The following is a 111117-nucleotide window of genomic DNA, read 5'->3' as shown; positions in this document are numbered from 1 at the left end:
GGCCGCCCGGGGGGGGGGGGGCGGGTGGGGGGGGGGGGGGGGCCCGGGGGGGGCGGGGGGCCCGGGGGGGGCGGGGGGGGGCGGGGCCCCCCCCCCCCCACGGCGCGCACGTCGCCGGAGACGGGACGACGACAGGACGACGTGCGCCGGTGCCCGTCGTTGGGAACGGGCGCCCCGGCCGCCTCGATTCGCATTCGGATGGGGACTCCGGAGCCGTGAGGCCGCTGACGCCTGCGGCCTCTTCGGGCGGCCGACGAAGAATCTATCCGCGGGAGCCCCCGTAACAGCCCTGCTCAGCAAGGAATTTGCGCTTCTCGTACGGGCAGGGCGAGCGTGCCGTCAAGGCCGCGTCAAACCCGCCTGAGGAGGCGTCAGGGGAGCGTCAAGGGCGACCGTTGGCGGCCGTATCCGGTCGCAGACTGATCGGCACGGGGGACGGGCGACCGTCCGTGGCGTGTACATGGGAGGGTCCGTGACGATCCCCAAGCTCTCGACTTCGCTCGAACAGGGGAGACCCCGATCGGCCGGCACATCGCGCACATCTCGGACGGGAGCTGTGGGGCAGCCACCGCGACCGGCGGCCGTCCCGTCAGGGGGCAGCCCCGGACCGCGGCAAGGAGGGGGGCCGCGGACGCAGCGTCCGGGGCAGCGCCTGAGGCAGCAGGCCATGGCCGCGCGGGCCGCCCTGCGCCGCCGTTACTGGGCCACCGTGCCCGCCCGGCTGCGCCTTCTGCGCGCGGCCACGGTCCTGCTCGGCGCCGCCCTGACCGTGGTCCTGGCCGTCGCCGGGCTCGCCGCAGGCGGGGCCTGGGACGGCGTGGCCGACCGCGACGCGCCCCGCACCACCAGCGCCGCCGACCTCGACCTCGCCCTTAACGACATGGACGCGCAGGCCGCCAACATCCTGCTGTCCAGCGGAAACGCGAGCCGGGGCGAGCTGGAGACACCGCATGCCAAGGCCGTGGGCAACTACGCCGACGCCCGGCGCGAGATCGGCCACGATCTGCGCACCCTCTCGGTGGCCGCACAGGGCGACCGGGCCGACGAGAAGACCGTGGAGTCCCTCACCGACGACTTCGCCGAGTACCAGGAACTCGTCGGCCGGGCCCTGGAGAACGACGGCCGCACCGGCGGCAAGCCCGACGCGCTCACCGACTACCGCGACGCCACCGACCTCCTGCAGAACAAACTCCTGCCCGAGTCACGTACCTTGGTGGCCTCCAACAACGCGGGCTTCAACGACCAGTACTCGGCGGCCCGTTCGGCCCTCGCCGCCCAGCTCGCCGCCGTCCTCGCCCTCGGCCTGCTGCTCCTCGGCGCGCTCGGCGTCCTGCAGTGGTACCTCAGCCGGCGCTTCCACCGGGTCATCAACCCCGGTGTCCTGGCCGCCACGCTCTGCACGTTCGTCTCGGTCGGCCTCGGCTGCCAGGTGCTCGCCGCCTCCGCCGAGCACCTGCGCGGCGCCCGCCGCGACGCCTTCGACTCCGTCGTCGCGCTCTCCCGCGCCCGCGCCATCGCCTACGACGCCAACGCCGACGAGAGCCGGTATCTCCTCGACCCCCAGCGCCGCACCCGGTACGAGCAGTCCTTCCTCGCCAAGTCGCAGCAGCTGTACGGCCTGAAGGCCGCGACCCTCTCGACGTACGACGCCGATCTCGCCACCACCTGGAAGGACTACCGGGCGGACCACGCTGACCTGCGCTTCACCGGCGAGTTCCGGCGTGAGCTAGACAACGTCACCTTCCCCGGGGAGCGGGCCGCGGCCGAGAGGACGGTGGAGACGTACGCCGTCTACGAGCGCGACGACCGGAAGATCCGCTCGCTGCTCGCGGCGGGCAAGGAGCGTCAGGCGGTCGAGTTCTGCATGGGCTGGGAGTCGGGCACGTCCAACGCCCACTTCGGGGCGTGGATGGCCGCGCTGGACGACGTGACGGACATCAACCGCGCTCACTTCAGGTCTTCCGTGGCGGCCGGCCGTTCCGAGCTCACCGGGCCACTGCCCTGGGCTGCGGGCCTGCTGCCGGCCGCGATGCTCCTCACCGGGCTCGGGCTGCGGCCGCGGCTGGCCGAGTTCCGCTGACCGCTCCGCCCGAGTCCGTACCCGGCCTCCAGACCGGGGCCGCGCTGGACACGGCGGGGCCGGTGCGCGGGGGCTGACGGGAAGCCCTTGGCATGTTCTTGACGCATTCTTGGGGCCGGTCCCGTGCCCGGCCGGAACCGGCCCCGCGACCCGTGCCGTTCAGCCTGATGTGACATCGACCCTCCCCATACACACGGAGCCCGGGCAGAGAGCGCAGCACATGGTGATCTGCGGCGACGACGGACTCGCCCACCGGCTCGCCCTCGAACTGGACGCCGTGTGCGGCGAGATCGTCACCGTCGTGCTGCCGTCCGGGAGCGACGAGCACGGCGCGGGGATCGCCGCGCTGCACCGCGACCCGGGCTCCCCGGTCGAACTGCTCGTCTCCGCCCGGCCCGACGAGCGGACCCTGCGGGCCGCGGGCGTCGAGCGTGCCGCCGCGCTCGCCCTGACCTACCGCGACGACCAGATCAACATGACGGCGGCCCTGCTGGCCCGCACCGTCAACCCCTCCATCCGGCTGGTGGTCCGCATGTTCGACCGTGAGCGCGGCCGGCACCTGGAGCGGCTGCTGGACCGTGCGGCGGGACTGTGCGACGACCTGGCACAGGACACCTCCACCACGGTGCTCTCCGACGCCGACACCGCGGTGCCCGAACTGGTCGCGGCAGCCGCCGTGGGACACGGTCACACGCTCCAGGTCGAGGGCAAGGTCTTCCGCGGTGTCGTACGGCCCGCGGGGACGCCGGCGCAGGCCACCGACCTGGCCGCTCTCGCCGTGCTGTCCGGCGCCCACCAGGACGACCCGGCCAGCCAGGACAGCGCGGAGACGCCCGGCGAGGAGGGCACCCAGCTGCTGCCGGACACGCAGACCGCCGACGACAGGCAGGTCACGCACGGCCGGCTGATGCTGGAGGAGGTCGTCCACCACACCCCCGAACCGGCGGCCCGCACCCGGCGCCGGCACCTGCGCAGCTGGCTGCGGGCGCGGCTCGCCCATCTGCCGTGGAAGGTCTTTCTCTCTCATCAACTCGCTTCCGTCTACGGGTCCTTGGCGGCCATCGTGGTGGCGCTCTCGACCGCCACCGCGCTCTTCGCGGACGAGCACCCGTGGTGGAAGAACGTCTACCTGCCGCTGCTGGACATCTTCACCATGGGTGACCCGGCCACCCAGGAGTCGGTCGCCCGCCGTGTGCTCCAGCTGATCGCCGGATTCGTGGGACTGGCCGTGCTCCCGCTCGCCGTCGCCGCGACCATGAACGCCACGGAGGCCTTCCGCACCGCCTCCGCGAGCCATCCGCCCGACGACGACGTGAACGGCCACATCGTGCTGGTCGGGCTGGGCTTGGTCGGCACCCGGGTGCTGGCCCGGCTGCGCAGCACCGGCCACCAGGTGGTGGCCATCGAGCGAGACCCGCAGGCGCGCGGCATCTCGCTCGCCCGCGAACTCGGCATTCCGCTCGTCCTGGAGGACGCCGCCGCGCCGGGCGTGCTCGAACTGGCCCGCGTCGGAGACAGCCGGTCACTGCTCGTCCTCACCCGCGACGACGGACAGAACCTCGACATCGTGATGGCGGTCCGGGAGACCAACCCCGACGTACGGGTGGTGATGCGGCTCTACGACGACGACTTCGCCGCGACCGTGCAGCGCACCCTGCGCGCCTCCTATCCGGACGCGCTCACCCGCAGCCGAAGCGTTTCCGCGCTGGCCGCGCCCTCCTTCGCCGCCGCGATGATGGGCCGCCACGTGCTGGGCGTGATGCCCGTGGAGCGGGGCTCACTGCTGTTCACCTGCGTGGACGTGGCCGGGCACCCAGAGCTGGAGGGGCGGTCCGTGCACGAGGCGTTCCGGGAGAACGAGTGGCGGGTGCTGGCCGTCGGGGCGGCCGCCGGGCCGGCGCCGTCGTCCGCCATGGACACCCTCACCGGACTCCGCCCGGACCGGCCGGGCTTCGACTGGCGCCCCGCGCAGGGCCGGGTGCTGCGGGCCGGCGACCGGGTGGTCCTGGCGACCACACGGCGCGGCCTGGACATCCTGATGACGGGGGTGCAGCCGCATCCGGCGGGCCGGCGGGGGTGAGGAGCGCCGGCGCCGGGCCTACTCCAGCCCGGACGCCCTGAACACGCTCAGCGCCGTCTCCCGCTCGATCCGCTCCGAGACGCGGCGCAACGCGGTCGTCCGGCCGCCGCGGTCGGCGCCACGCTCACCTCGACCGGCGCGGTGGACTCCTTCCACTCCTCGTTCACCGGCCTCGGCGGCGGCATCACCATGCTCGGCATGATGCTGGGCGAGATCGCGCCCGGCGGTACCGGCTCCGGCCTCTACGGCATGCTGATCATGGCGATCATCGCGGTGTTCATCGCCGGTCTGATGGTCGGCCGTACGCCCGAGTATCTGGGTAAGAAGATCGGCTCCCGCGAGATCAAGCTGGCGGCCTGCTACATCCTGATCACCCCGGCGCTGGTGCTCGTCTTCACCGCGTTCGCGATGGCACTGCCGACCCCGGCCCACTCGATGACCAACAGCGGGGCGCACGGCTTCTCCGAGATCCTCTACGCCTACACGTCCGCCGCCAACAACAACGGTTCGGCCTTCGCCGGTCTGAACGCGGACACCCAGTGGTTCAACAGCACGATCGGCATCGCGATGCTGCTCGGCCGCTTTCCTGCCGATGGTGTTCGTCCTGGCGCTCGCCGGTTCGCTCGCCGAGCAGAAGCCGGTCCCGGTCACCGCGGGCACCCTGCGCACCGAGAAGCCGCTGTTCACCGGCCTGCTGGTGGGCGCGATCCTGATCATCACCGGTCTGACCTACTTCCCGGCCCTCGCGCTGGGTCCGCTGGCCGAGGGGCTGGCGTCATGACCACTCGCACAGAGAACCCAGAGGACTCCATGTCCACCACCACCCCGACCCGGGCGCCGCACAGCGACGTGCCCACCGGGCACAAGCCTGCCGAAGGACGTGTCGGTGCGGGCCTCTTCGACCCCAAGCAGCTGGTCAAGTCGCTGCCGGACGCCTTCCGCAAGCTCGACCCGCGGGTGATGATCAAGTCGCCCGTGATGTTCGTGGTGTGGATCGGCTCGGTGCTGACCACGGTCTTCTCGTTCAAGGACCCGGGCGACTGGTTCGGCTGGGCGATCAGCGCCTGGCTGTGGCTGACCGTCGTCTTCGCCAACCTGGCGGAGGCCGTCGCCGAGGGCCGGGGCAAGGCGCAGGCCGACACCCTGCGCAAGGCCAAGACCGACACCGTCGCGCGCCAACTCCTCAAGGACGGCTCCGAGGAGCAGGTCCCGGGCACCGAGCTGAAGATCGGTGACCTGGTCGTCTGCGAGGCGGGCGACATCATCCCCGGTGACGGTGACGTCATCGAGGGTGTCGCGTCCGTCGACGAATCGGCGATCACCGGCGAGTCGGCGCCCGTGATCCGCGAGCCCGGTGGCGACCGCAGCGCCGTCACGGGCGGTACCAAGGTCCTCTCCGACCGGATCGTCATCAGGATCACGACGAAGCCGGGCGAGACCTTCATCGACCGGATGATCAGCCTCGTCGAGGGCGCGGCCCGGCAGAAGACGCCGAACGAGATCGCGCTGAACATTCTGCTGGCGTCGCTGACGATCGTCTTCCTGCTCGCGGTGGCCACCCTGCCGCCGTTCGCCGACTACGCGGGCATCCATCTGACGATGGTCGTGCTGGTGGCCGAGGCCAAGGACCGCATCTTCGAGCCCTTCCAGCGCTACGGCGACTCCCCGCGCGGTGCCGGCGTCGGCCTCGGCCTCGCGGTGGCCCGCGGCTTCGCCGAGTCGATGGGCGGCACGCTGAACGCCGAGGACACACCGGGCGGTGGCCTCACGATGGTGCTGAGCCTGAACCCGGCACCGGGACGCCGACCGGATCGCCCGGACCTGTCGGCCGCGGTGACTTCCTGACGGTTTACGGTGGAGGCGATCGGAGGCGCGCGAGGCACTCCTCTTGTGGTGCGTACCGAGGTGGGGCACGGCAGGGCTGAGGCCGCTCACCGGTGACAAAGCGCCCGTTGCCGGGCCCGCATGGCGTCGCGGGGCCGGATGCCGACGGCGGGCGCCCGGCACCTCTCGACGAGCGCCGTGAACTCGGCCGTGTGCGTCCCGCCGACAGCGGGCGGCCGGGCACCGCGCTCGTGGACCGGCCGTCGGAGATGCGCGCGGCGCTCGACGTCGCTCCCGGCGGGAGGGGGTGAACGACACCCCACCTCCACCCTGGCTTTCGGACCCGGTGCGCTTCTGCCTGCGGCTGCCCTCATGTGCCGGGCTGTACCGTCTCCTCCTTGAGGACCCGGCGGGAGTCCAGCCGCAGGCGCCAGGTGTTGCGCCGGTGCACCGCCGCCAGTTGGGGCTCCAGCGGTGACGGGGGGACCGCGATCACCGGGCAGGTGGCGTGGGTCAGGCAGTAGCGGGAGACCCAGCCGGAGAACGCGCGCGGGCGGTGGCTGCGGCGGCCGGCGCCCACGACCAGGACGTCGTCCTCGCGGGACGCGGTCTCCACCAGCGCCGGGCCGGGGGTGCCGCGTATGACGAGGGCGCGCATCGGCAGCCCGGGGCCGGCGTCGCCGAAGAGCTCGTCGAGCACCGAGACCAGCCGCTGTCCCGCCAGGCGCTGCCACTGGTCGACCAGCAGGGCCGAGGCCGGCGAGCGACGGGCCGCCAGTTCTCCGCCGGGCGGCACCCAGGCCAGCACGGGCCAGAACTCGGTGTCCCTGCGCCCGGCCTCCGTGGCGGCCCACCGCAGGGCCGTGATGCTGCCGAGGGATCCGCTCACGCCGACCACGACACGAGCGGTCGCCGAGGCGTCGTAACCGGACATCGCTCCACCGTTCTTCGCGCTTGCCCACGGAGGCTTCCCGCGGGCGGTCCCGCATGCGGAACCCCTTCCATGACACTCCCGGCGAGCCCCCCGACCAGTGCGGCGGCCACTTCTTGGCGCGCCTCTGACGGCCCGTACCAGCGCTGTCGGCCCTCGCCGTCAGCATCGCGTCAGCGTCGCCCCGATCGGCGTCAGCATCCCGTCATGAAGGGTCGGAACGCCGGGTCACCCGGGCATAGCGTCAAACGGAGAGCCCCGGTCCGCCTCCCCGTGTCCGGGGCCTCTCAGTTCCCTTGCACCCATCAGTTCCCTTGCACGCACCACCCGGATCCTCCAGGAGGCATCTCATGGCAGAACTCTTGTGCGGTGAAGACCCGGAGCCTTCTGATCGCTCCCCGGCCGGACCACTGTTCGTACCGGTCCGGCCGGGACGGGCGGGGTGCACGGCGCGGCTGTTCCGCACCCCCCTCGGCGACCGCACCGCGGTCGGCTTCACCTCCGCCCGCGGACTCGCCGCGACCCTCGGCCCCGACCAGGCGTGGATCCGGCTCGCCGAGCCCGCGCTGCGCGCGCTGACCGCACCGCTCGGCGTCACCACCGTCACGATCGACCCTCCGTTCTCGGCTCCGGCCCCGTCGCCGGTCGAGCCCGTCCAGGCCGCCGCACCCGCCGTGGTCCTGCGGATCGCGTGAGATCGCATGAGCATGAGAGAGGGCAGCCCGCGATGACGACCCTGCACGAACCCACCGTCACCACCACCCCGGCCGAACTGTCGGTGTGGCCCGCCTCCACCACGGAACCCCGACCGGGCGACCTGGCCGTGGGCGGCGTACCCCTCGCCGAGGTCGCGGACCGCTTCGGCACCCCCGTCTACGTCCTGGACGAGACGGAGGTCCGTGAACGCTGCCGCACCTACCGGCACGTCTTCCCCGAGGCCGAAGTCCTCTACGCGGCCAAGGCGTTCCTGTGCCGGGCCATGGTCCACTGGACGGAGGAGGAAGGCCTCGGCCTGGACGTCTGCTCGGCCGGAGAGCTGGAGCTCGCGGTCACCACGGGCTTCCCGCCCGAGAGGATCGTGCTGCACGGGAACGCCAAGTCCCCGGGTGATCTGGAGACCGCCCTGCGCCTGGGCGTGGGCCGGATCGTGATCGACAGTCCGTCGGAGATCGCGCGACTGGCCGCCGCCGTCGGCCCCGAGGGCCACCAGAAGGTCATGGTGCGCGTGGTGCCCGGCATCAGCGCCGGCGGTCACGACAAGATCCGCACCGGCACCGAGGACCAGAAGTTCGGCCTGTCCATCCGCGACGGCTACGCCCAGCACGCCATTACTCGGATACTGGACCAGCCACAGCTCGAACTCACCGGACTGCACTGCCACTTGGGCTCGCAGATCATCAGCGTCAAGCCGTACCTGGCCGCCGTGCGCCGCATGGTCGGCCTGATGGCCCGGCTCCACGAACAGCACGGACTGGTCCTGTCCGAACTCGATCTCGGCGGCGGCCACGGCATCGCCTACCGCCCCGGCGAAGAAGCACTCGACCTGACGATGCTGGCCAGCAAGGTGTGCGACGAGCTGACCGGCGCGTGCGCGGCGGCCGGGATCCCCGTGCCCCGCCTGATCATCGAGCCGGGCCGGGCCATCGCGGGCCCGGCGGGCATCGCCCTGTATCACGTGCTCGCCGTCAAACGCACCGGTGACCACATCTTCGTGGCGGTCGACGGCGGAATGAGCGACAACCCGCGGCCCGCGCTGTACGGCGTCCGCTATGCGCCCCGCCTGATCGGCCGGCCCAGCGCGGCGCCCCTGGCCCGGGTGACCGTCGTGGGCCGGCACTGCGAGGCCGGCGACGTCCTCGCCACCGACGTCGAGCTCCCGGACGACGTACGCCCCGGAGACCTGCTCGCCGTCCCCGTGGCCGGCGCCTACCACCTGTCCATGGCCTCCGGCTACAACCTGGTCGGCCGCCCGCCGGTGGCCGCCGTGTGTGCGGGCCGGGCCCGCCTGCTGGTGCGCCGCGAGTCCCTGGACGACATCCGCAGCAGGGACGTGGGGCTGTAACCCGCCCTCGCCCTCGCCGAGTGCGGTCACCGTGGGGACCCGCCAGGCCCGCGGCGTCGGCCGGCCGACCCGCCCGGGCCCTGCCGGAGGGCGCGCGGGCGGCTCCCCGCTGAGACTGGTGCCGATCGTCCGACCCGGCCGTGGTGAGGTCCCGATGGCATATGGCCTGGCACATCGTCAGCTGAGGCCCAGGGTTCCGCTGCGCCCCGGCGAAGGAGAGAAGCACCACCTCACCAGCCTGGAGGGCCTGGCCGCGCTGTCCTTGGACGCGCTCAGCTCGGTGGCGTACGGTCCCGAGGCGATCGTGCTGGCACTGGTGGTCGCGGGGACCGGGGCCCTGACGGCCACGCTGCCGATCACGCTGGCGATCGTCTTCCTGCTCGTGGTCCTCGTGATCTCCTACGCCCAGGTGATCGCCGTACACCCGGACGGCGGAGGCGCCTACGCCGTGGCCAAGAAGGACCTCGGCCCGACCACCAGTCTGCTCGCCGCGGCCAGTCTGGTCGTCGACTACGTCCTCACCGTCGCCGTCAGCCTCACCGCCGGAGCGGACGCCCTCGCCTCCGCGTTCCCCGCCCTCGCCGGTGACAAGCTCTGGGTGTGCCTGGCGGGCCTCGCCGTGCTGACGGCCGTGAATCTGCGGGGCATCACCGACAGCGCCCGGGTGCTCATGCTCCCCACCGCGCTGTTCATCGTGGCCATCCTCGGTGTCATCGTCCTCGGACTCCTGCGCACGCACCCGGTGGCCGTCGTCGGCACCGCGGAGTCCTTCCCGGCCCAGGAGTCGCTCGGTCTGCTGCTGATTCTCAAGGCGTTTTCGTCCGGCTGTTCCGCTCTGACGGGCGTCGAGGCCATCGCCAACGCCGTGCCGACCTTCCGCACCCCGCGTGTCAAGCGCGCCCAGAGCACCGAACTCATGCTCGGCGCGCTGCTGGGGACGATGCTCATCGGCATCGCCGTGCTGATCCGCCGCGACCAGGTTGCCCCGCGCGCAGACGTCACCGTCCTGGCCCAGCTCACGGCCGGCGCCTACGGCGACGGCTGGGCGTACTACGCCACGAACATCCTCGTCACGGTCGTCCTGGGGCTCGCCGCCAACACCAGCTTCGGCGGGCTGCCGGTGCTGATGGGCCTGCTCGCCCGCGACCACCGTCTGCCGCATCTGTTCGGGCTGCGCGCCGAGCGTCCCGTCTACCGGTACGGCGTGCTGGCCCTGGCCCTGCTCGCCGCGCTGCTGCTGCTCGCCACCGGCGCCGACACCCACCGGCTGATCCCGCTGTTCGCGATCGGTGTCTTCATCGGCTTCACCCTCAGCCAGCTCGGTCTCGTCCGGCACTGGGCCACCGGGAGACCCGCCGGTTGGAAGCGCCGCGCCCTGATCAACGGCACCGGGGCGGTGCTGACCACCCTGGCCGGGCTCATCCTGCTCACCACCAAGTTCCTGGAAGGGGCCTGGGTGGTCGTGGTCGCCGTACCGCTGATGATGCTGCTGTTCGCCCGTATCGAGCGCTACTACGCGACCGTCGGCCGGGAACTCGGACTGGGCCGGGTCCCCGAACCGCCCGACCGGCGCACCGGCAGCCTGGTGATCGTGCCTCTCGGCGAGGTCAGCAAACTCGCCCGGCACGCCATCACCGCCGCCTTGGCGCTGGGCGACGAGGTGGTCGCGGTCGCGGTGCACGCGGACCCGGAGAAGAGCCGTGCGCTGGAGGAGGCCTGGGACCGCTGGAACCCCGGGGTACGCCTCGATGTCATCGACAGCCCGCACCGCTCGCTGGTCCAGCCGATCGTCGACTACGTGCAGCGCGTCGCCGGGGACGGACGCCAGGTCGCCGTCCTCATCCCGGAGGTGGAACCGCTGCACCGCCGTTACGAGATCCTCCAGAACCAGCGCGGCCTGCTGCTGGCGACCGTGCTGCGGGCCCGTACCGATGTGGTGGTGTGCATGCTCCCGTACCGGCTGAGTGTCTGAGGCGTCCGAGGCGTCCGAGGCGTTCCGCGAGGCCCACCACTACGACATCGAGGTGTGCGGGGGAGCGGTGAGCGTGGTCGCACGGATCGGGCCGGTGCGGCAGCGGCTCACGGAACATCCCGTGCCACCCGGGCCGGTCACGCTCGTCGTCGACATCCGGACCACGGGCGCGCAACCGCTCACGACGGCGACGGGCGGTCCCGACGCGATTGCCTTCCTGGTGGAAACCCCCGACGGGCCGGTGCGGCCGGCCGAACTCGACGGCCGCTATCTGTCCACCCAGGTCGCGACCGGGTTCACCGGACGCGTGATCGGAATGTATGTGACCGAGGGGCGTGCGGACTTCGACTGGTTCGAGTACCGCGGCACCGGCCGGCGCAATCGACCGACTACGAGGAGTAGTCACCCTCGGACACGCGTCGGGGCCGGTGCGCACCAAGGGCGTGCGGGCCGGCCCCTCATGTCGCCGGGCGGAGCGGCGGACCGCCCGGGGTGGTACTCAGGCGGCCGTCATCACCCGGTCGGCACCCAGCGGGCGGTGCGGGGCGATGATCTGGCCGTCCGGCAGGAGCTCACCGGTGTCCTCGAAGAGCAGAACGCCGTTGCACAGCAGGCTCCATCCCTGCTCCGGGTGGTGCGCCATGAGGCGGGCGGACTCCCGGTCGGCGGATTCGGCTGTCGGGCACGGCGGCTGGTGCTGGCACATTGATGGGATCTTTCGCTGTGTCGTGGTCATGTTCGTCCCCCGTTGCGATTAAGTCGGTCGGAACCCAGTGTTGCTCTCCGGGCGTCAATCCGCAGGGATTTCGCAGCACCGCTTTCTCACAGGTTGATGACGCATCGGCCACGCGTCTGGTTCATCCCAACTGGGCAGCCACTTCGGGTGGTTCGGGATGGCCGGATGGGGCTAGTCCGGTCGGACCGGATGCCCTTTTCAGCTCGTCGGAGCGCTTTATTGCTCGTACGAGCGCAGGGACGAGTAATAGCCGCAGGAAATGCAGTCGTACCCCGCCTCCGGAAATTGGAAACGGGGTACGAAAGGGGTGTGTCAGGCGGGTGAGCCGAGCAGTGGCACGGGAGTCACCCGATGGGTCAGTACCGGAAGCAGTTCGGCGACCCGGTGCGGGCGGTGGGCCGCGATGCCCGGCGGTGCCGGCGCCAGCGGGACGAGCAGGTCCGCGGCCGCCGGATGGCCCTCGGCGCCGTCCGCCGCGCAGTCGCCGTGCAGCCACAGGGTGAGCATGTACAGGCCGGGCACGGAGAGCAGACGGGGTTGGTAGGGCTGTTGCATGGTCTCGGCCTGGCGCAGGGCGTGTTCCGTGGCGGCGATGTAGGGCCCCTCGAAGAAGTGCGAGAACGCCCAGCCGTCCGGCATCAGCCTGGTCTCGGCGGCGGCCACCGCGCGATCGCCGCACCGGATCAGGAAACGCCACCCGGTGAGCCGGGTGGCGGACACGCCCTCGGAGGTGATCCGGTCCAGCACATGTACGGGCAGCGGGAGTTCGGGTGTGGCGGGTCCCTGGGCGTTGCGCAGGGAGGGTGTTCGGGCCTCGCGGACCGCGGTGGGGGAACCGAGGGCCGTGAGGACGGAGCGAAGTGCGGGCGCGGGGGCAGGGGGGACTTGCAGCGGCATGGTGGGTCGCCTCTCATTCGACAGGCGCGACGGCGCGAGGGAGGGGGGGCGGACGGCGCTGTCAGCTCGATGGGGTCAGAGAGGCGGGGGCCCGGGCCGGTGAGCGAGGGTGCGGATGAGGTCTGCCGCAGGTCACCTTGACGGCAGGAACCAGGACCGTGGGCGCCAACCTTCTGCCTTGTTCGCGGAGTTTATACGACAGCTGTTCATATGATGTTTCCACTAGCCGTTTCCGGCGCCGCGAACAAGGCGCTATTCAGCCGCTGATTCGCGGGAATCATCCCGATTCCCCGCCCGGTGGGTACCCGCTGACCTCGGAATACGCTTCAGGAGCGGTCGGCTGAATGCCGTCGGCGTTTTTCACGAGGCTCTCGGGGCACCCGAAGTTGCGTGATGCCCCATGCCCCGTGAATGTGCCCCGGGGCACATTCCAACAGAGTAGCGGGCCCCGGGTCCCCGTGGGACGTTATCGATCGCTTCGGCTGGGCATCATCCCACCTGACCCGGGACATCCGGCGGCCGGATCCTCGGCCCGCCCGATCGAGGAGGGACGCTTCGATGGGGGAGAAGGTCGTGGCAGGTGCGTTCGACCTGTCCGATCGCCAGCACTACCGGGAAAAGCTCCGGCAGTGTCTGACGGGACTGGAGCGGCTGCTGGTGGAGAAACGGTTCGACCGCCCGAAGAATCTCATGGGCGTCGAGATCGAATTGAATCTCGCCGGTTCCGACGGTATGCCGAGAATGTTGAACGGACAGGTACTGGAACGTATCGCGAGCCGCGATTTCCAAACAGAACTCGCCATGTTCAATCTGGAAGTCAACATAGCCCCACACCGCCTGGGCGGCCGGGTATTCGACCGGCTGGCCGAGGAACTGCGGACCTCGCTGGCGTACGCCGACCGCAAGGCCGGCGAACTGGACGCCGGAATAGTGATGATCGGCATTCTGCCCACGCTCGACCGGGACGACCTGGTCTCCTCCAACCTCTCCGAGGTGGACCGCTACACCCTGCTCAACGACCAGATCGTGGCCGCCCGCGGCGAGGACTTCGTGCTCGACATCGAGGGGGTGGAACACCTCACCTGCACCTCGAAGTCCATCGTGCCCGAGGCCGCGTGCACCTCCGTCCAGCTGCACCTCCAGGTCACCCCCGGCCGCTTCGCCGACGTGTGGAACGCGGCGCAGGCCGCCTGCGCGGCCCAGATCGCTGTCGGCGCCAACTCGCCCTTCCTGTTCGGCCACGAGCTGTGGCGCGAGTCGAGACCGCCGTTGTTCCTGCAGTCCACCGACACCCGCCCGCCCGAACTGCAGGCCCAGGGGGTGCGGCCGCGCACCTGGTTCGGCGAACGGTGGATCTCCTCCGCCCATGAGCTGTTCGAGGAGAACCTGCGCTTCTTCCCGGCCCTGCTCCCGATCTGCGACGAGGAGGACCCGCTGCGGGTGCTCGACGAGGGAGGCGTGCCCAAGCTCGCCGAACTCGTCCTGCACAACGGCACGGTGTACCGCTGGAACCGTCCGGTCTACGGCATCGCCGACGGCGTTCCGCACCTGCGCGTGGAGAACCGGGTCCTGCCCGCCGGACCGACCATCACCGACGTCATCGCGAACGCCGCCTTCTACTACGGCGTCGTCCGCGCCCTCGCCGAGGAGTCCCGCCCGGTGTGGACCCGGCTGCCCTTCGCGACGGCCGAGGCCAACTTCGACGCCGCGTGCCGGCACGGCATCGACGCCCGCTTCGTCTGGCCCCGGCGCGGACGCTACGGCGGCACGGCCGAGGTCGACGCCGTGACCCTCGTACGCGACGAACTCCTGCCGCTGGCCGAGGCGGGCCTGGACGCGTGGGGTGTCGAAGCCGCCGACCGGGACCACTTTCTGGGTGTCATCGAGGAGCGCTGCCGCCGCCGCGTCAACGGCGCGAGCTGGCAGTCGGCCACCTTCCACCGCGCCCTGGAACAGGGTCTGTCCCGCCAGGACGCCCTGGCCGCCACCACCCGTCGCTACCGCGAGCTGATGCACATCGGGGAGCCGGTGCACACCTGGCCGGTGGGCCTGCCGGAACCGGTGCCGTTGGGGTGAGGGCGGCACGGCCGCGCACCCCCTGGGGTGGGCCGTCGGTCAGCCCGAGGCGTTCCGTGCCCCCGCCGCCACGATGGCCTGCAGGATGACCGAGTGGATCTGGGCGGGGTCGCTGACCTCGTGGCCGGAGCCGCCGGTGGCCCGCGCGATCTCCTGGGCCTCCTTCCGGGAGGCCTCCGGACCGACGGCGATGACGATGAGGGGCACCGGGCGCTCGGGGTTGCTGAGCCTTTGCAGTTCGGAGACAAGCCCGGCGCGGGAGATGCTGCCGGGATCCTGGTTCACCCCGTCGGTCAGCACGACCAGCGCGTTGAACTTGCCCTTCGCATACGACGAGGTGGCCGCCCGGTACGCGGCGAGGGTGGTGTCGTACAGACCGGTGGCACCGCCGGGGACCGGCTCCAGTCCGCCGAACGCCGCCGACAGCCGGTCCCGCTGGGTGCCGCTGCCCCTGCGGTCGCCCAGCCGCTCGGTCGGCACCAGCACGCGGTAGTCCTTGTCGCCGTCCAGCCTGGTGGCGAACTCCCACAGACCGATCTCGTCCTCGGGCGTGAAGGTGGCGAGGGCCTGGAGCAGCGAGGCCTTGGTGACGTCCATACGGGACCGGCCCGTGTCCGCCACCGGCTCCGACATGGAGGCGGAGGCATCGACGACCGTGGTGATCCGGGCGCTCTGCACCGTGATCGTCCAGGTCCCCAGCGCTTCCTGGAGCGCGGTGTCGGAGGCCGGCTCCGGGGACGGCTCCGCGTAGGGCTGCGGGCTGCGGCCGCCCGCCGCGGCGACGACCGACGGCGCCACGGAGCCGTCGTCCGCGCGGAAGCCGTACTTCTCCAGGAGCTTGTGCTGTGCGGGCTCCCGCAGATACGTCATGAACCGGATCGCGGCCCGGCTCTCGTCGGTGGTCAGCTCCGGCTCGTCGACGAGCGTGTAGGGGTAGTCGAGCGTCGGCGAACCGTCCGTGGGATAGAAGAGGTCCAGGTCCGTGCCGCCGCCGGCCGTCGAGTTGTGGGTGAACGCCGCCTGCTCGCTGAGGATCAGTGCCTGGTTGCGCCTGGGGTTGCCCTGCTCGGTGCCCGAGGAGTCGTGGGGCAGGGTGTCCAGGACCTGGCCGTCGGCCGCGGAGACGCGCTGGGACAGCGCCTTCATCATGGCCGCGGCCTGGGTGGTCCCACCCTTCGCCTCGGCGGCGGCCGCGCTCAGCCGGGTGAGCGCGAGCAGCCCGGTCGCGCTGCGCGCCGGGTCCGCCGCGCCCAGCCTGAGCGAGTCGTCCGAGAGGGTGGCCCCGGCCAGTTCCGTCCAGGTGTACGTCTTCTTCGGCCACCCCAGCGATTTCGCGGCGGTGTGCAGCATCGCCACACCCACCGGCGTCGCGGCCACATTGCCCTCCGGCGTCACCTGCGTCGCCTTGCCGTCCGCGGTGACCCGCTGCACCCATACGTCCGAATCGGGCACCCAGACCTGTGCGTCGGGCTTCCGGCCCGCGCTCAGGATGTCCGTGACCTCGGCGGAGTCCCGCGCCCTCACCGTGACGGCCACGCAGTTCCCGTCGGAGGTGAGGTTCTGCTTGCGGGCCCGCCCGGCCGCCGCCTCCAGGGCGGGGGCGACGTCGGGGGAGGCGACGAGCGTCAGCCGTACCGGGTCGTCCTGGCAGGTGGAGCCGAAGGAGAGCAGCCCGCTGTGCACGGCGGCGGCCGTGCCGCCCGCGACGGTGAGGACGAGGGCGGTCGCGATGGCCACGCTGCGGCGACGGGCACGGGGGCGGGGGTCGGCCGTGCCCGCCCCGTACCGATCGGGCAAGCTGTGACGTCCCATGACGGTGGTGCCCCTCCCTGTCCCCCCGACAGTCCGTGGCGCACGTTCTTCGTAACTGCTTTCGAGACACTAGCGGGGCGAAGATGGGCATGGGGCGGGATTACCCAACTGGAGGCAGGTGTGCAGGTGGAGGCGGACCCGGTGGCCGATTCTTATCCGCTGGAGCGGCCCTCGCGCCGGATGTTCCGGGACGAGACGCTGCTCGTGCTGGGGCTTTCGCTGGGTGCGAGCGGAGTGTCCGCCCTGATCAGCTTTGTCGGATCGGTCACGAAACCGGGCGGCCTCAAGGACCAGGCGGCCACCCTCAATGCCTCGGCCGCGCCGGGCCGTCCCTGGCTCGATCTCGCCTGGCAGCTCTTCGGTATCGCGTCGGCACTCGTGCCCGTCCTGCTCGTCGCCCACCTGCTGATGCGAGAGGGCGAGAGCCTGCGCACCCTCGGCTTCGACCGCACCCGCCCCTGGCCCGACCTCGGCCGCGGGGCGGGCGTCGCGGCCGTGATCGGCAGCACCGGGATCGCCTTCTACCTGGCGGCCCGCGGGCTCGGCTTCAATCTCACCGTGGTGCCCGAGGCGCTGCCCGACGTGTGGTGGAAGTACCCGGTGCTGATCCTCTCGGCGCTGCAGAACGCGATCCTCGAAGAGGTGATCGTCGTCGGCTATCTGCTGCGCAGGCTGGGCCAGTTGGGCTGGACCCCCGGCACCGCGCTGGTGGCCAGTTCCGTGCTGCGCGGCTCGTACCACCTGTACCAGGGCATCGGCGGCTTCGTCGGCAACATGGTCATGGGCGTGGTGTTCGTCTACCTGTACCGGCGCTGGGGCCGGGTCGGTCCCCTGGTGGTGGCCCATTCCCTGCTCGACATCGGGGCGTTCGTGGGATACGCGGTGCTGGCGGGCAAGGTGGGCTGGCTGCCTACGGCGTGAGCAGCTCACCCTCGATGGTGGTGACCGCTCGGCCGGTCAGCAGGGTGCGGTCGCCGCGCAGTCCGGTGCGGACGAGGCCGGAGCGCCGGGAGGCCTGGAGGCCGGTCAGATCGGGGCGGGCCAGGCGCTCGGACCAGTAGGGGGCCAGCGCGGTGTGGGCGCTGCCGGTGACCGGGTCCTCGTCGATGCCGACGTTGGGGAAGAAGCACCGCGAGACGAAGTCGTACCCCCGGGCCGGGTCCTCGGCGCGGGCCGTGGCGATGATGCCGCGCACGGAGTAGGCGCCGAGCGCCTTGTGGTCGGGGGTGAGTCCGAGGACGGTCTTCTCGTCGGCCAGCTCCACCACCAGGTCCCCGACGTTCGGCCCGGTGTCGAACGCCGCGAGCGGCTTTGCGCCGAGCGCCTCGGCGACCCCGGCCGGGACCTCGACTGCGGTGAGCGGCGCGGTCGGGAAGTCCATGGTGATCCAGCCGTCCTCGCCGGGCGTGGCGACGAGCACACCACTGCGGGTCGCGAACCGCACCGGGCCCTCGTGGGCGCCGCTGGTGTGCAGGACGTGGGCCGTGGCGAGCGTGGCGTGCCCGCACATCGCGACCTCGGCGACGGGAGTGAACCAGCGTAGCGCCCAGTCCGCCGCACCGCCCTTCGGCAGAGGGTGCGCGAACGCCGTCTCGGCGTGATTGACCTCCATGGCGACGCTCTGGAGCCAGTCGTCGTCCGGGAAGGCGTCGAGGAGCAGAACCCCGGCCGGGTTGCCGGCGAAGGGACGGTCGGTGAAGGCATCGACGATACGAATCCGCATGCGCCGACGCTAGACGCCCCGCGCACCCGGGCACCAAGGCCAATTCGGGGCTGCTGGACCGATGTCGCGGTGCGTCCCGGGGGAGTCGGGAGAGCGGCCGGGCGCGGGCTTCACCGCGCAGCGTGCGTCGCGGGGGGCCGGGGGAGGGGACGGGGGTGCGGGGGCTGGCATCGGCCGGTCCGCGGTGACGGTGCGAACCGGAGGGGGCGGGGGTGTGGGGTCAGCGTGTGGCGTGGTTGCCGGTTTCCAGTTGGTCCAGGTGGGAGGCGAGGACCGTGGCCTGGACGCGGTGCTGTGTGTCGAGCTTGGCCGGCGGGCGGGAGATGCCGTGGGGTCGGGGCGCTGGGTGCGCATCGGCCGGTCCGCGGTGACGGTGCGAACCGGAGGGGGCGGGGGTGCGGGGTCAGCGTGTGGCGTGGTCGGTGGTTTCCAGTTGGTCCAGGTGGGAGGCGAGGACCGCGGCCTGGACGCGGCGCTGTACGCCGAGCTTGGCCAGGAGGCGGGAGATGTGGTTCTTGACCGTCTTCTCGGAGAGGTAGAGCTTCTTGCCGATCTCGCGGTTGGTCAGGCCGTCGCCGATCAGGGCGAGGATGTCGCGCTCGCGCGGCGACAGGCTCGCGAGTTCGGTCGGCATGGCCGGAGTGTCCGCGGGGTCGGCGCGCAGCGAGCGCATCAGGCGGGCCGTGGTCGCGGGGTCCAGCATCGACTGGCCCGAGGCGACGGTGCGCACCGCCGAGATCAGGTCCGAGCCCTTGATCTGCTTGAGGACATAGCCCGAGGCCCCGGCCATGATCGCGTCCAGCAGCGCGTCCTCGTCGTCGAACGACGTGAGCATCAGACACGCGAGCTCCGGCATCCGGCTGCGCAGCTCCCGGCAGACCGTGATGCCGTCGCCGTCGGGGAGACGGACGTCCAGCACGGCGACATTCGGGCGCAGCGCGGGACCGCGGACCAGGGCCTGTTCGACGCTGTCCGCGTCGCCGACCACGGAGATGTCGGGCTCGGCGTCGAGCAGGTCGGTCAGGCCGCGCCGTACGACCTCGTGATCGTCGAGCAGAAACACGCGGATCGGATTCCGCTCGTCGAAAGTGCCTGTGTCGGCCATGGCGATCCCTCGTTCCCCGGTGGCGGACGGCCTGTGGGCAGTCCGTGAGGCCGATCATCACTCGCCGGGGCCGGTCGTACTAGGGCCGACCGGCCCCACTCACCGGGGCCCACCGGGTCGTCGTCGGTGCCGGACCGGTCAGACGAGGCTGCCGGCGCCGTAAGGGGCGTACAGGTCCAGGAGCCGGCCCCGGGCGGAACGCAGCCGGTGGGCCAGTACCTCGCCGACCCACTGCGCGACGGCGTTGCCCAGCCTCGCATCCTCCCGGCACATGGTGCGCACGGTCTCGGCGTCGAACTCGTACGCACGCACCGGCGTCACCGCCTCGGCGCCCAGGTGCCAGACGTGCGGCGAGAACAGCCAGGACCAGCCGACCAGCTCGTTCGGCCGGAGCATCTCGATGACGGCGGCCTTGCGGCCGGGCACATGCATGTCGAGCTCGATGCTGCCGGTGCGGAGGATCCAGAACCGGTCGGCGCGCCCACCCTCCTCGAAGAGGCGTGTCCCCTGCGGGAAGGACACCTCCCGGGCGACGCTCATCAGCTGCTGCCGGTACTCGGCGGGCAGGGCCTGCAGCATGCTGGGCGTACGAGTAGTGATCATGGCGTGCCTCCCGGCGGCGCGTAGGAACTGCCGAGGCCAGCGTGTGTCCGTCGGGCACGGCGGGCCATGGGCCACCCGGCCCGTCGGTCGGGCCACTCGGCTCTCGTCGGTTCCCACGGCGGTCGCACCCGCACCGAGGGCCCGATCGACCATGCTTGGCGGGGCCGCTGAAGAACGGCTGGAGGATCGGTTCAGCCGCGGTCGTCCCCGCCCGGAGCGCCGTCCCCACCGGCAGCGTCGTCCCCGCCCGGAGCCCGGCCCTCGCGCCACCTCCGGTAGGCGGCCACGGCGGTCGGCAGCGTCGGGAAGATGAGATCCGTTCCGACGGACTTCTCCAGGCCGTACGCCCGCAGGTCGTCCAGGAGGTCCTGCTTGACCCGGGCGAGGGCGAACACGACGCCCCGCCCGACGAGTTCACGGCGCAGTTCGTCGACCGCGTCCAGGGCCGTGATGTCGACCTCGACGTTGGCCTCCGTGTTCAGGACGAACCAGTGCACGGGATCGGTCTGTGCGTCGACCGAGGCAAGGGCCCGGCGCCGGAAGTCCTCCGCGTTGGCGAAGAACAGCGGGGAGTCGTAGCGGTACACCAGCAGGCCGGGGATCGTACGGGCCTCGGGGTAGTCGTCCACGTCGTGCATGCCGGCCATCCCGGGCACCAGCCCCTCGACCGCGTCGTGCGGGCGGGCCACCCGCGTCAGCAGTTCGGCCACCGACAGCCCGACAGCGACCAGCACGCCGTACAGGATGTCCAGGGCGAGCACCCCGGCCAGGCAGCCGAGGGCCAGCATGAGTTCCCGGCGGCGGAAGGACGCCAGCCGGCCAAAACCCGCGAAGTCGATCATGCGAGCCGCCGCGTAGACGACGAGCGCACCGAGCACGGCCGAGGGGGTGCGGGAGAGCAGCGGGCTGAGGAACAGCAGGACGGCGAGCACCGCGGCCCCCGCCACCAGGGAGTACGCCTGGCTGCGGGCCCCCGCCGAGGAGGCGAGCGCGGTGCGGCTGGCGCTGCTGCTCACCGGGAAGCCGTGCAGCACACCGGCGCCGAGGTTGGCCGTCCCCAGCGCGAGGAACTCCTGGTTGGCGTCCAGGCCGGGGCCCTCGTCGGCGCCGCCGGTGAACGCCCGCGCGGTGAGGATGAAGTCCGTGTACGCGACGATCAGCACACCGAGCGCGGGCAGGACCAGACGCGGCAGGTCGCTCAGGTCGGGCAGGGCGAGGTCCGGCACTCCCGACGGAACCTCGCCGATCACCTTGATGCCGTACCGGTCGTCGAGGTCGAACGCCACCACCGCGGCCGTGCCGAGGACCACCGCGAGCAGGGGGCCCGGCACCATGCGGGCATACCGCGCCACCACGAACAGGAACACGAGCACCGTGGCCGAGAAGACGACGGTGGCCGCGTGGGCGTCGGACAGGTGCGTGACGAACGACCAGACCTGAGGGAAGAACTCGGTGCCCGTCGTGGCGACTCCGGTGAGCTTCGTCAGCTGATCCACGGTCATGATCAGCGCCACGCCCGCGAGATAGCCGATCAGGACCGGCCGGGAGAGCAGATCGGCGAGGAAGCCCAGCCGCACCGCCCACGCCACCACGCACAGCAGCCCGACCGTGACCGCGAGCGCGGCCGCCAGCGTCGCGTACCGCCCGGAGTCGCCCGCCGCCAGCGGCCCGACCACCGTGGCCGTCATCAGCGCGGTCGTGGACTCGGGGCCGACCGAGAGCAGCCGGGAGGAGCCGAACAGGGCGTACAGCGCGAGCGCGGGCAGGATCGCCCACAGCCCGGCGACCGGTGGCAGCCCGGCCACTCCGGCATAGGCCATGACCTGCGGCACGAGATACGCGGCGACGGTCGCGCCGGCCAGCAGGTCGCCCCTCAGCCACGAGCGGCGATAGCGGAGCAGGACCGCGAGCCCCGGTACCGGACGGCGCCACCACGAAGCCTGTGCGGCCGAGCCCTGGGACATGCGCCACCCTTCTCCGTGCCTGACCTCATGATCCACCGACGTACGACCCGTCGCGAGACGTATCCGCGAACTCGCCCGCCCCGCCCGCGCCGTCGTGCCCAACGAGCCCCGCGTGCGGGACCGTTCAGCCCCGTGGCCATCGGCCTTCGGGATCGGACCTGCCCTGGCCGGAGGCATCGCGCTGCGGATCGCGGCCGTCACGGGCACCATGATGAGGGCGCTGATGAGGCGCGCCGTCCTCCTGATCGTCCTGGCCGCCGTGTCCGCCGCCGACCCGGTCCACGGCGGCGGACCGCGGGCCCCGGTTCCCCGAGGGTCCATCGGCCCTTCTCCGGGACCTGCGGCCCCTGCCCCCCGCCCGGTCTCTGCACGAGGCTCGAATCGCGAACCCCACTCAGGAGGTGGAGATCATGACCCGCACCGTCACGGTCGGCCTGGACGGCTCGGCAGAGAGCCGCGCCGCGGCCGAATGGGCGGCCCGCGAGGCAGAGCTGCTAGGTCTGCCGTTGAAGCTGCTCCAGGTGTGGGAGCCGGTACCGGAGCCCATGGCACAGGCCCCGCTGCTCGGGTCCGAGACCCACCAGCACTGGACCGACCGGATCACTCGCGAGGCGGCCGCAGACATCGCCCGGCGCCACCCCGGCCTCGAAGTGATCACCGAGCAGCTGTCCGGCACGCCCGGCGAGGTCCTCGCGAATGCGGCGAAGGACGCCGAACTGCTGGTCCTCGGTTCGCGCGCGCTGGGCGGCGTGGCCGGTTTCATGGTCGGCTCGGTCGGACTCTCGGTCGTCGCCCACGCCGAACGACCCGTCGTGCTGGTCAGGGCGGGGAAGCAGGCCGCCGACGAGCACGAGACGGACCCGGCGGGCAGCCCGTCCGCCGCGACACCGTTCCGCCCCGTGGTCCTGGGCCTGGACGTGGAGTCCCCGGACGAGGAGCTGATCGGGTTCGCGTTCCAGGCGGCGGCCCGGCGCGGTACGACCCTGCGTGTCGTCCACGGGTGGACCCCACCGCCGTACTACACGGAAGCCGTCACCGCGGACCTCGTGATCCAGGCGCCCGAGGCGCCCGAGACCCTCGGCGAAAAGACCCCCCTGGCCGAGATCCTCCTGCCGTGGCGGCAGAAGTTCCCGGGCGTCGAGGTCACCACCGAGTGCCACTGCGGAACCCCCGCCGACCATCTGGTCGACGCCGCCCGCGAAGCCTCCCTGCTGGTCGTGGGCCGGCGGATCCGCCGCAGCCCGTTCGGCGCGCACATCGGTCCCGTCACACACGCCGCCCTGCACCACGCCACCGCTCCGGTCGCCGTGGTCGCGCACGACTGACCCAGCGGACTCGACCGACCTACCCCGGAGGAGAGAAAACCCATGAAGGCAGCGGTTGTTCGGGCCTTTGGTGAGCCCCTGGCGATCGGGGCGGGGCGGTGAGCGCGGTGGACCTGCCCCTGGTCGTAGGGGTCGACGGGTCGGAGCCGAGTCTGCGCGCGGTGGACTGGGCGGCGGACGAGGCGGTACTGCGCGGGGTGCCGCTGCGGCTGGTGTACGCCTCGCTGTGGGAGCGCTACGAGGGCGCCTCGCTCGCGCAGGACGTGGGCAAGCCGTCCGAGCAGGTGATGGCCGAGGACATCGTCGCCGCGGCCGCCAGGCGTGCGGCCTGGCGGCAGGCCGGTGTGAAGGTCTCCACCGACGTCCTGCCCGAGGAACCCGAATACGCGCTGGTACGCGAGAGCCGCGCGGCGTCCGCGCTGGTGATGGCCACCCGGGGCCGCAGCGGCATGGTCGAGATGCTGCTCGGCTCGGTCAGCCTGGCCGTGGCCGCCCATGCCGACTGCCCGGTGATCGTGCTCCGCGGCGGCCAGGAACAGCGCGGCGGGCCGGAGACGCACGGCCGGATCGTGGTGGGCGTGGCGGAAGGGCCGGCCGGTTCGGCGGCGGTGCGCTTCGCCGCCGCGGAGGCGGAGCTGCGCGGGGTGCCCCTGGAGGCTGTACGCGCCTGGCGGCACCCGGCACATCCGGCCGGCAGTGAGTCCGCCCGGTTGCACGAGGAGCGGGCCGCCGAGACCCTGGAAGCGGCCGTGAGCGAGGCGGCCGAGCAACACCCTGGCGTCGACCTGCGACGGCGTACCGTCGAGGGCCACGCACGCCGGGTGCTGCTGGACGTCTCGCGCGACGCGGGCCTGCTGGTCGTGGGCGCCCAGCGCACGCAGGGCGCCTTCGGGCTCCAGCTCGGTCGCGTCACTCACGGCGTTCTGCACCACGCCGCCTGCCCCGTCGCGGTCGTACCCCATCGGTCGTGACCGCGGTGGGCGCTGGTTCAGAGGCTCGCCGCGTGGTCCGGGACGTATGTCTGCAGATCCCGCGGCGGGCGCTCGTAGCCGGTCGACGGCGGTCGCTCCGGCAGCTTCAGCACCGGCGGCTTCACCTCGTGGTACGGGACGGAGTCCAGCAGATGGGCGATCATGTTCAGCCGGGCGCGGCGCTTGTCGTCGCTCTCGACGACGTACCAGGGCGCCTCGGAGACGTCGGTGTGGACCAGCATCTCGTCCTTGGCCCGGGAGTAGGCCTCCCAGCGGGTGATCGACTCCAGGTCCATCGGCGACAGCTTCCAGCGCCGCACCGGATCGTGGAGGCGCCGCCGGAACCGCTCCTGCTGCTCGGTGTCGCTCACCGAGAACCAGTACTTGCGCAGCAGGATCCCGTCCTCCACCAGCATCCGCTCGAAGATCGGGCACTGGCGCAGGAAGCGCTGGTACTCCTGCTGCGTACAGAAGCCCATCACATGCTCGACACCGGCCCGGTTGTACCAGGACCGGTCGAACAGCACCATCTCCCCGGCGGCCGGCAGGTGCTCCACATACCGCTGGAAGTACCACTGCGTGCGCTCGCGCTCGGTCGGCTTGGGCAGCGCCGCGACGCGGGCCACGCGCGGATTGAGGAACTGGGTCACCCGCTTGATCGCGCCGCCCTTGCCCGCCGCGTCCCGCCCCTCGAAGACGACAACCAGCCGGGCGCCCTCCGCCCGCACCCACTCCTGCAGCTTCACCAACTCGGTCTGCAGGCGCAGCAGTTCCTTCTCGTACACCCTCCGCGGCAGCTCCGCCGCTTTTTGGTCGGCCATGCCGCCTCCACCGCCCGATGACCACTACGTCGACGACTTCCGGAGTCTCACCCATGTCCAAGGTCGAACACCAGGACGCCACCGTACTTTCCGACGACGAACTGCGCACCCTGGACGCGCACTGGCGCGCCGCCAACTACCTTGCGGCGGGCCAGATCTATCTGATGGCCAACCCGCTGCTGACCGAGCCGCTGAGGCCGGAGCACATCAAGCCGCGGCTGCTCGGTCACTGGGGCACCTCGCCCGGCCTCAACCTCGTGTACACCCACCTCAACCGCGTGATCAGGACGCGCGGCCTCGACGCGCTGGCCATCTGGGGGCCGGGGCACGGCGGGCCCTCCGTGGTGGCCAACTCCTGGCTGGAGGGCACCTACAGCGAGACCTACCCGGACGTGTCGCGTGACGGGGCGGGCATGGAGCGGCTGTTCCGGCAGTTCTCGTTCCCGGGCGGGGTGCCCAGCCATGTGGCCCCGGAGACACCCGGTTCGATCCACGAGGGCGGCGAGCTCGGCTACTCGCTCGCCCATGCCTACGGCGCCGCCCTCGACAACCCGGACCTGCTGGTCGCCTGTGTGATCGGCGACGGCGAGGCGGAGACCGGACCGCTGGCCGCCTCCTGGCACTCGAACAAGTTCCTGGACCCGGTGTACGACGGAGCGGTGCTGCCGATCCTGCACCTCAACGGGTACAAGATCGCCAACCCGACGGTGCTCTCCCGTCTTCCCGAGTCCGAACTCGACGAGCTCCTGCGGGGATACGGCCACGAGCCGATCCATGTGACCGGCGACGTCCCGGCCGAGGTGCACCGGGCGATGGCCGCGGCGCTCGACGAGGCGCTGGACCGTATCGCGGTGGCGCAGCGGACCGCCCGCGAGGACGGCGTCGGCGAGCGTGTGCACTGGCCGGTGATCGTGCTGCGCACGCCGAAGGGCTGGACCGGTCCGGCCGAGGTGGACGGCGTGCCGGTCGAGGGCACCTGGCGCGCCCACCAGGTCCCGCTGGCCGGTGTCCGCGAGAACCCGGAGCATCTGCGGCAGTTGGAGGCCTGGCTGCGCTCGTACCGGCCCGAGGAGCTCTTCGGCGCCGACGGCAGGCCCGTCCCCGATGTCCTGGCCTGCCTTCCCGAGGGCCACAAGCGGCTCGGTGCCACGCCGCACGCCAACGGCGGCCTCCTCGTACGGGACCTGCCGATCCGCGGCCTCGACGACTTCGCGGTCCCGGTCGACAAGCCGGGGACGACGCTGCACGAGCCGACCCGGGTCCTCGGCGCCCTGCTCGAACAGGTCATGAAGGACACCAGCGGGCGCCGGGACTTCCGCGTGGTGGGCCCCGACGAGACGGCCTCCAACCGGTTGCAGGCCGTCTTCGACGCCAGCGGAAAGGCCTGGCAGGCACAGATCCTGCCGGTCGACGAACACCTGGAGCGGCACGGCCGGGTGATGGAGATCCTCTCCGAACACCTCTGCCAGGGCTGGCTGGAGGGCTATCTCCTCACCGGCAGGCACGGACTGTTCTCCTGCTACGAGGCCTTCGTGCACATCGTCGACTCGATGGTCAACCAGCACATCAAGTGGCTGAAGACCTCCAGGGACCTGCCCTGGCGCGCGCCCATCGCCTCCCTCAACTACCTGCTGACCTCGCATGTGTGGCGCCAGGACCACAACGGCTTCTCCCACCAGGACCCCGGCTTCGTCGACCACGTCCTCAACAAGAGCCCCGAGGTCGTGCGCGTGTACATGCCGCCGGACGCCAACACGCTCCTGTCGGTCGCGGACCACGCCCTGCGCAGCCGGGACTACGTGAACGTGATCGTGGCCGGGAAGCAGCCGTGCTTCGACTGGCTGTCCATGGACCAGGCCCGGGTCCACTGCGCGCGGGGAGCCGGCATCTGGGAGTGGGCCGGCACGGAGGACGGCGGCGAACCGGACGTGGTGCTGGCCTGCGCCGGGGACGTACCCACCCAGGAGGTCCTGGCCGCGGCCCAGCTGCTGCGCCGTCATCTGCCCCAGCTCGCGGTGCGCGTCGTCAACGTGGTCGACATGACACGGCTGATGCCGCGCGAGGAACATCCGCACGGCATGACCGACTTCGAGTTCGACGGCCTCTTCACCACCGACAAGCCGGTGATCTTCGCCTACCACGGCTACCCGTGGCTGATCCACCGTCTCGCCTACCGCCGCGCCGGGCACCGGAACCTGCACGTCCGCGGCTACAAGGAGTCCGGCACCACGACCACGCCGTTCGACATGGTCGTGCGCAACGATCTCGACCGCTACCGCCTGGTGATGGACGTCATCGACCGCGTCCCCGACCTCGCGGCGGGCGCCGCCCGCGTGCGCCAGCAGATGGCCGACGTCCGCACCCGCCACCACGCCTGGATCCGCGAGCACGGCGTTGACCTGCCCGAAGTCGCCGAGTGGAGCTGGAACGCCTGATTCCGGAAACGGCGGAGCCGCCATAGGTGCTGAAGAGGCTTGTCATCCGATCGCTTCCGATATATCGTTGACGCATCGCGACAGATCAACGATGGAATGGAGTGATGGCGATGCGTTCCCACGGATACGAGCACGGACATCGACACGACGGCGGCTCCCGGCGCGACCGGGGCGGTTTCGAGGGGCTGCGGGCGGCCTTCGGGCCCTTCGGTCCGGGCGGCCCCGGCTTCGGTCCCGGCGGACCCGGCTTCGGTCCCGGCGGACCCGGTTTCGGACCGGGCCCCTGGGGTCATCGAGGGCGCGGCGGCCCCAGGGGAAGGGCGCGGCGCGGTGACGTACGGGCCTCGATCCTGGCTCTGCTCAAGGATCGGCCGATGCACGGTTACGAGATGATCCAGGAGATCGCCGAGCGCAGCGGCGGCGCGTGGAAGCCGAGCCCCGGCTCGGTGTACCCCACCCTGCAACTGCTGGAGGACGAGGGCCTGATCACCAGCGAGTCCGAGGGCGGCAAGAAGCTGTTCTCGCTCACCGAGGACGGCCGCACCGCGGCCGACGAGGGGCCCGACGCGCCCTGGGAGGAGGCCTCGCGCGGGGTCGACTGGGAAGCCCTCGGCGAGATCCGTCAGGCCGGTTTCGGTCTGATGGAGGCCTTCGGGCAGGTCTGGAAGACCGGCAGCAAGGAACAGCGCGAGAAGGCGCTGGCCGTCATCAACGACGCCCGCAAGAAGCTGTATCTGATCCTCGCCGACGAGGACTGAGCGTCCTGCTCGCGAGGAGCGAGGGCACCGACCGAGGCGCCCCGTGGACTGTTCCGCGGGGCGCCTTCCCGTCTCGCCGTCCGTCCTGCTGTCTCAGGCCACCAGCCCGCCCAGCTTGCGCAGCGACTCGTTCAGGGCCGCCGTCGCCGAGTCCTTGAGCTTGCCCGCCATCAGTGACACGGCGGCGCCCGTGAACTCGCCGTCGATGCGTACCGTCGTGGCGTCGCCGTCCGGGGTGAGGGTGTAGCGCGTGGCGACGGTCACCGCCATCGGGCCCTTGCCGCGAATGGCGAGCACCCGGGCCGGCTCCAGTTCCTCGATGGTCCACTCGACCTCGGCCGGGAACCCCATCAGCTTCATGTTCTCCTGGAAGGTGCCGCCCACCGCCAGGGTCTCGGGGCCGCCCTTGGGGAAGTTGGTGTGGGTCGCGTTCCACTCCCCGTATGCCGGCCAGTCCGTGAGCTGCGCCCACACCTTCTCGGCCGGTGCCCCGATGCGTGCCTCCGCGCTGACTTCGGCCATGCGACCACCTCTCAGTGTCGGGCTGTGGTGTCGCGGAACGTAGCCGCAGGGCCCGGAACATTCAATACTGATGAACTGTCAGAAAATGTGAAGAGCGCGCGCTCCCGCAGGCGCATCGGCCTGATCTCCTCCGTAAGGAGGAGATTCCGGCCGGGGTTGTCCACTCACCGTGGGACGCGAAAATGCTTCCCCTCGGCGATGACCTCGGTCCCAGAGGCTGATGGGGTAGGGGATGTGCAACCCCGTATTCCCCACCAGTCCGCCCATGACCAGGGAATCCTCCGCGCGGATGCCGATGCCGGGCTCAGTGCCGAGCTGGCAGCGGTGGTCGCCGGTGCCCGCCGCAGGGCTGTTCGGGACGGGGACCGGCAGATCGACACCGCCCATCTGCTGCACTCGCTCCTGGAGTCCGATCCCGACGTACGGGCCGTGATCGGCGACCCTCCGCAGATCGCCCGCCTGCTCGGCTACCTCGTGCAGCGCAGCATCGGCTACGGCCTGCGCTGGCAGAGCACCGTGGAGGACTCGGGCGCGATGCCCACCCTGAAGGGGTCCGACGGCTGGTCGCCGCTGGCCTCCGCCGCCATGGTCCACGCCGTCGAGCGGGCCCGGCTGCGCGGCGGCGAACGGGCGGGCGGCACCGATCTGCTCGTCGCGCTCGTCCGGGACCCGCAGGCTCGGGCCGTCGAGGTGCTCGCGCGCGCCGGGATCGAGGTGGCCGGCCTGCCCGCCCGGATCGCCGGCTGGGGGGAGTACGCGGGGGACGGCGGCGCGGCCTGTTGAGCGCGGGCCCCGTCCAGCCGCTGAGACAGGTGCCATTGGGGGTGACGCTCATGTCATCGCCTGTCATCATGTGCCGGTGCATACGTCTGAAAGCAGCCAGGGCAGCCACGGGAAGGGCGTCGGGCTCGGCCTCGCGCTCGCCTCGGCGCTCGCCTTCGGGGGATCCGGTGTCGCGGCCAAGCCGCTGATCGAGGCGGGACTCGACCCGCTGCACGTGGTGTGGCTGCGGGTGGCCGGTGCCGCGCTGGTGATGCTGCCGCTCGCCGTGCGCCACCGGGGGCTCGTGCGCCGTCGCCCCGCGCTGCTCGCCGGGTTCGGACTGCTTGCTGTGGCCGGTGTCCAGGCCTGCTACTTCGCCGCGATCTCACGCATCCCGGTCGGGGTCGCGCTGCTCGTGGAGTACCTCGCCCCCGCCCTGGTGCTCGGCTGGGTGCGATTCGTGCAGCGCCGGCCGGTCACACGGGCCGCCGCGCTCGGCGTGGTGCTCGCGGCCGGCGGCCTCGCCTGTGTCGTCGAGGTCTGGTCGGGGCTGGGCTTCGACGCGCTCGGGCTGCTGCTCGCCCTGTGCGCGGCCTGTTGCCAGGTCGGCTACTTCGTCCTGTCCGACCAGGGCGGCGAGGCGGGCGAGGAGGCGCCGGACCCGCTCGGTGTCATCGCGTACGGACTGCTCATCGGCGCCCTCGTGCTGACCGCCGTGGCCCGCCCCTGGGCCATGGACTGGTCCGTCCTCTCCGGCACCGCCCACATGAACGGCACCCCGGTCCCGGCGGCCGCGCTGCTGGCGTGGATCGTCCTGGTCGCCACGGTCATCGCCTATGTCACCGGTGTGGTGTCCGTGCGGCGGCTCTCCCCGCAGGTCGCGGGTGTCGTGGCCTGCCTGGAGGCGGTCGTCGCGACCGTGCTGGCCTGGGTGCTCCTCGGCGAACACCTCTCCGCGCCCCAGGTCGTCGGCGGTGCGGTCGTCCTGGTCGGCGCGTTCATCGCCCAGTCCTCGACGCCTGCCAAGGGCTCCGCGGACCCGGTGGCGAGCGGCGCACCCCCACGCGAACTCGCCGCCAGGGGAACGGCGGCGCGATCCGCCGAGTGAACCGGGCCGGACCGGCCCGTCCGCTCACGCCCCTCGCCTGCGCACCATGTGCTCCCGTGCCGCCGCGTCCCCCGGCCCGCTCCGCCCCGCCAGCGCGTCGGCGATCCGCTCCCGCACCTCCTCCGGCTTCTTGCCCGCGTACTTGAACTTCGCGCGTACGTCGGTCACCACGAGCCGCAGCCCGCGGATGCCGGACAGCAGGCGGCCGTACGGAGCCTCCTGCGGTGTCGCCCGCGACGAGCCGCCCTCCGGCTGGAAGTGGCCGAGCTGGCGGTTGAGCAGGTCGGCCTTCTCCGCCGGGTCGTCCACGACCTGGGCCGTGCAGTGGAGCTGGACGGCGGCGTAGAAGCTCGTCGGGACGCCGTGCTCGGGCGGGCCGTCCGGCGCTGCCTGCCAGGGGCCGGGCACGTACACGTAGTCGTCGACCACGCTCAGCAGCACCTGCGGGTTCGCCTCCAGGGCGGGCCACAGCGGATTGGGGCGGGCGAGATGGGTGACCGCCTCGCCGCGGGCGGCGTCGAAGGCGAAGTGGAGCGGCTGCACGAAGGGCGGCTCACCGGACAGTCCGTTGACCGCGAGCTGGCCGAAGTCATGGGCGGCCAGCCAGGTCTGCCACTCGGTGTCGTCGCGGGGCGCGTCCCAGGGGTGGATCAGCATCACAGCGCCCTGAGGTAGTCGGGAAGCTCGATGCCGGGGGCGAGGTCGGCGTTCGCGACCGGCGCGTCGTACCCCTTGCGCAGCGGGACGACCCCGGCCCAGTGGGCGAGGGCCAGATCCTCGGGCTCGTCGTTCGCGCCGCCGGTACGGACCTTGGCGGAGACCTCGTCCAGGTCGAGCCGGATGACCGCGGTGGCCGCCAGTTCCTTCTTGTCGGCGGGCCGGGAGTCGGCGGAGCGCCCCGGTACGACGTGGTCGACCAGCGCGTCCAGGGCCAGTCGCCGCTCCTCGGGGTCGGTGACCTGGTGGGCGACGCCGTGCACCACGACCGAGCGGTAGTTGATCGAGTGGTGGAAGGCGGAGCGGGCCAGGACCAGTCCGTCGACATGGGTGACCGTCAGGCACACCGCGAGCCCCGGGTCGCTCCCGCCGGTCATCCGCAGCGGGCGCGACCCCGTGGAGCCGTGCACATAGAGCCGCTCGCCGACCCGGCCGTACAGCGTGGGGAGCACCACCGGCGCGCCGTCGCGGACGAAGCCGAGGTGGCAGACGTAGCCCTCGTCGAGTATCGAGTGCACCAGCTCCTTGTCGTACGACGCCTTCTCGGCGGCGCGCGTCGGGACGGTGCGGTCGGTCGGGGTATAGGCGGCCGACGGCGGCGGCGTCTGCTGGGTCCCCTGCATGGCGCTCTCCATTGCACTAGTGCATAATCCATTTTGTGCTAGGAGAGTATCCGATCGAAGGTCGCGGCGCAGCAGAGATCGCGGCGAGCGTCGAGCGCGCGGTGGGGGCCGGTGACCTGCAACCGGGCCAACTGCTGCTGCCCATGCGAGAGTTGGCCGCCCGGCTGGGGGTGAACCCCAATACGGTCGCGGCCGCCTACCGCACCCTGCGGGAGCGCGGGGTCATCGAGACGGCGGGGCGCCGCGGCAGCCGTATCCGGCCCAAGCCGGCCACGACGGGCCGCGAGCAGCTGCATGTGGCCGTACCGGCCGGGGTGCGGGATCTGTCCAGCGGCAACCCCGACCCGGCACTGCTGCCTGCGCTCACGCCCGCCCTCGCGGCGGTGGCGGCGGAGGGGGACCGGGACCCGGTGCTCTACGGAGCCGAGCCCGTCGAGCCGGAGCTGGCCCGGATCGCGCGGGCCGAACTCGACACCGACGGGGTGCCCGACGGGCCGCTCACCGTGACCTCCGGTTCGCTGGACGCCGTGGAGCGCGTCCTCGCGGCCCACCTCAAGCCGGGGGACGCCGTCGCCGTCGAGGACCCCGGCTGGGGCCGGACCCTCGATCTCGTGCCGGCACTGGGGCTGCGCACGGTCCCCGTGGGCGTCGACGACGAGGGCCCGCGCCCCGAGGACCTGCGCGCGGCCCTCGCCGCCGGAGCGCGCGCCCTGATCGTCACCGACCGCGCGCAGAACCCCACCGGAGCCTCCGTGAGCGCCACGCGCGCGCGTGCCCTGCGGTCCGTGCTGCGCGAGTACCCGCAGACCCTGCTGATCGAGGACGACCACGGCCACGGCATCGTCGACCTGCCCCTGCACCCCCTGGCCGGTGTCACCCGCCACTGGGCCTTCGTCCGCTCCGTCGCCAAGGCGTACGGCCCCGACCTGCGCCTCGCCGTCCTCACCGGCGACTCCGTCACGGTCGACCGGGTGCGCGGGAGACAGCGGCTGGGGCCGGGATGGGTGAGTCGTCTGCTGCAACGTGCCGTGGTCCACCTCTGGAAGGACGGCGCGGTGGACGGACCGGCGGTGGCGACGGCGTACCGGTCCCGCCGGGACCTGCTGATCGACGCGCTCGCGGAGCGCGGGGTCCCCTCGCACGGCCGCAGCGGCATGAACGTCTGGGTACCGGTCCCCGACGAGACGGGCGCGGTCGCCCGCCTCCTCCACGCCGGCTGGGCCGTCTCCCCGGGCGCCCGCTTCCGCCTGAGCGCCCCACCCGGAATCCGCATCACGATCTCGACGCTGACTCCGGGGGAGACCGGACCTTTGGCGGAAGCGGTGGCGGCAGCGGTGGGCCCCATGCCGGTGAGGACTTATGTCTAGGTGCTTACGGCCTTACGAGGCACCTTCCTTGGACCTCACCTGAGTGAGCGCCGCCCCCGCAAGAACGATCACCGCCCCCACCGGAGTGGTCCACCGAAGCGACTCCCCCAGAATGGCAACACCCGCCGCGGTCGCGATCACGGGGATGAAGTAGGTCACCATCTGCGCCGTGGTGGGCCCGACCTCGGCAACCAACCCGTACTGGATCAACACCGCCAGCCCCGTACCGAGCGCTCCCAACGCGGCAACGGCAAGCAGCGGAACAAGAGAGAAGTGCCCCGGAAACGAAGTGAACAGCGGAGTCACAACGGCCAATTGCCCCGTGGCCAACAACAACTGCGCCCCGGTCATCGCCAAATGGGAATGCCCCGTCCCGGCCAGCGTCCGCCGGACATGGATCCACCCGATCGGATAGCTCAGCGAAGCAAGCAGAGCCATCGCCGTACCCGTGGCATCCAGGCCGTGGAATCCCTGCCACGCGCCGAGCACCGTCAGCACCCCGAGGAAACCGATGCCGAGGCCGGCGAAGCGAACCCGGGTCGGGCGGTCCTCCGAGAGGGCGACCAGGGACAGCGCCATGCCCCACAGTGGCGAGGTGGCGTTGCAGATGCCCGCCAGCGTGGACGGGATGGTGAGCTCCGAGTAGGCGAAGAGAGAGAAGGGCAGGGCGTTCAGCAGGAACGCGGCGACCGCCAAGTGGCCCCAGGTGCGTGCCCCGCGCGGGAGCCGCTCCCGCTTCACCGCCATCGCCGCCGCGAGCACCGCCGTACCGAACACCAGCCGTCCCAGGGTGACTTGGAAGGGCGCATACCCCTGCGTGCCCACCTTGATGAGCAGGAAGCTGAAGCCCCATATCAGGGACAGGGCGCCGAAGCGCAGGCGCCAGTCGAGGCGGGCGCGCGGCTGCCGGACGGCGGCGGCCTCGGCGCGGGGAGTCGTGACGGTGGTCATGGACCCTACGATGCCGGAGGAAACCTCGTAGCACAATCGAGAATTCTCCCGCGATACGTCGTAGCATTGCTTACATGTTGAATCTGGAGCGCCTGCGCACCCTGGATGCCCTCGCCCGGCACGGCTCGGTCAGTGGCGCGGCCGAGGCGCTGCATGTCACCACGTCCGCGGTCTCGCAGCAGATGGGCAAGCTGGAGCGGGAGGTGGGACAGCGGCTCCTCGCCAAGAACGGGCGAGGGGTGCGCCTCACGGACGCGGGACGGCTGCTCTCCGAGCACGCGGCGCGGATCCTGTCCCAGGTCGAGCTCGCCCAGTCCGACCTGGAGGCGCATCGCGGGCAGGTCGTCGGCGAGCTGCGGCTGTCCGCGTTCCCCACCGCCGCCCGCGGACTGTTCCCCGCCGCGCTCGCGGCCCTGCGCGCCCGGCACCCGGCGCTGCGGGTGCGTTCCAGCGAGCTGGAGCCGGAGAACGGCGTCGCCGGAGTCGTCCGCGGCGATCTCGACCTCGCTGTGGTCCTGGACTGGTACAACAAGCCGATGCCGGTCCCGGACGGTCTGGTGAAGGCGCCCCTCCTCGACGACCCGGCCGATGTGGCCATGCTGGCCGGTCACCGGCTCGCGGACCGGGACGAGGTGGACCTCGGGGAGTTCGCCGAGGACGAGTGGATCACCTGGGGCGAGGGCGAGTTCTGCCACGAGTGGCTGATGTTCACGCTGCGCTCGCGCGGCATCGAGCCGAACGTCGGCCATCGCGCCGCCGAGACCCACACCCAACTCGCCCTGGTGGCAGCGGGGTTGGGCGTGTGCATCGCGCCGCTGCTGGGACGGCACCCGGTGCCCCCGGGCGTCGTCATGGTCCCGCTCAAGCAGCGCGTGCGCCGTCATGTGTACGTCGTCTGGCGGGCCGACGCCGACCGCCGCCCCTCCATCCGCGCGGCGGTGGAGGCACTGCAGGCGGCGGCCGCGACAGTCGGCTGAACCGAGCCGGCTTCGGCTGAACGGAGCCGGTCTCGGCCCAACAGCCCTACATCGAGCCCAGCTTGCGGAAGTCCCAGGAGACGACCTTCTCCGGGGTCAGCCGCGCCCAGGCATGCCGACCGTCGTGCGGCATCTCGTCCAGACCGAAGTTCTTGCGGGCGAACAGCGTCTCCGCGGTGTCGAGTTCGGCGCACAGCTCGCCGGTGCGCGGGACCTCGCCCACGAACTCCACGGCTCCGGACAGCTCGACCCCGCGCAACTGGTCGTACTCCTCGCCCGAGTCCACCACGATCGCCACCCGCGGATCACGGCTCAGATCGGCCCACCGCTTGCTGCGCACCACCGAGTACAGCCACAGCGACTTGCCGTCCCAGGCGAACCACAGCGCGCTCACATGCGGGGCACCGTTCGCGGACACGGTGGCGACCCGGCAGGTGCGCTGAGTGGTCAGGAATTCGTCCAGCTCGCCCGGCGTCATCATGATCTTCCGGCCCCGGCGCTGAGTGACGGTCATGCGGCCCCCTCTTCTCCCACGTCGTGTCAGAGGAGGTGGTCCAGGTCCCGTCGTCGCCCAGATCCTCTGACATCACGTCAGAAAAGAATGAGTCGTCTTCCGTTCGCGCGCAATGGTGGTTAGTCTCGCCCGCCCCGCATCCCGGCGAAAGGGGGCCTCATGGCGTCGTACGAAGAGCTCGGAGAACTCCTCGACCCCGCGAGCACCGTGCTGCTCACCGTCGAGTGCCAGCAGGGGGTCGTCGGCCCCGACAGCGCGCTGCCCGAACTCGCCCGGGAGGCCCGCGCCTCGGGTGCCCTCGGCAATGTCGCCCGGCTGGTCGCCGCCGCGCACGAGAGCGGCCTCCAGGTGATCCACGCCGTCGCCGAGCGCCGCCCGGACGGCCGGGGCGCCAACCGCAACGCCCGGCTGTTCCGCGCCGCCGAACGGCTCCCCGTCCAGCAGCTGTCCGGCACCACGGCGGTGCGCATCGCGCCCCCGATCGAGGTCACCGAGGAGGACTTCGTCGTACGGCGGCTGCACGGGCTGTCGCCCGTCCAGGGCACCGACGTCGACGCGCTGCTGCGCAACCTCGGCTGCCGCACGCTGATCGTCACCGGTGTCTCGGCCAACGTCGCGATACCCAACGCCGTGTTCGACGCGGTGAACCGCGGCTACACCGTCGTCGTGCCGCGGGACGCCATCGCGGGGGTGCCCTCCGACTACACCCCCGCGATGATCCGCAACACGCTCGCCCTGGTCGCCACGGTCGCGACCACGGACGAGGTGCTCGGCTGCCTCAAGCGTCCGCGCCGACGGGCCTGACCCTCACGCGAGCTTGATCTCGTCCCCGGACACGGTGATGTTCGCGGCCGTGAGCCCCTTGGTCGCGGGACCCGCCTTCCGGCTGCCGTCCGTGACGGAGAACTGGCTGTTGTGGCACGGACAGACGATCACACCGTTCGCGACGCTGCCCACCGCGCACCCGGCGTGCGGGCACTTCGACGAGAACGCCTTGTACGTGCCCGCCGTCGGCTGTGTGACCACGACACCCTGGTCCTTGAAGATCTTGCCGCCGCCCTCGGGGATGTCCGCGGTCTTGGCGAGCGCGGTGCCGCCCGCCGCGGCGTTGTCGCCGCCGCCCGACCCGCCGGTGCCCGAACCGCTGCCGCCCTGCGTCCCGGTGGAACCGGTCGCCCCGGTGCTGCCGGAAGACCCGGACGCGCTGGAGGAGTTCGACGAATCGTCGCCCGATCCGCAGGCGGTCAGCGCGGCGGCGAGCCCCGCCGCTCCGGCCGCGGCCACGACCGTACGACGGGCCGGTCCCGTTGCGGGCTTGGGCGATGCGCTGCTCATGTGGGGATTCCCTTCCGCGAAGCCTTTTCGGTGATCCGTCCAGGGGTACGGCCGATGGGCGCGGCCCGTTCAGACGGTGTCGAGATCCTGACGTCCGCGCGGTCGGAGCACCGTAAGCCAGAGCTGTCGTTCCGCTGTCGGCCGGAGGAGCGGCGACTCACCAGTAACCTGGGGCGATGCTCAAGGAAGTCATCGCGACCCGCTACATCACGCCCCTGCGTGAGGGCGGCTCGCTGCCGGGGCTCGTCGAGGCCGACGACTTCGGGACGTACGTCATGAAGTTCGCCGGCGCGGGACAGGGCCGCAAGACACTGGTGGCCGAGGTCGTCTGCGGGGAGCTGGCCCGTCGCCTGGGCTTCAGGATGCCCCGCCTCGTGACGATCGAGCTCGATCCGGTGCTGGGGCTCGGCGAACCCGATCAGCAGGTGCAGGAGCTGCTGAGGTCCAGCGGGGGCACCAACCTCGGCATGGACTTCCTCTCCGGCGCCCTCGGCTTCGACCCGCTGGCCTTCACGGTGAGCCCGGAGGAGGCCGGACGGATCGTCTGGTTCGACGCGCTGATCAACAACGTGGACCGCTCCTGGCGCAACCCCAACCTGCTGATGCACCGGGGCGACCTGTGGCTCATCGACCACGGCGCGACCATGATCTGGCACCACAACTGGCCCGGCGCCGAGGCCTCCGCGGTCCGGCCCTACGACGCCTCGGACCACGCACTCGCGGGCTTCGGCCCCGATGTCGCGGGCGCCGCGGCGGAGCTGGCCCCCCTGGTCACCGAGGACCTCCTGGCCGAGGTCACCGCCGAGATCCCGGAGGCCTGGCTGGCGGGCGAGCGCGGCTTCGACAGCCCGGACGACCTGCGGCGGGCCTACGCGCGGCCGCTGCTCGCGCGAGCCGCCGTGGTCCACGAGCGCATCACCGGCATCGAGGGGGACCAGTGAGCGAGCACCACATCCACATGGCCGGCCATGTGGCCGAGCGCCACATCACCCGGGCCGGCCAGGGTGGCGGCCGGGACGTCTTCGAGTACGCGCTGCTGCGGGTGGTACCCCGCGTCGAGCGCGGTGAGTGCATCAACGCGGGCGTGGTCGTGTACTGCCGCGCCCAGGGCTACGTCGGCGCCCGCACCCACCTCGACGAGGCCCGGCTGCTGGCTCTCGACCCGGACGCCGACGTCGCGGGCGTACGGGCCGCCCTCGGCGCCGTCGAGGGCGTGTGCGGCGGCGGGGCGGCTGCGGGACCCGCGGCCCAGGACGACGCGGGGCGGCGTTTCCGCTGGCTGATCGCGCCGCGGTCGACCATCGTGCAGCCCGGGCCCGTCCACACGGGGCTCACCACCGATCCGGCGGCCGAGGCGCTGCGGTTGCTGGACCTCCTGGTGAGGTAATGGATCACACGGACCCGGTGTGCCGTTGACACCGGGTGCCAGGGCTTCTAGCGTCACGTCTGTCGAAGGTACTAAGCGGTCGCTCACCGCGGCTGGGGAATTCTCAAGGGCGAGGAGAAGCAGCAATGTCCACCACTGACCAGCGGGTCGCCATCGTCACCGGAGGTGCGCGCGGCATCGGCGCCGCCACCGCCGTACGACTGGCCGCCGAGGGCCGCGCCGTCGCCGTCATCGACCTCGACGAGGCCGCCTGCAAGGAGACCGTGGAGCGGATCACCGCGGCCGGCGGACGGGCGATCGCGGTCGGCGCCGACGTCTCCGACGAGGCGCAGGTCGAGGCGGCCGTCGCCCGCGTGGCCGAGGAGCTCGGCGCGCCGACGATCCTGGTCAACAACGCCGGTGTGCTCCGCGACAACCTGCTGTTCAAGATGACGGCCTCCGACTGGGACACCGTCATGAACGTGCACCTGCGCGGCTCGTTCCTGATGACCAAGGCCGTCCAGAAGCACATGGTCGACGCCGGTTTCGGCCGTGTCGTCAACCTGTCCTCCTCCTCGGCCCTCGGCAACCGCGGCCAGGCCAACTACTCCGCCGCCAAGGCCGGTCTGCAGGGCTTCACCAAGACCCTCGCCATCGAGCTCGGCAAGTTCGGCATCACCGCCAACGCCGTCGCCCCCGGCTTCATCGCCACCGAGATGACCAAGGCCACCGCCGATCGCGTCAAGATGGGCTTCGAGGAGTTCAAGGCCGCCGCCGCCACCCAGATCCCCGTGCAGCGCGTCGGCGAGCCCGAGGACATCGCCAACGCGATCGCCTTCTTCACGGGCGAGGCGGCCGGCTTCGTCTCCGGCCAGGTGCTGTACGTCGCCGGCGGACCGCTCGACTAGTCGGCAACGGGAAATCTGAGGAACACGGACATGACTGAACTGCCTGAACTCTCCGGCAAGGTCGCCCTCGTCACGGGCGCCAGCCGCGGCATCGGCTACGGCGTCGCCGAGGCGCTCGTCGCACGCGGTGACCGCGTGGTCATCACCGGCCGCAACGAGGACGCCCTCAAGGAGGCCGTCGAGAAGCTCGGTTCCGACCGGGTCGTCGGTGTCGCCGGCAAGGCGCACGACCTGGCCCACCAGACCGAGGCCGTCGGGCGCGCCATGGAGGCCTTCGGCCGCGTCGACTTCCTGGTCAACAACGCCGGAACGAACCCGGTGTTCGGGCCGATGGCCGACCTCGACCTGGACGTCGCGCGCAAGGTGTTCGAGACCAACGTGATCTCGGCGCTCGGCTTCGCCCAGAAGACCTGGCACGCCTGGCAGAAGGACAACGGCGGCGCCATCGTCAACATCGCCTCCATCGCGGGCCTCGCGCCCTCGCCGTTCATCGGCGCCTACGGCGTCAGCAAGGCCGCGATGATCAACCTGACCCAGCAGCTCGCGCACGAGTTCGCGCCCAAGGTGCGGGTCAACGCGATCGCCCCGGCCGTCGTGAAGACCAAGTTCGCGCAGGCACTGTACGAGGGCCGGGAGGCGGAGGCCGCCGCGGCCTACCCGCTCGCCCGGCTCGGCGTGCCCTCGGACATCGGCGGCGCCGCCGCGTTCCTCACCTCGGAGCAGTCCGACTGGGTCACCGGACAGACGCTCGTCGTCGACGGCGGGATCTTCCTGAACGCCGGCGTCGCCTGACCTCGTTCGGGCATAACGATCGGGCGCACAAGGGCGCCGTTTCCTTGACGGAAACGGCGCCCTTGTCATTGTTCGGGAGGGGCCCGGAGCGATGACAACGTCGTCATGAAGAAGCCGATCAAGACCCATGTACGAAGCAGGTTCGTCCGGCGTGTCACTGCGGTATCGTCTGCCGACCCTTGGTATGGCGGATCGAGGAGCGTGCGCGTGTTCAACCGGAACCGATGCCTACAGAGAATGGCGGCGGTTGCGTCCATATCCCTGGTGGCCGGGTGCAGCGTCTTTTCAGACGGAAACCAGGACAGCGGTGGACCGATCGTGGTGGGTACGACCAGTGCCCCGAGCACGCTGGACCCGGCCGCTTCCTGGGACCAGTCCTGGGAACTTTTCCGCAACATCTACCAGACCCTGCTCAGTTACCCCGACGGCGCGACCACACCGCAGCCCGACGCGGCCGAGAGCTGCAAGTTCTCCGAGTCGAACACCGTCTACACGTGCGAGCTCCGCTCGGGCCTGACCTTCTCCAACGGGGACAAGCTGGACGCACAGGCGGTCAAGTACTCGATCGACCGCATCGAGAAGATCAAGGTCAACAGCGGTCCGGCCGGGCTGCTGGGCAGTCTCGACCGGGTCCAGGCGGTGAGCGAGCGCGAGGTCGTCTTCCACCTGAACAAGCCGGACGCCACGTTCCCGTTCGTGCTGGCCACGCCCGGTATGTCGATCGTGGATCCCGCGGAGTACCCGGACAACGCGCTGCGCAAGGACGGCAAGGTGCTCGGGTCCGGCCCGTACAACCTGGAGTCCTACCAGGAGGGCAAGCAGGCCGTCCTGGTCGGCAACAAGCACTACAAGGGCGCCGCGGACCGCAGAAACGATGCGGTGACCATCCGCTACTACCAGGACTCGCGTTCGCTGGCCGACGACCTGCGTGCCAAGAAGCTCGACATCACCTTCCGCGGCCTCGCCGCCGATGACGTCATCTCCTTCCAGGGCCAGGGCTCCAAGGACATCGACCTCATCGACGGGCCGAGCAACGAGATCGAGTACCTGGTGTTCAACCCGAAGGACCCCTGGGCGCGCAAGACCGCCGTCCGCAGGGCCGTCGCCCAGATCATCAACCGGAGCGAGATCGCCCACCGGATCTACAAGGACACCGTGCAGCCGCTGTACTCCATGGTCCCGGCCGGCCTGACCGGGCACAGCACCGCGTTCTTCGACGACTTCGGAGACCCCGACGTCGGCAAGGCCGCCAAGATCCTCAGCCAGGCGGGCATCAACCAGAAGGTGCCGCTCACCCTCTGGTACACCACCGACCGCTACGGCTCGGCGACGGCGAAGGAGTTCCAGGAGATCAAGCGCCAACTGGAGGCGTCCGGGCTGTTCACCGTCACCGTGCACGGCCGTCCCTGGAACAAGTACGTGGTGGGCTACCAGAAGGGCGAGTACCCGGTGTTCGGGCGCGGTTGGTCCCCCGACTTCCCCGACGCCGACAACTTCATCGCCCCGTTCGTCGGCGAGAACAACGCCGTCGGCACGCCCTACCCGTCACCCAAGATCACCGATGATCTGCTGCCCGCCTCCCGCCGCGAGAGCGACCGCTCCCGCGTGGTGAAGGAGTTCCGGGAGGCGCAGACGATCCTGGCGAACGACGCACGGCTGCTGCCGCTGTGGCAGGGCAAGCAGTACCTGGCCGCGAGCGCCGACGTCTCCGGCGCGGAACGGTCGCTGGACCCGTCGGCGATCATGATGATGTGGGAGCTGCACCGCAAGACGAGCTGGTGATGCCGACTCACGGCACCGATTGTCAGTGGGCGCCTGTAGGTTCTGAGCACTGCACAACCTGCAAGTGACCGCACACCGTGAGGACGTTGACGTGACCGACATCGCCATGCTGCCCGAGTCCTGGCGCGGGGTTCTGGGCGACGAACTGCAGCAGCCCTACTTCAAGGAGCTGACGGAGTTCGTGGAGGAGGAGCGGGCGAAGGGCGCGGTCTTCCCGCCGCGCGAGGAGGTCTTCGCGGCCCTGGACGCGACACCGTTCGAGAAGGTCAAGGTGCTGATCCTGGGCCAGGACCCCTATCACGGCGAGGGCCAGGGCCACGGCCTGTGCTTCTCGGTCCGGCCCGGGGTGAAGACCCCGCCCTCGCTGCGCAACATCTACAAGGAGATGAAGGAGGAGCTGGGCACGCCCGTCCCGGACAACGGATATCTGATGCCGTGGGCCCAGCAGGGCGTGCTGCTGCTCAACGCGGTGCTCACGGTCCGCTCCGGCGAGGCCAACTCGCACAAGGGCAAGGGCTGGGAGAAGTTCACGGACGCGGTGATCCGCGCGGTGGCCGACCGGCCCGACCCGGCGGTCTTCGTCCTGTGGGGGAACTACGCGCAGAAGAAGCTGCCCCTGATCGACGAGACCCGGCACGTCGTGGTGAAGGGCGCGCACCCCTCGCCGCTGTCCGCCAAGAAGTTCTTCGGCTCCCGCCCGTTCACCCAGATCAACGAGGCGGTCGCCGCGCAGGGCCACGAGGCGATCGACTGGACGATCCCGGACCTGGGCTGATCCGCCCCGCGGGCGGTCCCGTGTCGTACGGGGCCGCCTGACCGGGTTTGTCCGTGCCGCCGGTTAGCGTCGGGGGGACAGCCGACTGGGCCTGTCGTGCGGATCAGCCTGGAGGACTCGGTGGCGGAGCGGCAGGAGCGGACGGCGCCGGACGCCGTGCTGACCCGGATCGGGCAGGTCGTCATGCTGCATCACGGCGGAGACCGCGAGGAGGCCAGGAGCCGGCTGCTGGACCTGTGGGCGGAGGTCGGGCAGGACGGGGACCCGGTGCACCGCTGCACGCTCGCGCACTACCTGGCCGACACCCAGGACGACCCCTCGGACGAACTGGCCTGGGATCTGAGGGCGTTGTCGGCGGCGGAGGAAGTCTCGGCGGGGGCGACGGGCCCGGCGGCGCTGCGCACGTTCTACCCCTCCCTGCACCTGAATCTCGCCACCGACTACATGAAGCTGGGCCGCTCCGAGGCCGCCCGCGCCTATCTGCATCGCGCCCGCGGCGCGGCCGGCGCCCTCACCGACGACAGCTACGGGGACGGCGTCAGGGCGGCGATCACCCGGCTGGAACACCGACTGGGCGAGGAGGACCCCCCGGGAGGTGACCCCTGGGGCCCACCACGCCAGCGGCCGACCTAGGCCTGCCCGCACTGCCGCCTCACTGTCCGTACGTCCGGCGGCAGATCACCGCCTCGGGACTGTCCTGCCGCCAGCCGCCGTATTCCGTCCCCAGCGAGCACACGTCGGGGGCCTTGGGGACGGACCGGGAGACGTCCGGAATGACGGCGGGCGGCTGGTGCCGAAGGCCACGATGCGGCTGAAGAGCCGGGGGCGCGGCAGAGCGGTGGGGCCCGGGCGGCTGCGGGGGAGGGGCCGGGTCGCCGGAGCGCTTCGGGCGGCGGGACGGGCCGACCATTTCCAGCGCCTCCCGGGCCGGTGCCTGTACGACCCTCGGCTTCGCGCTGCCGTCCGTGCGGGGCGCCGAGGACTGCGACGGCGCCCCCGCCGGTGGTGGCCCGGGCGTCGGCGGCCGCTGGACGGTCACACAGCCGGAGAGGGCCGAGACGGCCACGGTGACCAGGATCGCTGCGGAGGTCGTCGATCGATACACCCGCGCAACTCTGCTGCGTCGGCTGCGGCGCTGGAACAGGGTAACGGCGGATGATCCCTCACAAGGGTGGTCTCCCGCCCCGTACGAGGGGCATGAAAGGACCCGAGCTGACGTCGGCCCCCCCGGGGGGGCGCCGGCTTCAGCGGCCCAGCATGCCCCTCAGCAGCTCCCGCAGCCCCGCCCGCACCTCGTCCAGATCCGGCACCTCCGCGTTGAACGTCCCGGCCACGCAGGAGAACATCAGCCCGTCCGCCCACGCGACCAGCGACAGCACATGCCGGGCCGGGTCGGGCGAGCCCACGGCGGTGAGCAGGGCGGTCAGCTGCTCGCGGAAGACGGCGCCCGTCGCGTCGTAGAAGGCGCGCAGCTCGGGGCGGCGGGTGGCCTCCAGGGCCAGTTCGTAGCGGGCGACGAGCAACGCGCGGTTCTGGGTCAGCGAACGGTGCACCGCCAGGGCCAGCCCCTCGGTCAGCGCGTCGAGCCCGCCGCGCGCATCCGGCATCTCGCTCACCGCCAGCACCCGCGCCTCCCGCTCGGCGTGCCGCCGCACGGCGAGCTCCAGCAGCGCCTGCCGGGTGCGCGCCAGATTGGACGTCGAGCCCTGCGGCAGCCCGGCCGCCTCGTCCACCGCCCGGTGCGTCAGCCCGCGCATACCGCGCTCGGCGAGCAGGGCCAGGGCGGTGTCGGCGATCAGATCGGCACGGGAGGCGCTCGGGGTGCGTACGGACATGGGACGACCCTACCCGCGCAACTACGCCTGTAGTACAGTCGAGGAGTCGCTCAACTACATCTGTAGTGCGCCGGGTCCGTTGCTGCGCGCCCGGCATCAGGAGGAGCCATGGCACAGTCGTCACGCGCCGTCGTCATCGGCGGCGGTATCGGGGGCCTGACCGCGGCCGCGGCCCTGCACCGCCGGGACTGGCAGGTCACCGTCCTGGAGCGGGCCCGCTCCCTGGAGCCGGTCGGCGCGGCCATCTCGCTGGCCCCCAACGCCCTGCGCGCCCTGGACGTCATCGGCATCGGCGACGAGATCCGCGATCTCGCCGCCTGGCAGGGCGACGGCGGACTGCGCACCCCGCGCGGCCGCTGGCTCGCGCGCACCAGCGCCGACGCCGCCGCGGCCCGCTTCGGCGGCCCCCTCGTCCTGCTGCACCGGGCCACCCTCGTCAACAGCCTCGCCGCGCAACTCCCGCCCGGCACCGTCCGCACGACCGCGGCCGCCACCGTCGTCGACCCCGGCGACACCGACCGGCCCGCCCGGGTCACCACCGCCGACGGCGAACTGGAGGCCGACCTGGTGGTCGCCGCCGACGGGATCAACTCCGCCGCGCGCGGCGTGCTCTTCCCCGGGCATCCCGGTCCGTTCTACGCCGGGTTCACCACCTGGCGGGTCGTGATCCCGGTCCCCGGCGCCCAGTTCGCCTCGCACGAGACCTGGGGCCGAGGCCGGATCTGGGGCACACACCCCCTCAAGGACGGCCGGGTGTACGCGTACGCCGCCGCCATGACCCCCGCCGGGCAGCACGCGCCGGACGACGAGCGGGCCGAACTCGCCCGCCGGTTCGGCGACTGGCACGACCCGATCCCCGCCGTCATCGCGGCCGCCCGCCCCGAGGACGTGCTGCGCCACGACGTCCACCACCTCGCCGACCCGCTGCCCGCCTTCCACCGCGGCCGGGTGGCCCTGCTCGGCGACGCCGCGCACGCCATGCCGCCGACCCTCGGGCAGGGCGGCAACCAGGCCGTCGAGGACGCCGTCGTCCTCGCCCACCACGCCGGCGACCTGCCCGCCTACACGGCCGCCCGGCTGCCCCGTACGACGGCGGTCGCCCGCCGGGCCGTCAAGGTCGCCCGGCTCGACATGACCGGCAACCGCGCCGTCATCGCCGTACGCAACACCACGCTCGCCGCACTGGCGCTCGCCGCACCGGCGCTCTTCCTGCGCGGCTTCGACGGCATCGCCGACTGGCGGCCGCCGTATGCTTCCGGGAGGGCACCGGTAGGCAACCGCTAGGGGAGAGCACGTGAAGGTCGGCTGCATCGGACTCGGCGACATCGCGCAGAAGGCATACCTGCCGGTGCTCGGCATGCGGCCCGGCATCGAACTGCACCTGCAGACCCGCACGCCCGAGACCCTCGCCCGGCTCGCCGACGGCCTCCACCTCCCCGCCGGCCGGCGGCACGCGACCCTGGACTCGCTGCTCGCCCAGGACCTCGACGCCGCCTTCGTGCACGCGCCCACCCCGGCGCACCCCGAGATCGTCACCCGGCTCCTGGAGGCGGGCGTACCGACCTACGTCGACAAGCCGCTCGCCTACGAACTCGCCGACTCCGAGCGCCTGGTGAAGCTCGCCGAGGACCGCGACGTCTCCCTCGCCGTCGGCTTCAACCGGCGCTACGCCCCCGGGTACGCCCAGTGCGCCGACCACCCGCGCGAGCTGATCCTGATGCAGAAGAACCGCATCGGGCTGCCGGAGAAGCCCCGCACGATGATCCTCGACGACTTCATCCACGTCGTGGACACGCTGCGCTTCCTGGTGCCGGGCGCGGTCGACGACGTCACCGTGCGCGCCCGCCTGGAGGACGGGCTGCTCCACCACGTCGTGCTCCAGCTCGCCGGGGACGGCTTCACCGCGCTCGGCGTGATGAACCGGCTCAGCGGCTCGGCCGAGGAGATCCTCGAGGTCTCCGGGCAGGACACCAAGCGCCAGGTGGTCAATCTCGCCGAGGTGATCGACCACAAGGGGCAGCCGACGCTGCGGCGGCGCGGGGACTGGGTGCCGGTCGCCCGGCAGCGCGGCATCGAGCAGGCGGTGCTCGCGTTCCTCGACGCCGTGCGCGCCGGCAAGGTCCTCAGTGCCCGTGACGCACTGGCGACTCACGAACTGTGCGAGCGGGTCGTACATGCGGTCCAGGAGCGCTCCGGCGCAGCCTGACCGCCCGCACGCCCTCGGTCACGCCCAGGGCGGCCAGCGCGAGCAGGGCGCCCTTCACCGGCCAGTCGCCGTAGCGGACGTACGGAGTGATGCCATGGGCCAGGGGCACCTCGTACACCTGGGCGGTGCTCGCCTCGGTGCCGAGCCACGGACCCAGGCGCTGTCCGCTCGGGCCGTAGACGGCCGAGACGCCGGTCAGCGTCGAGTGCACCATGGGACGGCCGGTCTCGGCGGCGCGCAGCGCGGCCAGCGAGGCATGCTGCTCGGGAGCCCAGCTCTGCTGGAACGTCGACGTCGCGGACTGGCCGAGCAGCACGTCGGCACCGTCCTGCGCGAGGTGACGGCTCATGTCCGGGAACGCGGTCTCGAAGCACACCATCGGGCCGATGCGCAGCCCGTGCCCGACATCCATCACCACCTGCTCGGTGCCGCGCCGACGGTCCTCGCCCGCCGCCTTGCCGACCGAGGTGGCCCAGCCCAGCACCGAGCGGGCCGGGATGTACTCACCGAACGGGACGAGCCGCATCTTGTCGTACCGGGCGCCGGTCGGGCCGTCCGGGCCGATCAGGACCGAGCTCTTGTAGATGCCGGGCCGGTCGGAGCGGCGGGCGTCCACGTTGACCAGGATGTCCGCGCCGGTCTGCCGGGACAGGGCCGCGACCCGTTTCGCCAGGTCCGGCCGGTCGCCCAGGTCGAAGCCGATGCTGCTCTCGCCCCAGACGATCAGATCGAGGCGCTGCCCGACGAGCCCCCGGGTGAGCTGCTCCTCGCGGTCGAAGCGCTGATCGGCGCCGTTGATCACACCGGGCTGTACGACGGCGATCCCGACCCGTCCGTCGACGTCCGGGCGGGGCGACCACACCCAGGCCGCCGAGGTCGCTGCGGCCGTGGCGACCAGCGAGGCGAGGGCCGGTATCCGGACCGCGCGTATCGCCACCAGCATGGTGACCGCGACATTGACGGCCACCACCAGGAAGCTGAGCAGCCACACCCCGCCCACCGAGGCGAGCCGGAGCGCCGGCTCCACCTGCCACTGGCTGGAGCCGAGCAGGCCCCAGGGACCGCCGAGCCCCTGCCAGGACCGGACGAGCTCCACCGCCAGCCAGCCGGACGGCAGCACCACCAGGGCGGCCGCGCCCCGGCCCGGCGAGGGCACCCCGCCCAGGAACCGGCGCACCAGCCGACCCCAGGGCGCCCAGAGCGCGCCCAGCAGCCCCGCGATCAGGAAGAGGAAGACATTCAGGCTGGGCAGCAGCCAGTGGTGCACCGCCACCATGAACCCGAGCCCGCCCAGCCAGCCGTCGTACGCCGCCCGCTTCCCGGTCGGGGCCGAGCGGGCCAGCAGGATCCAGGGGACCAGCGCGACGTACGCGAACCACCACAGCGCGGGCGCCGGGAAGGCGAACACGGGCAGGGCTCCGGCGAGAACGGCGGCGACAGAGCGACGCCACGGGGAGGCGAGCCAGCGATCGATCGTCCTCATACGTCGCCTCCTACCCGGCCGCTCCTTCCAGTGTGGCCGCCGGGGAGCCCTCCCGGACAGAGGGCCTCGGCTCAGCCGGTCACGGGAGCCGGACGGGGGTCGGGCAGACGGCGCCACTTCTCCCGCACGACGACCTCGCGCAGCCGCCAGCCCTCGGCCGTCCGCAGCAGCCCGAAGGAGTACCGGCCGCCGCACACGAAGTCAGGCGCCGTGCTTCCGCCGTCGCCGCCCGCGAACCGCATCGGATTGACATAGTCGGCCTGCACCCGCGCGGTGTCCCCGGTGTCCTGCTCCAGGACCCCGAACCGTATCCGTCGGTTGACGATGAGATGCTGCCGCATCGAGAACAGCCCCAGACTCTCGGCCAGCCACCCGGCGACCTGGCCGGCGTCCCCCTCGATCCCGCCGGCGGAACGGTAGTCCGCCCGCCCGTCCCTCGTGAACAGTGTCCGGTACGCGGCCCAGTCACCGTCGTCCACGGCCACCGCGTACTCGGTGACCACGCCGTCCACGGCCAGCCGGTCCATCACGGTCGCGAGCTCCACGCGCTGCGTCATCGGCACAGTGTTGAGCACGGGACGGGCGGAGCCAAGAGGTGCGCGAAGACATCTTCCACTCCGCCTACTGCGAGCTACGAGCCTTGTAGGCGCGCCTGAGTTGATTGCGTCGGGCGAGCACGTTGGGGTGGTCGGGGCCGAGAACGCGCTCGGTATCGGCGAGTGTGGACTCGAACAGGGCGATCGCGCGCTTCAGTTCCCCGGCATGCTGGTAGGCGGTCGCGAGGTTATGGCGAATGGTGAGGGTGTCGGGGTGGTCGGGTCCGAGAACCCGCTCCGAATCGGCGAGTGTGGACTCGAAGAGGGGGATCGCGCGCTTCAGGTCGCAGGTGCGCTCGTAGGCGTTCGCGAGGTTGTTGCGGCGCATGAGGGTGTCGGGGTGGTCGGGTCCCAGAACGCGCTCGGTATCGGCGAGAGTGGACTCGAACAGGGAGATCGCACGCTCTGGATCAACGGCGTGCTGGTAGGCCGCCGCGAGGTTGCTGCGGCAGGTGAGGGTGTCGGGGTGGTCGGGTCCGAGATCGCGCTCGGCATCGACGAGAGCGGTTTCGAACAGAGGAGTGGCGCGCTCCAGATCACCAGCGATCTTGTACGCGAGCGCGAGGTTGTTGCGGCGCAGCAGGTTGGTGGGGTGCGCGGGGCCGAAGATGCGTTCGTTGTCGGCGAGAGCGGACTCGAACAGAGGGATCGCGCGCTTCAGATCGCCGGCGTCCTGGTAGGCGCTGGCGAGGTTGTTTCGACTGGCCAGTGTGTCGGGGTGGTCAGGGCCGAAGATGCGTTCGGTGTCCGCGAGATTGGACTCCAGCAGCTCGACGGCACGCTTGAAGTCCCCGGCCGCCCGGAGGGCGTTCGCGAGGCTGTTGCGACTGCTCAGAGTGGCGGGATGCCTTTTTCCCAGCAGTCGTTCGTGAATGTGGGCCGCCCGGATTCCAGCGGCTGTGCCCGGACCCACAGCGCCCCGCCGCGCATAGAACGTCGAGGCCTTTCTCAGGAGTCGGGCAGTGGTGAGTGATTCCGACTGCGGCGGGGTGTGATCGGTGTGAGCGGACACATGAGGCAACAGCGTGTGCCATGTCGGCCAGGTCTCAGGATCGTCCGAATCCGTGGGAAGCAAGTGCTCCAATGCGTTCGCCGCGATCTGCTGTGCGTGTGCGATGTCCTTGGCCCGGCGGTACGGATCCTCGGGGTCGGGCGTCCGAGCGAAGGCCTGCACGAGCCGGTGCACCGTGATGATGCCGTCCTGTTGGCTGATCATGCTGTAGGCGGCCAGTTTGCCGATCGCCGTGTTCAGCGCCAACGGATCGGCTGTCCTTTCCACGTAGGTGCGGGCGAGCCGGTGAAGCCGGACACGCAACGCACCGGCGTTGTCCGCGGGCCGAGAACGTATCTTTGGGAGCCTTGGCCGAAGAGGGGACGGGTAGGCAAGGTCGTCGAGAAGGTTGCGCGGGATGCCGTCAGGGGCGTACCAGGCCAGCACCCGCAGAACCTCCCCTGCCAAGGGCAAGTCTCTGAGGCGGTCGAGTGTGATGCTCCAGATCCGGGCGATCGTGCGCTCCGCGTCCCCGCCTTCCGCGGCGGTGGCGAACATCTCGGCAGGCCTGCTGGTCAGCAGGTCCAGGTAGGCGCGGGGCGAATCCCCGGTCTCGGCGCAGTAGGCGGCCGCCTGTTCCACGGCCAGCGGCAGATGGCCCACTGCCGCGCAGACCTCGGCCGCACCGTCGCTGTCCCGCTCCCCGTCGTGGTTCAGGATGCGGGTGAACAGCTCAACCGCTTCCCCTTCGTCCAGGACGTCCAGGGACACCGTGGAGGACATGTGGTGCCAGCCGGTCGCGCGGCGGCTGGTGATGAGGAAGCGTCCACCGCGGCCGGCCCGGTCGATGACCGGACGGATGTGCTCGGGGTCGTTGACATTGTCCAGCACGATCAACCAGCCCCGATGGGCGGCAAGCCACGACAGAGCCCATTCCCGTAGCTCGTCGGCTCCGGTCTCCACGCTCCTGAACGTGGGTTGCAGGCGGACCGCGAAGTCCACCAGCCCGGAATCCAGGGAGTCGGGCGACTCGGCCGTGATCCACCACTGCGGGGAGGTGCGTGACCGTGTCCTGGCCCAGTGGGCGGCCAGCGTGGACTTGCCGACTCCGCCCAGGCCATGGAGCGCCTGCACAACCACTTCTCCGGACGTGGCGAACGCGGCATCCAGCGCGGCCAGTTGACGCTCACGGCCGACGAAGCCGTGCGGACGCGGCACGTTGCTGCAGTCGCGGGGCGCCTTCACCTTCGACGGGCTCTTCAGCGCTCCGGCGGGCAGTACCGTGGTGTGCGCATGGATGGACGTGGCGTTCTTGATGTCACGTCCCGCCACGATCGAGCCCCGGTCGGCAGACAGGCCCGATGCCTCACGACCGGCCTTTGCACGGGGCTTGCGGCGACTCATCACGAACCCCGCCGTGCCTCGGAGTCATCGACGTCACCGCGGGCCGCGATCGATCCCTGGTCGGCCGACGGTCCTCCGCCCGGCGGCGCGGTCCATGAACCGGACGGAGCACCACCCGCACCGGTGTCGACGGCCCTCGAACCGCGCACGCTGCCGCCCGATGCGATCGACCCCCCACGCGCAACCGGCGATGGCCCGTTCGCGGGCCTCTGCTGCAGATGGCCGATGACGGCCAGCACGAACCCGGCCACCGTGAAGAACAGACTCAACACGCTGCTCAACTGATCTGCCCGATCCAGCCCCACCAAAGCGAAGAACGCAATCAGAGCAGCCAGACCGACAGCGGCCCCCACCCAGCGCAATACCTTCCAGACCGTCATACGGGCATCATTCCGAAGCGCTCGTGCCCCCAAGCCCCTTTTCGGGCAACTGACGTGCAGCAGAACAGATGCACCTCGTGCGCGGCCCGAACCGCAGGGTCCGCGCACGAGGTGCCTGACGCCTCACCAGTGGAGCTCCGGCACGCGGTCGGCCACCGTGCACTGCGACAGCCACAGGGCGACCGCCTCCGACACCGGCTGTCCCGTCTCCAGCTCGATGAAGCCGAACTGGCCGCCCTGGTTGCACTCCAGGAACCACCAGATGCCGTCCTCGTCCTCGGCGAAGTCGAAGGCGGCGTACGCCAGTCCGCCGAGGGCGAGGTACTCGCGCACCGACCGGCCGATGCGTTCGGGTACGGGGACCGTCTCCCAGGCGTGCTCGGTGTCGCCGTAGCGCCCGTCGACCTGGTCCGGCTCGGCCGTCTTGCGTGCCGCGAACAGCCGAGTGCCGACACAGGTCAGACGGATGTCGGCACGCTTGGGGATGTAACGCTGCAGCAGCGCGGGGCCGGCCGCGACGGCCGAGAAGTCGGCGTCGGGCCCGATCAGGGTGGTGGGCAGGGCCACGCCGGGGTCTCCGGGCGGCGGCCCCGAGGCGGACTTCACCACCACGTGCCGGTGCTCCTCCGCGAACTGCCGTGCCAGCCGCGGGGCGGTGGTGAAGACGGTCGGCGGTACGGCGAAGCCACTGAGGTGGGCCATCTTCAACTGCCAAGGCTTCAGGCGGGCCCGGTCGGCGTTGCGCGGATGGTTCATCCACCGGGTGGAGGTGGAGAAGAGCATCCCGAACAGCGCCTGACGGGCCTCGGCGGTCAGCCACGGCGAGGGGTGCGTCGCGTGCGCCGCGGGTTCGCCGGGCCTGCGCACCCATACGGAGCGCAGGCCTCCCATGCTGAGCACATGTCCGTTCACGGACAGGTGACCGTCGAAGTCGCCGTGGGCGTAGTGGGCGGACAACACGACCTTGTCCGGCAGGTCCGCAGGGTCCAGCCGCACGAAAGGGGTCCCCTTCTCGTGCAGCTTGGCCACCACCATGTCGGCGGTCACGTCCTCCTCGGACGTAAGGATCAATACGGTCATTCGTTTACGAAGCGTCAGTCATCGAAGTGGGTCTGGGAACCGGCGGTGGACGTGGTCGTGCCGACAGCCAGCAGCAGGTCCGGGTCAGTGACGGCGGGGCGGCCGTCGGGGAACACGTTCAACTGACGGGTCTCGTCGAAGTGGTACGGCGTCACCACGGTCGGAAACGCCTTGGGCAGGGCGTAGTTGAGGGTGAATGGTCGCACTCGGAACCTCCACGGGTGCAAAGGGGTTGTACGCAGCACTTACGCGCCCTTGCGTAAGGAACTGCCTCTTTCGGTCACATCGTGGTGAAGGCCATCACATTCACACCGCATGCTTCGCATCGTCTGCAACAACAGCATCACTGTGCTCACCTTCCCCACAAGTCACACATCGGATGGGGCATCAGATCTGTCACTGAGGCACGAACGGTGAGTGGGTCGTCACTCCGGGAAGATCTTTGTGGCCCCTGCGCTGCGGCGGGTGGCGCCCGCCCAGAAGTCTTTCGGTGAGCCGCTCGACCTGCCGCGCGGTGAGCCGGTTGCGGAGTTCAAGGTGGTCGGCGCCCATGGCGGCCTCGCAGAGCGAGAACTGGATGGGGAAGCCGCTGAGTGGTTCCTGCTCGGCGACGGGAGGTTCGTCGTACTCACGGAGCCAGACCGTCGGATCGGCCTCGGGGCAGCCCAGCGTCCACAACAGCGCCCAGAAGTGCCCTCGCTGCCGCAGCCCGTCCGGCAGCTCGAGGGTGGGTGACGTTGGTCGGGGTGGCCTGGGCGCATCGGACACAGCCGGGTGCCAGCCGTTGATGAGCTGTTCGAGCTCAGCCGCCCGGTCGCCGTTCACCTCGCCGAGCCACTCCAGACCCGGAAGATTGGGCCGAGGAAGAGGCGGGCGGAGTGAGAACGTGCTCGTCGCAGAACAGGCGGCCTCGTCTCGCCCGTGTCCCGTGCCCCGTACTCGGAGCACCACAAGTCTCTCTCCGACCGGCGTTGGCGCATCGCCGAGAAGACAGACCTCGCCGGCGTTCCATACGCCGCTCCAATCGAGTGTGTCCCCTGCCTCGACGATGAGGACCGTGGCGCTGCCAAAGGTGTAGCGCTCGGTGGCTGCCGTGGCACCGGCGAGCGCGGGTGCCTGCAAGTCGTACGCCGCCGCACCGCCAAGGCCGCCGAAGGTTCAGGCCGCCTCGATGATCTCGTCGCGGATCGCCTCGGCCCACTCGACCACCAACAGCTCGTACTCCGCGCGGTCCTGGGCCGACAGGTATCCGCCCGCACGCAGCCACAGTGCCCGGATCTGCTCGTTCACCACTGCAGCAGACCGCACGGAACCACGGGCCATGGAATCGGGGGACATGCGGACAAGCCTAGGGGCAAGTACTGACACTGCGCTACCGGACCGCTACTCAGACCGTATGCGGTTGGTCACGGCCGCGACGGCGAAGGCATGCGCGAGCCACGGCTTTTGCGTGACCGCACGCCGCGGCGCGGTGAGGGCCGTACAGCGCCGTGGGCGCCTTCGCCCTTGCCACGCCCGGGTACGACGCCCCCCAAAGTCCCGCGGCCCGCCGGTCTTTGGGGGATGGCCGAGATGAATCTGCTTCGGCTAGGGGGTGTTGTTCGGATCAGGCCGGCCGTGACGAGGGGTGCGGTCTGGCTCGACCCCGAGCGGGGTCATGGGGGTGCCCCCTGGTCGAGCGAAGCCGAGAGCTTGGGGGAGAGTTACGACAACGCGGCTGGGGGTCCCCCTTGCTCGAAGAGCTGGGGGAGTGCGTGCCAGGGCCCGCGACGCCGGGATGATCCAAACCCCCCCTAGCCCGCGGACTCGGCCGCATGCGGGCTGAGCGCCCCCGTCGCCACCAGCGCGATGATGACGATGCCCAGGGCGATCCGGTACCAGACGAACGGCATGAAGCTCTTCGACGAGATGAACTTCATGAACCACGCGATGACCGCATAGCCGGACGCGAACGCGATCACCGTCGCGAAGAGCGTCGGCCCCCACGCCACGTGCCCGCTTCCCGCGGCGTCCTTCAGCTCGAACACCCCGGAGGCGAGCACCGCCGGAATGGCGAGCAGGAACGAATAGCGGGCCGCGGCCTCGCGCTTGTAGCCCATGAACAGGCCGCCGCTGATCGTGGCACCGGAGCGGGAGACGCCCGGGATGAGGGCGCAGGCCTGGCACAGGCCGAAGACCAGGCCGTCCTTGACGCGGAGGTTCTCCAGGGTCTTGCGCTGCTTCGGCGCCCGGTGCCGGCCGCCCGTCTCGTCGCGCGCGGCCAGCCGGTCGGCGATGCCGATGATCACGCCGACCACGATCAGCATGGTCGCCGTGATCCGCAGATCGCGGAACGGCCCCTCGATCTGGTCCTTCAGCGTCACGCCCAGCACACCGATGGGGATGGACCCGACGATCACCAGCCAGCCCATCTGGGCATCGTGGTCCTGGCGCATCGCCTTGTCGAACAGCGAGCGGAACCAGGCCGAGATGATCCGCCCGATGTCCTTGCGGAAGTAGATCAGCACCGCGGCCTCCGTACCGATCTGGGTGATCGCCGTGAAAGCCGCACCCGGATCCTTCCAGCCCGAGAAGGCCGCGGTCAGCCGCAGATGCGCGCTGGAGGAGACGGGGAGGAACTCGGTCAGCCCCTGGACGAGTCCGAGGACGAGCGATTCAAACCAAGACATGGAGTTAGGGCGTCCCAGCGCTGATCGGGAGAAGTCCGGTGAAGGTGATCATCATTCGAGTGGTGATCATGTGTGTCGAAGGCAGCGTAGCGCCCCGGGATGACGGCCCGGACACAGGGGGTTTGGGCAGCCCTTTGCCAGCCGCTTACCGACTTGGGGTGTTGACCGTCCACCGGACCGCCGCTTACTTTGCAGCGTGAGAAAGCGCTTGCTGCACGGCTTGCCGCACCGCGTGCCGTATCGCTTGCCACCCCGCTCGCCATACGTGCCCGCCGTCCCGGAGGAGTGCTGATCACGCCCATGCCCCGCTCCACAGTCCCGCTCACCGGCAGGCGCATCAGGGCCGCCGTCATCGGCACCGGCGCCATAGGACGCGGTTCCCATCTGCCGGCGCTCGCCCGGCTCGCCGAGGAGGGCGAGACGGAGGTCGTGGCCGCCGTCGACATCGACGCGGGCGCGGTCGGGGCCTTCTGCGCGGAGGCCGGCATCCCGCACGCCTACACCGACCTGGACCGCATGCTCCAGGAGCAGCGGCCCGACCTGGTCACCATCTGCACGCCGCCGACGCTGCACCGCGAGCAGACGGTGGCCGCGCTGCGCGCCGGGGCCTGGGTGTGGTGCGAGAAGCCGCCGGTGCCGACACTGGCCGACTTCGACGCCGTCGAGGCGGAGGAGGGCGCCGTCGGCGGCCCCTACGCGGCGATCGTCTTCCAGCACCGCTTCGGCTCCGGCTCCCGGCACGTACGCCGGCTGCTCGCCGAGGGGGTGCTGGGGCGGCCGCTCGTGGCGCACTGCCAGACCACCTGGTACCGGGACAGCGCGTACTACGCCGTGCCCTGGCGCGGCCGCTGGCACACCGAGGGCGGCGGCCCGGCCATGGGGCACGGCATCCATCAGATGGACCTCCTGCTCGATCTGCTCGGCCCGTGGAGCGAGGTGCGGGCGATGGCCGGACGGCTGGTCCACGACGTGGAGACGGAGGACGTCTCGACCGCCCTGGTCCGCTTCGCGAGCGGCGCCCTCGCGACCGTCGTGAACAGCGTCCTGAGCCCCGACGAGGTCAGCCGCATCCGCATCGACTGCGAGCGCGCCACCGTCGAACTGACCCACCTCTATGGCCACAGCAACGGCAACTGGCGCATCACCCCGGCCCCGGACGTGCCCGGCGAGCAGGCGGCGGCCTGGCGGGACTTCGGTCCGGACGTGCCCAGCTCGCATCTGGCCCAGCTGAGCGAGCTGGTCGCGAGCGTGCGCGCCGGGGAGCGGCCGCGCAGCAGCGGCCCGGACGGGCGCACCAGCCTGGAGCTGATCACCGCGCTGTACAAGGCGGCGTTCACCGACACGACCGTACGCGCGGGGGAGATCGGACCGGGGGATCCGTACTACACCGCCCTGCACGGCGGCGCCCCCGGCTGGGCGCCGACCGGGCGCGAGGAGGTGTCCGCGTGAGCGGCGAGCTGCGCGTCGTCCACGCCCACGGCGACCGGATCACGGTGACCGAACCCGTCACCGGCGTCGAGCTGCTCGCCTATGTCTACCGGCCGGAGGCGGCCTGGGAAGCGCCGAAGCCGTACCTCCACCCGATGCGCACCCTGGCGGGCGGCGTCGTCACCGACTACCGGCCCAACGACCACCGCTGGCACAAGGGCCTGTCGCTGACCGCCTCGCATCTGTCCGGCGCGAATCTGTGGGGCGGCAATTCGTATGTGCACGGGCAGGGATATCTCGAACTCCCGGAGCGGGTCGGCTCGATGAGGCATGTCGGCTTCGACGAGATGGCCTCGGACGGCGGGCGGTTCGTCATCGCCGAGCGGCTGACCTGGCACCCGTACGACGGCACGCTGTGGGCGGACGAGGAGCGCCGGATCGAGGTGCACGACGTCGACCCCGGGGCCGGATCATGGGCACTGACCTGGACCAGTGCGGTGACCAACCGCAGGGACGAGCCGCTGCGGTTCGGCAGCCCGACCACCGCCGGGCGTGAGATGGCCGGCTACACGGGCCTGTTCTGGCGCGGTCCGCGAGCCTTCCGCGGCGGGCGGATCATCGGTCCGGACGGCGAGGGGCCGGGGCTGATGGGTTCCAGGTCGCCCTGGCTCGCCCTCACCGGCGAACACGACGGTACCGACGGCCACGCGACCCTCGTCTTCGCGCACGCCCCCGAGAACGACCAGTCCGGCGCGGGCGGTGCCCACCCCGCCCACTGGTTCGTGCGCAACGACCCCTTCGCCGGGGTCGCACCCTCCTGGGCGTTCTTCGACGAACTGGAACTCGCCCCCGGTGCCACGCTCCGGCGGCGCTACCGGGTCGTCGTCGCGGACGGCGCCTGGGAGCGGGCGGACATCGCCAAGTATCTGGACGCCCATCCGTGGTGAGCGGAGGGGAGTTCACGGGTCTGCCGGGCGGCGTCGCGGTCTCGCGCCTGTGCGTCTACGACTGGCCCGCGCCCGACGGCACCCGGGGCGGAACTCCCCATCTGCACCTGGTCTGTTCGGAGGCGTACGTCGTCACCGCCGGGCGGGGTGCCGTACAGACGCTCACCGCGTCCGGGTACGAGGTGACGCCCCTGGAGCCCGGCACGGTGGCCTGGTTCACGCCGGGCACCATCCATCGGCTCGTCAACGAGGACGATCTGCGCATCACCGTCCTCATGCAGAACAGCGGGCTGCCCGAGGCGGGCGACGCGGTGCTCACGCTGCCCCCGGAGTATCTGGCCGACCCGCGGACGTACGCCGCCGCCACCACGATCCCGGCGGAGGCGCCGGAGGTCGAACGGGCGCGGGCCGCCCGTGCCCGGCGCGACCTCGCGCTGCAGGGCTACCGGGCGCTGCGCGAGGCCTGCGGCCCCGAGACGCTGGCCGCCTTCCACCGGGCCGCCGCCGCGCTCGTACGGCCCCGGCTCGCCGAGTGGCGCGAGCGCTGGCGGCGCGGCGCAGAGGCCGCGGCGGCGGCCACGGGGGAGCAGCTCGACCGCCTCGGACGGGGCGATGTCTCCCATCTCGCCGAGGCCGTCGTACGGGCCGAACGGCCTTCGTCCCAAGGGAAGTTCGGGATGTGCGGGCGGCTCGACGTATATGGGCTCGACGTGTACGGGCAGGGGTCGTAGGGCCGCCTACGCCGCCGACGGTCCCGTGAGCGTCCAGCCCGGGGCCTGCGGATGGGCCGTGAGGTCCTCGTGGCGCACGGGGTCGCCACAGGCCGAGCAGGTGACGACCGCGACGAGCTCGTTGCCGCAGATGTGCTCGATCACCATGGGGCGGTCGTCGTCCCCGCGGAGATGGCGGTCGCCCCATGTCATGAGGGTCATCAGGACCGGCTCCAGCTCCAGGCCCGCCTGTGTGGGCCGGTACTCGAAGCGCTGCGGGCGCTCGCTGTAGGCGCGCTTGGTGAGGATGCCCGCGTCGACGAGCCGGCGCAGCCGGGTGGCCAGGACGTCGCGCGGGGCCCCGATGTTGCGGACCAGTTGGTCGAAGCGGCCGTTGCCCAGGCACACCTCCCGCAGCACGAGCAGGGAGTACTTCTCGCCCACGAGCGCGAGGGCGTCGGCGATGGAGCAGGGGCGCGGGTCTTTCGTGGCGGCCATGACGCCCAGTCTAGGTGAGGGTTTGATTTTCCAACTCGGCGGGCTATGGTGAGTTTGGATTTCCTACTCATCGGTAATCGCGCCAGTAATCGCGCCGGTAACCGCGCCGGTAATCACGCCGGTCATCGCCCCGGCGGCCAAGGAGGCCCGCACCATGCGTGACGCAGTCATCGTCGAAGCCGTACGCACTCCCATAGGGAAGGGCAAGCCGAACGGCTCCCTGGCCCACGTCCACCCCGTGGAGCTCCTCGCCCACACCCTGCGCACCCTCGTCGAGCGCTCCGGCGTCGACCCGGCCCTGATCGACGACGTCATCGGCGGCACCGTCGACCAGGTCGGCGAGCAGGCCATGAACACCACCCGCTACGCCGTCCTCTCGGCGGGCTTCCCCGAATCGGTCCCGGCGACCACGGTGGACCGCCAGTGCGGCTCCTCCCAGCAGGCCGTCCACTTCGCCGCCCAGGGCGTGATCTCCGGCGCCTACGACCTCGTCGTCGCCTGTGGCGTCGAGTCGATGAGCCGCGTGCCGATGTGGTCGAACGTGCCGCCCGGCAAGGACCCCTTCGGCCCCGGAGTCGCCGAGCGCTACCCCGAGGGGCTCCTCCCGCAGGGCATCAGCGCCGAGCTGATCGCGGCCAAGTGGTCCCTCACGCGCGAGCGGATGGACGCCTTCGCCGTCTCCTCGCACCACAAGGCGGCCGCCGCCTGGGACGCCGGCCTGTTCGACGCCGAGATCGCCCCCCTGCAGGGCGTCACCCGGGACGAGTGCGTACGGCCCGGCAGCACCCCCGAGATCCTCGGCGGTCTCAGGCCCGCCTACCACGACCCCGCGTTCGCCGAGCGCTTCCCGCAGATCGAGTGGAACGTCACCGCGGGCAACGCCAGCCCCATCAACGACGGCGCGTCCGCCGTGCTGATCACCTCCGGCGAGACCGCGGCCCGCCTCGGCCTGCGCCCGATCGCCCGCCTGCACAGCTTCGCCGTCACCGGCTCCGACCCGCTGCTGATGCTCACCGGCGTCATCCCGGCGACCGAGAAGGTGCTCCGCAGGGCGCACCTCACCCTCGACGACATCGACCTGTTCGAGGTCAACGAGGCCTTCTCCAGCGTGGTCCTTGCCTGGCAGCAGGAGACCGGCGCCGACCTCGCCAAGGTGAACGTGCACGGCGGCGCGATCGCCATCGGCCACCCCCTGGGCGCCAGCGGCACCCGCCTGACCACGACCCTCGTCCACGCGATGCGCGAGCGCGGCGCCCGCTACGCCCTGCAGACGATGTGCGAGGCGGGCGGACTCGCCAACGCGATGATCCTGGAAGCCGTGTAACGGCACGTCAGGGCACGTAACGGCGCCTCAGGGCGCTTCAGGGTGCGCGCAGGTGGTGGCGCTTGCGCCAGGCCACCACCGCGCCCACCAGGGCCGGTACGGCGATGCACGCCATCGCGAGCAGGAAGGCCGGGGACGTCGGCGCCGAGGCTCGGGCCCCGGCGACGGCGTACGCGGCGGTGTTCGGCACCGAGCCGAGCGCCGTCGCGAGCAGGAACGGCAGCCAGCCCATCCGGGAGACGGCGGCGCAGTAGTTCGCCGCCCAGAACGGCACGCCGGGGAACAGCCGCGCCGCCATCATCGAGCGGAAGCCGTGCCGGCTGAGCTGGCCGTCGGCGGCCTTCAGCCAGCGGCCGCGCAGCAGCGGACGCAGCGCGTCCTGGCCGAGCACCCGGCCCAGGCCGAAGGCGACCCCGGCGCCGAGCACCGTGCCGGCCAGCGCCGTGCCGAGCCCCATCTGGGAGCCGAACAGGGCACCCGCCGCCAGGTTCAGCAGCGGCCGGGGCACGAACGCCACCGTGCACAGCCCGTACGCCGCCGCGAAGACCACCGTCGCCGCGGCGCCGCCGAGCTGGGGCGGCCACCCGTGGGTGATCAGTCTCTGTGGCTCGAACAGCAGCATGGTCGAGGCGGCGGCCGCGAGCAGCGCGACGAGAAGGGACAGCCGCGACCAGGGCGAGAGCAGCACGCGCGTGCAGCGCGCGACGAAACCCGCGCGCGTGAGCGGCGCGACCGTGACGGCCGTGGGAACGGCGACGGCCGTGGGAACGGCGACGGCGAGCTCCGTGGCGGCGGCCCGGGGAGAGGCCGTGGCGGTGCCAGAGCGGTTGGCATCGAGCATCCGGTGACACTAACCGACGCATGTGTGTGATCGCCGTATGGTTCGTCTCATGACCGTCACAGGTGCCCGCCCGGCGGACGTGCCGCCCAGCGATCTCGCCGACACCGTGCTGGAGCGGGTCACCGCCGTCTACGCCGCCGCGGCCGACCCGGAGCGGGCCGCGGCCATGCGGGCCTACATGAAGGACGTGGCCCCCTTCCTGGGCATCCCCACCCCGGCCCGCCGCGCCCTGTCCCGCACCGTCCTCGCGGGCACCCCGCGCCCCGACGAGGCCGACTGCACGGCGATCGCCCTGCGCTGCTGGGCGCTGCCGCAGCGGGAGTACCACTACTTCGCCGCCGACTATCTGCGCCGCCACGCCGGGCGCTGCTCGTCGGCCTTCCTGCCGGTGGCCCGGCACCTCGTCACCACCGTCCCCTGGTGGGACACGGTCGACCTGCTCGCCGCTCATGTCGTCGGCGCGCTCGTCGCCGCCGACCCGCGGCTGGCCGCCGACATGGACCGGTGGATCGCGGACAAGGACCTGTGGGTCGCCCGCACCGCCCTCCTCCACCAACTGCGCCACAAGGAGCACACCGACGCCGACCGTCTGTTCTCCTACTGCCTGCTCCAGTCCGGGCACACCGACTTCTTCATCCGCAAGGCGATCGGCTGGTGCCTGCGTGAGTACGCCAAGACCGACCCGGAGGCCGTACGGTCCTTCCTCGCCCGTGAGCGGGGGAGGTTCGCGCCGCTGACGGTCCGGGAGGCGCTGAAGAACATCGGCGGCTGAAGCGGCCCGACGGCCGGACCCGCCCCGGGAAAACCATTCGACGCGGGACAAGGCGTCGGCGATGATCGTCGTCATGTTCCGGTACGCCTTCGTTCTCGCAGCATCCGCGGTCGCGGATGCTCCGAAGGCTGCCGTCCCGATCTTCCTGGCCGCTGTCGACGGCGCCCGAAGCTGACCCTCCCCGGATCGTCCGGCGGACCCCGCAGGGGGAGGGTCGGCCAGTTCCTCGGGGTCCCATCACCACTTACGAGGCTTCGAGGTAGAGCCATGCCCAAGACGGCATACGTGCGCACCAAGCCGCACCTGAACATCGGCACGATGGGCCACGTCGACCACGGCAAGACCACCCTGACCGCGGCCATCACCAAGGTGCTGGCCGAGCGCGGCACCGGCAGCACCACCGAATACGTTTCGTTCGACCGCATCGACCGCGCCCCGGAGGAGGCCGCCCGCGGCATCACCATCAACATCGCGCACGTCGAGTACGAGACCGACACCCGGCACTACGCGCACGTGGACATGCCGGGCCACGCCGACTACGTCAAGAACATGGTCACCGGCGCCGCGCAGCTCGACGGGGCGATCCTCGTCGTCTCCGCGCTCGACGGGATCATGCCGCAGACCGCCGAACACGTCCTGCTCGCCCGGCAGGTGGGCGTCGACCACATCGTGGTGGCGCTGAACAAGGCCGACGCCGGCGACGAGGAGCTCACCGACCTGGTCGAGCTGGAGGTACGGGAGCTGCTCACCGCGCAGGGCTACGGCGGCGACTCCGTACCCGTCGTACGGGTCTCCGGGCTGAAGGCCCTGGAAGGGGACCCGCGCTGGACGGCGTCGATCGAGGCGCTGCTCGACGCCGTGGACACATACGTGCCCATGCCCGAGCGGTATCTGGACGCGCCGTTCCTGCTACCGGTGGAGAACGTGCTCACCATCACCGGGCGGGGCACGGTCGTGACGGGCGCGGTCGAGCGCGGCACGGTCCGGGTCGGTGACCGGGTCGAGGTGCTCGGCGCGGACATCGAGACCGTCGTGACCGGCCTCGAGACTTTCGGCAAGCCGATGGCGGAGGCCCAGGCCGGGGACAACGTGGCGCTGCTGCTGCGGGGCGTCCCCCGGGACGCGGTCCGCCGCGGGCACGTGGTGGCCGCGCCGGGCAGCGTGCTGCCCAGCCGGCGCTTCTCCGCGCGGGTGTATGTGCTGTCGGGGCGCGAGGGCGGTCGTACGACGCCGGTGTCGAGCGGTTACCGGCCACAGTTCTACATCCGTACGGCGGACGTGGTCGGCAACGTCGACCTCGGTGAGGTCGCGGTCGCCCGGCCTGGGGACACGGTGACCATGACCGTGGAGCTGGGGCGGGACGTACCGCTGGAGCCGGGGCTCGGGTTCGCCATCCGCGAGGGCGGGCGGACGGTCGGAGCGGGGACGGTGACGTCCCTGGGCTGAGCGGTGCGCCGCCCCTTCCGGGGGCGCTGCAGCCCCGGTGTCATCACCGGCACAATGGGGGACGTGAGCGAGCCGATACCCGTCACCCGTGCCACCGATCACGGCACCGCCAAGCTGATGCCCGACGTCGACCGTGAGCGGGCCTGGTTGCTCACGGTCGACGGGGCGCCGCAGTCGTACGTGGACCTGGACGCGCCGACGCATCTGGAGTTCGAGTACGCGCGGCGGCTCGGGTATGTGCTGGACACCGTGGGGGAACCGGGGCGGCCGCTGGACGTCGTGCACCTGGGCGGGGGAGCGCTCACCCTGCCCAGGTACCTCGCGGCGACCCGGCCGGGCTCCCGGCAGGACGTCGTGGACGCCGACCGGGGGCTGCTGGAGCTGGTCGCGGAGCATCTGCCGCTGCCGGCGGGCGCCGGGATCGCCGTGCACCCCGCCGATGCCCGCGCCTGGCTGGAGTCCGCCCCGGACGACTCGGCCGACGTGCTGATCGCCGACGTATTCGGCGGCTCCCGGGTTCCCGCCCATCTCACCTCGCTCGCCTACGCCCGCGAGGCCGAGCGGGTCCTGAGGGCCGACGGCGTCTATCTGGCCAACCTCGCCGACGCCGCCCCGTTCGCCTTCCTCCGCTCCCAACTCGCCACGTTTGCCGCCGTGTTCGCGGAACTGGCGCTGATCGCCGAGCCGGGCGTGCTGCGCGGCCGCCGGTTCGGCAACGCGGTGCTCGTCGCCTCGCACCACCCGGTCGACACGGCCGCCCTGGCCCGCCGCACGGCCTCCGACGCCTTCCCGGCCCGGGTCGAACACGGCCCCGCGCTGCGCGAGTTCATCGGCGGCGCCCGCCCGGTACGCGACGAGGACGCCGTACCGTCACCCGAGCCCCCCGACGGCGCGTTCGGCATCGGCTGAGCCGTTCACGGTCGTCGGCGGTGGGCCACCCGGTACGCGTGCCAGAACTGGTGAGGGCACCGGACGACCAGCCCCGCGGTCAGCTCCCGGTGGGGTCCCCGTGCAGCCGTACCGTGCTGAGGATCTTCATGATGGTCGCCGTGTCGACCTCCTCCTTCACGCCCTTGGCGCCGTAGAAGTTGAACGACACGATGTCTCCGGCCGAGTTCTCGAAGCCGAAGGTGAGCGACTTGCCGTCGGTGGCGCACTTGCCCTTGCGCGGGGTGTTCGTCGAACGCGCCCAGGCGTAGGCACCCTTGACGCCCGACTTGGTCGTGAAGTCCGTGGCCTTCTTGTCGTAGGTGATGCTCTTCTTGTCCGGCTGTGTGTAGCCGCCGTACACCCACCAGGGCACTTCGCGGATCGCCGCGTCGCCGGCGCTCTTGGCGCTGCTCTCGCCCTTGGTGCCCACCACGGCCAGCGCCGTGTCGTCCGACCTGCCGTCCTTGTCGTCGTCGGACGTGCACCACTTGGACTTGTACTCGGCCGGTGCCGACATCATGATGAGGGCCTTGCCGTCGCTCGACTTGCGGTCCTCGAAGCCGATCAAGGTGCCCGGGCTGTCGATCTGCCAGTCCGCCGGCACGTCGAAGGCCGTGCCCCACTTGGGGTTGACGACGACCTTCCAGCCCGCGACGAGCGGCTTCTCGGTCTCGTCGCCCCGCGGGTTGTCGTTCGAACCCGACGAGGTGGCGGTGGGCTCCGGGCTCGGCGACTGGCTGGTCCTCTTGCCCGAACCGCCGTCCGCCTTGTCGTCCTTGTTCCCACCGAGGACGAGGAATCCGGTCACACCGGCCGCGACGACCACGGCCACCGCCGCGACGATCGCTATCAGCTTGGTCCGGTTTCCGCCGCCACCGCCCTGCGGCGGCTGGGGCCCGCCCACCGGTCCCGGGGCGCCCCACTGCGGCTGCTGCCCATAGGGGTTCGGCTGCTGATACTGCTGGTAGCCGGGCTGCTGATACGGATTCGGCTGCTGGTAACCCGGCTGCTGATACGGGTTGTTCTGCGGGTTCTGCTCGCCCCCGGGCGGCTGCTGTCCTGGCCACATGGGCAGTTACCCTAACGGCGCCAGGGACACGATTCGGTCACCGCCCCTTGTCAGGGACGTACCGAATCAACGACTGCACCGAATCACCGCACGTGCCGCCTCAGGAATCGGACCCGACGTCGTACAGCCGCACCGTAAGCAGGATGCCGCGGACAGTGGTGTCCGTGACCTCACCGCTGACGCCCGTGGCGCCGACGAACGACCACGACAGCACACTGCCGTCCGGGTCCTTGAAGGCGAACGTCGTCGCCCTGCCGTCGGAGTCGCACTTGTGCTTCCTGACAACCCCGGACGACTTCGAGGTGGCGAGGCTGCCCGTGATGCCGGAGGCGGTGGTGTACGACGTCACCGGGCCGGTGGTGACCTTCTTGCGGTCGGGCTGGGCGTACCAGCCGTAGACCCAGTCCGCCGAATCGGAGCGGGCGGCTTCCTCGGTGCTCTTGTCGTCGTTGCCGCGTGTGCCCACGTTCGCCAGGGACGTGTTCTCGCTGCTGCCGTCCTTGTTGTCGTCGGAGCTGCACCACTTCTCCTTGTACACGGCCGGTGCCTTCATGCCGATGATCACCTTGTCGCCGGAGTCGGCGTCGTCCGTGACATAGGTGATCCAGTCCTTCGAGCGCGGCGCCCAGTCCGGGGGCACGTCGAAGGCGATGCCCACATCCGGGTTGACCACGACCTTCCAGCCGGTGACGGTCGGCTTCAGGTCGCCGCCGGCGCGCGGGTTGTCCTGTGCGGAGGAGGCGGACGGCGAGGCGGAGGAGGGCGTCGGTGAGCCGGTGGGATCGGGGTCGGCCTTGTCGTCCTTGCCGCCGCCCAGGACCAGGAATCCGGTGACTCCGGTCGCGACGACCACGGCCGCCGCCGCGACGACCGCCACCAGCTTCGTGCGCCGGCCACCGCCGTCCGGCCCGGGCGGCGTCACGGTGGGCGGTGCGGGCCACTGGGCGGGCTGCTGTCCCAGGTACGGGTTCGGCTGCTGATAGCCGGGCTGCTGGTAAGGATTCTGCTGCGGATTCGCCCCGCCACCGGGCGGCTGTTCCCCTGGCCACATGGGCCGTAACGATACAGCGATCATCGGACCGGCTCTGGTCAGGTACTGCTACTCGTGAGTAACATGGCGGGCATGAGCACAGACCAGATGTCGATCGGCGAATTGCTCGCCGCCACGGTTCCGATGGTGCGGACCCTGAACCTGGAGTACCTGGAGACCACTCCGGAGCGGGCCGTGCTGTCCCTGCCGGACCAGAGCGAGTACCGCAATCACGTGGGCGGGCCGCACGCCGGGGCGATGTTCACCCTCGGTGAGTCCGCCAGCGGTGCGATCGTCCTCGCCGCCTTCGGCGACCAGCTGGCGCGTGCCGTGCCGCTTCCGGTCACCGCCGAGATCGCGTTCAAGAAGATCGCCCTCGGTCCGGTCAAGGCCACCGCGACCCTCGGCCGCCCCATCGCCGACGTCGTCGCCGAGCTCGACGAGGGCAAGCGGCCCGAGTTCCCGGTGGCCGTCGCCATCCAGCGCGAGGACGGCGCCGTCACCGGTGAGATGACGGTGACCTGGACCCTCCGCCCCAACGGCTGACGTCCGCCTCGCGGATCTCGGGAGAGGCCCCGGCCGGATGGTGGATCCGGCGGCCGGGGCCCTACGTGTGTGCGGCGTCGGCCGCCGTCCGCGCCTTGAGTGTTCAGGCGGCCCGGTGCCGCTCCTCCCGCTCCGTCCTCGTGTCCTCCAGGCTGCCGGCGAACTCCTTGAGCCAGGCGATGAATCCGGGGCCGAGGTCCGGGCGGTCGCAGGCCAGGCGGACCACCGTGCGCAGATGGTCGGCCTTGTCGCCGGTGTCGTAGCGCAGGCCGTCGGTCGGCTGGATCTCGCCGCCGCGGCCGGGCGGGGTGCGCTCCAGGGTGTCGAAGACGGCCGGGTCGAGGACATAGCGGCCGATGACCGCGTAGGTGCTGGGGGCGGTCTCGGGTGAGGGCTTTCTCCACGAGGCCCGTCACGCGTACCACGTCCGTCTCGCCGGTCGGTTCCACGGCCGCACAGCCGTAGAGGTGGATCTGCGACGGGTCGACCTCCATCAGTGCGACCAGGCTGCCCGCGTACCGGTCGCGCACGTCCAGCATCCGGCTGAGCAGGGTCTCGCGCGGGTCGATCAGATCGTCGCCGAGGAGGACGGCGAACGGCTGGTTCCCCACGTGGTGGCGGGCGCACGGCACGGCGTGGCCGAGGCCGAGCGGGTCGCCCTTGGCCGCAAGAGCCTGCTCCAGAGTTCGAAGGCGTTGTCGAAGTGGTCCTCGATGGCCCGCTTGTGGCGTCCGGTGACCATCAGGATGTCGTCGAGTCCGGCCGCGGCGGCCTCCTCGACGACGTACTGGATGGCCGGTTTGTCGACGACCGGCAGCATCTCCTTCGGCGCCGCCTTCGTCGCGGGCGGAAAGCGGGTGCCGAGTCCGGCGGCGGGGACGACCGCCTTGCGGACGGTGCGCGGGGGAGTGGGGGCGGTTGAGGAGCGCGGGGCGATCATGCGGCCCATGCCGGCGCACGGGGATGAGAGCACGCCGGAGAAACATGGGAGCTTCCTGTGGACGGGCGCGTTCCGCTTTCGGTGGGAAGATTGAAGATTCGGTGCGCCATCTGGCTTTCTGTGTATGCAAGTTGAGCCTTGAGTGACCAACGCGTCGAATGCCGGTACGGATACCGCCGGTAACTCATCTTGAATTCCCCTGACCTTGCACTGGGGCGCTCGAACTTCTTGTTACTTGTGAGTTGGGTGTGCGAAGGTGAGCCTCCTCCTGGGAGGGCAGAGGCTGGCACCGAAGGGGCACTGCTTTCCGGCGGGGCGCCATTCCTTGTGTCGTCCTTCGGCTTGGAAAGGAAATGGTTCCGTGCAGTCCCGGTCCGATCGCAACCTCGTCGCACAGCTCGGCGCCAAGGGCGACGGCAGCCATCGTGCCGTCGCCCTTCTGCTGGCCCGGCACTGGCGGGCGACCTGTGACTACGCGGTCGTCTGCCTCGCCTCCGCCAGTGGTGCCGCCCAGTTCGTCGCCACCACGGCCTTCAATCGCGTGCTCGGCCGGCTCGCGGGCGGGGCGACCGGTACCCCGCTGCGCCCGCAGTTCCTCGTGGCCGTGCGGGAGACCGTCCGGGAGTGGGCCGCCGACGAGGGCATCTGCGTGGTGCTGCCCGAACTGCGCAAACCGACCGGCGGCCGCGGTCTACGCGCGGTGAAGTCCGGCATCCCCGAAAGAAGGCAACTCGCCGAGCGTGCTTTCCGCGCCCTTCCCGGAGCGTCCCAATGTCTGCTGTGGCACACCGAGGTCGAGGCGGAGCCGATATCAATTCCCGCCGGACTGCTGGGCGTGGACACTTCTGCCGCCGCGGCAACGCTGGAGCAGGCGCGTGAACAATTCCGGGCGGAACTGCTGCGCGCCCACCGCGAACTCGCGCCCACCGCGGAATGTCGTCACCACAACCGCCTCCTCGATATTTCCATTCGCCGCGGCGGCTTCCTGTTGCCCGACGCGCAACGGCATTTGACGGTGTGCCAGTACTGCCGTCGAGCCGCGGAACAGCTCGGCCATGTCGAGGGCGGACTGGAGATCCTGCTCGCCGAGACCGTGCTCGGCTGGGGCGCGCGCCGCTATCTCGACTCGCGCCCGGGACGCGGCGCCGTCGAGGAACTGCCGCCCGCGCCGGAGGCCGTGGGCCCGGAGGGCGTACACCCGGAGGTCCTGCACTCGGAGGTCGTACGGTCGGCGTACGCGAGTCGAAAGCGGACGCGGCGCATGGCGGTGGCCGTCGGCGTCGGGCTCACCTGCCTCGTGCTGCTCGCGACCGGGCTGGTGGTCAGGGGCTGGACCGATGGCGTCCACGGTGTCTCCGCACCCGGTGACACCTGGGGAGCCGCCGGCCGCGGCTCCGCCCGGTCCGGCGCCACCCGCGAGCCGTCCGTCGTCGCCTCCCCGTCCGCGGCTTCCGCGAGCGAGCCCGTCGAGGTCGCGCACGGCAGACTGCGCAACCCCGCCACCGGACTCTGCCTGGATGTCGAGGGCGGCCGGGTCGGGGCGGGGGCGGGGGCGGTGCTCGCGCCGTGCTCGTCCGCGGGGTCCCAGCAGTGGTCGTACCGGCGCGACGGAGTGCTGCGCAGCGCCGCCGACCCCACCCTCTGCCTCGCCGTCGAACCGCAGGCCCGGAAAGTCCTGCTGTCCGGCTGCGTCGGGCACGCGGGCGAGGCGTCCTACGAACTGACCGTGCGCGGTGAACTCCTCCTGCGCCGGCACAGGGGACTCGTCGTCGCCCCGGGCTCGGGCAGGGCGAGCGCCCATGTGGTCGTGACGAAGCGGGACGGTGACCGGCGGCAGCGGTGGACGCTGGCGGCCGGAGCCGGCCGGACGCAGCGGAAGACGCCGGCGAAGCGCCGCCCCGAGCGGCCGCGACAAGTCCGGACAGACCCGGGAGCGGTACGGCACTCGGATCGCGCAGTCGGCTGCCGCGGCGACAGCGGCCCGGTGCCGGAGCGGGGCCGGGGGGCCGGCGTTCCCCGGCCGTTTCTTCAAGGATTTACAAGATTTTTCCATGATTCACGTTTGACCTGAATGGAATTCAGTCGCCGACGGGTTCGATCGAGCCACGGTGCCGAAGTCATGCGGAATTTACAGAGCCCGGTCGGGCCGCCCGCCGCGTTGTGGACGGGTGAGTGGGGGGTGAATCCGCCGGACGCTTTGACGGGCTTGTGGCGTTGTGGTGCCTGGGGCTCATGGTTCGGACGGCCGTACGGTGGATGGGACTTGCTCGGATTTTCGGCTCTTGCGTCGACTCTCGTCCGCTGGCCGAATTGATTCCACCGCCAGCGGAATGGCCGCATCGTTATTGACCCGCCAGTAATAAGTCGCTAGTTTCCGGTGGCCCCGACCAGCGCTTCCACGTCGCACAAACCCCCCACCGTGCTGTCTTACCGATTATTCGGAGCATCATGACGTCTGCTGCGCGCGCTCTGGACCTGATCATTTGCATCACCCCTTTCGGAGAACCCGATGCCAGGCTCACCGCGGCCGTCTGCCGGGCCGGCGGACTCGGGATCCTGGACCTCGGCAACGGCGACCGAAGATCCCGTGAGGCCCTCGGGCGCCTGAGACACATGGCGCCGGGCCCGTTCGGGGTGCGGGTCACGGGCCGGTGCCGGATGCGGCCCGAGGACATCGAGGCGGTCGACACCGTGGTCCGCACGGCCGACGCCCCGTGGCCGCTCGCCGAAGTCGCCGCGAGGCACCGGGTGTTGTCCGAGGTCACCGACCTGGAGCAGGCGCGGGACGCGGTCCGTGCGGGAGCGTACGGACTCATCGCCCGCGGCAGCGAGAGCGGCGGCCGGACCGGGCAGCTCAGCACCTTCGTACTGCTCCAACAGCTGCTCGCCGAGCCGGAGTTGGACGTGCCGGTCTGGGCGTGCGGCGGCATCGGGCCCCGTACGGCGGCCGCCGCCGTGGCCGGTGGGGCGGCCGGAGTCGTCCTCGACACGCAACTGGCCCTGCTGGCCGAGTCGACGCTGCCCGAGGCGACCGCGGCCGCGCTCCGCTCCCTCGACGGCTCGGAGACCGTCGTCGTGGCCGGTCACCGGGTACTGCACCGCCGCGGCCCCGACGCCTTACGCCCGCCCGCCGACGACCCCGCCGCCGTCGCCGCACTGCTGGGTGCCCAGGACCCGCACACCCAGCTGCTGCCGGTCGGCCAGGACGGCTTCCTCGCGTCACGCTTCGCGGAGCGCTGGCAGGACGTGGGCCGCACGCTGCGCGAGCTGACGACCGCGATCCGGGAGATCCTGCCCGGTCGGTCCGCCGACCCCGCGCCGGCCCGCGCGCTGCGGTCCGGCTCGGGCATGAGCCGGGCCCTCGGGACACGGCTGCCCGTGGCGCAGGGGCCGATGACCCGGGTCAGTGACCGGGCGGGATTCGCCGCGGCCGTCGCCGAGCACGGTGCGCTGCCCTTCCTGGCGCTGGCGCTGGCCGACGGAGCGCAGACGCGGGCGATGCTGGAGGAGACGCGCGTAGCGCTGGACGGGCGCCCCTGGGGTGTCGGTGTGCTCGGGTTCGCGCCGGAGGACATCCGCGGCGCCCAACTGGAGGCCGTACGGGAGCTGCGGCCCAGCCACGCCATCATCGCGGGCGGCCGGCCGGCCCAGGCCGAGGCGCTGGAGCGGGCCGGCATCAGCACCTTCCTGCATGTGCCCTCGCCCGGGCTGCTGCGGCAGTTCCTGGAGGCCGGGGCCCGCAGGTTCGTCTTCGAGGGCTCCGAGTGCGGCGGACACGTCGGACCGCGGGCCGGCTTCCCGTTGTGGGAGGCCCAACTGGCGGTGCTGGAGGACTTCCTGGCCGACGCCGGGGCCGACGACGACACGGTCCGGCGGATCGAGGTGTTCTTCGCGGGCGGCGTCCACGACGAGCGCTCCGCGGCGATGGTCGCGGCGCTCGCCGCACCGCTCACGGAGCGCGGAGCCGCCGTCGGCGTCCTGATGGGAACCGCCTATCTGTTCACCGAGGAGGTGGTGGAGCGAGGCGCGATACAGCCCCTCTTCCAGAGACAGGTCGTGGCGGCCGGGGCCACCGCCCTCCTGGAGACCGCGCCCGGCCATGCCACCCGCTGCGTGCCCAGCCCGTTCACCCTGAACTACCGGGAGCGCGAAGCCGAGTTGCGCGCTCAGGGCGTGCCGGACCGGCGCGTCTGGGAGGAACTGGAGCGGCTCAACGTCGGGCGGTTGCGCATCGCCAGCAAGGGCGTCGACCGCACCGACGGCGGCGAGCTCGCGCCCGTGGGCGAGCAACGCCAGCTGGACGAGGGCATGTTCATGGCCGGAGAAGTGGCTGTGCTGCGCTCCGCGACGACCACCATCGAGGCCCTGCACCGTTCGGTGACCGACGGCGCGGCCGACTTCCTCGCCGCCCGTACCGAGGAGCTGAGCGGGCGGCTCGGCGCCGACCGGACCGCGGGACCGGCGCAGCCCGCACCCCTCGACATCGCGGTCGTCGGCATGGCCTGCATGTTCCCGCAGGCCCCCGACCTGGCCTCCTTCTGGGCGAACATCGTCGCCGGGCACGACGCCGTCACCGAGGTCCCGCACGACCGCTGGGATCCCGACGTGCACCACGCCGACGGCAGCACCGCCTCCAAGTGGGGCGGCTTCCTGCCGCGCATCCCCTTCGACCCGCTCGCCTACGGCATCCCGCCCGCCTCGCTCGGCAGTATCGAGCCCGTCCAGCTGCTCTCCCTGGAGGCCGCCCGGCGCGCCTTGGAGGACGCCGGATACGGCGACCTCGGGCGGGAGTTCGACCGCTCGCGCACCTCCGTCGTCTTCGGGGCCGAGGCGGGCAGCGACCTGTCCAACGCCGCCACCCTGCGCGCCGTACTGCCGTCGTACTACGGCAAGGTGCCCGACGGGATCGAGGAGCAGCTGCCCCGGCTGACCGAGGACTCCTTCCCCGGCATGCTCGCCAACGTCATCTCGGGCCGGATCGCCAACCGGCTGGACCTCGGCGGGGCCAACTACACCGTGGACGCGGCCTGCGCCTCCTCGCTGGCCGCGGTGGACGTGGCGTGCAAGGAACTCACGGCGGGCACCAGCGACGTCGTCCTGTGCGGCGGCGCCGACCTGCACAACGGCATCAACGACTTCGTCCTGTTCTCGTCGGTCCACGCGCTCTCCCCGACGGGCCGGTCACGGGCCTTCGACGGATCGGCCGACGGCATCGCGCTCGGCGAGGGCGTCGCCTGCGTCGTCCTCAAGCGGCTGGCGGACGCCGAACGCGACGGCGACCGGATCTACGGCGTGATCAAGGGGCTCGGCTCGTCCAGCGACGGCCGCTCCCTCGGCCTGACCGCGCCCCGGCCCGAGGGGCAGCGGGTCGCGCTGGAGCGGGCGTACCGCAACGCGGGCGTCTCGCCGGCCGCGGTCGGCCTGGTGGAGGCCCACGGCACCGGGACCGTCGTCGGCGACCGCACCGAACTCACCGTTCTGGGCGAGGTGTTCGCCAAGGCCGGGGCCCGGACCGGCGGATGTGTGCTGGGCTCGGTCAAGTCGCAGATCGGGCACACCAAGTGCGCCGCCGGTCTCGCGGGCCTGATCAAGACCGCCCTGGCGCTCTACACCGGCGTACGGCCGCCCACCCTGCACCTGAAGAGCCCCAACGCGGCGTGGGAGGAGGGCGCCGGCCCCTTCGCCTTCCACACGCGGGCCCAGCCGTGGGCGGTTCCGGCCGGCGAACGCATGGCCGGAGTGAGCGCGTTCGGCTTCGGCGGGACCAACTTCCATGTGGTGCTGGGTGCTTACGCCGACGCCGTACCGCCGGAGCAGGGTCTGGAGGAGTGGCCCGCCGAGCTGTTCACCTTCCGGGGGAGGGACGCTGCGAGTGCCGGCCGGGCGATCGAGGCGGTTCTGCAGGCCGCCGAGGCCGACGGCCGTCCCTGGCGGCTGCGTGACCTCGCGCTGAGCGCGGCCCGGCGCTCCGACGCCTCACCGGAACCGGTGCGGGTCGCGGTCGTGGCGACGGACGTGGACGGTCTGATCCGGCAGCTGCGCAGGGCCCTGGCAGGCGAGTACGACCCGGCCGCGGGCATCCACCTGGCCGACGCGGCGGCGCACGGTGAGGACAAGGTCGCCTTCCTGTTCCCGGGCCAGGGCAGCCAGCGCCCCGGCATGCTCGCCGACCTCTTCATCGCCTTCCCCGAACTTCAGCACTACCTTCAGCTCGGCCGGGCCCACGCCGACCGGCTGTTCCCGCCCGCCGCCTTCGACGACGCGGCCCGAGAGCGCCGGCGGGCCGAGCTCACCGACACCCGGGCCGCCCAGCCCGCCCTCGGCATCACCGGCCTCGCCGCCCACGCCTTCCTCACCACGGCGGGTGTGCGGCCGGACATGGCCGCCGGGCACAGCTACGGCGAACTGGTCGCCCTGTGCGCGGCCGGCGCCCTCGATGCCGAGACGCTGCTGGAGCTGAGCACCGAGCGGGCCTCGGCCATCCTCGCGGCGGCGGGCGACGACCCCGGCAGCATGGCCGCCGTCTCCGCCGGCGCCGAGGATGTCGAAGCAGCTCTGCGCACGGCCGGGGTGCCCGCCTCGGTCGTCCTCGCCAACCGCAACTCGCCCCAGCAGACGGTGATTTCCGGTCCGACCGATGAAGTCGCGGGCGCCGTACGGCTGTTGCGCGAGGCCGGGTTCGGCGCCAAGCGCATCCCGGTCGCCTGCGCCTTCCACAGCCCCCTGGTGGCGGGTGCGGGCCAGCGGTTCGCGGAGGTCCTCCGGGACAGGACCGTACGCCCTGCCGAGTTCCCGGTCTGGTCCAACCGTACGGCCGCCCCGTACGCGGCGGACCCGGACGCCGTGCGCGCGGAGCTGGCCGCCCAGATCGGGGCGCCGGTCGTGTTCGCCGCGCAGATCGAGGCCATGTACGAGGCGGGAGCACGGATCTTCGTAGAGGCGGGACCCGGCACGGTCCTCACCCGGCTGGTCGAACAGATCCTGGGCGACCGCCCGCACCGCACCGTCGCCTGCGAGCCCCGTGACAACAGCGGGCTGCGCGGCTGGCTCGACGCACTCGCCCAACTGGCCGTCGCGGGACGGCCGGTGCGCACCGGCCGGCTCTTCCGGGGGCGCGACGCCGTCGACGCCGTCCGCACCCCGGCACCGAAGCGACCCGGCTGGACGGTCGACGGCCACCTGGTCCGCACCGCCGCCGGAGAACTCCTTCCCGGTGCCCTGGCACCGGCCCGACGAGTCGTGGAGACGACTGTGACGACGAACCACCCGTACGGCGTCCCGGCCGGCCAGGACGCGCTGATCTCCGAATTCCTGCGCACGAGCCGGGAGATGATCGCCGCCCAGCGCGATGTGCTGCTCACCTATCTGGGCGCGGTGCCGGGACAGTCCGCTCCCGCACCCGCGGCGCCCGGCCCCCTGGTGGTGCCCCAGATCCAGCCCGCCGAACTCGTCGCCGCCCCACAGCCGGTCCCGGAGTCCATCCCGGCCGGCACCGGCACGGACCCGGCAGCCGATGTGGAACGCGTCGTCCTGGAGATCATCAGCGAGCGCACCGGCTACCCCGTCGACATGATCGAGCCCGACCTCGACCTGGAGGCGGACCTGAGCATCGACTCGATCAAGCGGGCCGAGATAGCGGGCGAACTCGCCAAGCGGCTGGGGATCGGCGCCGGGGCGGACGCCACGCCACTGGACGACGCGCAGTTGGAGGAGCTTGCCAAGGCGCGTACGGCGGCGGCCGTGACGCGCTGGCTCGCGGCGCGGCTGGACGGAGCCGGGGAGCAGAGTGCCGTCCGGTCCGAAGTTCCCGGTTCCGCAGAGGAGTCGACGGAGCGGGTCGTCGGCGTCGCGCCGAAGAGGCTTCAGCTCCGTCCGGTGCCTCTGGGGCAGCCGGACCGCCCGGCGGATCCGGCCTCCGTCCTGTCCACGAAGCGGTTCGTCGTGCTCGGCGACGGAGGCGGCGCGGCTGCAAAGATCGCGGCGCGGCTCGCTCCGTACGGCGCCGAGGTGGTGACCGTCGGCTCGGAACACCTGCTGACCGAGGCGGACGGCGTGGTGGACGGCGTGCTGTACATGGGGGCGCTGCCGGGCGCCGAGCCGCCGGTCCTGCCCGACGCCTTCTACGCGCTGAAGGCCGCCCTGGCGCACGGCCCGCGATGGCTGCTGGCCGTACGGCCCGCCGACGGCGACGACGCGCTGCGGGCGGCGGGGCTGGACGGCCTGTTCCGCACCGTCGCCCGCGAATACCCGGAGACGGTCGCGCGGACCGTCGCCCTCGCCGACACGGGTCCGTCCGCCGTCGCGGACGCCCTGCTCGCCGAACTGCTCGCACCCGACCCGGCACCCGTCGTCCTGCGCACCGCCGCCGGCCGGCACGGTTTCGAGCTTGTCGAGGCACCCCTCGGCACGCTCGGCAGCACCGGCGCGGGACCGGCCGGCGACGGTGCCGCCGAGGCCGCCGCGCTCGGCCTGGACCGGGACTCCGTGGTGCTGCTGGTGGGCGGTGCCCGCGGGATCACGGCGAAGTTCGCGGCCTCGCTCGCCGCGGCCTGCCGCTGCCGCATCGAACTGCTCGGCAGAACGCCCGCGGCCACCGGCCCCGAGGACCCGCGGACCGCCGCCGCGCGCACCCCGGCCGAACTGCGGGCGGCCCTCGCCTCCGGCGGCTCACTCGGACCCGCCGAGGTCAACCGGGCCGCCGAACTGATCCTCGCCCAGCGGGAGATCGCCGCCACCCTCGCGGAACTCACCGCGCTCGGCAGCCGGGTCCGCTACCACACCGTGGACTTCCGCGAGCAGGATGCCGCACTCCAGGCGGTCAAGGAGATCCATGCCGAGCACGATCGCCTCGACGGGGCGGTGTTCGCGGCCGGGGTGATCGAGGACCGGCTGATCGCCGAGAAGACCGCCGAGTCCTTCCAGCGCGTGTACGGCACCAAGGCGACCGGAGCCGCCACCCTGCTCACCGCGCTGGAGGAACTGCCCAACGGGCCGGGGTTCACGGTCCTGTTCGGCAGCATCTCCGCCGTACTCGGCAATCGCGGCCAGGCCGACTACGCGGCCGCCAACGACGCCCTGGAGACCCTGGGCACCGCCTGGGCCGCCCGCACCGGACACCGTGCGCTGACCGTGCACTGGGGGCCGTGGGCACCCACCGGCTCCCACGGCGGGATGGTCGGTCCGGAGCTGGGCCGGGAGTACGCCCGGCGCGGCATCCAGCTGATCGACCCCGACGAGGGCACCGCGGCCCTGCTGCGGGAACTCGCCTGGGGCGAGGAGCCGGCCCGCGCGGTCGTCTACACCGCCTCGGGGTGGTGACATGCGTCAGGACGCGGTCGCCATCGTGGGGATGGCGGTGCTGCTGCCCGGCGCCGCCGGTCTCGACGCCTACTGGCGCAATCTGCGGGACGGCGTGGACGCGATCGGGGAGGTGCCGGCGGCCCGCTGGGACACCGACTACTACCGCCCCGGCTCCGCGGCCGGGCCCGCCGTGGCCGACCAGGTGTACTGCCGGCGCGGTGGCTTCGTGGACGGCCTGGCCGAGGTGGAGGTCACCCGCTACGGCATCATGCCCGCCTCGGTGCCCGGCACCGAGCCCGACCAGCTGATCGCGCTGAACGTGGCCGCCGCGGCCCTCGCCGACGCGGGGGCCGGGGAGCGGCTGCCCGACCCGCACCGCGTCGGGGTCGTCCTTGGCCGGGGCGGCTACCTCACCCCCGGACTGGTCCGGCTCGACCAGCGGGTCCGCACCGCAGGCCAGCTCGTCCGCACCCTGGGCGAGCTGCTGCCCGACCTGACATCGAGTCAACTGGCCCGGGTACATGAGGCGTTCACCGACCGTCTGGGACCGACGAGCCCCGAGTCCGCGATCGGCCTGGTCCCCAACCTCGCCGCGTCCCGGATCGCCAACCGGCTCGACCTGCGCGGCCCGGCCTACACCGTCGACGCGGCCTGCGCCTCCTCGCTGGTCGCCGTCGACCAGGCCGTCGGCGAACTCACCTCCGGGCGCTGCGATCTGATGCTGGCCGGGGGAGTGCACCACTGCCACGACATCACCCTGTGGAGCGTCTTCTCCCAGCTGCGCGCGCTCTCCCCGAGCCAGCGCATCCGCCCCTTCCACCGCGACGCCGACGGCATCCTCATCGGCGAGGGCACCGGCATCGTCGTACTGAAGCGCCTCGCGGACGCCGAGCGCGACGGCGATCGCGTCTACGCGGTGATCCGGGGCACCGGCGTGGCCAGCGACGGCCGCGCGGCCGGACTGGTCAACCCCGACCCCGGCGGTCAGGCACACGCCGTGCGCCAGGCGTGGCGGGCCGCCGGACTCGACCCCGCCGCGCCCGGCTCGGTCGGCCTCCTGGAGGCGCACGGCACCGCGACACCCGCCGGGGACGCCGCCGAACTGGCCACCCTCACCGCGGTGTTCGGGCCGGGCGAGGCGTACGGCGACGAACGCGCGGTGATCGGCTCGGTGAAGTCGATGATCGGCCACACCATGCCGGCCGCCGGAGTCGCGGGACTGGTCAAGGCCGCCCTCGCGCTCCACCACCGCACCCTGCTGCCCACCCTCCACTGCGACACCCCGCACCCTGCTCTCGCGGGCACCCGCTTCCGCCCGCTGGAGAAGGCGGTCCCCTGGGAGACCGGCCCCGAGCGGCCGGTACGGCGGGCAGCGGTGAACGCCTTCGGGTTCGGGGGGATCAACGCCCATGTGGTGCTGGAGGAAGCACCCGGCGCGATCGCGCGGTCCACGGGGAGCCCAGGGCCCCGAGCCACGGTTGCCGTCGCCGAAGCCGAGCGTGTCCTCCTGCTCGCCGCCGACAGCCCCGAGCGGCTGGCCGCCGCCCTGGACACCGACGACTTTGCAGTCCTCGCCTCCGGGCTCGACGCCGCCCGCACACACCCGGACGCGGGCCCGGCCCGCCTCGGCATCGTCGCACCGACCGCCAAGCGGCTCGCCCTGGCCCGCCGAGCGGTCGCCAAGGGCCGCGCCTGGCAGGGCCGCAACGACGTGTGGTTCCGCCCCGGGCCGCTCCTCGGCGGCGCGGACGGCAGGCTCGCCTTCGTCTTCCCCGGCCTCGAAGGCGACTTCGCGCCCCGCGTCGACGACATCGCCGCCCACTTCGGCCTCGCCACGGTCGCTCCCGCCGACGAGGAGGTGCGGGTCGCGGACGTGGGCCGGCACGGATTCGGTGTCGTCGGCGTCGGGCGGCTCCTCGACGCCGCGCTGCGCCGCATAGGGGTCGTCCCCGACGCGGTGGCCGGGCACAGCGTCGGCGAGTGGACGGCGATGGCCGTGGCCGGGCTGTACTCCGGCGACCAGGTCGACGCGTTCATGGCGGACTTCGACCCGGACACGGTGACCGTGCCGGGCCTCACCTTCGGCGCGGTCGGAGCGTCCGCCGAGCGCGTCCGGGCGGCCCTGCGCGAGGACTGGGCGGGTGCCGGGATCGTGCTCTCCCACGACAACGCCCCCAGCCAGTCGATGGTGTGCGGGCCGGACGGAGCGGTGGAGGAGTTCGTACGGTCCTTCCGGGCCCAGGGCGTGATCTGCCAGGTGCTGCCGTTCCGGTCCGGGTTCCACACGCCGATGCTGGAGCCGTACCTCTCGCCCATCAAGGAGGCGGCGGACCGGTTCCGGCTCCATCCGCCGACCGTGCCCGTGTGGTCGGGGACGACCGCGGCACCCTTCCCCGAGGGGGAGGCCGCGGTCCGTGAGCTGTTCGTCCGGCATCTGCTGGAACCCGTCCGCTTCCGGCAGCTCGTCGAGGCCCTGTACGCGGCCGGCCACCGCGCCTTCGTCCAGACCGGCCCGGGCAGGCTCGTCTCCCTCATCGGCGACACGCTCGGCGACCGCGACCACCTGGCCGTCGCGGCCAACTCACCGCACCGCCCGGGCCTGTCCCAACTCCGTTGCGTGGCCGCGGCGTTGTGGACGGCGGGGGCGAGCGTGGCACCGGCACTGCCGACCCCGGCCGCCCGGGCGGCCGGTCGCGGCGTCCCCGAGCGCCGACCGGTCCGGCTCGATCTCGGGGGAGCCCTGGTCTCCCTCGACGACCGGGTCCTCGCCGGGCTCCGTACCGACCTGCGCACGGCATCCCCGGCGCCGGCAGCTGCCGTACGCGTCGGCGCGGCCGATCCCACCCCGTCCCCCCTCGACGCCGTGGCCGGACGCTTCCCCGTGGCCGCCGAGCTGAGCGCGCTGCTGCGCGACACCGCGGACATGGCGGCCACGCTGATCGGCGCGGCCGACCGCCCACCGAGCAGGGCCTACGTTCCGACCGCGGTCCGCCCCGAGGCGCCCGCCAAGCCTGTGCACGGGGCGGTCACCACCCCGACCGCGCCCCACGGCAGCTCCACGCCCCACCAGCCACCGACCACCCCCGACACCTGGCAGACCACCCTCCGCGTGTCCCCGCACACCATGCCCCACCTCCTCGACCACTGCTTCTTCCCGCAGCGCCCCGGCTGGCCGGACGTGGCCGACCGCTGGCCCGTCGTCCCGGCGACCACGATCGTGCGGCACATGATGGACGCGGCGGAACGGGCCGCACCGGGCATGCGGGCGGTCGCCGTGCACGGGGCGCGCTTCGACCGCTGGCTCACCGCGACGCCCGCCGTCGACGTCCCGGTCACCGTCACCCGGGCCCCCCACGACCCGAACCGGTTCACCGTCACCTTCGGCCCCACGGCCCGCGCGTTCGTCGAACTGGCCGCGGCCCACCCCGCCCCGCCCCATGCCCGCACGGAGCCGCCCCGCCCCGAACGCACCCCCGACCACACCGCCGCCCAGCTCTACGAAGAGCGCTGGATGTTCCACGGCCCGGCCTTCCAGGGCGTCACGGAACTCACCGCGATCGGCGAGCAGCACATACGCGGGGTGATCACCACACCCTCGGCCCCCGGCGCCCTGCTCGACAACGTGGGCCAGATCCTCGGCTACTGGATCATGGCAACGCGCACCGAACGGACCGTGGTCTTCCCCGTGCAGATGCGGCACATGCGCTTCTACGGGCCGCATCCGGGGCCGGGCACGCAGGTCGAGTGCCTGGTGCGCATCACCTCGCTCGCCGACACCCTCCTTGAGGCGGACATCGAGCTGACCGTCGCGGGCCGGGTGTGGGCGCAGCTCACCGGCTGGCAGGACCGACGCTTCGACAACGACCCGCAGACCCGCCCGGTCGAACGCTTCCCCGAGCGCAACACCCTCTCCGAACCGCGCCCCGGCGGCTGGTCGCTGCTGCACGAGCGGTGGCCGGACCTCGCGTCGCGCGAGCTGATCATGCGCAACTCACTCGGCGGAGCGGAGCGTTCCGAGTACGCCGCGCAGGCCCCGCGCGGCCGCCGGCAGTGGCTGCTCGGCCGGATCGCCGCCAAGGACGCGGTGCGCCGGTGGCTGTGGGAGCACGGCGAGGGGCCCGTCTTCCCGGCCGAACTGCGGGTCCGCAACGACGACTTGGGCCGCCCGTACGTCACCGGCGAGCACGGCCGCGCCCTGCCCCCGCTGGACGTCTCCCTCGCGCACCGCGCCGAGGCCGCCGTGGCGATCGTACGGCCCCACACCCCCGGTCCCGGCCCCGGTATCGACATCGAAGAGGTCAGCGAACGCGACCCGGCGGCCCTCGCCGCCGCCCTGGGCGCCGACGAACTCCGGCTCCTGCGCGCCCGGTGCGCGGACGGCGAGGACTCCGAGCCGCTGTGGTTCACCCGGTTCTGGGCGGCGAAGGAGGCGGTGGCCAAGGCGGAGGGCACCGGATTCGGCGGACGGCCCCGGGACTTCGCGGTGTTCGACGCGGCTCCGGACGGAGGCCGCCTGCTGGTCTCGGGCCGTCTGGAACGCGCGTACACGGTGCACTGCCGATCCGTCCGCAACACCCCCGCACTGCCGGACCGGGAGTACGTCGTGGCCTGGACGACGGGACCGGTGGAGGAGGCCGGAGAACTGCCCGCAGCGGCATCGGACGAAGAGGAGCACCGTTGATGAACCCCATCCAGCCGACCACCGAACCCGCCGACGAGGAGGCCGTGCTCGCCGACATCAGGGGCATGCTCCTGATCCTCCTGGAGGAGTACGGCGAGGAGGACGTGGAGATCGGCATGAGCACCACGTTCAACCGTGACCTGGAACTGGAGAGCATCGACCTGGTGACCCTGGCGGGCCTCCTGGAACAGCGGTACGGAGACCGGGTCAACTTCGCGGAGTTCCTCGCCGGTATGGACTTCGACGAGATCATCGAACTCACCGTCGGCAGGCTCGTCGAGCACGTGGTGCAGAGCCTGAAGGCCGCAGAGGCGGGCTGACACATGGCGATCGTCGACACCGGTGACATCCGGCTGCACGTACAGAGAATGGGCCCCCGCCAGGGGCGCCCGAAGGTCGCGACCGCGGTGCTCGTGCACGGGCTGCTCACCGACAGCCTGGCCAGCTACTACTTCACCGTGGCCCCCGCCTTCGCCGTGGCGGGCATCGACGTGGTCATGTACGACCTGCGCGGTCACGGCCGCAGCGAACGCCCGCGGAGCGGCTACACCCTCGACCACAACATCGACGACCTGGAGGCGCTCCTCGACCGGCTGGACGTCACCGGCCCCGTCCATCTCGTCGGCAACTCCTACGGCGGCACCATCGCCTTCGGCTGGGCGGCCCGCCACCCCGGGCGGACGGCGAGCCTCACCCTGATCGAGTCCGAGCCGGCGACCGCGGCCTGGGCGGCGAAACTGGGCGGCATCCTGGACCGGGTGGTGACCGAGCTGGCGTACAACGAGCCCGACGCGATCGCCTGGATCACCTCCCACCGCAGCCACAACACGGCCCGTCTGGCCAAGGGCGCGGCGCGGCTCGCGAGGGAGACCACCCTCGGCCGGGACATCCCCGCCAGCCGCGTGCTGACCGAGGACGAGATCAGGTCCGTGCGCTGCCCGGTCCTCGGGGTCTACGGCGGTGACTCGGACCTGGTGGAGCTGGTGTCCCTGAAAAAGACGCTGCTCGGGGACTTCCGGTCCGTGGTGCTGCCGGGGCACGAGCACTCGGTGCTGGTGGAGGCGCCGGGGGCCGTCGGCGGGCACATCCTGGAGCTGATCCGCACGGCGAGCGGGGGCCGGCCGGTGGGGGCCGAGGCCCGGTGAGCGGGTTCCTGTTCGTGGTGCCGCCCCTGGTCGGGCACATCAACCCGACGGTCGGCGTCGCCGCCGAACTCACCGCGCGCGGGCACCGGGTGGCATGGGCGTGCGCCGATCCCGGGCTGGTGCGCAGGCTCGCGGGAGCGGACGCCGACGTGTTCCCGTGCGACGGTGTCACGGGGGTCGAGCGGCCGCCCGACCTGCGTGGCCCGGAGGCGCTGAAGTTCCTGTGGGAGTGGTACCTGGTACCGCTCGCCGACGCGATGGCCCCGGGCGTGCGGGCGGCGGTGGACGGCTTCCGGCCGGACGTGGTCGTCGCCGACCAACAGGCCTTCGCCGGCGCCCTGGTGGCCGAGCGCCTGCGGCTTCCCTGGGCCACCTCCGCCACCACGTCGGCCGAGTTCACCGACGCGTACGACGGCATGCCGAGGGTCGCCGCCTGGCTGCGGGAGCGGCTGACCGAACTGCGGGGACGCATCGGCGACCCCTCCGGCACCGCCGACCCCCGGTTCTCACCACACCTGGTCCTGGCCTTCACCACGCCCGAACTCGTCGGCCCCACGGGCGAGAAGGGGGAGGCGATCCGCTGTGTCGGCCCCTCGATCGCGGACCGTCCGGCCGAGCCCGGCTTCCCCTGGGACTGGCTGGATCCGGGCCGTGCCAAGGTCCTGGTGACCCTCGGCACCGCCAACGCCGACGCCGGTGGCCGGTTTCTCGCCGAGTCCCTGACCGCGCTGCGCGAACGGGCCGACCGGGTACAGGCGGTGTTTGTCGATCCGGGCGGCACCCTGGCCGCGACCGGCGACGACAGCGACGTACTGATCCTGCCCGCCGTGCCCCAACTCCCGCTCCTGGCACGGGTCGACGCGGTGATCTGCCACGCCGGGCACAACACGGTCTGCGAGGCCCTGTGGCACGGGGTTCCGCTGGTCGTCGCCCCCATCCGCGACGACCAGCCCGTGGTGGCCGCGCAGGTGGTCGACGCGGGAGCCGGCATCAGGGTGAGGTTCGGCCGGGTCACCGCACCCAGGCTGGGCGCGGCCCTCGACACCGTCCTGCACGAACCCGCCCACCGCGAGGCGGCCGCCCGCCTGCGCACGGCGTTCCGCACCGCGGGCGGCGCCCACGCGGCGGCGACCCACCTGGAACGGCTCGGGACAGGCCGAGGGCACGACCGACAGCCATGAGCGGAGACGCGATGAGCGACAAGACACAGTCGAACGGCGGAAGCGAGCCCATGGACGCAACCGAAACCGAGTCCGCCCACGCCCCCGACCGCGCCGCGCGCATCGCCGCCCTGCGCCCCGGCTACCAGGCCGATCTGGCCGACGGCGTGGGCCGGTTCTTCGAGCCGCGGCGCACCAGCTGCCCCTGGTGCGGCTCGGAGCGGCTGACCACCCGGCTGCGCACCACCGATCTGCTCCAGCACAAGCCGGGCCGCTTCGAGCTCGACCGGTGCGAGGACTGCGGGCACACCTTCCAGAACCCGCGGCTGAACGAGGCCGGTCTGGAGTTCTACTACCGCGACTTCTACGACGGCCTCGGCGAGCAGAAGATGAGCGGCACCTTCGGCGGCCGGACCAAGATGTACCGCGGCCGCGCCGAATCCATGCTGCCGCACGACCCCACCCCGAAGAACTGGCTGGACGTCGGCACCGGCCACGGCCACTTCTGCGAGGCCGCCCGTGAGGTGCTGCCCGGCACGGTCTTCGACGGCCTGGACTTCACGGACGGCGTAGAGCTCGCCGAACGCGAGGGAAGGGTGGAACACGGCCACCGCGGCTCCTTCCCGGAGCTCGCCCCGGAACTCACTGCCCGCTACGACGTGGTCAGCATGTTCCACTACCTGGAACACAGCACCGACCCCGACCGCGAGCTGCGGGCCGCGCACGAGGTCGTACGGCCCGGCGGCCATCTGCTCATCGAGGTCCCGGACCCTCAGAGCCGCTATGCCCGCCTCCTGGGCCGCTGGTGGCTGCCCTGGCTCCAGCCGCAGCATCTGCACTTCGTGCCCGTCGCCAATCTGCGCCGCCGTCTGACCGACCTGGGATTCACGGTGGTCGCGGAGCAGCACGCGCAGCCGCACGACCCGGTGGATCTGCTCGCCGCGGTCTGGCTGGCCCTGGACCACACCGCCCCGCGCGAGGACGCGCCGTGGCTGGCGCAGCCGCCGGGCGCGGTCCGGCGCGGGCTGCGCACCGCCGTGGTCCTCGCGGGGGTGCCCGTCCTCGCCCTCGGCACGGTTCTCGACCGGTTCGCGGTACGGCCCCTCTCGCACCGTCTGGGGCTGTCCAACGCCTACCGGCTGGTGGCCCGGCGCGACTGAGCCGGGGCTCAGAGCACCTTGGCGCGGATCAGTGCCGACAGCACGAGGGCCCCCGGCAGCAACGGCAGCCAGTCCGTCAGCACCCGGAAGCCGATCACGGTCGCCGTGGCCAGGGCCACCGGGGAGCCGAAGGCCGCCAGCGTGAACACCAGCGCCGCGTCCACCGCGAGGCCCCCGGGTGCGGGCACCGCCCCCACCGCGGTGCCCGCGGCGAGGTAGGCGAGGACCACGTGCGCCCAGGGGACCGGCAGCTCCAGCGCGGCCCCGACCGAGGCGATCACGCAACCCTGGAGCAGCGGCATCGCGGCCGCCCCGCCCCACAGGGCGAGCACACGGCAGGGCCGGGTGTGCAGCAGGCGCGCGTCGGCCAGGGCGGTGCGCAGCAGCCCCGTCACCGGGCGGCGCAGCGGACGTACGACGGCCAGGGCCACCCCGGCGACGGCGGCACCGGTGCCGGCGACGGCGAGCACCGGTACGAGCGTCCCCCCGTCCGGGAGCAACTCGCCCAGCCGTCGCCAGGCCGGGGAGGCCGCCAGGAACACCACGAGCACGATCGCCTTCGCGACGGACTTGGCCAGGGAGTACAGGGCGATCGAGGCGGTGGCGCGGTCGAGCGGTACCCCGCGGCCGCGCAGGAAGCGCACGGTGACGGCGTGCGCGCCGATGCCCCCGGGCAGCGCGTGGTTCGCGGCCCCGGCGGCGAACTGCGAGGCCAGCAGCAGCCCGGGCGGCAGCCGGTCCGGCACGGCGCCCTGGCGGACGCACGAGGCCGCGACCCAGCCCAGGCAGGTGAAGCCCCCGCCGGCCAGCAGCCACCAGGGGTCGGCCGCGACCAGCCGCGCGACACCCTCGTGGACGAGGGACCGGTTGGTCAGTCCCCAGATCCCGGCCAGCAGGAGAGGGCTCAGGCACAGCGCCAGCCGGACGGGACGGCCGGCCATCGGGTGCGCGGGCGCGTCGGGGCGGAGAGGGGACGTCGAGGAGAGCGAGGACAGCGAGGACACGGGCACGTCGTCCTTCCGCATCGGGCCGCGCGGCGGGACCGGGAGATGCGAGGCGGCGGGGGGAACCGCGGGGGAGCTTTCCCGTTCCGTGTGACATGCGGATGTCCGAAAACCGAAGGACCGTCGGCGGGACGGTGCCGTGGTGACGGGGCTTGCCCGGCTGCCGTCGCGCGGCGAGCAGGTAGCCTTCCTGTGGGCGCGTCTTACGGGTGACGTCCGGAAAGCAAGGACGCGACAGGGGAGGAACCGGCGTTGCACGTCCAGGAATGGCTCGACACCGTGCCGGCGGCCGCCGTCTATGCCGTGGTGGCTCTGGTCATCGGTCTGGAGAGCCTGGGTATCCCGCTGCCGGGTGAGATCGTCCTGGTGTCGGCGGCCCTGCTCTCCTCGCAGCACTCGGGCATCAACCCGATCGTTCTCGGTGCCTGCGCGACCGTGGGCGCCGTCGTCGGCGACTCCATCGGCTACGCGATCGGCCGCAAGGGCGGGCGCCCGCTGCTGGCCTGGCTGGGCAAGAAGTTCCCCCGGCACTTCGGCGAGGGCCATATCGCCACCGCCGAGCGGTCCTTCGAGAAGTGGGGCATGTGGGCCGTCTTCTTCGGCCGCTTCGTCGCCCTGCTGCGGATCTTCGCCGGCCCGCTCGCGGGTGTGCTGCACATGCCGTACTGGAAGTTCCTGATCGCCAACGTCCTCGGCGGCATCTGCTGGGCGGGCGGCACCACGGCGGTCATCTACTACGTCGGCGTGGTCGCCGAGGACTGGCTCAAGCGCTTCTCGTATCTGGGCCTGGTGGTGGCCGCGCTGATCGGCCTGACGTCGATGCTGGTGCTGAAGCGGAAGGCCAAGAAGGCGGCGGCCGAGCGGGCCGCGGAACAGGAACCCGTCCCGGCCGCCGACTAGGACCGGGAGCAGGACCAGGACGTCAGGGCGTCACGCCTTGTCGTGCACGTTCTGGTGTGCCTTTGCCAGGTCCGCGTACAGGGTGCCGTTCAGGGTGACGCCCTCCCGCTCCTCGGCGGTCAGCTCCCGCTTCACCTTGGCCGGCACCCCTGCCACCAGTGACCCCGGCGGCACCACCATCCCCTGCGGTACCAGCGCCTGGGCGGCGACCAGGGAGCCCGCGCCGATCACCGCCCCGTTGAGCACGGTCGCGCCCATGCCGATCAGACAGTCGTCCCCGACGGTCGCCCCGTGCACCACGGCGTTGTGCCCTATGGAGACCCGCTCACCGACCGTGACCGGAAACCCGGGGTCCGCGTGAAGCGTGACGTTGTCCTGGACATTGGCGCTGGCACCGACGGTGATCCGCTCGGTGTCACCGCGCACCACCGCGCCATACCAGACACTTGCCCCCCTGTCCAGGACCACGTCGCCGATCACACAGGCCGTGGGCGCGACGAACGCCTCCGGGTCGATCTCGGGGTCCTTGCCGCCCATGCCCACGATCAGCGCCTTGTGCGTCATCACGGTCTCCCGGTCTCCCGTCGTGTTCGGTACCCCCGCACCGTACGCCAACGGTGGGGCGAAGATCACAGGGGTCCGGCCTCATGGGCACAGCCGGCGCTGAGTACCGTGAGCGGGTGCCCAAGCCCAAGAACACGTTCTCATCCTGGCGGCGCCGCATCGCCCAGCGGGCGGTCCACGCCGGCTGGGCCTGGGTGCAGCGCACGGGATCCGTCACCGCCGAGCACCCGGGGCGCCTCCGCTTCGGCGCGATGGGAACAGGTACCAGACTCGCCTTCCCGCTCGGCACGGTCTTCGGCGAACCCTGGATCCATCTGGGCTCCCACTGCATCGTCGCCGAGCAGGTCACCCTGACCGCGGGCCTGATGCCCGACCTCGACCTCGGCCCCGACCCGATCCTGCGCATCGGCGACGGGGTCGTCCTGGGCCGCGGCAGCCATGTCATCGCCGACACCACGGTGACGATCGGCAGCGACTGCTACTTCGGTCCGTACGTCTACGTCACGTCCACGAACCACTCGTACGACGATCCGCACGAGCCCATCGGCAGGCAGTGGCCGCGGATGGAGCCGGTGGAGATCGGTCCGGGCTGCTGGATCGGCACGGGCGCGGTGATCCTGCCGGGCGCGCGGATCGGCCGGAACGTGGTCGTGGCGGCCGGTGCGGTGGTCCGCGGGACGGTGCCCGACCACGCCGTGGTCGCCGGGGCGCCCGCCCGGGTCGTACGGCGCTGGACTCCCGGCGACGGCTGGCAGCCGCCGCTGCGCACACCCGCGCCGGTACCGATCCCGGACGGTGTCACCCCGGATCAGCTGCGGGCCCTCGCGGACCTCGACGAGGAGGGCGCCGAGCGGCTGGCCCGGCTGGAGGCCGACGGCTGACTCAGCCGGTCGCCAGCAGGAGCGTCCCGAGCAGGGCGAGCCCGGCACCCGCGGCCTGGACGGCCCGCAGCCGTTCGCTGAGGAAGCCGCGTGCGGCCAGGGCGGTCACCACCGGGTACAGCGAGGCGAGGACCGCCGCCACGGTGACCGGGCCGTGCTGGGCGGCGACCGAGTAGGTGCCGTTGGCCGCGACGTCGGCGAGGCCGACGAAGGCGAGCGCGGGCAGCGAGGCCCAGGGGAAGCCGCCTTCGGGAAGGGCGGCGCCGCCGCGCCGGACCGACACGTACAGCGCGGCGCCACCCACGGCGACATTGGTCAGCCGCTGTACGAACAGGGCCAGGAACAGGCCGGTGACGGTGGTCGAGGCCTCGGTGATGAGCGCGAACACCGTGCCGAAACCGAGCGCCGCGACGAGCGTGAGCACGATCGTCTGCCGCTGCACGGGGGCGCCCCTGAGCTGGGGCCCGCCCGCGAGGACCACACCGGTCACGGCGACGGCGATGCCCGCGACCTGCAGCAGCCCCGGACGCTCGCCGAGGAACAGACCGACGCTCACGGGGACGCCGACGCTGAGTGTGGCGAGCGGGGAGACCACGCCCATCGGTCCCAGGGCCAGTGCCTTGTAGAAGGCGAACAGGGCGACCGGACCGACCAGGCCCGCCGCGAAGGCGAACCACAGCCGTGGACCGGCCTCGGTCCAGCCGCCGGTCGCCACGACGACCGCGCCGAGGACGGCCGCCGCGATCCCCTGGGAGACGACCACCACCGTCAGGGCCGGAGTGCGCCGTGTCAGCAGCCCGCCGCCGAAGTCGGCCAGGCCCCACAGGAGACTGGTGGCCAGGGCGAAGAATGCTGTCACGGGTCGCCTCGCAGTACAGTTCGGTGAACGATCAGGTGCACCCCACCGTAGTTCATTCAATTAAACTATGTCATCCAGAATATTGGACGAAAAGTGTCGGACCTCGACCTGCTGACCCAGTCCCTGGCGCGCACCGTCAAGCACTGGCGCGCGGTGCGCGGCTTCACCCTGGACGTGCTGGCCGCCCGGGCAGGCGTCAGCCGCGGCATGCTCATCCAGATCGAGCAGGCCCGCACCAACCCCAGCCTCGGCACCGTCGTCAAGATCGGCGACGCCCTCGGCATCAGCATCACCACACTGCTCGACTACGAGCAGGGCCCGAAGGTCCGGATCGTCCCCGCCGAGCAGGCCGTACGGCTCTGGCACACGGACGCGGGCAGCTACAACCGGCTGCTCGCGGGCACCGAGGCCCCCGGTCCCCTGGAGATGTGGGACTGGCGCCTGATGCCCGGAGAGCACAGCTCCTCCGACCCGCACCCCACCGGCACGGTCGAACTCGTCCATGTCACGGCCGGGGAGCTGACCCTCACCGTCGACGGCACGGACTACCGCGTCCCGGCCGGCGCGAGCGCCTCCTTCGAGGCCAACACACCCCACACCTACGGCAACACCGGCGACGTACCGATGGAGATGGTGATGGCGGTCTCGGTGCCGCCCGTCCCCTGAGACGTCCGGCCGGCCGCCGCCTCACGGCTGTTAGCGTGCGGCCATGCGCGCACCCATCGGACACTTCGACACGGCCACACCGGCCCCCGACTGCCTGGACGAACTGACCCGCCCGGTCGCCGACGCCGTACGCCAGTGGCGCGGCAGCGTCCCCGCCGACCAGATCGTCTACGTCGAGACCGATCCGCAGTGGGCCGACACCGCCGTCTTCGTCGAGCACTACGGCCGCGAGCTGCTGGAGCGGTCGGCCAACTGTGTGGTGGTCGCGGGCAAGCGGGGCGGCGAGACCACCCTGGCCGCGTGCGTTGTGCTGTCCACCACCCGGGTCGACGTCAACGGGGTCGTGCGCCGGCAACTCGGCGCCCGCAAGGCCTCGTTCGCCTCGATGGACCTGGCGACGGGGGAGACCGGCATGGAGTACGGCGGCATCACCCCGGTCGGACTGCCGGGCGGCTGGCCCGTGCTGGTGGACTCCGCCGTCGTCGATCTGCCCTATGTCCTGGTCGGCAGCGGACGCCGGCGCGGCAAGCTGCTCGTGCCCGGCAAGGCGTTCGCCGAGCTGCCGGGCGCGGTGGTGCTGGAGGGGCTGGGGATCGCCTGACGCCGGACCGCGGCGCGCCGGGCCTCAGCCCGTCAGATGGTGGGCCAGGGCCAGATGCGGGTCCGCCTCGCCCGGCACCGGTGCCGGATCGGCGTGGACCAGCGCCGCGGTGAGCCTCGGGACGGCGTGCAGCAGGGCGTGCTCGGCCTCGACGGCGACGGCGTGCGCCTGCCGTACCGTCGCCTCGCCGTCCACCACGACCGCGACCTCGGCCCGCAGCCGGTGCCCGATCCAGCGCAGCCGCAGCTCGCCCACCTCGCGTACGCCCGGCACCTCCCGCAGCGCCCGCTCGGCCCGGTCCACCAGTGCCGGGTCGACGGCGTCCATCACCCGCCGGAACACCTCGCGCGCCGCGTCCCGCAGCACCAGCACGATGGCGGCGGTGATCGCCAACCCCACGAGCGGGTCGGCCAGTTGCAGACCCAGCGCCGAACCCGCCGCGCCCACCAGCACGGCCAGCGAGGTGAATCCGTCGCTGCGGGCGTGCAGACCGTCGGCGACCAGCGCGGCCGAGCCGATCGACCGGCCCACCCGGATCCGGTACCGGGCCACCCACTCGTTGCCCGCGAATCCGACGAGGGCGGCCATGGCCACGGCCGGCACCTGCGCCACGGGGCGCGGATCGAGGAGCCGTTCCACCGCCGCCCAGGCCGCGAAGGCCGCGGACGCGGCGATCGTCAGCACGATCGCGATGCCCGCGAGGTCCTCCGCGCGCCCGTAGCCGTAGGTGAAGCGCCGGGTCGCGGCGCGGCGGCCGAGTACGAAGGCGATGCCCAGCGGTACGGCGGTCAGCGCGTCCGCGGCGTTGTGCACCGTGTCGCCGAGCAGGGCCACCGACCCGGACACGACCACCACGACCGCCTGTATCAGCGCCGTCGCGCCCAGCACGGCCAGCGAGACCCAGAGCGCTCGCATGCCCCGGGCCGAGGACTCCAGGGCCGGGTCGAGCTTGTCGGCGGTCTCGTGGGAGTGGGGGGTGAACAGATGGGTGAGGCGGTGGCGGAGACCGGTCGAGGGGTGGGTGTGGGCGTGGTCGTGCCCATGGTCATGGCCGTGCCCGTGGGCGTCCGCGTGCGCATGGCCATGGTCGTGGGAGTGGTGCCGGTCGCTCACATCGATCACCTTCCGGTGCGCGGGGGTGGACGGGGGATGCCCACGGAGACCATTATGTGCGTATGAGCGCACGCATGCACCTATCACCTGCGCATCATGCGCATCCGCGTACCCCCGGCGACGAGCAGTTCGTGCTCGCCGCCGATCTCCTGGCCCTGCTCGGCGACCGCACCCGTCTCACGCTCCTGCACGCGCTCACGGCCGGGGAGGCCGATGTCACCACGCTCACCCAGGCGTGCGACGCGGCCCGGCCCGCCGTGAGCCAGCACCTGGCCCGACTACGGCTCGCGGGCCTCGTGCACACCCGCAAGGAGGGCCGCCGGGTGGTCTACTCACTCGGCGACGGACATCTGCGCCGCCTGGTCGACGAGGCACTGAAGGTCGCGGACCACCGGCTGGGCGAAGCGCAGCGCTGAGCCGCTCCTTCGTGAGGTGGGAAGGGGCTGCCGGCCGCGCTGAGGAGCGTGCGGCGGCCGTCGCACGGGTCGGGTTCGGCCCTTCGCCTCGGCGGTGCCTGACCTCGGGGCTGCGGGCCGTGTGACCGGCGAAGCCGCGCGGATGGATGCCCAACCGCACACGGAGGACGGCGGCGCCTGGGCGAGCAGTGCCGGAGCCGGCGACAAGCTCGTAGTGCATCAGCCGGCGTTGCCCCGTCCTGGGGCAGAGGTACGACACCGCGGGCCGGTCCGTGTCCGGGTCGTGCGGCCGTACGTCCCGCACGCCGAAACGGATGCCGCCGCCCCGTGCGTCGGTGTACTCACGCACCGGATCCGTGACCGGCAACGGCTGTGTGCGGACGTAGTGGTGATGCCCCGTCAGCCTCGCCGCTCGCGACACCGCACCCCCTGCATGACGGTGTCCCGTCCGCCGCGGCAGGGCAGCCGTGGTGGACGGGACACCGTCGACGGTGCGTCGGTCAGTGCGCCGGGGCGTCGGTGATCACGACCTCGTCGATGCTGCGCTCGATCTCCTCGGGCCGCGCCGCGGTCGCCTTGGCCCAGTAGTAGATCAGCAGGGAGAAGGCGCCGACGACGAGGATGTCCCACCACATGGGAATCGTGCCCTGGCCGCCGAAGCCGCCCAGCCAGGAGATCACGCCCATGCCCACCAGATAGCCGGGCAGCCACTGGGCGGACCTGAAGTTCATCCGGGGAGCGTCGGGCAGCCCCTTGCTCGTGGCGTACCAGGCGTAGCCGCCGAGCAGCACATAGCCGAGGACGATGGCGAAGCCCAGCCGCCACAGTGTGTCCCAGCCGGCCCAGTAGATGATCAGGTTGGCGACCACGAACGACAGCGGGGAGACGATCCTGCCGAGGGGCAGCCGGTAGGGGCGCTCGTGGTGCGGCAGGCGGTCGGCGAAGACGCCGTACGCCAGCGGCGCGCCCGCGTACATCAGCACGCTCGCCGAGGTGATGAAGCCGACCAGCTCCTGCCAGCTCGGGAACGGGAGGAAGCAGACCACGCCGGTCACGAAGGACATGATGAGGCCGAACCACGGCACGCCGCGGGCGTCGGTCTTGGCGAACGCCTTCGGCGCGTAGCCGTTCTTGGCGAGGCCGTAGGAGACGCGCGAGGTGGCGGTGGTGTAGATCAGGCCGGTGCCGCCGGGGGAGATGATCGCGTCGAGGTAGAGGACGAAGCCCAGCCAGCCCAGGCCCACCAGGGTCGCCAGGCCCGCCCAGGGGCCGCTGATGCCGGGGAAGTCGAGCTTGGCCCAGCCGTGCGCGAAGGAGGTGTGCGGCAGCGCGGCGATGAAAACGACCTGGAGCAGGATGTAGATCACGGCGCCGATCGCGACCGAGCCGAGGGTCGCCCGCGGCAGGTCACGCTTCGGGTTGCGGCTCTCGCCCGCCAGCTGGATCGCCTGCTCGAAGCCCAGCAGCGCGAAGATGATGCCGCTGGAGCTGATGGCGCCGAGCACGCCCTTGGCGCCGAACGGCGCGAAGCCCTCGGACGTGAAGTTCGACGTGTGGAAGTTGCCGATCGCGATGATGAAGATCGCGGCGAGCGGGACGGCGATCTTCCACCAGGTCGCGGCGCTGTTGGTGTGCGCCAGCGCCCGCACGCCGAAGAAGTTGACTCCGACGAAGACGGCCATGAGGGCGACGGCGATGACGAAGCCGCTGGTCGTCAGCGTTCCGTCGGTGTGCTGGAGGCCCTGGGCGAACTTCCAGTGACCGGCGTAACCGATCATCGCCTCGACCTCGATCGGGGCCACGGTCGCCGCCTGCAGCCAGGCGAACCAGCCGAACGACATGCCGGCCAGGCCGCCGAACGCGTAGTGCGGGTAGCGGGCCGTGCCGCCCGCCACCGGGAACATGCCGCCGAGTTCGGCGTGCACAAGGGCGAGCAGCACGATTGCCACCGCGCCGATCACCCACGAGATGATCGCCGCGGGCCCGGCCACCACGACCGCCTTCTCGGCGCCGTAGAGCCAGCCGGAGCCGATGATGGAGCCCACGGAGGCCCACATCAGGCCGATCAGCCCGACGTCGCGCCGCAGGCCGCCGGTCTCCTTCGTGGCTTGGGGCACGGCATGGTCGACATTCACCATGTCAAGTGGCCTCTCAGATCTGTACACAGGTTTAACGGACAAGAGGCCACAGGCTAGGGACGCATTCGCGAGCCGCAAAAGACCGTTTCCCAAATTTTGACCTAATGCTTGGGCTGCTGTTGGGGTGGTCTTTACACAGGTCAGCGCCTGATAACGAATGTGCGTATTCAGTTGCGTATTGCGCGAAGATCGCGCGACAACTACCGAAGAGTAGGAATTTCGATCGCCGGGCAGCGGTCCATCACCATGTCCAGCCCGGCGTTTCGGGTCCTTTCGTACGCGTCCTCGTCGACCACTCCGAGCTGGAACCAGACGGCCTTCGCGCCCTTGACCACCGCCTGGTCGGCGACGAGCCCGGCGAGGTCGCTGTTGACGAAGACATCGACGACGTCCACCTCGAAGGGGATGTCCTCCAGAGAGGCGTAGCCGGGCTCGCCGTGGACCGTCTCCGCCTTCGGGTGCACGGGGACGACACGCTTGCCGAACCGCTGGAGCACCTCCGCCACGCCGTACGCCGCGCGCCGCCGGTTCGAGGACAGGCCGACCACCGCCCAGGTGTCACCCAGCTCGGTCAGGATCCTGCGGATCGTCGCTTCGTCGCCGTACACGGTCGGCCTCCTCGGGCTCCGGGAATGTGTGCCTGCGGCAACAGCGCGGGCCGGAACGCGATTCCCCCGAGCGGCCGGGAGGAGTACCCGATCTTGCGGCACGGTGTCCGGATTCGGCACCAAGTGCCTACGTACGGCCCTCCGTCCGCCTACGCTCGCCCCGTGCTGCGCATCACCGACGCCCGAACGGGCGAGACCGTCGACGCCGCCCCCGCCCGCCGCGGCCTGACCCGGGTCGAGGCGCATGCGTCGGCCTTCGACCCCTCGTCCCTGCGTGTGCTCCTGGTCGCCGATCTCCTCGTCCGGGCCCTGGAGCTCGGCGGCACCCCCGTCTGGGCGATGCTGACCGGCCACCGCCGCCAGGCCGAGCTCCGCGGGGCGGCCGCGACCCTCGGCATCCACCCCTTCGAGGACGCCCACGACCTCGCCTCCGGGCTCGGCGAGGCACAGATCGTGCACGTCGTGGGGGACGGCGCTGCCGCGCCGGCGGACGGGGTCGTGGTCGGGGTCGCTCCCGCCGTCGGGGCGGGGGAGCCGTCCGGCAGCGCCTCTGCGGCGCCGGCCGGTGAGCCGTCCACCGGCGCCCCCGCGGCGCGGGCCGGTGAGCCTTCCGCGGCTGCTTCCGCCGATCTCCCCGGCCTGCTCTCCGACCCCTCAGCCCTGCGCTACGCCCTGCTGGCCGGCCCGCGTACCACCCCCGTGCGACTCGACGCGGCCGCGCTCGACGAGGCCGGTCGGACGCTCGCGCGCTGGCGGCAGGCCGTGGCCACCTGGGCGCGCAGGCCGTCGCGGCCGATTCCCGACGAGGTACGAGGGCGGTTGCGGGCCGCATGGGAGGACGATCTGGACGTGCCCGAGGTACTCAATGTCCTGCGGTGGGTGGAGACCGCCCCCGACCTGACGGACGGCGCCCGCTTCGAGACCTACGCCTACACCGACCGTCTGCTGGGCCTCGACCTCGCCCGCGACCTCGGGACGCTCGCGTGATCGCCCGCGCGGGAGTGGGCCCGCTGCGCCGGCTGGTCGTCCTGCGGCACGCCAAGTCCGCCTGGCCCGAGGGCGTCCCCGACCACCAGCGGCCGCTCGCACCGCGCGGCCGTCGGGACGCCCCGGCCGCCGGCCGCGCCCTCGTCGAGGCCGACTGCCTGCCCGACCTCGCCCTGTGCTCCACCGCCGTACGCGCCCGCCAGACCTGGGAACTGGCCTCGGACCAATGGGGCACGCCCCCTCCGGTACGGCACGACCGGCGGCTGTACGCGGCCGGCGCGGAGGACCTGCTGGACGTCGTGCGCGAGGTACCGCCCGAGGTGGAGACGCTCCTGCTGGTCGGGCACAACCCGGGCCTGGAGGAACTGGTCCTCGACCTCGCGGGCGACGGCCTGGACGACGCGCTGGACCAGGTGCGGACGAAGTTCCCGACCTCCGCGATCGCCGTCCTGGCCTGGCACGGCACCGGCTGGGAGGCACTCGGCCCGGGCACGGCGCTGCTGACGTCGGTGATCGTGCCGCGGGGGAAGAAGGAGTAGGCACGGGAGCGGGGGCCGCCCGGGCCGGCGCGGGAGTCCGCATAGGCTGTCCGGATGCAGGACGAGTACCGCACAGTCGCCCACGCCGGCGTGCACGAGACAGAGGTCAACCGCTCCCGATTCCTGTGCGCCCTCGCCCCGGCGGCCACCGAGCAGGAGGCCCAGGACTTCATCGCCGCGATCCGCAAGGAGCACGCGGACGCCACCCACAACTGCTGGGCGTACGTCATCGGTGCCGACGCCTCGACCCAGAAGGCCAGCGACGACGGCGAACCCGGCGGCACCGCCGGCGTCCCGATGCTGCAGATGCTGCTGCGCCGCGACATGCGGTACGTCGTAGCCGTCGTCACCCGCTACTTCGGCGGGGTCAAGCTCGGCGCGGGCGGCCTCATCCGGGCCTACGGCGGGGCGGTCGGCGAGGCCCTGGATGCGCTCGGCACGCTCACCCGGCGCCGTTTCAGGCTGGCCACGGTGACCGTGGACCACCTGCGCGCGGGCAAGGTGCAGAACGATCTGCGCGCGACCGGACGCGAGGTGCGCGACGTGCGCTACGGCGAAGCGGTCACCATCGAGATCGGCCTGCCGGACGCCGACGTGGACGCCTTCCGCGCCTGGCTGGCCGACGTCACCGCGGGGACGGCGGGGTTCGAACTGGGCGGGGAGGCCTACGGGGACGCGTGACGCGCGATGCGGGATGCGCGATGCGGGATGCGCGATGCGGGATGCGCGATGCCCGATCACGCCGGTTTCGGGGTCTGTTCGCCATGTTCCTCCTTTCGGCCCTGGCCCTCGCCGTCGGGGAGTGCCGGACGGTGATCACCGGTGGCGATCCTGGCCGCCATCCCGGCGAGCTGCCCGCAGGCGCGCGCGATCTCCAGCTGGGTCTGGTTGCGCTCGGCGACGGCTGCCGAGAGCAGGAGCGCGGTCAGCGCGGTGGACGTGTTGAACGCCTGCAAAGTGATCATGTTGGTGAGCAGGTCGTGTCCGGCGAACGGGCCCGATCCCCGGGTGGCCGAGATGATGGCGAAGGTCGAGATCGCCAGTGCGCAGGGCGCGGCCCCGGCCAGCTGGAAGCGGAAGGCCGCCCAGATCAGCAGGGGGAAGCCGAGGAACAGCAGCGGCGCGCGACTGGTTTCGAGGAGACCGACGCCGACCGTGGCCGCGACAAGGAGCAGTGCCTCCGCCCAACGGGGCGGCGGCACGTCCCTCGGCAGGTGCGCCGAGCGGAGGACGAGCAGGACCGGCGCGACCACCAGGACGCCCATCGCGTCGCCGGTCCACCAGACCGACCACGCCGGCCAGAAATCGCCGGGGCCCAGCACTCCGGCCAGGCGCAGGGTCCCGCTGCCGATCGTCGAGCTGACCAGCATCCCGGCGAACGCACCGAGAAAGATGAGCGCCAGCGCATCCCGCAGACGGTCCAGTTCGACGTGGAAGTCCGCACGACGGAGCAGCGCGTACGAGCAGATGGGCGCGAGGGTGTTGCCCGCCGCGATCGCGAGCACGGCCAGGGCGGTCGGCCCGAGCGTGACGTTGACCAGGAAGGCGCCGATCGCGATCCCGGGCCAGACCCGGGGTCCGCGCAGCAGCAGGCTCGCCAGGGCGATACCGGTCGGCGGCCACAGCGGGGTGACCTGGCTGCGCACCAGCTGCTGGAGCAGCCCCAGCCTGGCCGAGCCGAAGTACAGCCCGGCGACCACGCAGATCTCCAGGACAGCCAGGCCACCGCGCCGGAGCCGGTCACGCCGCTCGACACTCATCGGGCGACCTCCGCATCGACATCGCCACGAGGTCCATCATCCGTCCGATCCCTCGGACCTTCCACGGCACACCCGAGCCGGCCGGTCCGGCACCGTCGGCCGGCGGGCGGCCCGGGGGTCAGACCGGCGGGGTGCGCAGGGCGAGGATCGCCATGTCGTCGTGTCCGTCGCTGGGGTGCTGATCGGCCAGCACCTGAACGAACTCCTGCAGGGGCAGATGGGCATGCGCGCCGGCGAGTGCGGCGAGCGCGTTCAGGCTCGTGTCGATGGAACGGTGGGGATCCTCGACCAGCCCGTCGGTGAAGAAGACCACGGTGGCGTCCGGGGGCAGGAAGCGGGAGTGGTCGGGGCGCGGCTGCTCGGGGTCGACCCCCAGCGGCAGCCCGGGCTCGGCGAACAGATATTCCGCCTTCTGCTCCGGGGTGATCAGCAGGGGCGGGACATGGCCCGCGGTGCTCCAGTGCAGTCGCCAGCCCGGTTTCTCCGGCTCGATGCGTGCCAGTGTGGTGGTGGTGACGGGATTGTTCGTGATGGCCTGCAGGGTGCGGTCGAGCCGGGCGAGGACAGCGCCGGGCGTATTGCCCCGGTCGAACAGCAGCGCACGCAGCATGTTGCGGGTGGAGGCCATGGCGGCGGCGGCCCGCAGATCATGGCCGACCACGTCACCGATGACGACCGCCACGACGTTGTCGGGCAGCGGGACGGCGTCGTACCAGTCCCCGCCGACCTGACTGGGCTCGGCGGCGGGCCGGTAGATGGCGGCGGCGGTGAAGGGCCGCAGGTCGGGGAGGGTCGGCAGCAGAAGCCGCTGGAACTGCTCGGCTCCGACGCGCACCTGCTCGAACAGGCGAACGTTCTCGATCGCGATACCGGCGGCGCTGGCCAGGGCCACCAGGACGTTCTCGTCGTGGGCGTCGAAGGGCAGCCCGTCGTGCCGCTCCGAGAGGTAGAGGTCGCCGTAGATCTCGCCGCGGACGGTGATGGCGACGCCGAGCAGGGTGCGCATACGAGGGTGGCCGGGCGGGTAGCCGACGGAGGCCGGATGGGTCTGGATGCTGTCGACCCGCAGGGGCTCTGGATGGCGGATCAGGTGGCCGAGGACACCCAGACCGCGAGGCGGGTCGATCTCGGCCAGGTCGGCGCGTTCCCGCTCGGACAGACCGGCGGTGATGAACCGCTTCAGGCACTCTCCGTCCTCGTCGAGTACGCCGAGCGCTCCGTAGCGGGCGCCGACCAGGTCCATGGCGGTGGTCACGATGCGGTCCAGCACCGCGGGCAGCTCCACCTCCCGGCTGATGGCCACCACCGCGTCCAGCAGGCCCTGCAGCCGGTCCATGGCGTCGAGCAGGGAGCGCAACTGGTCGTCGATCCGGCCCAGCTCGGCACGCAGACGCAACTGCAGGTCGGGAAGGTGTGGCTGCCGGGGTCGTTTCCCTTCCTTCTCTCGTGCCATCGCTCTTGGTCGCCTCCAGCCCACGGATCCGCCTGTACAGCGTCTCATCCGAGGGGTGCAAAAGGTGCAGATGTCAATTTCCTGGCCACATTACGCCTGCTCGGATCATCGCGGATATATCTGGTCATGTGCCACCGGATGCGAGTGACACATCGAGGTCCGTGATGGATCAGGCACCCAGAGGCGTTAGCGTGGTGGGTGCCGACGGCGCGCCTGTTGCCGGTCGGTGCTGGTCCGAGGGGCGTCGGAGGGGGAAGCGTGCGGGGCGGAGCGGTTTCTTGAGATTGCTGCACACGTCCGACTGGCATCTGGGCCGGGCGTTCCACCGCGTGAACATGCTGGGCGCCCAGGCAGAGTTCATCGGCCACCTCGTCACCACCGTGCGCGAGCGCGAGGTGGACGCTGTGGTCGTGTCGGGAGACGTGTACGACCGCGCGGTGCCTCCGCTCGCCGCCGTCGAACTCTTCGACGACGCCCTGCACCGGCTCGCGGCCCTGGGCGTGCCCACGGTGATGATCTCCGGCAACCACGACTCGGCCCGCCGGCTCGGCGTCGGCGCCGGTCTCATCGGGCGGGCCGGTATCCATCTGCGGACCGAGCCGGCCGCCTGCGGCACGCCGGTCGTGCTGGCGGACGCCTTCGGGGACGTGGCCTTCTACGGGCTGCCGTACCTCGAACCCGCCCTGGTGAAGGACGAGTTCGGGGTCGAGAAGGCAGGCCACGAGAGTGTGCTCGCGGCCGCCATGGACCGCGTCCGCGCCGACCTCGCCGCACGCCCGCGCGGCACCCGCTCCGTCGTCCTCGCGCACGCCTTCGTCACCGGGGGCGAGGCCAGCGACAGCGAACGGGACATCACCGTCGGCGGAGTGGCCGCCGTACCGGCCGGGGTCTTCGACGGCGTCGACTACGTAGCCCTGGGGCATCTGCACGGTTCCCAGACCATCACCGAGCGCGTGCGCTACCCGGGCTCCCCGCTCGCCTACTCCTTCTCGGAGACGGTTCACCGCAAGACCATGTGGCTCGTCGACCTCGGCGCCGACGGCTCGGTCGGCGCCGAGCGCCTCGACTGCCCGGTCCCGCGACCGCTGGCCCGCATCCGCGGGACGCTGCGGGAACTCCTCGCCGACCCCGGCCTCGCCCGGCACGAGGACGCCTGGGTGGAGGCGACGCTCACCGACCCGGTCCGCCCCGCCGACCCCATGGCCCGGCTCGCCGAGCGCTTCCCGCACGCGCTCAGCCTCGTCTTCGCCCCGGAGCGCGCTCCGGACGACCCCGACGTGTCCTACGCCGGACGCCTCGCGGGCCGCAGCGATCAGGAGATCGCCCAGGACTTCGTGGCCCATGTCCGGGGTGCCGGTCCCGACGAACGGGAGCGGGCGGTGCTCCGCGACGCGTTCGACGCGGTGCGCGCGGACGACGTCGTACGGGAGGTGGCGCGGTGAGGCTGCACCGGCTCGACGTGACCGCCTTCGGTCCCTTCGGCGGCAGCCAGACGGTCGACTTCGACGCCCTCTCGGCCGCCGGGCTCTTCCTGCTGCACGGACCGACGGGCGCCGGAAAGACCTCCGTCCTGGACGCCGTCTGCTACGCGCTCTACGGCTCCGTGCCCGGGGCCCGGCAGACCGGCCAGGGTCTCTCCCTGCGCAGCGACCACGCCGACGCGGGCACCCGCACCGAGGTCCGCCTCGAACTGACCGTCGCCGGACGGCGGTTGGAGGTCACCCGGCAGCCACCGTGGGAGCGGCCCAAGAAGCGGGGCTCCGGTACGACGACGGACAAGGCCCAGAGCCTGCTGCGCGAGTACGACGCGCCGGCCCGCGCCTGGAAGGACCTCAGCCGCTCGCACCAGGAGATCGGGGCCGAGTTCGAGCAGCTCCTCGGCATGAGCCGTGAGCAGTTCTGCCAGGTCGTCCTGCTGCCCCAGGGCGACTTCGCGCGCTTCCTGCGGGCCGACGCCGAGGCCCGCGGCAAGCTGCTGGGCCGTCTCTTCGACACCCGCCGCTTCGCCGAGGCGGAAAAGCGCCTCGCCGAACGCAGACGTGCCACGGAGGCACGGGTGCGGGACGGCGATGCCGCGCTGCTGGCCGACGCGCACCGCATGCAGCAGGAGGCGGGCGACGCCATGTTGCTGCCCGAACTGGCCCCGGGGGAGCCGGGCCTGGCCGAGGCCGTACTGGGCGCCGCGGCCGTTGCCCGCAGCACCGCCCGGGAACGGCTCACCCTCGCCCACTGCCGCCTCACCGCCGCCGAGTCCGCCCAGGCCGCCGCCGACCGTGCGCTGGCCGACGTACGCGAACTGGCGCGGCTGCAGGGCAGGTTCGCCCAGGCGCGGCAGCGGGCGGCGCAGCTGGAGGAGCGGTCCGCGGCCCACCGTGAGACACAGACGCGGATGGAGCGGGGCCGCAAGGCGGAAATGGTGGCGCCGGCCCTGGAACTGCGGGAGGCCGCCGACGCCGAACACCGGGCAGCGGCCGCCGCCGAGGCACGCGCGCGTGGACCGCTGCCGGAGACCTTCACGGACGCCGGTCCCGCCGGGCTGGCCGCCGCCGCCCGCCGGGCCGCCGAGGAGCTGGGCGGCCTGGAATCGGCCCGCCGCGCGGAACAGCGGCTGGCCGAGATCGCCGACGAGCGGGCCGGACTGGACCGTCAGCAGCGCGCCGACGAGGACGTGCTGCGGGAGGCCGCGGGCTGGCTCGCCGGATGGGACGACACGCGCGCGGGGCTGCAGGCCCGGATCGACTCAGCGCAGGAGGCCGCCACCCGCTCCGAGCAGCTCGCCGTACAGCGCGATCCCGCGCGGCGGAGGCTGGGCGCGGCCCGGATGCGCGACCAGTTGGCCGGTGACACCGAGGGGGCCCAGAAGCGGGTGATCGCCGCCGAGCGGCAGGCCCTTCAGACCCGTGCCCACTGGCTCGACCTCAAGGAACAGCGCCTGAACGGCATCGCCGCCGAACTCGCCGCGCACCTCACCGACGGCGAACCGTGCGCCGTCTGCGGAGCCACCGAACACCCCGCGCCCGCCCGCAAGGTCGCCGGGCACGTCGACCGCGAAGCCGAGGAGCGCGCCCTGGCCGCCTCCCGGCACGCCGACGAGCAGCGCACCGAGGCCGAGCGGCGCCTGGGCGTCGTACGGGAAGCCCTGGCCGCCGCCACCGCCGAGGCGGGCGACGCGCCCACGGCCCGGCTCGCCGCCGAGGCGGACGAACTGGAGCGCGCGTACGCACAGGCCCGCCGGGACGCCTCCGCGCTGCACCCCGCCCACGAGGAGCTGCGGCGGGCCGAGCGCGAACGCGAGCGCCGCCAGGCCGAGCTTCGGCAGGCCGAGGTCGCCGCCGCCTCCCGGATCGCCCGGCGCGACACCCTGGAACGCGAAACAGCCACCCTGGAAGAGGAGTTGGCGCAGGCGAGGGGCACCGCCGGCAGTGTGGCCGCGCGGGCCGCGCAGCTGGAACGGCAGGTCGCGCTGCTGACCGACGCGGCCGACACCGCGCGCGCCGCCGAGGACACCGCCCAGCGGCTCAAGGACGCCGACGCCCGCCTCGCCGACGCCGCCTACCGGGCCGGCTTCGAGACCCCGCAGGCAGCGGCCGCGGCGCTCCTCGACGACGCGGAGCACCGCGAGCTCCAGCGGCGCCTGGACGCCCGGCAGTCAGAGGAGGCCGCCGTACGCGCGGTTCTCGCCGAGGCCGACACCGCGGCCGCCGCCCAGCAGCCGCCGGCCGACCTCGCCGCTGCCGAGCGGGACGCGGCCGCGGCCGCCCAGCGGCTGCGCGACGCGGCCTCCGCCCGCGACTGGGCGGCCCGCTGCTGCGCCGAACTCGACCGGCTCTCCGCCCGGGCGACCGACGGCGTACGACGGCTGGCGCCGCTGCGCGAGGAGTACGACCGGGTGGCCCGCCTGGCCGCCCTCACCGCGGGCACCTCGGCGGACAACGAACGCAAGATGCGCCTGGAGTCGTACGTCCTCGCGGCCCGCCTCGAACAGGTCGCCGCCGCGGCCACCGTACGGCTGCGGCGCATGTCCTCCGGCCGCTACACCCTCGTCCACTCCGACGACCGCACCGGTCGTGGCCGCAGCGGGCTCGGGCTGCATGTGGTCGACGCCTGGACCGGACGCGAGCGGGACACGGCCACGCTGTCGGGCGGCGAGACGTTCTTCGCCTCCCTCGCGCTCGCCCTCGGTCTCGCGGACGTCGTGACGGACGAGGCCGGCGGGGTCCGCCTCGACACGCTCTTCATCGACGAGGGCTTCGGCAGCCTGGACGACCAGACCCTGGACGAGGTCCTCGACGTGCTCGACTCCCTGCGCGAACGGGACCGCAGCGTCGGCATCGTCAGCCATGTCGCCGATCTGCGGCGCCGGATCCACGCGCAACTGGAGGCCGTGAAGGGGAGAACGGGATCGGTGCTGCGGCAGCGGGGTGCCGGCTGAGGTCAGCGCCCCAGCGGGCGCCGGGGCAGGGGCGAGGAGTACACGACGCTCGTGGTCACCGAGCCGAGCGCGCCGATCTTCCCCGAGATCGCCTCCAGATGGGACATGGACCGCGCGGCGACCTTGATGACGAAGCAGTCGTCGCCCGTCACATGGTGCGCCTCCAGGATCTCGGGCGTCGCGGCCACCAGGTCGTGAAAGGGCTTGTAGTTGCCGTTCGGGTATCTCAGCCGCACGAACGCGAGGATCGGCAGGCCCAGACGTTCGGGGTCGACGACCGCCGCGTACCCCTGGATGACTCCGGCCTCCTCCAGTCGGCGGACCCGCTCGGTGACGGCGCTGGAGGACATCGAGACGGCACGGGCGAGCTCCGCGAAGCCGGCGCGGCCCTCGCGTTGCAGGATGTCAAGGATGTGCCAGTCGGTGGCGTCCGGGGAATAAGCGGTCATCACCGAGAAATAGCAGGGGAATCCCCGGCCGATCAAGGGGAACCCCGGGGATCTCTTCTTCAGGGAGCGGGTCGGCGGCCATAGATTCCTTGCCATGATCACCGACACCGTGAACCCCGTCCTGCGGGTCGCCCCCGCCGCCCCCGCCGAGGCCGCCGCCCACTTCCGGGCGAGCCTCGCCTTCCACGCCGACGTCTCCGACGTGGCCGCCGTGCTCGCGGGGAACGGCGATCCCGGCTTCGTCGTCCTCGACTCCCGCTCCACCGAGTCCTGGGACCAGGGCCACATCCCCGGCGCCGTCCACCTGCCGACCGCTCTCATTCCCGAGCAGGCCGAGCAACTCCTCGACAAGTCCGTGCCGGTGGTGACGTACTGCTGGGGCCCCGGCTGCAACGGCGCCACCCGGGCCGCCCTGGCCCTGGCCGAACTCGGCTACCAGGTCAAGGAGATGCTCGGCGGATTCGAGTACTGGGCGCGGGAAGGCTTCGTCTACGAGACCTGGCAGGGGCCGCAGCGCCGGGACGCCGATCCGCTGACGGCACCCGTGGCAGGCGAGTGCGGCTGCTGACGCCCACCCGTGTAGGTTCTGCCCATGGCTCGATACGCGGAACCAGGCGTTCTGGAGTGGGTGGAGTCGGGAGGCGGCCCGCTCATAGCCGTCCCGGAGGCGGTGTTGCCGTTCTGGTCCGGGGCCGACGGCGAGGAGATGGACACCGACTACGACCGGGCGTGCGAGGTCGACGGGTACGTCGGTCTGCTCCCCGTGGGCGACAGCGCGGCCCTGGTCCTCGGCGACGAACCGGCCTCCACCTCCTTCCTGCCCGACCACGGCACCTTCGTACGGTGGAGCGCCGCGAACTCCGAGGACGAACTGCTGGCCGGCGTTCCCGCCGCCCTCGACGCGGCCGTGTGGGAGGACGAGGTCGGCTGGGACATACCCGGCCCCGTCGTCCTGTTCGACTCGGCCTGGTCCGGTACGGACACCGTCCACCAGGAGCATCTGAGAGTGCCGCTGGAACCGGGCCGGTACGCGGTGCGTGCCGCCTACGCCCAGCCGGGGCCGGAGACCTGGGTCGGGCTCGTACAGCTGCGACGGCTTCCGCACTGAAGCGACGACCGGTGACCGGCGGCGCCCACGCGGGTGCCGCCGGTCACGCGCTCGCTCAGAGCTGGGACAGCTCGTCCACCAGGTCGTCCAGGCCCAGCGAACCCTGGGAGAGGGCCGCCATGTGCCAGGACTTCAGGTCGAAGGCGTCGCCGTGCCGCTCGCGCGCGTTCTCCCGGCCCAGCAGCCAGGCCCGTTCGCCGAGCTTGTAGCCGATCGCCTGGCCCGGGATGGTCAGATAGCGGGTCAGCTCGCTCTCCACGAAGTCCGCCGGGCGGCTGCTGTGCGCGCCGAAGAACTCCTGGGCCAGCTCCGGCGTCCAGCGCTCACCCGGGTGGAACGGCGAGTCCGCCGGGATCTCCAGTTCCAGGTGCATGCCGATGTCGACGATCACGCGGGCCGCGCGCATCATCTGCGCGTCGAGGTAGCCGAGGCGGTGCTCCGGGTCCGTGAGATAGCCCAGCTCGTCCATCAGACGCTCCGCGTACAGCGCCCAGCCCTCCGCGTTGGCGCTCACCCCGCCGATCGTGGCCTGGTAGCGGGAGAGGTCCTTGGCCACGTGCGCCCACTGCGCCAGCTGGAGGTGATGACCGGGCACGCCCTCGTGGTACCAGGTCGACACCAGGTCGTACGCCGGGAACCGGGTCTGGCCCATCGTCGGCAGCCAGGTGCGGCCGGGGCGCGAGAAGTCCTCCGAGGGGGCCGTGTAGTACGGGGCCGCCGCGCCGCCGGGCGGTGCGATGCGGGCCTCCACCTTCCGCACCCGCTCGGCGAGTTCGAAGTGCGTGCCGTCCAGGTCGGCGATCGCGCGGTCCATCAGGCCCTGCAGCCACTCGCGGACCTCGTCGACTCCCTCGATGTGCGTACCGTGCTCGTCGAGGTGCGCGAGCGCCACCCACGGCGTTTCGGCACCCGGCAGGATCTTCTCGGCCTCCTGCTTCATCTCGCCGAGGATGCGGTGGAACTCCGACCAGCCGTACGCGTACGCCTCGTCCAGGTCCAGGTCCGTGCCGTTGAAGTAGCGCGACCAGCGCGCGTACCGCTCGCGGCCCACCGTGTTCGCGGAGCCCTCGATGGCCGGCGCGTAGATGTCCCGCAGCCAGTCGCGCAGCTCCACGACGGCCGCGGTCGCCCCGTGGGCGGCCTCGTCCAGCTCCGTGCGCAGCGCCTGCGGCCCGGCCGAGACGAAGTCCTCGAACCAGCCGCGGCCCTGGCCGTCGGTGTCCGACCACTCCGTGAGCTGGTCGATGTGGGTGGTGGTCGGACGCGGAGCCGCGTACAGCTTCCGCTCCAGGCCGAGCGCCAGGGACTCGCGGTAGCCGGCCAGCGCGGCCGGGACCGCGCGCAGCCGCTCGGCGATCGCCGACCAGTCCTCGTCCGTCTGCGCCGGCATCACGGTGAACACGTCGCGCACCGCGTGTCCGGGCGTGTGCAGGTTGCCGATCGCGCGCAGGCTCTCCTCGGCCTCGTGCACCGCGAGCTCGGCGGTGAGCCGCTCGCGCAGCAGACGCCCGCAGCGGCGCTCCACGTCACTGTCCGCCCCGGGCTGCCGCTCGGCCTCGTCCAGTTTCGCGAGGGTGGTCCGCGCCAGTTCCGCCAGGGCCTGCTGGCCCGCGGGAGAGAAGTCGGGCAGCCTGCTCGCACTCTCCTTCACGCCGAGGTACGTGCCGGTGATCGGGTCGAGGGCGACGAGCTCGTCGACATAGGCGTCGGCGACTTCACGGGGCAGCGGGCTCTTGGTCTCAGACATGCCGCCCATCCTCATACGGCGACGTTGTCTGCGTCACCCATGTATTCCTGATTCAGCTGTGGGCGTGGCCGGGGGCAGCAGGGGGCCGCACTCCCACTGCTGGAAGATCAACCGGGTCTCCACACGTGCCACTTCGCGGTGCGCCGTGAACTCGTCGAGGACCAGCCGCTGCAGGTCCGCCATGTCCGCCACCGCCACGTGCACGAGGTAGTCGTCGGGCCCGGTGAGGTGGAACACCGTCCGTGACTCCGGCAGCGCCCGGATCCGCTCCACGAAGGGGCCCACCAGCTCCCGGCGGTGCGGCCGCACCTGCACCGAGAGCAGCGCTTCCAGGCCGCGCCCCAGTTTGGCCGGATCGAGCCGCAGCTGATGCCCGAGGATCACGCCCGAGCGGCGCAGCCGGGCGACCCGGTCCAGACACGTCGACGGCGCCACGCCCACCTGCGTGGCGAGGTCGCGATAGGTGATCCGGGCGTCGTTCTGCAGCAGGCGCAGCAGATGGAGGTCCACCGGATCCAGTACGACAGATTCGGCCATTGGCCGAACGTAGCACGGTGTTCGATTCTTGTGACCCGCTCAGTGTTCACCCTCTGCCCATGGACTCAGCGAGCACGGGTGCCTACGACGCCGTACGCACCGCATCGAGAGCACTGGCCACCGAGGCTGTGCACGCCGGCCGCGACGACCTCGCCCGGCAGGGCCTGCACGCCCCGCCCATCGACCTGTCCACCACCTACCCCTCGTACGACAGCCGGGGCGAGGCCGCCCGCATCGACGCCTTCGCCGCCACCGGCGCCGCCCTGGACGGGACGCCGGTGTACGGGCGGCTGGGCAATCCGACCGTGGCCCGCTTCGAGACCGCGCTGGCCCGGCTGGAGGGCACCGAGTCCGCGGTCGCGTTCGCCAGCGGGATGGCGGCACTGAGCGCGGTCCTCCTCGCCCGCTCCGCGACGGGCCTGCGCCACGTCGTCGCCGTACGTCCCCTGTACGGCTGCAGCGACCACCTGCTGACCGCCGGACTGCTGGGCACGGAGGTGACCTGGACCGATCCGGCCGGGATCGCGGACGCGCTGCGCCCGGACACCGGCCTCGTCATGGTCGAGACCCCGGCGAATCCGACGCTGGCCGAGGTCGATCTGCGGGCGGTCGCCCACTCCTGCGGCTCCGTGCCGCTGCTCGCCGACAACACCTTCGCCACACCCGTGCTCCAGCGCCCGGCCGAGCAGGGGGCCCGGCTCGTGCTGCACAGCGCCACCAAGTACCTCGGCGGGCACGGCGACGTGCTCGCGGGCGTGGTGGCCTGTGACGAGGAGTTCGCGCGACAGCTGCGGCAGATACGGTTCGCCACGGGCGGCGTGCTGCATCCGCTGGCCGGCTATCTGCTGCTGCGGGGACTGTCCACGCTGCCCGTGCGGGTGCGGGCCGCCTCCGCGAGCGCCGCCGAACTGGCCCGGCGCCTCGCCGCCGACCCGCGTGTCGCGCGCGTCCACTATCCGCGGATCGGCGGCGCGATGATCGCCTTCGAGGTCCAGGGTGACCCGCACGAGGTCATCGCCCGGGTCGGGCTGATCACCCCGGCCGTGAGCCTGGGCAGCGTCGACACCCTCATCCAGCACCCGGCGTCCATCAGCCACCGCATCGTGGACGCGGAGGACCGGCGCGGAGCCGGAGTGAGCGACCGGCTGCTGCGGATGTCCGTGGGACTGGAGGACGTCGAGGATCTCTGGGCGGATCTGGACGCCGCGCTGGGCGAGCACGGCGAGGCGTCGTCGACGGCGGAACTTCAGGCGGCGGTGAGCTGAGGCCTGGCACGGGGCAGGTCGACGGGTGAACGGCCCGGCGGGGTTCCGCCGGGCCGCTCGCCGTTCGCCGGGCGGACGCTCGGTCCCATCCCTCTCAGTCCCGGCGGGCCGGCCCGTCGAACTGCCCCTGCCTGCCGTCGTGCGACAGCAGCGAGGTGACCGGGGCGGCGTCCAGGCGGGCCGTGATGACCAGCGTGCCCTCCTCGATCTGGTAGTCGAGGGGCAGTCCAAGACCGCGCATCGCGGTGACCATGCCGGTGTTGGACGCCTGCGTCACGGCATACACGCTCGCGCAGCCGGCCTCGACCGCCATCGCCACCAGTCGGCCCAGCAGTTCGCCGCCGATACCGCGCTGCTGCCACTCGTCCTCGACGAGCAGCGCGACCTCCGTCTCGTCGCCGTCCCACAGCAGATGACCGAGGCCGACGATGCGGCCCGACGCCGTCTGCACGGCCAGCGTGCGCCCGAAACGCGGGCTCAGCAGGTGGTTCAGATAGCGGTCCGCGTCACCGATGGGCCCGTGGTAGCGCATGCCGAGCGTCCGCGCCGAGCACCGCTCGTGCATCGCCTTCGCCGCCTCGACGTCGCGCGTGTCGGCCCGGCGCACGGTGATCGCGTTGCCCTCGGGCAGGGTCAGCACGTCCTGGCTGCGCGGGATGCGCGGGCCGAGCCGCGCGTCCAGCTCCACCAGCGCCCGCGCCCGCGCGAACTCGGTCGGCGTGAACGGCAGATACGGCCGCTCCACGGTGATCACTCCGCCTTCCGGCGCCCGCAACCGCATCACGGTGTCCTCGAGTGCTCCCTCGGCCGGCACCTCCTCCGGTGCGCGGCGGCCGCCGACCGGCGTGGCGGGCAGCGAACGGATGGTGCACCGTCCCAGCAACTGCCGCAGCGCCAGCGGAAGTTCCGCCGCGTCCAGCGCGGTGCGCGCCGCGAGGCCCAGGATCCGGGTCGGCGCGTCCACCAGGTCGTGCGCGTCGGCCCGCTCGATCCAGGTGGTCGTGCCCCCCGCCCGCGAGACCGCACGGCTGATCTCGGTAGCCGGGAGCTCACCCGGGGCGCGCAGCAGGAACTCGTCCACCGTGCCCTCGGCCAGCGGATGCGTCTGCAGGCTCAGGATGTCGACCCGCTGCCCGGCGAGAGCCGTGCACAGCGCGGCCAGCGAGCCCGGCTGGTCCTTCACCGTCGTCCGCATCCGCCACAGCGTGCTCGCCCCGGCCACCGCCCGGGGCGTCGCCGCGCGCTGGTCGGACGGCCCGGCCTGGGGGATCGGCCGGGCACCGGTATCGCTCGTCGGCGGTGCGTGACCGTGGCGCCGTGACCACCAGATGTGGAACCCCGCCGTCGCGGCCAGCGCCACCGCCGAGATCAGCAGCAGCGCCGGCCCGTCGGGGCCGTGCCCGATCAGGTTCGCCACCATGTCCGCCACCGCGACGGCCGTGAACAGGGCGGCGAGTTCGACGACGTCCCGTCGCCAGTGGTGCACGGGGCGCCCGTGCTTCGTCCGTGTCACATCAGACATTCCTCGATTCATGCAGCCACTGTGAAGGAACGGTGTTGCGTGATCACGAACGACTTGTGACCGATGGGTAAAGCATGCTTCTGCCCCTTTTGTTGTTCTTTCTATTACCGGGCGGGAGCGGTCGATTGCCGGGCGGGCGCGGCCAGGGCGTCCTGCAGTCGCCGGGCCTGGGTCACCAGCCGGGACGAACCACGCCGGGCGGCGGTCGCGGCGAGGTGCGGCAGCTCGCCGCGCGCCCCGGACCGCTCGGCGCACTCGGCGGCCACGGCCAGCAGATCCCCGAGCCCACGGGCCGACGCGGTCTCCAGGTCCGCGAGCAGCAC

97 protein-coding genes and 4 pseudogenes (1 of these 101 running past the window's edge) are annotated in these 111117 nt (G+C 72.1%); 57 read left to right on the top strand and 44 right to left on the bottom strand.

The features are described from left to right. Nucleotides 1-667 precede the first annotated feature (667 nt). The 5 genes and pseudogenes from ACFY1J_RS32360 to ACFY1J_RS32340 all read left to right on the top strand — a co-directional run bounded on the left by ACFY1J_RS32360 (nt 668) and on the right by ACFY1J_RS32340 (nt 6005). Nucleotides 668-2080, top strand: coding sequence for a hypothetical protein (locus ACFY1J_RS32360; protein ID WP_390732465.1), 1413 nt, complete (start codon nt 668-670; stop codon nt 2078-2080). Nucleotides 2081-2300: 220 nt separating this feature from the next. Then, on the top strand, nt 2301-4160 hold the full coding sequence (locus tag ACFY1J_RS32355; protein WP_390710294.1) for an NAD-binding protein: 1860 nt from the start codon (nt 2301-2303) through the stop codon (nt 4158-4160). A 108-nt stretch (nt 4161-4268) separates the two neighbouring features. Then, nucleotides 4269-4941: pseudogene (locus ACFY1J_RS32350) on the top strand (potassium-transporting ATPase subunit KdpA); the annotation flags it as partial. Further along, nucleotides 4938-5777 (top strand): annotated as a pseudogene (locus tag ACFY1J_RS32345) (HAD-IC family P-type ATPase); the annotation flags it as partial. The pseudogenes ACFY1J_RS32350 and ACFY1J_RS32345, both read left to right, overlap by 4 nt. After that, nucleotides 5760-6005, top strand: a complete 246-nt coding sequence (locus tag ACFY1J_RS32340; protein WP_390710569.1) for a sensor histidine kinase — start codon at nt 5760-5762, stop codon at nt 6003-6005. The pseudogene ACFY1J_RS32345 and the gene ACFY1J_RS32340, both read left to right, overlap by 18 nt. Before the next feature lie 349 nt (nt 6006-6354). Here the strand turns inward: ACFY1J_RS32340 and ACFY1J_RS32335 are convergent, their stop codons facing one another. Continuing rightward, complete coding sequence (locus tag ACFY1J_RS32335) at nt 6355-6918, bottom strand: universal stress protein (RefSeq protein ID WP_390710295.1); 564 nt, start codon at nt 6916-6918, stop codon at nt 6355-6357. Between the two features lie 347 nt (nt 6919-7265). Between ACFY1J_RS32335 and ACFY1J_RS32330 the strand changes: the two genes are divergently transcribed. The 4 genes and pseudogenes from ACFY1J_RS32330 to ACFY1J_RS32315 all read left to right on the top strand — a co-directional run. Beyond that, on the top strand, nt 7266-7610 hold the full coding sequence (locus ACFY1J_RS32330; RefSeq protein WP_390732464.1) for an SAV_915 family protein: 345 nt from the start codon (nt 7266-7268) through the stop codon (nt 7608-7610). A gap of 32 nt (nt 7611-7642) precedes the next feature. Beyond that, complete coding sequence (gene lysA / locus ACFY1J_RS32325) at nt 7643-8977, top strand: diaminopimelate decarboxylase (protein ID WP_390732463.1); 1335 nt, start codon at nt 7643-7645, stop codon at nt 8975-8977. A gap of 154 nt (nt 8978-9131) precedes the next feature. Then, nucleotides 9132-10949: an APC family permease gene (locus tag ACFY1J_RS32320; RefSeq protein WP_390732462.1), complete on the top strand. Its 1818-nt coding sequence runs from the start codon at nt 9132-9134 to the stop codon at nt 10947-10949. A 28-nt stretch (nt 10950-10977) separates the two neighbouring features. Further along, nucleotides 10978-11310 (top strand): annotated as a pseudogene (locus tag ACFY1J_RS32315) (glycoside hydrolase family 43 protein); the annotation flags it as partial. A gap of 138 nt (nt 11311-11448) precedes the next feature. On the opposite strand, the gene ACFY1J_RS32310 reads toward ACFY1J_RS32315, so the two are convergent. After that, nucleotides 11449-11655: a DUF5999 family protein gene (locus ACFY1J_RS32310; RefSeq protein WP_316764346.1), complete on the bottom strand. Its 207-nt coding sequence runs from the start codon at nt 11653-11655 to the stop codon at nt 11449-11451. Between the two features lie 342 nt (nt 11656-11997). Further along, entirely contained in the window at nt 11998-12582 is a 585-nt protein-coding gene (locus tag ACFY1J_RS32305; protein ID WP_390732461.1) for a hypothetical protein, read from the bottom strand. A 558-nt stretch (nt 12583-13140) separates the two neighbouring features. On the opposite strand from ACFY1J_RS32305, the gene ACFY1J_RS32300 reads away from it, so the two are divergent. Further along, nucleotides 13141-14658: a glutamate--cysteine ligase gene (locus ACFY1J_RS32300; RefSeq protein ID WP_390710300.1), complete on the top strand. Its 1518-nt coding sequence runs from the start codon at nt 13141-13143 to the stop codon at nt 14656-14658. 39 nt (nt 14659-14697) lie between these two features. Here ACFY1J_RS32300 and ACFY1J_RS32295 read toward each other — a convergent pair whose 3' ends face one another. Next, nucleotides 14698-16470, bottom strand: a complete 1773-nt coding sequence (locus ACFY1J_RS32295) for a substrate-binding and VWA domain-containing protein (protein ID WP_390732460.1) — start codon at nt 16468-16470, stop codon at nt 14698-14700. Nucleotides 16471-16590: 120 nt separating this feature from the next. Between ACFY1J_RS32295 and ACFY1J_RS32290 the strand changes: the two genes are divergently transcribed. Then, entirely contained in the window at nt 16591-17391 is an 801-nt protein-coding gene (locus tag ACFY1J_RS32290) for a CPBP family intramembrane glutamic endopeptidase (RefSeq protein ID WP_390710302.1), read from the top strand. On the opposite strand, the gene ACFY1J_RS32285 is transcribed toward ACFY1J_RS32290, so the two are convergent. From ACFY1J_RS32285 to ACFY1J_RS32270, 4 genes are all read right to left on the bottom strand, one after another. Beyond that, nucleotides 17381-18193: a PhzF family phenazine biosynthesis protein gene (locus tag ACFY1J_RS32285; RefSeq protein ID WP_390732459.1), complete on the bottom strand. Its 813-nt coding sequence runs from the start codon at nt 18191-18193 to the stop codon at nt 17381-17383. The two genes, ACFY1J_RS32290 and ACFY1J_RS32285, sit on opposite strands and share 11 nt — an antisense overlap. A 403-nt stretch (nt 18194-18596) precedes the next feature. Then, nucleotides 18597-19298, bottom strand: coding sequence for a response regulator (locus ACFY1J_RS32280; protein ID WP_390732458.1), 702 nt, complete (start codon nt 19296-19298; stop codon nt 18597-18599). A 138-nt stretch (nt 19299-19436) separates the two neighbouring features. Further along, nucleotides 19437-19901: a Crp/Fnr family transcriptional regulator gene (locus tag ACFY1J_RS32275; RefSeq protein ID WP_390732457.1), complete on the bottom strand. Its 465-nt coding sequence runs from the start codon at nt 19899-19901 to the stop codon at nt 19437-19439. Between the two features lie 191 nt (nt 19902-20092). Beyond that, a complete protein-coding gene (locus tag ACFY1J_RS32270) occupies nt 20093-21865 on the bottom strand; it encodes a SulP family inorganic anion transporter (RefSeq protein WP_390732456.1) in 1773 nt (590 codons plus the stop codon). A gap of 410 nt (nt 21866-22275) precedes the next feature. On the opposite strand from ACFY1J_RS32270, the gene ACFY1J_RS32265 reads away from it, so the two are divergent. Further along, nucleotides 22276-23190: a universal stress protein gene (locus ACFY1J_RS32265; RefSeq protein WP_390732455.1), complete on the top strand. Its 915-nt coding sequence runs from the start codon at nt 22276-22278 to the stop codon at nt 23188-23190. Nucleotides 23191-23297: 107 nt separating this feature from the next. Continuing rightward, a complete protein-coding gene (locus ACFY1J_RS32260) occupies nt 23298-24161 on the top strand; it encodes a universal stress protein (protein WP_390732472.1) in 864 nt (287 codons plus the stop codon). A gap of 17 nt (nt 24162-24178) precedes the next feature. Here the strand turns inward: ACFY1J_RS32260 and ppk2 are convergent, their stop codons facing one another. Then, nucleotides 24179-24982 carry a polyphosphate kinase 2 gene (ppk2, locus tag ACFY1J_RS32255; protein ID WP_390732454.1) on the bottom strand — a complete coding sequence of 268 codons (804 nt, stop codon included), beginning with the start codon at nt 24980-24982 and terminating at the stop codon, nt 24179-24181. A gap of 53 nt (nt 24983-25035) precedes the next feature. Here ppk2 and ACFY1J_RS32250 point away from each other — a divergent pair, with 53 nt between their 5' ends. Both ACFY1J_RS32250 and ACFY1J_RS32245 read left to right on the top strand, forming a co-directional pair. Next, the gene (locus ACFY1J_RS32250; RefSeq protein WP_390710309.1) at nt 25036-27417 is read left to right on the top strand and encodes a phosphoketolase; all 2382 of its coding nucleotides are present in this window, start codon (nt 25036-25038) and stop codon (nt 27415-27417) included. A gap of 110 nt (nt 27418-27527) precedes the next feature. After that, nucleotides 27528-28175 (top strand): PadR family transcriptional regulator, encoded by a 648-nt coding sequence (locus ACFY1J_RS32245; RefSeq protein WP_390732453.1) that lies wholly within the window; start codon nt 27528-27530, stop codon nt 28173-28175. A gap of 93 nt (nt 28176-28268) precedes the next feature. On the opposite strand, the gene ACFY1J_RS32240 is transcribed toward ACFY1J_RS32245, so the two are convergent. After that, nucleotides 28269-28697 carry an SRPBCC family protein gene (locus tag ACFY1J_RS32240; RefSeq protein ID WP_316764314.1) on the bottom strand — a complete coding sequence of 143 codons (429 nt, stop codon included), beginning with the start codon at nt 28695-28697 and terminating at the stop codon, nt 28269-28271. A gap of 234 nt (nt 28698-28931) precedes the next feature. On the opposite strand from ACFY1J_RS32240, the gene ACFY1J_RS32235 reads away from it, so the two are divergent. Next, entirely contained in the window at nt 28932-29480 is a 549-nt protein-coding gene (locus tag ACFY1J_RS32235) for a Clp protease N-terminal domain-containing protein (protein WP_390710311.1), read from the top strand. Between the two features lie 70 nt (nt 29481-29550). Then, nucleotides 29551-30567: a DMT family transporter gene (locus ACFY1J_RS32230; protein ID WP_390710312.1), complete on the top strand. Its 1017-nt coding sequence runs from the start codon at nt 29551-29553 to the stop codon at nt 30565-30567. Nucleotides 30568-30591: 24 nt separating this feature from the next. On the opposite strand, the gene ACFY1J_RS32225 is transcribed toward ACFY1J_RS32230, so the two are convergent. Then, nucleotides 30592-31224 carry an FMN-binding negative transcriptional regulator gene (locus ACFY1J_RS32225; RefSeq protein WP_390710313.1) on the bottom strand — a complete coding sequence of 211 codons (633 nt, stop codon included), beginning with the start codon at nt 31222-31224 and terminating at the stop codon, nt 30592-30594. Further along, complete coding sequence (locus ACFY1J_RS32220) at nt 31224-31907, bottom strand: pyridoxamine 5'-phosphate oxidase family protein (RefSeq protein WP_390710314.1); 684 nt, start codon at nt 31905-31907, stop codon at nt 31224-31226. Before ACFY1J_RS32220 ends, ACFY1J_RS32225 begins: the two co-directional genes overlap by 1 nt. A 35-nt stretch (nt 31908-31942) precedes the next feature. Between ACFY1J_RS32220 and ACFY1J_RS32215 the strand changes: the two genes are divergently transcribed. Next, entirely contained in the window at nt 31943-33274 is a 1332-nt protein-coding gene (locus ACFY1J_RS32215; RefSeq protein ID WP_390710315.1) for an aminotransferase class I/II-fold pyridoxal phosphate-dependent enzyme, read from the top strand. A 12-nt stretch (nt 33275-33286) separates the two neighbouring features. Here ACFY1J_RS32215 and ACFY1J_RS32210 read toward each other — a convergent pair whose 3' ends face one another. Then, nucleotides 33287-34225: a DMT family transporter gene (locus ACFY1J_RS32210; RefSeq protein WP_390710316.1), complete on the bottom strand. Its 939-nt coding sequence runs from the start codon at nt 34223-34225 to the stop codon at nt 33287-33289. Between the two features lie 74 nt (nt 34226-34299). Here ACFY1J_RS32210 and ACFY1J_RS32205 point away from each other — a divergent pair, with 74 nt between their 5' ends. Next, entirely contained in the window at nt 34300-35202 is a 903-nt protein-coding gene (locus ACFY1J_RS32205; RefSeq protein ID WP_390732452.1) for a LysR family transcriptional regulator, read from the top strand. Nucleotides 35203-35248: 46 nt separating this feature from the next. Here ACFY1J_RS32205 and ACFY1J_RS32200 read toward each other — a convergent pair whose 3' ends face one another. Then, entirely contained in the window at nt 35249-35716 is a 468-nt protein-coding gene (locus ACFY1J_RS32200) for a pyridoxamine 5'-phosphate oxidase family protein (protein WP_390710318.1), read from the bottom strand. A 159-nt stretch (nt 35717-35875) separates the two neighbouring features. Between ACFY1J_RS32200 and ACFY1J_RS32195 the strand changes: the two genes are divergently transcribed. Beyond that, entirely contained in the window at nt 35876-36520 is a 645-nt protein-coding gene (locus tag ACFY1J_RS32195) for a cysteine hydrolase (protein WP_390732451.1), read from the top strand. Between the two features lie 3 nt (nt 36521-36523). On the opposite strand, the gene ACFY1J_RS32190 is transcribed toward ACFY1J_RS32195, so the two are convergent. Beyond that, the gene (locus tag ACFY1J_RS32190; RefSeq protein ID WP_390710320.1) at nt 36524-37051 is read right to left on the bottom strand and encodes a Rieske (2Fe-2S) protein; all 528 of its coding nucleotides are present in this window, start codon (nt 37049-37051) and stop codon (nt 36524-36526) included. A 176-nt stretch (nt 37052-37227) separates the two neighbouring features. Here ACFY1J_RS32190 and ACFY1J_RS32185 point away from each other — a divergent pair, with 176 nt between their 5' ends. From ACFY1J_RS32185 to ACFY1J_RS32155, 7 genes are all read left to right on the top strand, one after another. Continuing rightward, nucleotides 37228-37992, top strand: a complete 765-nt coding sequence (locus ACFY1J_RS32185) for a HipA family kinase (RefSeq protein ID WP_390710321.1) — start codon at nt 37228-37230, stop codon at nt 37990-37992. Then, the gene (locus ACFY1J_RS32180) at nt 37989-38438 is read left to right on the top strand and encodes a DUF3037 domain-containing protein (protein WP_390710322.1); all 450 of its coding nucleotides are present in this window, start codon (nt 37989-37991) and stop codon (nt 38436-38438) included. Before ACFY1J_RS32185 ends, ACFY1J_RS32180 begins: the two co-directional genes overlap by 4 nt. A 125-nt stretch (nt 38439-38563) precedes the next feature. Then, entirely contained in the window at nt 38564-39325 is a 762-nt protein-coding gene (gene fabG / locus ACFY1J_RS32175; protein WP_363299984.1) for a 3-oxoacyl-ACP reductase FabG, read from the top strand. Nucleotides 39326-39355: 30 nt separating this feature from the next. Further along, nucleotides 39356-40117, top strand: a complete 762-nt coding sequence (locus ACFY1J_RS32170) for an SDR family oxidoreductase (RefSeq protein ID WP_390710323.1) — start codon at nt 39356-39358, stop codon at nt 40115-40117. A gap of 207 nt (nt 40118-40324) precedes the next feature. Then, a complete protein-coding gene (locus ACFY1J_RS32165; protein ID WP_390710571.1) occupies nt 40325-41899 on the top strand; it encodes an ABC transporter substrate-binding protein in 1575 nt (524 codons plus the stop codon). A 91-nt stretch (nt 41900-41990) separates the two neighbouring features. Continuing rightward, nucleotides 41991-42674 (top strand): uracil-DNA glycosylase, encoded by a 684-nt coding sequence (gene ung / locus ACFY1J_RS32160; protein WP_390710324.1) that lies wholly within the window; start codon nt 41991-41993, stop codon nt 42672-42674. A 120-nt stretch (nt 42675-42794) separates the two neighbouring features. Further along, nucleotides 42795-43307 (top strand): hypothetical protein, encoded by a 513-nt coding sequence (locus ACFY1J_RS32155; protein ID WP_390710572.1) that lies wholly within the window; start codon nt 42795-42797, stop codon nt 43305-43307. Between the two features lie 19 nt (nt 43308-43326). Here ACFY1J_RS32155 and ACFY1J_RS32150 read toward each other — a convergent pair whose 3' ends face one another. Both ACFY1J_RS32150 and ACFY1J_RS32145 read right to left on the bottom strand, forming a co-directional pair. Further along, nucleotides 43327-43779, bottom strand: coding sequence for a hypothetical protein (locus ACFY1J_RS32150; protein ID WP_390710325.1), 453 nt, complete (start codon nt 43777-43779; stop codon nt 43327-43329). Nucleotides 43780-43918: 139 nt separating this feature from the next. Then, nucleotides 43919-44509 (bottom strand): TetR/AcrR family transcriptional regulator, encoded by a 591-nt coding sequence (locus ACFY1J_RS32145; protein ID WP_390710326.1) that lies wholly within the window; start codon nt 44507-44509, stop codon nt 43919-43921. A 108-nt stretch (nt 44510-44617) separates the two neighbouring features. Here ACFY1J_RS32145 and ACFY1J_RS32140 point away from each other — a divergent pair, with 108 nt between their 5' ends. Together ACFY1J_RS32140 and ACFY1J_RS32135 are read left to right on the top strand one after the other, a co-directional pair. Then, entirely contained in the window at nt 44618-45793 is a 1176-nt protein-coding gene (locus ACFY1J_RS32140; protein ID WP_390710327.1) for an FAD-dependent monooxygenase, read from the top strand. Nucleotides 45794-45803: 10 nt separating this feature from the next. Next, nucleotides 45804-46715, top strand: a complete 912-nt coding sequence (locus tag ACFY1J_RS32135) for a Gfo/Idh/MocA family protein (protein ID WP_390732450.1) — start codon at nt 45804-45806, stop codon at nt 46713-46715. Here ACFY1J_RS32135 and lnt read toward each other — a convergent pair. The 9 genes from lnt to ACFY1J_RS32090 form a co-directional block, all read right to left on the bottom strand. Next, on the bottom strand, nt 46633-48198 hold the full coding sequence (lnt, locus tag ACFY1J_RS32130; RefSeq protein WP_390710329.1) for an apolipoprotein N-acyltransferase: 1566 nt from the start codon (nt 48196-48198) through the stop codon (nt 46633-46635). The two genes, ACFY1J_RS32135 and lnt, sit on opposite strands and share 83 nt — an antisense overlap. Nucleotides 48199-48269: 71 nt before the next feature. Then, nucleotides 48270-48755: a nuclear transport factor 2 family protein gene (locus tag ACFY1J_RS32125; protein ID WP_390710330.1), complete on the bottom strand. Its 486-nt coding sequence runs from the start codon at nt 48753-48755 to the stop codon at nt 48270-48272. Nucleotides 48756-48819: 64 nt separating this feature from the next. Beyond that, nucleotides 48820-51189, bottom strand: a complete 2370-nt coding sequence (locus ACFY1J_RS32120; protein ID WP_390732449.1) for a tetratricopeptide repeat protein — start codon at nt 51187-51189, stop codon at nt 48820-48822. Continuing rightward, nucleotides 51189-51569, bottom strand: a complete 381-nt coding sequence (locus tag ACFY1J_RS32115) for a hypothetical protein (RefSeq protein WP_390732448.1) — start codon at nt 51567-51569, stop codon at nt 51189-51191. Before ACFY1J_RS32115 ends, ACFY1J_RS32120 begins: the two co-directional genes overlap by 1 nt. Before the next feature lie 123 nt (nt 51570-51692). Further along, nucleotides 51693-52649 carry an ATP-grasp ribosomal peptide maturase gene (gene tgmB, locus ACFY1J_RS32110; RefSeq protein WP_390710333.1) on the bottom strand — a complete coding sequence of 319 codons (957 nt, stop codon included), beginning with the start codon at nt 52647-52649 and terminating at the stop codon, nt 51693-51695. A gap of 14 nt (nt 52650-52663) precedes the next feature. Continuing rightward, the gene (tgmA, locus tag ACFY1J_RS32105) at nt 52664-52855 is read right to left on the bottom strand and encodes a putative ATP-grasp-modified RiPP (protein WP_390710334.1); all 192 of its coding nucleotides are present in this window, start codon (nt 52853-52855) and stop codon (nt 52664-52666) included. 190 nt (nt 52856-53045) lie between these two features. Beyond that, a complete protein-coding gene (locus ACFY1J_RS32100; RefSeq protein WP_390710335.1) occupies nt 53046-53474 on the bottom strand; it encodes a hypothetical protein in 429 nt (142 codons plus the stop codon). Between the two features lie 333 nt (nt 53475-53807). Then, complete coding sequence (locus ACFY1J_RS32095; RefSeq protein WP_390732447.1) at nt 53808-53987, bottom strand: hypothetical protein; 180 nt, start codon at nt 53985-53987, stop codon at nt 53808-53810. Between the two features lie 455 nt (nt 53988-54442). Next, nucleotides 54443-55318: an undecaprenyl-diphosphate phosphatase gene (locus ACFY1J_RS32090; RefSeq protein ID WP_390710337.1), complete on the bottom strand. Its 876-nt coding sequence runs from the start codon at nt 55316-55318 to the stop codon at nt 54443-54445. Nucleotides 55319-55618: 300 nt separating this feature from the next. Here ACFY1J_RS32090 and ACFY1J_RS32085 point away from each other — a divergent pair, with 300 nt between their 5' ends. From ACFY1J_RS32085 to ACFY1J_RS32075, 3 genes are read left to right on the top strand one after another with little or no spacing between them, the layout of a single operon-like run. Beyond that, nucleotides 55619-56767, top strand: coding sequence for a Gfo/Idh/MocA family protein (locus ACFY1J_RS32085; protein ID WP_390732446.1), 1149 nt, complete (start codon nt 55619-55621; stop codon nt 56765-56767). After that, nucleotides 56764-57693 (top strand): PmoA family protein, encoded by a 930-nt coding sequence (locus ACFY1J_RS32080; protein ID WP_390710339.1) that lies wholly within the window; start codon nt 56764-56766, stop codon nt 57691-57693. Before ACFY1J_RS32085 ends, ACFY1J_RS32080 begins: the two co-directional genes overlap by 4 nt. Continuing rightward, on the top strand, nt 57687-58424 hold the full coding sequence (locus tag ACFY1J_RS32075; RefSeq protein WP_390710340.1) for a cupin domain-containing protein: 738 nt from the start codon (nt 57687-57689) through the stop codon (nt 58422-58424). Before ACFY1J_RS32080 ends, ACFY1J_RS32075 begins: the two co-directional genes overlap by 7 nt. A gap of 6 nt (nt 58425-58430) precedes the next feature. Here ACFY1J_RS32075 and ACFY1J_RS32070 read toward each other — a convergent pair whose 3' ends face one another. Further along, nucleotides 58431-58901, bottom strand: a complete 471-nt coding sequence (locus tag ACFY1J_RS32070) for a winged helix-turn-helix transcriptional regulator (protein ID WP_390710341.1) — start codon at nt 58899-58901, stop codon at nt 58431-58433. Nucleotides 58902-59055: 154 nt separating this feature from the next. On the opposite strand from ACFY1J_RS32070, the gene ACFY1J_RS32065 reads away from it, so the two are divergent. Next, nucleotides 59056-60225 carry a thiolase family protein gene (locus ACFY1J_RS32065; protein WP_390710342.1) on the top strand — a complete coding sequence of 390 codons (1170 nt, stop codon included), beginning with the start codon at nt 59056-59058 and terminating at the stop codon, nt 60223-60225. A 37-nt stretch (nt 60226-60262) separates the two neighbouring features. On the opposite strand, the gene ACFY1J_RS32060 is transcribed toward ACFY1J_RS32065, so the two are convergent. After that, a complete protein-coding gene (locus tag ACFY1J_RS32060) occupies nt 60263-61066 on the bottom strand; it encodes a TVP38/TMEM64 family protein (protein ID WP_390710343.1) in 804 nt (267 codons plus the stop codon). Nucleotides 61067-61115: 49 nt separating this feature from the next. Here ACFY1J_RS32060 and ACFY1J_RS32055 point away from each other — a divergent pair, with 49 nt between their 5' ends. The 3 genes from ACFY1J_RS32055 (at nt 61116) to ACFY1J_RS32045 (ending at nt 64193) form a co-directional block, all read left to right on the top strand. Then, nucleotides 61116-61838, top strand: coding sequence for a DNA alkylation repair protein (locus ACFY1J_RS32055; protein ID WP_390710344.1), 723 nt, complete (start codon nt 61116-61118; stop codon nt 61836-61838). A gap of 267 nt (nt 61839-62105) precedes the next feature. Further along, entirely contained in the window at nt 62106-63284 is a 1179-nt protein-coding gene (gene tuf, locus ACFY1J_RS32050) for an elongation factor Tu (RefSeq protein ID WP_390710345.1), read from the top strand. 63 nt (nt 63285-63347) lie between these two features. Continuing rightward, complete coding sequence (locus tag ACFY1J_RS32045) at nt 63348-64193, top strand: spermidine synthase (RefSeq protein ID WP_390710346.1); 846 nt, start codon at nt 63348-63350, stop codon at nt 64191-64193. Nucleotides 64194-64272: 79 nt separating this feature from the next. On the opposite strand, the gene ACFY1J_RS32040 is transcribed toward ACFY1J_RS32045, so the two are convergent. Next, nucleotides 64273-65283, bottom strand: a complete 1011-nt coding sequence (locus tag ACFY1J_RS32040; protein ID WP_390710347.1) for a hypothetical protein — start codon at nt 65281-65283, stop codon at nt 64273-64275. Between the two features lie 100 nt (nt 65284-65383). Next, on the bottom strand, nt 65384-66334 hold the full coding sequence (locus ACFY1J_RS32035) for a hypothetical protein (protein WP_390732445.1): 951 nt from the start codon (nt 66332-66334) through the stop codon (nt 65384-65386). A gap of 87 nt (nt 66335-66421) precedes the next feature. Here ACFY1J_RS32035 and ACFY1J_RS32030 point away from each other — a divergent pair, with 87 nt between their 5' ends. Continuing rightward, nucleotides 66422-66859, top strand: a complete 438-nt coding sequence (locus ACFY1J_RS32030; protein WP_390710573.1) for a DUF4442 domain-containing protein — start codon at nt 66422-66424, stop codon at nt 66857-66859. 103 nt (nt 66860-66962) lie between these two features. On the opposite strand, the pseudogene ACFY1J_RS32025 reads toward ACFY1J_RS32030, so the two are convergent. After that, nucleotides 66963-67799 (bottom strand): annotated as a pseudogene (locus ACFY1J_RS32025) (UTP--glucose-1-phosphate uridylyltransferase). A 361-nt stretch (nt 67800-68160) separates the two neighbouring features. On the opposite strand from ACFY1J_RS32025, the gene ACFY1J_RS32020 reads away from it, so the two are divergent. The 7 genes from ACFY1J_RS32020 to ACFY1J_RS31990 all read left to right on the top strand — a co-directional run bounded on the left by ACFY1J_RS32020 (nt 68161) and on the right by ACFY1J_RS31990 (nt 85245). After that, nucleotides 68161-69870 carry an RICIN domain-containing protein gene (locus ACFY1J_RS32020; RefSeq protein WP_390710349.1) on the top strand — a complete coding sequence of 570 codons (1710 nt, stop codon included), beginning with the start codon at nt 68161-68163 and terminating at the stop codon, nt 69868-69870. Between the two features lie 377 nt (nt 69871-70247). Continuing rightward, nucleotides 70248-77117: an SDR family oxidoreductase gene (locus ACFY1J_RS32015; RefSeq protein WP_390732444.1), complete on the top strand. Its 6870-nt coding sequence runs from the start codon at nt 70248-70250 to the stop codon at nt 77115-77117. A gap of 1 nt (nt 77118) precedes the next feature. Next, nucleotides 77119-81780: a beta-ketoacyl synthase N-terminal-like domain-containing protein gene (locus ACFY1J_RS32010; RefSeq protein ID WP_390732443.1), complete on the top strand. Its 4662-nt coding sequence runs from the start codon at nt 77119-77121 to the stop codon at nt 81778-81780. Next, entirely contained in the window at nt 81780-82100 is a 321-nt protein-coding gene (locus ACFY1J_RS32005) for an acyl carrier protein (RefSeq protein ID WP_390710352.1), read from the top strand. Before ACFY1J_RS32010 ends, ACFY1J_RS32005 begins: the two co-directional genes overlap by 1 nt. 3 nt (nt 82101-82103) lie before the next feature. Continuing rightward, nucleotides 82104-82925, top strand: coding sequence for an alpha/beta fold hydrolase (locus tag ACFY1J_RS32000; protein WP_390710353.1), 822 nt, complete (start codon nt 82104-82106; stop codon nt 82923-82925). Beyond that, nucleotides 82922-84106, top strand: coding sequence for a glycosyltransferase (locus tag ACFY1J_RS31995; protein ID WP_390710354.1), 1185 nt, complete (start codon nt 82922-82924; stop codon nt 84104-84106). The genes ACFY1J_RS32000 and ACFY1J_RS31995 overlap by 4 nt, the downstream gene beginning before the upstream one ends. A gap of 50 nt (nt 84107-84156) precedes the next feature. Then, nucleotides 84157-85245, top strand: coding sequence for a class I SAM-dependent methyltransferase (locus ACFY1J_RS31990; protein WP_390710574.1), 1089 nt, complete (start codon nt 84157-84159; stop codon nt 85243-85245). An 8-nt stretch (nt 85246-85253) separates the two neighbouring features. Here ACFY1J_RS31990 and ACFY1J_RS31985 read toward each other — a convergent pair whose 3' ends face one another. Then, nucleotides 85254-86249: a YbhN family protein gene (locus ACFY1J_RS31985; protein ID WP_390710355.1), complete on the bottom strand. Its 996-nt coding sequence runs from the start codon at nt 86247-86249 to the stop codon at nt 85254-85256. Between the two features lie 252 nt (nt 86250-86501). On the opposite strand from ACFY1J_RS31985, the gene ACFY1J_RS31980 reads away from it, so the two are divergent. After that, on the top strand, nt 86502-87149 hold the full coding sequence (locus tag ACFY1J_RS31980) for a DedA family protein (RefSeq protein ID WP_390710356.1): 648 nt from the start codon (nt 86502-86504) through the stop codon (nt 87147-87149). 30 nt (nt 87150-87179) lie between these two features. On the opposite strand, the gene ACFY1J_RS31975 is transcribed toward ACFY1J_RS31980, so the two are convergent. Next, the gene (locus tag ACFY1J_RS31975; protein ID WP_390710357.1) at nt 87180-87713 is read right to left on the bottom strand and encodes a gamma carbonic anhydrase family protein; all 534 of its coding nucleotides are present in this window, start codon (nt 87711-87713) and stop codon (nt 87180-87182) included. Nucleotides 87714-87796: 83 nt separating this feature from the next. Here ACFY1J_RS31975 and ACFY1J_RS31970 point away from each other — a divergent pair, with 83 nt between their 5' ends. After that, nucleotides 87797-88594, top strand: coding sequence for an acyltransferase (locus ACFY1J_RS31970; protein WP_390710358.1), 798 nt, complete (start codon nt 87797-87799; stop codon nt 88592-88594). A 1-nt stretch (nt 88595) separates the two neighbouring features. Here ACFY1J_RS31970 and ACFY1J_RS31965 read toward each other — a convergent pair whose 3' ends face one another. Next, nucleotides 88596-89453 carry an EamA family transporter gene (locus tag ACFY1J_RS31965; RefSeq protein ID WP_390710359.1) on the bottom strand — a complete coding sequence of 286 codons (858 nt, stop codon included), beginning with the start codon at nt 89451-89453 and terminating at the stop codon, nt 88596-88598. Nucleotides 89454-89546: 93 nt separating this feature from the next. On the opposite strand from ACFY1J_RS31965, the gene ACFY1J_RS31960 reads away from it, so the two are divergent. Next, a complete protein-coding gene (locus ACFY1J_RS31960) occupies nt 89547-90119 on the top strand; it encodes an XRE family transcriptional regulator (RefSeq protein WP_363299947.1) in 573 nt (190 codons plus the stop codon). Nucleotides 90120-90162: 43 nt separating this feature from the next. Then, nucleotides 90163-90720 carry a YbaK/EbsC family protein gene (locus ACFY1J_RS31955; protein WP_390710360.1) on the top strand — a complete coding sequence of 186 codons (558 nt, stop codon included), beginning with the start codon at nt 90163-90165 and terminating at the stop codon, nt 90718-90720. Between the two features lie 24 nt (nt 90721-90744). Here ACFY1J_RS31955 and ACFY1J_RS31950 read toward each other — a convergent pair whose 3' ends face one another. Beyond that, nucleotides 90745-91833: a cation diffusion facilitator family transporter gene (locus tag ACFY1J_RS31950; RefSeq protein ID WP_390710361.1), complete on the bottom strand. Its 1089-nt coding sequence runs from the start codon at nt 91831-91833 to the stop codon at nt 90745-90747. 62 nt (nt 91834-91895) lie between these two features. On the opposite strand from ACFY1J_RS31950, the gene ACFY1J_RS31945 reads away from it, so the two are divergent. After that, nucleotides 91896-92249 carry an ArsR/SmtB family transcription factor gene (locus ACFY1J_RS31945; RefSeq protein WP_390710362.1) on the top strand — a complete coding sequence of 118 codons (354 nt, stop codon included), beginning with the start codon at nt 91896-91898 and terminating at the stop codon, nt 92247-92249. Between the two features lie 500 nt (nt 92250-92749). On the opposite strand, the gene ACFY1J_RS31940 is transcribed toward ACFY1J_RS31945, so the two are convergent. Both ACFY1J_RS31940 and ACFY1J_RS31935 read right to left on the bottom strand, forming a co-directional pair. After that, a complete protein-coding gene (locus ACFY1J_RS31940; RefSeq protein WP_390732442.1) occupies nt 92750-94387 on the bottom strand; it encodes an APC family permease in 1638 nt (545 codons plus the stop codon). Between the two features lie 200 nt (nt 94388-94587). After that, nucleotides 94588-94995 (bottom strand): CoA-binding protein, encoded by a 408-nt coding sequence (locus tag ACFY1J_RS31935; RefSeq protein WP_390710364.1) that lies wholly within the window; start codon nt 94993-94995, stop codon nt 94588-94590. Nucleotides 94996-95157: 162 nt separating this feature from the next. Here ACFY1J_RS31935 and ACFY1J_RS31930 point away from each other — a divergent pair, with 162 nt between their 5' ends. Genes ACFY1J_RS31930 through ACFY1J_RS31920 form a run of 3 tightly spaced genes read left to right on the top strand, consistent with a single transcriptional unit; the run spans nt 95158 to nt 97202 of the window. Next, the gene (locus ACFY1J_RS31930) at nt 95158-95982 is read left to right on the top strand and encodes a hypothetical protein (protein ID WP_390732441.1); all 825 of its coding nucleotides are present in this window, start codon (nt 95158-95160) and stop codon (nt 95980-95982) included. Further along, complete coding sequence (locus tag ACFY1J_RS31925) at nt 95979-96521, top strand: SixA phosphatase family protein (protein ID WP_390710366.1); 543 nt, start codon at nt 95979-95981, stop codon at nt 96519-96521. The genes ACFY1J_RS31930 and ACFY1J_RS31925 overlap by 4 nt, the downstream gene beginning before the upstream one ends. A 54-nt stretch (nt 96522-96575) precedes the next feature. Beyond that, nucleotides 96576-97202, top strand: a complete 627-nt coding sequence (locus ACFY1J_RS31920; RefSeq protein WP_390710367.1) for a YigZ family protein — start codon at nt 96576-96578, stop codon at nt 97200-97202. A gap of 56 nt (nt 97203-97258) precedes the next feature. On the opposite strand, the gene ACFY1J_RS31915 is transcribed toward ACFY1J_RS31920, so the two are convergent. Together ACFY1J_RS31915 and ACFY1J_RS31910 are read right to left on the bottom strand one after the other, a co-directional pair. Beyond that, on the bottom strand, nt 97259-98281 hold the full coding sequence (locus tag ACFY1J_RS31915; protein ID WP_390710368.1) for an MASE1 domain-containing protein: 1023 nt from the start codon (nt 98279-98281) through the stop codon (nt 97259-97261). A gap of 118 nt (nt 98282-98399) precedes the next feature. Then, complete coding sequence (locus tag ACFY1J_RS31910) at nt 98400-99734, bottom strand: PP2C family protein-serine/threonine phosphatase (protein ID WP_390710369.1); 1335 nt, start codon at nt 99732-99734, stop codon at nt 98400-98402. Nucleotides 99735-100012: 278 nt separating this feature from the next. Between ACFY1J_RS31910 and ACFY1J_RS31905 the strand changes: the two genes are divergently transcribed. After that, the gene (locus tag ACFY1J_RS31905; RefSeq protein WP_390710370.1) at nt 100013-101176 is read left to right on the top strand and encodes an exonuclease SbcCD subunit D; all 1164 of its coding nucleotides are present in this window, start codon (nt 100013-100015) and stop codon (nt 101174-101176) included. Then, on the top strand, nt 101173-104166 hold the full coding sequence (locus ACFY1J_RS31900; protein ID WP_390732440.1) for an AAA family ATPase: 2994 nt from the start codon (nt 101173-101175) through the stop codon (nt 104164-104166). The genes ACFY1J_RS31905 and ACFY1J_RS31900 overlap by 4 nt, the downstream gene beginning before the upstream one ends. A gap of 2 nt (nt 104167-104168) precedes the next feature. Here the strand turns inward: ACFY1J_RS31900 and ACFY1J_RS31895 are convergent, their stop codons facing one another. Next, complete coding sequence (locus tag ACFY1J_RS31895) at nt 104169-104615, bottom strand: Lrp/AsnC family transcriptional regulator (RefSeq protein ID WP_390710372.1); 447 nt, start codon at nt 104613-104615, stop codon at nt 104169-104171. A gap of 94 nt (nt 104616-104709) precedes the next feature. Here ACFY1J_RS31895 and ACFY1J_RS31890 point away from each other — a divergent pair, with 94 nt between their 5' ends. Both ACFY1J_RS31890 and ACFY1J_RS31885 read left to right on the top strand, forming a co-directional pair. Next, a complete protein-coding gene (locus ACFY1J_RS31890) occupies nt 104710-105183 on the top strand; it encodes a rhodanese-like domain-containing protein (protein WP_390710373.1) in 474 nt (157 codons plus the stop codon). A 24-nt stretch (nt 105184-105207) separates the two neighbouring features. Then, complete coding sequence (locus ACFY1J_RS31885; protein WP_390710374.1) at nt 105208-105723, top strand: immunity 21 family protein; 516 nt, start codon at nt 105208-105210, stop codon at nt 105721-105723. 55 nt (nt 105724-105778) lie between these two features. On the opposite strand, the gene ACFY1J_RS31880 is transcribed toward ACFY1J_RS31885, so the two are convergent. Continuing rightward, on the bottom strand, nt 105779-107470 hold the full coding sequence (locus ACFY1J_RS31880) for a DUF885 domain-containing protein (RefSeq protein WP_390710375.1): 1692 nt from the start codon (nt 107468-107470) through the stop codon (nt 105779-105781). A gap of 33 nt (nt 107471-107503) precedes the next feature. After that, nucleotides 107504-108007, bottom strand: a complete 504-nt coding sequence (locus tag ACFY1J_RS31875; protein WP_363299928.1) for an Lrp/AsnC family transcriptional regulator — start codon at nt 108005-108007, stop codon at nt 107504-107506. Nucleotides 108008-108066: 59 nt separating this feature from the next. Here ACFY1J_RS31875 and ACFY1J_RS31870 point away from each other — a divergent pair, with 59 nt between their 5' ends. Beyond that, nucleotides 108067-109272 (top strand): trans-sulfuration enzyme family protein, encoded by a 1206-nt coding sequence (locus ACFY1J_RS31870; protein ID WP_390710376.1) that lies wholly within the window; start codon nt 108067-108069, stop codon nt 109270-109272. A gap of 94 nt (nt 109273-109366) precedes the next feature. Here the strand turns inward: ACFY1J_RS31870 and ACFY1J_RS31865 are convergent, their stop codons facing one another. Together ACFY1J_RS31865 and ACFY1J_RS31860 are read right to left on the bottom strand one after the other, a co-directional pair. After that, entirely contained in the window at nt 109367-110794 is a 1428-nt protein-coding gene (locus ACFY1J_RS31865; protein ID WP_390710377.1) for a GNAT family N-acetyltransferase, read from the bottom strand. A 104-nt stretch (nt 110795-110898) separates the two neighbouring features. After that, on the bottom strand, nt 110899-111117 hold the final stretch of the coding sequence (locus ACFY1J_RS31860) for a DUF6493 family protein (protein WP_390710378.1). Its footprint extends 2442 nt past the window's final position; 219 of the gene's 2661 nt are visible here — the last part of the coding sequence; its start codon lies off the right edge, out of view; the stop codon is at nt 110899-110901.

It is taken from the genome of Streptomyces sp. NPDC001406, assembly GCF_042895285.1.
GTDB lineage: Bacteria > Actinomycetota > Actinomycetes > Streptomycetales > Streptomycetaceae > Streptomyces.
The sequence above is the reverse complement of the archived record's forward strand: the minus strand, read 5'-3'. Positions and strand labels throughout refer to the sequence as shown.

Coding starts and splice junctions, on each gene's coding strand:
- ACFY1J_RS32360 (WP_390732465.1), top strand. CDS start 668: ATGGCCGCGCGGGCCGCCCTGCGCCGCCGTTACTGGGCCACCGTGCCC.
- ACFY1J_RS32355 (WP_390710294.1), top strand. CDS start 2,301: ATGGTGATCTGCGGCGACGACGGACTCGCCCACCGGCTCGCCCTCGAA.
- ACFY1J_RS32340 (WP_390710569.1), top strand. CDS start 5,760: ATGGTCGTGCTGGTGGCCGAGGCCAAGGACCGCATCTTCGAGCCCTTC.
- ACFY1J_RS32335 (WP_390710295.1), bottom strand. CDS start 6,918: ATGTCCGGTTACGACGCCTCGGCGACCGCTCGTGTCGTGGTCGGCGTG.
- ACFY1J_RS32330 (WP_390732464.1), top strand. CDS start 7,266: ATGGCAGAACTCTTGTGCGGTGAAGACCCGGAGCCTTCTGATCGCTCC.
- lysA (WP_390732463.1), top strand. CDS start 7,643: ATGACGACCCTGCACGAACCCACCGTCACCACCACCCCGGCCGAACTG.
- ACFY1J_RS32320 (WP_390732462.1), top strand. CDS start 9,132: ATGGCATATGGCCTGGCACATCGTCAGCTGAGGCCCAGGGTTCCGCTG.
- ACFY1J_RS32310 (WP_316764346.1), bottom strand. CDS start 11,655: ATGTGCCAGCACCAGCCGCCGTGCCCGACAGCCGAATCCGCCGACCGG.
- ACFY1J_RS32305 (WP_390732461.1), bottom strand. CDS start 12,582: ATGCCGCTGCAAGTCCCCCCTGCCCCCGCGCCCGCACTTCGCTCCGTC.
- ACFY1J_RS32300 (WP_390710300.1), top strand. CDS start 13,141: ATGGGGGAGAAGGTCGTGGCAGGTGCGTTCGACCTGTCCGATCGCCAG.
- ACFY1J_RS32295 (WP_390732460.1), bottom strand. CDS start 16,470: ATGGGACGTCACAGCTTGCCCGATCGGTACGGGGCGGGCACGGCCGAC.
- ACFY1J_RS32285 (WP_390732459.1), bottom strand. CDS start 18,193: ATGCGGATTCGTATCGTCGATGCCTTCACCGACCGTCCCTTCGCCGGC.
- ACFY1J_RS32280 (WP_390732458.1), bottom strand. CDS start 19,298: ATGGCCGACACAGGCACTTTCGACGAGCGGAATCCGATCCGCGTGTTT.
- ACFY1J_RS32275 (WP_390732457.1), bottom strand. CDS start 19,901: ATGATCACTACTCGTACGCCCAGCATGCTGCAGGCCCTGCCCGCCGAG.
- ACFY1J_RS32270 (WP_390732456.1), bottom strand. CDS start 21,865: ATGTCCCAGGGCTCGGCCGCACAGGCTTCGTGGTGGCGCCGTCCGGTA.
- ACFY1J_RS32265 (WP_390732455.1), top strand. CDS start 22,276: ATGACCCGCACCGTCACGGTCGGCCTGGACGGCTCGGCAGAGAGCCGC.
- ppk2 (WP_390732454.1), bottom strand. CDS start 24,982: ATGGCCGACCAAAAAGCGGCGGAGCTGCCGCGGAGGGTGTACGAGAAG.
- ACFY1J_RS32250 (WP_390710309.1), top strand. CDS start 25,036: ATGTCCAAGGTCGAACACCAGGACGCCACCGTACTTTCCGACGACGAA.
- ACFY1J_RS32245 (WP_390732453.1), top strand. CDS start 27,528: ATGCGTTCCCACGGATACGAGCACGGACATCGACACGACGGCGGCTCC.
- ACFY1J_RS32240 (WP_316764314.1), bottom strand. CDS start 28,697: ATGGCCGAAGTCAGCGCGGAGGCACGCATCGGGGCACCGGCCGAGAAG.
- ACFY1J_RS32225 (WP_390710313.1), bottom strand. CDS start 31,224: ATGCTGATCCACCCCTGGGACGCGCCCCGCGACGACACCGAGTGGCAG.
- ACFY1J_RS32220 (WP_390710314.1), bottom strand. CDS start 31,907: ATGCAGGGGACCCAGCAGACGCCGCCGCCGTCGGCCGCCTATACCCCG.
- ACFY1J_RS32210 (WP_390710316.1), bottom strand. CDS start 34,225: ATGACCACCGTCACGACTCCCCGCGCCGAGGCCGCCGCCGTCCGGCAG.
- ACFY1J_RS32205 (WP_390732452.1), top strand. CDS start 34,300: ATGTTGAATCTGGAGCGCCTGCGCACCCTGGATGCCCTCGCCCGGCAC.
- ACFY1J_RS32200 (WP_390710318.1), bottom strand. CDS start 35,716: ATGACCGTCACTCAGCGCCGGGGCCGGAAGATCATGATGACGCCGGGC.
- ACFY1J_RS32195 (WP_390732451.1), top strand. CDS start 35,876: ATGGCGTCGTACGAAGAGCTCGGAGAACTCCTCGACCCCGCGAGCACC.
- ACFY1J_RS32190 (WP_390710320.1), bottom strand. CDS start 37,051: ATGAGCAGCGCATCGCCCAAGCCCGCAACGGGACCGGCCCGTCGTACG.
- ACFY1J_RS32185 (WP_390710321.1), top strand. CDS start 37,228: ATGCTCAAGGAAGTCATCGCGACCCGCTACATCACGCCCCTGCGTGAG.
- fabG (WP_363299984.1), top strand. CDS start 38,564: ATGTCCACCACTGACCAGCGGGTCGCCATCGTCACCGGAGGTGCGCGC.
- ACFY1J_RS32170 (WP_390710323.1), top strand. CDS start 39,356: ATGACTGAACTGCCTGAACTCTCCGGCAAGGTCGCCCTCGTCACGGGC.
- ACFY1J_RS32145 (WP_390710326.1), bottom strand. CDS start 44,509: ATGTCCGTACGCACCCCGAGCGCCTCCCGTGCCGATCTGATCGCCGAC.
- ACFY1J_RS32140 (WP_390710327.1), top strand. CDS start 44,618: ATGGCACAGTCGTCACGCGCCGTCGTCATCGGCGGCGGTATCGGGGGC.
- lnt (WP_390710329.1), bottom strand. CDS start 48,198: ATGAGGACGATCGATCGCTGGCTCGCCTCCCCGTGGCGTCGCTCTGTC.
- ACFY1J_RS32125 (WP_390710330.1), bottom strand. CDS start 48,755: ATGACGCAGCGCGTGGAGCTCGCGACCGTGATGGACCGGCTGGCCGTG.
- ACFY1J_RS32120 (WP_390732449.1), bottom strand. CDS start 51,189: ATGAGTCGCCGCAAGCCCCGTGCAAAGGCCGGTCGTGAGGCATCGGGC.
- ACFY1J_RS32115 (WP_390732448.1), bottom strand. CDS start 51,569: ATGACGGTCTGGAAGGTATTGCGCTGGGTGGGGGCCGCTGTCGGTCTG.
- tgmB (WP_390710333.1), bottom strand. CDS start 52,649: ATGACCGTATTGATCCTTACGTCCGAGGAGGACGTGACCGCCGACATG.
- ACFY1J_RS32095 (WP_390732447.1), bottom strand. CDS start 53,987: ATGTCCCCCGATTCCATGGCCCGTGGTTCCGTGCGGTCTGCTGCAGTG.
- ACFY1J_RS32090 (WP_390710337.1), bottom strand. CDS start 55,318: ATGTCTTGGTTTGAATCGCTCGTCCTCGGACTCGTCCAGGGGCTGACC.
- ACFY1J_RS32085 (WP_390732446.1), top strand. CDS start 55,619: ATGCCCCGCTCCACAGTCCCGCTCACCGGCAGGCGCATCAGGGCCGCC.
- ACFY1J_RS32070 (WP_390710341.1), bottom strand. CDS start 58,901: ATGGCCGCCACGAAAGACCCGCGCCCCTGCTCCATCGCCGACGCCCTC.
- ACFY1J_RS32065 (WP_390710342.1), top strand. CDS start 59,056: ATGCGTGACGCAGTCATCGTCGAAGCCGTACGCACTCCCATAGGGAAG.
- ACFY1J_RS32060 (WP_390710343.1), bottom strand. CDS start 61,066: ATGCTCGATGCCAACCGCTCTGGCACCGCCACGGCCTCTCCCCGGGCC.
- ACFY1J_RS32055 (WP_390710344.1), top strand. CDS start 61,116: ATGACCGTCACAGGTGCCCGCCCGGCGGACGTGCCGCCCAGCGATCTC.
- tuf (WP_390710345.1), top strand. CDS start 62,106: ATGCCCAAGACGGCATACGTGCGCACCAAGCCGCACCTGAACATCGGC.
- ACFY1J_RS32040 (WP_390710347.1), bottom strand. CDS start 65,283: ATGTGGCCAGGACAGCAGCCGCCCGGGGGCGAGCAGAACCCGCAGAAC.
- ACFY1J_RS32035 (WP_390732445.1), bottom strand. CDS start 66,334: ATGTGGCCAGGGGAACAGCCGCCCGGTGGCGGGGCGAATCCGCAGCAG.
- ACFY1J_RS32030 (WP_390710573.1), top strand. CDS start 66,422: ATGTCGATCGGCGAATTGCTCGCCGCCACGGTTCCGATGGTGCGGACC.
- ACFY1J_RS32015 (WP_390732444.1), top strand. CDS start 70,248: ATGACGTCTGCTGCGCGCGCTCTGGACCTGATCATTTGCATCACCCCT.
- ACFY1J_RS32010 (WP_390732443.1), top strand. CDS start 77,119: ATGCGTCAGGACGCGGTCGCCATCGTGGGGATGGCGGTGCTGCTGCCC.
- ACFY1J_RS32005 (WP_390710352.1), top strand. CDS start 81,780: ATGAACCCCATCCAGCCGACCACCGAACCCGCCGACGAGGAGGCCGTG.
- ACFY1J_RS32000 (WP_390710353.1), top strand. CDS start 82,104: ATGGCGATCGTCGACACCGGTGACATCCGGCTGCACGTACAGAGAATG.
- ACFY1J_RS31990 (WP_390710574.1), top strand. CDS start 84,157: ATGGACGCAACCGAAACCGAGTCCGCCCACGCCCCCGACCGCGCCGCG.
- ACFY1J_RS31975 (WP_390710357.1), bottom strand. CDS start 87,713: ATGACGCACAAGGCGCTGATCGTGGGCATGGGCGGCAAGGACCCCGAG.
- ACFY1J_RS31970 (WP_390710358.1), top strand. CDS start 87,797: ATGGGCACAGCCGGCGCTGAGTACCGTGAGCGGGTGCCCAAGCCCAAG.
- ACFY1J_RS31955 (WP_390710360.1), top strand. CDS start 90,163: ATGCGCGCACCCATCGGACACTTCGACACGGCCACACCGGCCCCCGAC.
- ACFY1J_RS31945 (WP_390710362.1), top strand. CDS start 91,896: ATGAGCGCACGCATGCACCTATCACCTGCGCATCATGCGCATCCGCGT.
- ACFY1J_RS31940 (WP_390732442.1), bottom strand. CDS start 94,387: ATGGTGAATGTCGACCATGCCGTGCCCCAAGCCACGAAGGAGACCGGC.
- ACFY1J_RS31920 (WP_390710367.1), top strand. CDS start 96,576: ATGCAGGACGAGTACCGCACAGTCGCCCACGCCGGCGTGCACGAGACA.
- ACFY1J_RS31915 (WP_390710368.1), bottom strand. CDS start 98,281: ATGAGTGTCGAGCGGCGTGACCGGCTCCGGCGCGGTGGCCTGGCTGTC.
- ACFY1J_RS31910 (WP_390710369.1), bottom strand. CDS start 99,734: ATGGCACGAGAGAAGGAAGGGAAACGACCCCGGCAGCCACACCTTCCC.
- ACFY1J_RS31895 (WP_390710372.1), bottom strand. CDS start 104,615: ATGACCGCTTATTCCCCGGACGCCACCGACTGGCACATCCTTGACATC.
- ACFY1J_RS31890 (WP_390710373.1), top strand. CDS start 104,710: ATGATCACCGACACCGTGAACCCCGTCCTGCGGGTCGCCCCCGCCGCC.
- ACFY1J_RS31885 (WP_390710374.1), top strand. CDS start 105,208: ATGGCTCGATACGCGGAACCAGGCGTTCTGGAGTGGGTGGAGTCGGGA.
- ACFY1J_RS31880 (WP_390710375.1), bottom strand. CDS start 107,470: ATGTCTGAGACCAAGAGCCCGCTGCCCCGTGAAGTCGCCGACGCCTAT.
- ACFY1J_RS31875 (WP_363299928.1), bottom strand. CDS start 108,007: ATGGCCGAATCTGTCGTACTGGATCCGGTGGACCTCCATCTGCTGCGC.
- ACFY1J_RS31870 (WP_390710376.1), top strand. CDS start 108,067: ATGGACTCAGCGAGCACGGGTGCCTACGACGCCGTACGCACCGCATCG.
- ACFY1J_RS31865 (WP_390710377.1), bottom strand. CDS start 110,794: ATGTCTGATGTGACACGGACGAAGCACGGGCGCCCCGTGCACCACTGG.